This window comes from Pseudomonas sp. JL23, from assembly GCF_056933585.1.
The window spans coordinates 6,786,280-6,899,117 of sequence record NZ_CM167795.1 but is presented as its reverse complement, the minus strand read 5'-3'; the positions used below and the strand labels follow the sequence as shown (position 1 = coordinate 6,899,117).

The 112,838-nt window shown below is 56.7% G+C and carries 103 protein-coding genes and 9 pseudogenes (2 of these 112 only partly in view); 59 read left to right on the top strand and 53 right to left on the bottom strand.

Annotation, left to right across the window (positions count from 1 at the left end; translation table 11 throughout):
• From rnpA to mnmE, 4 genes are all read left to right on the top strand, one after another.
• On the top strand, window positions 1–399 hold the 3' portion of the coding sequence (gene rnpA, locus AC1Z24_RS31590; RefSeq protein ID WP_259101029.1) for a ribonuclease P protein component. It extends 3 nt beyond the left edge of the window; 399 of the gene's 402 nt are visible here — the last part of the coding sequence; the start codon falls outside the window, past its left edge; it ends in the stop codon at window positions 397–399.
• Complete coding sequence (gene yidD, locus AC1Z24_RS31585) at window positions 392–640, top strand: membrane protein insertion efficiency factor YidD (protein WP_259101028.1); 249 nt, start codon at window positions 392–394, stop codon at window positions 638–640. The genes rnpA and yidD overlap by 8 nt, the downstream gene beginning before the upstream one ends.
• Before the next feature lie 2 nt (window positions 641–642).
• Complete coding sequence (gene yidC, locus AC1Z24_RS31580) at window positions 643–2,325, top strand: membrane protein insertase YidC (protein WP_259101027.1); 1,683 nt, start codon at window positions 643–645, stop codon at window positions 2,323–2,325.
• A gap of 78 nt (window positions 2,326–2,403) precedes the next feature.
• Complete coding sequence (mnmE, locus tag AC1Z24_RS31575; protein WP_483744083.1) at window positions 2,404–3,774, top strand: tRNA uridine-5-carboxymethylaminomethyl(34) synthesis GTPase MnmE; 1,371 nt, start codon at window positions 2,404–2,406, stop codon at window positions 3,772–3,774.
• Window positions 3,775–3,824: 50 nt separating this feature from the next.
• Here mnmE and AC1Z24_RS31570 read toward each other — a convergent pair whose 3' ends face one another.
• The 3 genes from AC1Z24_RS31570 to AC1Z24_RS31560 all read right to left on the bottom strand — a co-directional run bounded on the left by AC1Z24_RS31570 (window position 3,825) and on the right by AC1Z24_RS31560 (window position 7,833).
• Window positions 3,825–6,272, bottom strand: a complete 2,448-nt coding sequence (locus AC1Z24_RS31570) for a TonB-dependent siderophore receptor (RefSeq protein ID WP_483744082.1) — start codon at window positions 6,270–6,272, stop codon at window positions 3,825–3,827.
• A gap of 107 nt (window positions 6,273–6,379) precedes the next feature.
• Entirely contained in the window at window positions 6,380–7,327 is a 948-nt protein-coding gene (locus tag AC1Z24_RS31565) for a FecR domain-containing protein (RefSeq protein ID WP_483744081.1), read from the bottom strand.
• The gene (locus AC1Z24_RS31560; RefSeq protein ID WP_483744080.1) at window positions 7,327–7,833 is read right to left on the bottom strand and encodes a sigma-70 family RNA polymerase sigma factor; all 507 of its coding nucleotides are present in this window, start codon (window positions 7,831–7,833) and stop codon (window positions 7,327–7,329) included. Before AC1Z24_RS31560 ends, AC1Z24_RS31565 begins: the two co-directional genes overlap by 1 nt.
• 557 nt (window positions 7,834–8,390) lie before the next feature.
• On the opposite strand from AC1Z24_RS31560, the gene mnmG reads away from it, so the two are divergent.
• The 17 genes from mnmG (at window position 8,391) to AC1Z24_RS31475 (ending at window position 25,279) form a co-directional block, all read left to right on the top strand.
• Window positions 8,391–10,283, top strand: coding sequence for a tRNA uridine-5-carboxymethylaminomethyl(34) synthesis enzyme MnmG (gene mnmG / locus AC1Z24_RS31555; protein WP_259101021.1), 1,893 nt, complete (start codon window positions 8,391–8,393; stop codon window positions 10,281–10,283).
• 5 nt (window positions 10,284–10,288) lie between these two features.
• The gene (gene rsmG / locus AC1Z24_RS31550; protein WP_259101673.1) at window positions 10,289–10,924 is read left to right on the top strand and encodes a 16S rRNA (guanine(527)-N(7))-methyltransferase RsmG; all 636 of its coding nucleotides are present in this window, start codon (window positions 10,289–10,291) and stop codon (window positions 10,922–10,924) included.
• An 18-nt stretch (window positions 10,925–10,942) separates the two neighbouring features.
• Window positions 10,943–11,743: a ParA family protein gene (locus AC1Z24_RS31545; protein ID WP_259101020.1), complete on the top strand. Its 801-nt coding sequence runs from the start codon at window positions 10,943–10,945 to the stop codon at window positions 11,741–11,743.
• Between the two features lie 9 nt (window positions 11,744–11,752).
• Window positions 11,753–12,625 (top strand): ParB/RepB/Spo0J family partition protein, encoded by an 873-nt coding sequence (locus AC1Z24_RS31540; protein ID WP_259101019.1) that lies wholly within the window; start codon window positions 11,753–11,755, stop codon window positions 12,623–12,625.
• 146 nt (window positions 12,626–12,771) lie between these two features.
• Complete coding sequence (locus AC1Z24_RS31535; protein WP_259101018.1) at window positions 12,772–13,179, top strand: F0F1 ATP synthase subunit I; 408 nt, start codon at window positions 12,772–12,774, stop codon at window positions 13,177–13,179.
• A gap of 16 nt (window positions 13,180–13,195) precedes the next feature.
• Window positions 13,196–14,065, top strand: a complete 870-nt coding sequence (atpB, locus tag AC1Z24_RS31530) for a F0F1 ATP synthase subunit A (RefSeq protein WP_483744079.1) — start codon at window positions 13,196–13,198, stop codon at window positions 14,063–14,065.
• Between the two features lie 138 nt (window positions 14,066–14,203).
• Window positions 14,204–14,461, top strand: coding sequence for a F0F1 ATP synthase subunit C (gene atpE, locus AC1Z24_RS31525; RefSeq protein WP_002555987.1), 258 nt, complete (start codon window positions 14,204–14,206; stop codon window positions 14,459–14,461).
• Window positions 14,462–14,518: 57 nt separating this feature from the next.
• The gene (locus tag AC1Z24_RS31520; protein WP_259101015.1) at window positions 14,519–14,989 is read left to right on the top strand and encodes a F0F1 ATP synthase subunit B; all 471 of its coding nucleotides are present in this window, start codon (window positions 14,519–14,521) and stop codon (window positions 14,987–14,989) included.
• 12 nt (window positions 14,990–15,001) lie between these two features.
• Window positions 15,002–15,538, top strand: a complete 537-nt coding sequence (locus AC1Z24_RS31515) for a F0F1 ATP synthase subunit delta (protein ID WP_259101013.1) — start codon at window positions 15,002–15,004, stop codon at window positions 15,536–15,538.
• A 21-nt stretch (window positions 15,539–15,559) separates the two neighbouring features.
• Window positions 15,560–17,104, top strand: a complete 1,545-nt coding sequence (gene atpA, locus AC1Z24_RS31510) for a F0F1 ATP synthase subunit alpha (protein ID WP_259101011.1) — start codon at window positions 15,560–15,562, stop codon at window positions 17,102–17,104.
• A gap of 50 nt (window positions 17,105–17,154) precedes the next feature.
• Window positions 17,155–18,015 (top strand): F0F1 ATP synthase subunit gamma, encoded by an 861-nt coding sequence (gene atpG / locus AC1Z24_RS31505; RefSeq protein ID WP_259101010.1) that lies wholly within the window; start codon window positions 17,155–17,157, stop codon window positions 18,013–18,015.
• Window positions 18,016–18,042: 27 nt separating this feature from the next.
• Entirely contained in the window at window positions 18,043–19,422 is a 1,380-nt protein-coding gene (gene atpD / locus AC1Z24_RS31500) for a F0F1 ATP synthase subunit beta (protein ID WP_259101008.1), read from the top strand.
• Between the two features lie 44 nt (window positions 19,423–19,466).
• Window positions 19,467–19,892 carry a F0F1 ATP synthase subunit epsilon gene (locus tag AC1Z24_RS31495; RefSeq protein WP_259101006.1) on the top strand — a complete coding sequence of 142 codons (426 nt, stop codon included), beginning with the start codon at window positions 19,467–19,469 and terminating at the stop codon, window positions 19,890–19,892.
• A gap of 105 nt (window positions 19,893–19,997) precedes the next feature.
• Complete coding sequence (gene glmU, locus AC1Z24_RS31490; protein ID WP_483744078.1) at window positions 19,998–21,368, top strand: bifunctional UDP-N-acetylglucosamine diphosphorylase/glucosamine-1-phosphate N-acetyltransferase GlmU; 1,371 nt, start codon at window positions 19,998–20,000, stop codon at window positions 21,366–21,368.
• A 238-nt stretch (window positions 21,369–21,606) separates the two neighbouring features.
• The gene (locus AC1Z24_RS31485; RefSeq protein WP_483744077.1) at window positions 21,607–22,374 is read left to right on the top strand and encodes a DeoR/GlpR family DNA-binding transcription regulator; all 768 of its coding nucleotides are present in this window, start codon (window positions 21,607–21,609) and stop codon (window positions 22,372–22,374) included.
• Window positions 22,375–22,383: 9 nt separating this feature from the next.
• Entirely contained in the window at window positions 22,384–24,219 is a 1,836-nt protein-coding gene (gene glmS / locus AC1Z24_RS31480) for a glutamine--fructose-6-phosphate transaminase (isomerizing) (protein WP_483744076.1), read from the top strand.
• A gap of 124 nt (window positions 24,220–24,343) precedes the next feature.
• Entirely contained in the window at window positions 24,344–25,279 is a 936-nt protein-coding gene (locus AC1Z24_RS31475; RefSeq protein WP_483744075.1) for a TniQ family protein, read from the top strand.
• A 480-nt stretch (window positions 25,280–25,759) separates the two neighbouring features.
• Here the strand turns inward: AC1Z24_RS31475 and AC1Z24_RS31470 are convergent, their stop codons facing one another.
• From AC1Z24_RS31470 to AC1Z24_RS31450, 5 genes are all read right to left on the bottom strand, one after another.
• Window positions 25,760–26,251: an AraC family transcriptional regulator gene (locus tag AC1Z24_RS31470; protein WP_483744074.1), complete on the bottom strand. Its 492-nt coding sequence runs from the start codon at window positions 26,249–26,251 to the stop codon at window positions 25,760–25,762.
• Window positions 26,252–26,267: 16 nt separating this feature from the next.
• A complete protein-coding gene (locus tag AC1Z24_RS31465) occupies window positions 26,268–26,552 on the bottom strand; it encodes a cupin domain-containing protein (RefSeq protein ID WP_483744073.1) in 285 nt (94 codons plus the stop codon).
• 274 nt (window positions 26,553–26,826) lie between these two features.
• The gene (locus AC1Z24_RS31460; RefSeq protein WP_483744072.1) at window positions 26,827–27,198 is read right to left on the bottom strand and encodes a nuclear transport factor 2 family protein; all 372 of its coding nucleotides are present in this window, start codon (window positions 27,196–27,198) and stop codon (window positions 26,827–26,829) included.
• A 95-nt stretch (window positions 27,199–27,293) separates the two neighbouring features.
• Window positions 27,294–27,707, bottom strand: coding sequence for a nuclear transport factor 2 family protein (locus AC1Z24_RS31455; protein WP_483744071.1), 414 nt, complete (start codon window positions 27,705–27,707; stop codon window positions 27,294–27,296).
• 131 nt (window positions 27,708–27,838) lie between these two features.
• Entirely contained in the window at window positions 27,839–28,753 is a 915-nt protein-coding gene (locus AC1Z24_RS31450) for a LysR family transcriptional regulator (protein ID WP_483744070.1), read from the bottom strand.
• Window positions 28,754–28,876: 123 nt separating this feature from the next.
• On the opposite strand from AC1Z24_RS31450, the gene AC1Z24_RS31445 reads away from it, so the two are divergent.
• Both AC1Z24_RS31445 and AC1Z24_RS31440 read left to right on the top strand, forming a co-directional pair.
• Window positions 28,877–29,644, top strand: a complete 768-nt coding sequence (locus tag AC1Z24_RS31445; RefSeq protein WP_483744069.1) for an SDR family NAD(P)-dependent oxidoreductase — start codon at window positions 28,877–28,879, stop codon at window positions 29,642–29,644.
• A gap of 56 nt (window positions 29,645–29,700) precedes the next feature.
• Complete coding sequence (locus AC1Z24_RS31440) at window positions 29,701–30,264, top strand: VOC family protein (protein WP_483744068.1); 564 nt, start codon at window positions 29,701–29,703, stop codon at window positions 30,262–30,264.
• A 19-nt stretch (window positions 30,265–30,283) separates the two neighbouring features.
• Here AC1Z24_RS31440 and AC1Z24_RS31435 read toward each other — a convergent pair.
• Window positions 30,284–30,409 (bottom strand): annotated as a pseudogene (locus tag AC1Z24_RS31435) (integrase); the annotation flags it as partial.
• A gap of 73 nt (window positions 30,410–30,482) precedes the next feature.
• Here AC1Z24_RS31435 and AC1Z24_RS31430 point away from each other — a divergent pair.
• Window positions 30,483–32,035, top strand: a protein-coding gene (locus AC1Z24_RS31430; RefSeq protein ID WP_483742864.1) for an IS3 family transposase whose coding sequence is annotated in 2 segments (ribosomal slippage) — window positions 30,483–30,945 and window positions 30,945–32,035 — 1,554 coding nt in all. Because the reading frame shifts where the segments join, the coding sequence is not laid out codon by codon here.
• Between the two features lie 37 nt (window positions 32,036–32,072).
• Here the strand turns inward: AC1Z24_RS31430 and AC1Z24_RS31425 are convergent.
• Window positions 32,073–32,288: pseudogene (locus tag AC1Z24_RS31425) on the bottom strand (integrase); the annotation flags it as partial.
• Window positions 32,289–32,683: 395 nt separating this feature from the next.
• On the opposite strand from AC1Z24_RS31425, the gene AC1Z24_RS31420 reads away from it, so the two are divergent.
• Window positions 32,684–32,857: a hypothetical protein gene (locus AC1Z24_RS31420; RefSeq protein WP_483744067.1), complete on the top strand. Its 174-nt coding sequence runs from the start codon at window positions 32,684–32,686 to the stop codon at window positions 32,855–32,857.
• Window positions 32,858–33,063: 206 nt separating this feature from the next.
• Here AC1Z24_RS31420 and AC1Z24_RS31415 read toward each other — a convergent pair whose 3' ends face one another.
• The 3 genes from AC1Z24_RS31415 to AC1Z24_RS31405 form a co-directional block, all read right to left on the bottom strand.
• Entirely contained in the window at window positions 33,064–34,152 is a 1,089-nt protein-coding gene (locus AC1Z24_RS31415; protein WP_483744066.1) for an alkene reductase, read from the bottom strand.
• A 347-nt stretch (window positions 34,153–34,499) separates the two neighbouring features.
• The gene (locus tag AC1Z24_RS31410) at window positions 34,500–35,036 is read right to left on the bottom strand and encodes a carboxymuconolactone decarboxylase family protein (protein ID WP_483744065.1); all 537 of its coding nucleotides are present in this window, start codon (window positions 35,034–35,036) and stop codon (window positions 34,500–34,502) included.
• Window positions 35,037–35,086: 50 nt separating this feature from the next.
• Window positions 35,087–35,836, bottom strand: a complete 750-nt coding sequence (locus AC1Z24_RS31405) for an SDR family NAD(P)-dependent oxidoreductase (RefSeq protein WP_483744064.1) — start codon at window positions 35,834–35,836, stop codon at window positions 35,087–35,089.
• Between the two features lie 111 nt (window positions 35,837–35,947).
• Here AC1Z24_RS31405 and AC1Z24_RS31400 point away from each other — a divergent pair, with 111 nt between their 5' ends.
• Window positions 35,948–36,862 (top strand): LysR family transcriptional regulator, encoded by a 915-nt coding sequence (locus AC1Z24_RS31400; protein WP_483744063.1) that lies wholly within the window; start codon window positions 35,948–35,950, stop codon window positions 36,860–36,862.
• Window positions 36,863–36,920: 58 nt separating this feature from the next.
• Window positions 36,921–37,114, top strand: a pseudogene (locus tag AC1Z24_RS31395) (IS3 family transposase); the annotation flags it as partial.
• Between the two features lie 368 nt (window positions 37,115–37,482).
• On the opposite strand, the pseudogene AC1Z24_RS31390 reads toward AC1Z24_RS31395, so the two are convergent.
• Together AC1Z24_RS31390 and AC1Z24_RS31385 are read right to left on the bottom strand one after the other, a co-directional pair.
• Window positions 37,483–38,160, bottom strand: a pseudogene (locus tag AC1Z24_RS31390) (IS5 family transposase); the annotation flags it as partial.
• 115 nt (window positions 38,161–38,275) lie between these two features.
• Window positions 38,276–38,683, bottom strand: a complete 408-nt coding sequence (locus tag AC1Z24_RS31385; RefSeq protein WP_483744062.1) for a tautomerase family protein — start codon at window positions 38,681–38,683, stop codon at window positions 38,276–38,278.
• A gap of 95 nt (window positions 38,684–38,778) precedes the next feature.
• On the opposite strand from AC1Z24_RS31385, the gene AC1Z24_RS31380 reads away from it, so the two are divergent.
• The gene (locus tag AC1Z24_RS31380; protein WP_483744061.1) at window positions 38,779–39,642 is read left to right on the top strand and encodes a LysR family transcriptional regulator; all 864 of its coding nucleotides are present in this window, start codon (window positions 38,779–38,781) and stop codon (window positions 39,640–39,642) included.
• 401 nt (window positions 39,643–40,043) lie between these two features.
• On the opposite strand, the pseudogene AC1Z24_RS31375 reads toward AC1Z24_RS31380, so the two are convergent.
• Window positions 40,044–40,320 (bottom strand): annotated as a pseudogene (locus AC1Z24_RS31375) (transposase); the annotation flags it as partial.
• A 230-nt stretch (window positions 40,321–40,550) separates the two neighbouring features.
• On the opposite strand from AC1Z24_RS31375, the pseudogene AC1Z24_RS31370 reads away from it, so the two are divergent.
• From AC1Z24_RS31370 to AC1Z24_RS31355, 4 genes and pseudogenes are all read left to right on the top strand, one after another.
• Window positions 40,551–41,261 (top strand): annotated as a pseudogene (locus tag AC1Z24_RS31370) (PAS domain-containing protein); the annotation flags it as partial.
• A 165-nt stretch (window positions 41,262–41,426) separates the two neighbouring features.
• Complete coding sequence (locus AC1Z24_RS31365) at window positions 41,427–41,864, top strand: methyl-accepting chemotaxis protein (protein ID WP_483746759.1); 438 nt, start codon at window positions 41,427–41,429, stop codon at window positions 41,862–41,864.
• Between the two features lie 676 nt (window positions 41,865–42,540).
• A pseudogene (locus AC1Z24_RS31360) lies at window positions 42,541–43,263 on the top strand (MCP four helix bundle domain-containing protein); the annotation flags it as partial.
• A 24-nt stretch (window positions 43,264–43,287) separates the two neighbouring features.
• Complete coding sequence (locus AC1Z24_RS31355) at window positions 43,288–44,169, top strand: methyl-accepting chemotaxis protein (protein WP_483746758.1); 882 nt, start codon at window positions 43,288–43,290, stop codon at window positions 44,167–44,169.
• An 83-nt stretch (window positions 44,170–44,252) separates the two neighbouring features.
• Here the strand turns inward: AC1Z24_RS31355 and AC1Z24_RS31350 are convergent.
• The 3 genes and pseudogenes from AC1Z24_RS31350 to AC1Z24_RS31340 all read right to left on the bottom strand — a co-directional run.
• A pseudogene (locus tag AC1Z24_RS31350) lies at window positions 44,253–44,431 on the bottom strand (arsenical resistance protein ArsH); the annotation flags it as partial.
• A 266-nt stretch (window positions 44,432–44,697) separates the two neighbouring features.
• The gene (locus AC1Z24_RS31345; protein WP_483744060.1) at window positions 44,698–44,937 is read right to left on the bottom strand and encodes a hypothetical protein; all 240 of its coding nucleotides are present in this window, start codon (window positions 44,935–44,937) and stop codon (window positions 44,698–44,700) included.
• 215 nt (window positions 44,938–45,152) lie between these two features.
• Window positions 45,153–45,287: a hypothetical protein gene (locus AC1Z24_RS31340; RefSeq protein WP_483744059.1), complete on the bottom strand. Its 135-nt coding sequence runs from the start codon at window positions 45,285–45,287 to the stop codon at window positions 45,153–45,155.
• A 99-nt stretch (window positions 45,288–45,386) separates the two neighbouring features.
• On the opposite strand from AC1Z24_RS31340, the gene AC1Z24_RS31335 reads away from it, so the two are divergent.
• Window positions 45,387–45,572 (top strand): hypothetical protein, encoded by a 186-nt coding sequence (locus AC1Z24_RS31335; RefSeq protein ID WP_483744058.1) that lies wholly within the window; start codon window positions 45,387–45,389, stop codon window positions 45,570–45,572.
• 62 nt (window positions 45,573–45,634) lie between these two features.
• Here AC1Z24_RS31335 and AC1Z24_RS31330 read toward each other — a convergent pair.
• Window positions 45,635–45,841: pseudogene (locus tag AC1Z24_RS31330) on the bottom strand (LysR family transcriptional regulator); the annotation flags it as partial.
• A 239-nt stretch (window positions 45,842–46,080) separates the two neighbouring features.
• Here AC1Z24_RS31330 and ltrA point away from each other — a divergent pair.
• Window positions 46,081–47,250 (top strand): group II intron reverse transcriptase/maturase, encoded by a 1,170-nt coding sequence (gene ltrA, locus AC1Z24_RS31325; protein ID WP_483746757.1) that lies wholly within the window; start codon window positions 46,081–46,083, stop codon window positions 47,248–47,250.
• Window positions 47,251–47,310: 60 nt separating this feature from the next.
• On the opposite strand, the gene AC1Z24_RS31320 is transcribed toward ltrA, so the two are convergent.
• Complete coding sequence (locus AC1Z24_RS31320) at window positions 47,311–49,929, bottom strand: AAA family ATPase (RefSeq protein ID WP_483744057.1); 2,619 nt, start codon at window positions 49,927–49,929, stop codon at window positions 47,311–47,313.
• Window positions 49,930–50,295: 366 nt separating this feature from the next.
• Here AC1Z24_RS31320 and AC1Z24_RS31315 point away from each other — a divergent pair, with 366 nt between their 5' ends.
• The gene (locus tag AC1Z24_RS31315; RefSeq protein ID WP_483744056.1) at window positions 50,296–50,934 is read left to right on the top strand and encodes a DNA adenine methylase; all 639 of its coding nucleotides are present in this window, start codon (window positions 50,296–50,298) and stop codon (window positions 50,932–50,934) included.
• Window positions 50,934–51,767 (top strand): 8-oxoguanine DNA glycosylase, encoded by an 834-nt coding sequence (locus tag AC1Z24_RS31310; RefSeq protein ID WP_483744055.1) that lies wholly within the window; start codon window positions 50,934–50,936, stop codon window positions 51,765–51,767. Before AC1Z24_RS31315 ends, AC1Z24_RS31310 begins: the two co-directional genes overlap by 1 nt.
• Here AC1Z24_RS31310 and AC1Z24_RS31305 read toward each other — a convergent pair.
• The 5 genes from AC1Z24_RS31305 to AC1Z24_RS31285 form a co-directional block, all read right to left on the bottom strand.
• On the bottom strand, window positions 51,708–52,211 hold the full coding sequence (locus tag AC1Z24_RS31305; RefSeq protein WP_483746756.1) for a nitroreductase family protein: 504 nt from the start codon (window positions 52,209–52,211) through the stop codon (window positions 51,708–51,710). The two genes, AC1Z24_RS31310 and AC1Z24_RS31305, sit on opposite strands and share 60 nt — an antisense overlap.
• Before the next feature lie 148 nt (window positions 52,212–52,359).
• Window positions 52,360–52,965 carry a 7-cyano-7-deazaguanine synthase gene (locus AC1Z24_RS31300; RefSeq protein WP_483744054.1) on the bottom strand — a complete coding sequence of 202 codons (606 nt, stop codon included), beginning with the start codon at window positions 52,963–52,965 and terminating at the stop codon, window positions 52,360–52,362.
• Window positions 52,962–54,173, bottom strand: coding sequence for a nucleoside 2-deoxyribosyltransferase (locus tag AC1Z24_RS31295; protein ID WP_483744053.1), 1,212 nt, complete (start codon window positions 54,171–54,173; stop codon window positions 52,962–52,964). The genes AC1Z24_RS31300 and AC1Z24_RS31295 overlap by 4 nt, the downstream gene beginning before the upstream one ends.
• 17 nt (window positions 54,174–54,190) lie before the next feature.
• Window positions 54,191–54,517, bottom strand: a complete 327-nt coding sequence (locus AC1Z24_RS31290; RefSeq protein WP_483744052.1) for a hypothetical protein — start codon at window positions 54,515–54,517, stop codon at window positions 54,191–54,193.
• 271 nt (window positions 54,518–54,788) lie between these two features.
• Window positions 54,789–56,411 carry a TnsD family Tn7-like transposition protein gene (locus AC1Z24_RS31285; RefSeq protein WP_483744051.1) on the bottom strand — a complete coding sequence of 541 codons (1,623 nt, stop codon included), beginning with the start codon at window positions 56,409–56,411 and terminating at the stop codon, window positions 54,789–54,791.
• A 585-nt stretch (window positions 56,412–56,996) separates the two neighbouring features.
• On the opposite strand from AC1Z24_RS31285, the gene AC1Z24_RS31280 reads away from it, so the two are divergent.
• From AC1Z24_RS31280 to AC1Z24_RS31270, 3 genes are read left to right on the top strand one after another with little or no spacing between them, the layout of a single operon-like run.
• Complete coding sequence (locus AC1Z24_RS31280; protein WP_483744050.1) at window positions 56,997–57,959, top strand: PDDEXK family nuclease; 963 nt, start codon at window positions 56,997–56,999, stop codon at window positions 57,957–57,959.
• Window positions 57,956–59,959 carry a transposase gene (locus AC1Z24_RS31275; RefSeq protein ID WP_483744049.1) on the top strand — a complete coding sequence of 668 codons (2,004 nt, stop codon included), beginning with the start codon at window positions 57,956–57,958 and terminating at the stop codon, window positions 59,957–59,959. Before AC1Z24_RS31280 ends, AC1Z24_RS31275 begins: the two co-directional genes overlap by 4 nt.
• Window positions 59,960–59,961: 2 nt before the next feature.
• Window positions 59,962–61,272 carry an AAA family ATPase gene (locus AC1Z24_RS31270; RefSeq protein ID WP_483744048.1) on the top strand — a complete coding sequence of 437 codons (1,311 nt, stop codon included), beginning with the start codon at window positions 59,962–59,964 and terminating at the stop codon, window positions 61,270–61,272.
• Between the two features lie 455 nt (window positions 61,273–61,727).
• Here the strand turns inward: AC1Z24_RS31270 and AC1Z24_RS31265 are convergent, their stop codons facing one another.
• Window positions 61,728–62,633, bottom strand: a complete 906-nt coding sequence (locus AC1Z24_RS31265) for a LysR family transcriptional regulator (RefSeq protein WP_483744047.1) — start codon at window positions 62,631–62,633, stop codon at window positions 61,728–61,730.
• Between the two features lie 89 nt (window positions 62,634–62,722).
• On the opposite strand from AC1Z24_RS31265, the gene AC1Z24_RS31260 reads away from it, so the two are divergent.
• The 3 genes from AC1Z24_RS31260 (at window position 62,723) to choX (ending at window position 65,694) form a co-directional block, all read left to right on the top strand.
• The gene (locus tag AC1Z24_RS31260; protein WP_483744046.1) at window positions 62,723–63,838 is read left to right on the top strand and encodes a TauD/TfdA family dioxygenase; all 1,116 of its coding nucleotides are present in this window, start codon (window positions 62,723–62,725) and stop codon (window positions 63,836–63,838) included.
• 21 nt (window positions 63,839–63,859) lie between these two features.
• Window positions 63,860–64,471, top strand: a complete 612-nt coding sequence (locus AC1Z24_RS31255; protein WP_015885381.1) for an HD domain-containing protein — start codon at window positions 63,860–63,862, stop codon at window positions 64,469–64,471.
• 287 nt (window positions 64,472–64,758) lie between these two features.
• Entirely contained in the window at window positions 64,759–65,694 is a 936-nt protein-coding gene (gene choX, locus AC1Z24_RS31250; RefSeq protein WP_483744045.1) for a choline ABC transporter substrate-binding protein, read from the top strand.
• A gap of 462 nt (window positions 65,695–66,156) precedes the next feature.
• Here the strand turns inward: choX and AC1Z24_RS31245 are convergent, their stop codons facing one another.
• The 6 genes from AC1Z24_RS31245 to AC1Z24_RS31220 all read right to left on the bottom strand — a co-directional run bounded on the left by AC1Z24_RS31245 (window position 66,157) and on the right by AC1Z24_RS31220 (window position 72,743).
• Window positions 66,157–66,396, bottom strand: a complete 240-nt coding sequence (locus AC1Z24_RS31245) for a hypothetical protein (RefSeq protein WP_483744044.1) — start codon at window positions 66,394–66,396, stop codon at window positions 66,157–66,159.
• A gap of 84 nt (window positions 66,397–66,480) precedes the next feature.
• Entirely contained in the window at window positions 66,481–67,290 is an 810-nt protein-coding gene (locus AC1Z24_RS31240; protein ID WP_483744043.1) for a substrate-binding periplasmic protein, read from the bottom strand.
• Between the two features lie 87 nt (window positions 67,291–67,377).
• Window positions 67,378–68,664: a hypothetical protein gene (locus AC1Z24_RS31235; protein WP_483744042.1), complete on the bottom strand. Its 1,287-nt coding sequence runs from the start codon at window positions 68,662–68,664 to the stop codon at window positions 67,378–67,380.
• Between the two features lie 5 nt (window positions 68,665–68,669).
• On the bottom strand, window positions 68,670–69,983 hold the full coding sequence (locus AC1Z24_RS31230) for an O-antigen ligase family protein (RefSeq protein WP_483744041.1): 1,314 nt from the start codon (window positions 69,981–69,983) through the stop codon (window positions 68,670–68,672).
• Window positions 69,984–70,288: 305 nt separating this feature from the next.
• Window positions 70,289–71,923: an OpgD/OpgG family glucan biosynthesis protein gene (locus tag AC1Z24_RS31225; protein WP_483744040.1), complete on the bottom strand. Its 1,635-nt coding sequence runs from the start codon at window positions 71,921–71,923 to the stop codon at window positions 70,289–70,291.
• Between the two features lie 199 nt (window positions 71,924–72,122).
• Complete coding sequence (locus AC1Z24_RS31220; RefSeq protein WP_483744039.1) at window positions 72,123–72,743, bottom strand: LysE family translocator; 621 nt, start codon at window positions 72,741–72,743, stop codon at window positions 72,123–72,125.
• 144 nt (window positions 72,744–72,887) lie between these two features.
• Between AC1Z24_RS31220 and AC1Z24_RS31215 the strand changes: the two genes are divergently transcribed.
• The gene (locus AC1Z24_RS31215) at window positions 72,888–73,370 is read left to right on the top strand and encodes an Lrp/AsnC family transcriptional regulator (protein ID WP_483744038.1); all 483 of its coding nucleotides are present in this window, start codon (window positions 72,888–72,890) and stop codon (window positions 73,368–73,370) included.
• Window positions 73,371–73,509: 139 nt separating this feature from the next.
• Here AC1Z24_RS31215 and lpdA read toward each other — a convergent pair whose 3' ends face one another.
• The 8 genes from lpdA to AC1Z24_RS31175 all read right to left on the bottom strand — a co-directional run bounded on the left by lpdA (window position 73,510) and on the right by AC1Z24_RS31175 (window position 81,415).
• Window positions 73,510–74,910, bottom strand: a complete 1,401-nt coding sequence (gene lpdA / locus AC1Z24_RS31210; protein WP_483744037.1) for a dihydrolipoyl dehydrogenase — start codon at window positions 74,908–74,910, stop codon at window positions 73,510–73,512.
• A 200-nt stretch (window positions 74,911–75,110) separates the two neighbouring features.
• On the bottom strand, window positions 75,111–76,043 hold the full coding sequence (locus AC1Z24_RS31205) for a phosphatidate cytidylyltransferase (protein ID WP_483744036.1): 933 nt from the start codon (window positions 76,041–76,043) through the stop codon (window positions 75,111–75,113).
• Window positions 76,043–76,663, bottom strand: coding sequence for a lysophospholipid acyltransferase family protein (locus tag AC1Z24_RS31200; RefSeq protein ID WP_483744035.1), 621 nt, complete (start codon window positions 76,661–76,663; stop codon window positions 76,043–76,045). The genes AC1Z24_RS31205 and AC1Z24_RS31200 overlap by 1 nt, the downstream gene beginning before the upstream one ends.
• 9 nt (window positions 76,664–76,672) lie before the next feature.
• Complete coding sequence (locus tag AC1Z24_RS31195) at window positions 76,673–77,128, bottom strand: hypothetical protein (protein WP_483744034.1); 456 nt, start codon at window positions 77,126–77,128, stop codon at window positions 76,673–76,675.
• Entirely contained in the window at window positions 77,118–78,509 is a 1,392-nt protein-coding gene (locus AC1Z24_RS31190; RefSeq protein WP_483744033.1) for a phosphatase PAP2/dual specificity phosphatase family protein, read from the bottom strand. The genes AC1Z24_RS31195 and AC1Z24_RS31190 overlap by 11 nt, the downstream gene beginning before the upstream one ends.
• Complete coding sequence (locus AC1Z24_RS31185) at window positions 78,467–80,224, bottom strand: bifunctional alpha/beta hydrolase/class I SAM-dependent methyltransferase (RefSeq protein ID WP_483744032.1); 1,758 nt, start codon at window positions 80,222–80,224, stop codon at window positions 78,467–78,469. The genes AC1Z24_RS31190 and AC1Z24_RS31185 overlap by 43 nt, the downstream gene beginning before the upstream one ends.
• Before the next feature lie 38 nt (window positions 80,225–80,262).
• The gene (locus tag AC1Z24_RS31180; protein WP_259100981.1) at window positions 80,263–80,892 is read right to left on the bottom strand and encodes a CDP-alcohol phosphatidyltransferase family protein; all 630 of its coding nucleotides are present in this window, start codon (window positions 80,890–80,892) and stop codon (window positions 80,263–80,265) included.
• A 202-nt stretch (window positions 80,893–81,094) separates the two neighbouring features.
• Window positions 81,095–81,415, bottom strand: coding sequence for a hypothetical protein (locus tag AC1Z24_RS31175; protein ID WP_483744031.1), 321 nt, complete (start codon window positions 81,413–81,415; stop codon window positions 81,095–81,097).
• 467 nt (window positions 81,416–81,882) lie between these two features.
• Between AC1Z24_RS31175 and hflK (AC1Z24_RS31170) the strand changes: the two genes are divergently transcribed.
• From hflK (AC1Z24_RS31170) to cfaB, 5 genes are all read left to right on the top strand, one after another.
• Window positions 81,883–83,835, top strand: coding sequence for a protease modulator HflK (gene hflK, locus AC1Z24_RS31170; protein WP_483744030.1), 1,953 nt, complete (start codon window positions 81,883–81,885; stop codon window positions 83,833–83,835).
• Window positions 83,836–83,846: 11 nt separating this feature from the next.
• Window positions 83,847–84,890 (top strand): protease modulator HflC, encoded by a 1,044-nt coding sequence (gene hflC, locus AC1Z24_RS31165; protein ID WP_483744029.1) that lies wholly within the window; start codon window positions 83,847–83,849, stop codon window positions 84,888–84,890.
• On the top strand, window positions 84,887–85,960 hold the full coding sequence (gene hflK / locus AC1Z24_RS31160) for a protease modulator HflK (protein ID WP_483744028.1): 1,074 nt from the start codon (window positions 84,887–84,889) through the stop codon (window positions 85,958–85,960). The genes hflC and hflK (AC1Z24_RS31160) overlap by 4 nt, the downstream gene beginning before the upstream one ends.
• 59 nt (window positions 85,961–86,019) lie before the next feature.
• Entirely contained in the window at window positions 86,020–87,906 is a 1,887-nt protein-coding gene (locus AC1Z24_RS31155; protein WP_483746755.1) for a cation-translocating P-type ATPase, read from the top strand.
• Window positions 87,907–88,181: 275 nt separating this feature from the next.
• A complete protein-coding gene (gene cfaB, locus AC1Z24_RS31150) occupies window positions 88,182–89,366 on the top strand; it encodes a C17 cyclopropane fatty acid synthase CfaB (protein WP_483744027.1) in 1,185 nt (394 codons plus the stop codon).
• Between the two features lie 55 nt (window positions 89,367–89,421).
• Here cfaB and cls read toward each other — a convergent pair whose 3' ends face one another.
• Entirely contained in the window at window positions 89,422–90,861 is a 1,440-nt protein-coding gene (gene cls, locus AC1Z24_RS31145; RefSeq protein WP_259100970.1) for a cardiolipin synthase, read from the bottom strand.
• Window positions 90,862–91,031: 170 nt separating this feature from the next.
• Between cls and AC1Z24_RS31140 the strand changes: the two genes are divergently transcribed.
• Window positions 91,032–91,553, top strand: coding sequence for a DUF3617 domain-containing protein (locus tag AC1Z24_RS31140; protein WP_259100969.1), 522 nt, complete (start codon window positions 91,032–91,034; stop codon window positions 91,551–91,553).
• 1 nt (window position 91,554) lies between these two features.
• Here the strand turns inward: AC1Z24_RS31140 and AC1Z24_RS31135 are convergent, their stop codons facing one another.
• Together AC1Z24_RS31135 and folE2 are read right to left on the bottom strand one after the other, a co-directional pair.
• Entirely contained in the window at window positions 91,555–92,430 is an 876-nt protein-coding gene (locus tag AC1Z24_RS31135) for a metal ABC transporter solute-binding protein, Zn/Mn family (protein ID WP_483744026.1), read from the bottom strand.
• 93 nt (window positions 92,431–92,523) lie between these two features.
• A complete protein-coding gene (gene folE2, locus AC1Z24_RS31130; protein ID WP_483744025.1) occupies window positions 92,524–93,420 on the bottom strand; it encodes a GTP cyclohydrolase FolE2 in 897 nt (298 codons plus the stop codon).
• A gap of 105 nt (window positions 93,421–93,525) precedes the next feature.
• On the opposite strand from folE2, the gene AC1Z24_RS31125 reads away from it, so the two are divergent.
• On the top strand, window positions 93,526–94,770 hold the full coding sequence (locus AC1Z24_RS31125) for an N-acetylmuramoyl-L-alanine amidase (protein WP_483744024.1): 1,245 nt from the start codon (window positions 93,526–93,528) through the stop codon (window positions 94,768–94,770).
• 3 nt (window positions 94,771–94,773) lie between these two features.
• Here AC1Z24_RS31125 and AC1Z24_RS31120 read toward each other — a convergent pair whose 3' ends face one another.
• Window positions 94,774–95,169, bottom strand: coding sequence for a glutamine synthetase (locus AC1Z24_RS31120; RefSeq protein ID WP_483744023.1), 396 nt, complete (start codon window positions 95,167–95,169; stop codon window positions 94,774–94,776).
• A 125-nt stretch (window positions 95,170–95,294) separates the two neighbouring features.
• On the opposite strand from AC1Z24_RS31120, the gene zigA reads away from it, so the two are divergent.
• Both zigA and AC1Z24_RS31110 read left to right on the top strand, forming a co-directional pair.
• Window positions 95,295–96,500, top strand: coding sequence for a zinc metallochaperone GTPase ZigA (zigA, locus tag AC1Z24_RS31115; protein ID WP_483744022.1), 1,206 nt, complete (start codon window positions 95,295–95,297; stop codon window positions 96,498–96,500).
• Complete coding sequence (locus tag AC1Z24_RS31110; RefSeq protein WP_483744021.1) at window positions 96,500–97,150, top strand: DUF1826 domain-containing protein; 651 nt, start codon at window positions 96,500–96,502, stop codon at window positions 97,148–97,150. The genes zigA and AC1Z24_RS31110 overlap by 1 nt, the downstream gene beginning before the upstream one ends.
• Here the strand turns inward: AC1Z24_RS31110 and AC1Z24_RS31105 are convergent.
• The gene (locus AC1Z24_RS31105; protein ID WP_483746754.1) at window positions 97,121–97,501 is read right to left on the bottom strand and encodes an NADH:ubiquinone oxidoreductase; all 381 of its coding nucleotides are present in this window, start codon (window positions 97,499–97,501) and stop codon (window positions 97,121–97,123) included. The two genes, AC1Z24_RS31110 and AC1Z24_RS31105, sit on opposite strands and share 30 nt — an antisense overlap.
• 53 nt (window positions 97,502–97,554) lie before the next feature.
• On the opposite strand from AC1Z24_RS31105, the gene AC1Z24_RS31100 reads away from it, so the two are divergent.
• Entirely contained in the window at window positions 97,555–98,526 is a 972-nt protein-coding gene (locus tag AC1Z24_RS31100; protein ID WP_483744020.1) for a CobW family GTP-binding protein, read from the top strand.
• Window positions 98,527–98,530: 4 nt separating this feature from the next.
• Here the strand turns inward: AC1Z24_RS31100 and AC1Z24_RS31095 are convergent, their stop codons facing one another.
• Window positions 98,531–98,926: a DUF3301 domain-containing protein gene (locus tag AC1Z24_RS31095; protein ID WP_483744019.1), complete on the bottom strand. Its 396-nt coding sequence runs from the start codon at window positions 98,924–98,926 to the stop codon at window positions 98,531–98,533.
• A gap of 113 nt (window positions 98,927–99,039) precedes the next feature.
• Between AC1Z24_RS31095 and pdxY the strand changes: the two genes are divergently transcribed.
• Window positions 99,040–99,906, top strand: a complete 867-nt coding sequence (gene pdxY / locus AC1Z24_RS31090) for a pyridoxal kinase PdxY (protein ID WP_483744018.1) — start codon at window positions 99,040–99,042, stop codon at window positions 99,904–99,906.
• 91 nt (window positions 99,907–99,997) lie between these two features.
• On the opposite strand, the gene AC1Z24_RS31085 is transcribed toward pdxY, so the two are convergent.
• Window positions 99,998–100,483, bottom strand: a complete 486-nt coding sequence (locus tag AC1Z24_RS31085) for an acyl-CoA thioesterase (protein ID WP_259100947.1) — start codon at window positions 100,481–100,483, stop codon at window positions 99,998–100,000.
• A 303-nt stretch (window positions 100,484–100,786) separates the two neighbouring features.
• Between AC1Z24_RS31085 and AC1Z24_RS31080 the strand changes: the two genes are divergently transcribed.
• Window positions 100,787–102,550, top strand: a complete 1,764-nt coding sequence (locus AC1Z24_RS31080; RefSeq protein WP_483744017.1) for a cation:proton antiporter — start codon at window positions 100,787–100,789, stop codon at window positions 102,548–102,550.
• A 30-nt stretch (window positions 102,551–102,580) separates the two neighbouring features.
• Here AC1Z24_RS31080 and AC1Z24_RS31075 read toward each other — a convergent pair whose 3' ends face one another.
• The 3 genes from AC1Z24_RS31075 to uvrD all read right to left on the bottom strand — a co-directional run bounded on the left by AC1Z24_RS31075 (window position 102,581) and on the right by uvrD (window position 106,504).
• Window positions 102,581–102,988 carry an SMI1/KNR4 family protein gene (locus AC1Z24_RS31075; protein ID WP_259100943.1) on the bottom strand — a complete coding sequence of 136 codons (408 nt, stop codon included), beginning with the start codon at window positions 102,986–102,988 and terminating at the stop codon, window positions 102,581–102,583.
• A gap of 131 nt (window positions 102,989–103,119) precedes the next feature.
• Window positions 103,120–103,965, bottom strand: coding sequence for a Tim44 domain-containing protein (locus AC1Z24_RS31070; RefSeq protein WP_483744016.1), 846 nt, complete (start codon window positions 103,963–103,965; stop codon window positions 103,120–103,122).
• Between the two features lie 355 nt (window positions 103,966–104,320).
• Window positions 104,321–106,504: a DNA helicase II gene (gene uvrD / locus AC1Z24_RS31065; protein WP_259100939.1), complete on the bottom strand. Its 2,184-nt coding sequence runs from the start codon at window positions 106,502–106,504 to the stop codon at window positions 104,321–104,323.
• Window positions 106,505–106,699: 195 nt separating this feature from the next.
• On the opposite strand from uvrD, the gene AC1Z24_RS31060 reads away from it, so the two are divergent.
• Together AC1Z24_RS31060 and hexR are read left to right on the top strand one after the other, a co-directional pair.
• Complete coding sequence (locus AC1Z24_RS31060) at window positions 106,700–109,204, top strand: putative bifunctional diguanylate cyclase/phosphodiesterase (protein ID WP_483744015.1); 2,505 nt, start codon at window positions 106,700–106,702, stop codon at window positions 109,202–109,204.
• Between the two features lie 160 nt (window positions 109,205–109,364).
• Window positions 109,365–110,231, top strand: coding sequence for a transcriptional regulator HexR (hexR, locus tag AC1Z24_RS31055; protein WP_259100935.1), 867 nt, complete (start codon window positions 109,365–109,367; stop codon window positions 110,229–110,231).
• Window positions 110,232–110,347: 116 nt separating this feature from the next.
• Here hexR and AC1Z24_RS31050 read toward each other — a convergent pair whose 3' ends face one another.
• Window positions 110,348–110,653, bottom strand: coding sequence for a hypothetical protein (locus tag AC1Z24_RS31050; RefSeq protein ID WP_483744014.1), 306 nt, complete (start codon window positions 110,651–110,653; stop codon window positions 110,348–110,350).
• 231 nt (window positions 110,654–110,884) lie between these two features.
• On the opposite strand from AC1Z24_RS31050, the gene AC1Z24_RS31045 reads away from it, so the two are divergent.
• Window positions 110,885–111,112, top strand: a complete 228-nt coding sequence (locus AC1Z24_RS31045; protein WP_483744013.1) for a PA3496 family putative envelope integrity protein — start codon at window positions 110,885–110,887, stop codon at window positions 111,110–111,112.
• On the opposite strand, the gene AC1Z24_RS31040 is transcribed toward AC1Z24_RS31045, so the two are convergent.
• Window positions 111,066–112,016, bottom strand: a complete 951-nt coding sequence (locus AC1Z24_RS31040) for a LysR family transcriptional regulator (RefSeq protein ID WP_483744012.1) — start codon at window positions 112,014–112,016, stop codon at window positions 111,066–111,068. The two genes, AC1Z24_RS31045 and AC1Z24_RS31040, sit on opposite strands and share 47 nt — an antisense overlap.
• A 172-nt stretch (window positions 112,017–112,188) precedes the next feature.
• Between AC1Z24_RS31040 and AC1Z24_RS31035 the strand changes: the two genes are divergently transcribed.
• On the top strand, window positions 112,189–112,838 hold the 5' portion of the coding sequence (locus tag AC1Z24_RS31035) for an acetyl-CoA carboxylase biotin carboxylase subunit (RefSeq protein ID WP_259100930.1). 766 nt of this gene lie beyond the right edge of the window; 650 of the gene's 1,416 nt are visible here — the first part of the coding sequence; the start codon lies at window positions 112,189–112,191; its stop codon lies beyond the right edge, outside the window.

Below are 112,838 nucleotides of genomic sequence, written 5' to 3'. Positions count from 1 at the left end.
AGTCAGGACTTCAGTCGGGAAAAGCGTTTGCTGACCCCCCGGCATTTCAAGGCAGTCTTTGACTCCCCTACCGGCAAGGTACCGGGGAAAAATCTCCTGCTCCTTGCGCGCAACAACGACCTTGATCACCCCCGTCTGGGACTGGTGATTGGTAAAAAGAGCGTCAAGCTCTCCGTTCAGCGCAACCGCCTGAAACGCCTGATGCGCGATTCATTTCGCCTGCACCAAGAGATGTTGGTCGGGTGGGATATCGTAATCGTGGCGCGCAAAGGTTTGGGTGACATAGAAAACCCAGAATTGATTCAGCATTTCGGCAAGCTCTGGAAACGGCTGGCCCGCAGCCAACCGGTGCCTGAAGTGAAAACCGAACATGCAGGGGTGGACAGTCCCAATGCGTAAACTGGCACTCGTCCCGATCCAGTTTTACCGTTATGCCATTAGCCCGCTGATGGCCAGTCACTGTCGTTTCTACCCCAGTTGCTCCTGCTATGCGTATGAAGCCATCGATAATCATGGCCTTCTGCGCGGCGGCTGGCTGACCCTTCGTCGCTTGGGTCGCTGTCATCCGTGGAATGCCGGTGGTTATGACCCGGTTCCACCTGCTGTTCCCACCTCCCGTTCTTCTTCGATGGCCGAGTAATCATGGATATTAAACGCACGATCCTGATCGTCGCCCTGGCAATCGTGACCTACGTCGGGGTTCTGAAATGGAACCAAGACTACGGCCAGGCTGCCCTGCCGACTCAGAATGCTGCTGCCAGCACTACCGCACCGGGCCTTCCGGATACGGCTGCTGCCAAGAATGCTTCTGTAAGTGCCGATGTGCCCACCGCAGGGGGTGATGCCACCGCCGCGATGGAAGCGCCAGTTGCTGCCAGCAAAGACCTGATCCAGGTCCGCACCGATGTACTGAGCCTGGACATAGATCCAGTCGGCGGTGACGTCGTGCAGCTGCGTCTGCCTCTGTATCCACGTCGTCAGGACCATCCTGATGTGCCTTTCCAGCTGTTCGATAACGGCGGCGAGCGTACTTTCCTGGCACAAAGCGGCCTGACTGGCGCCAACGGTCCGGATGCTCGCGCAGCCGGTCGTCCGGTTTACTCGACCGCACAGAAGACTTATCAACTGGCTGATGGCCAGAATGAACTGGTCGTCGACCTGAAGTTCAGCGATAACGGCGTCAATTACATCAAGCGCTTTACCTTCAAGCGCGGCTTGTATGACCTGGTTGTCAGCTACGTCATCGACAACCAGAGCGCGACGCCTTGGAGCGGCAACCTGTTTGCCCAGCTCAAGCGCGATGCCAGTTCCGACCCATCGTCGAGCACGGCCACCGGTACTGCTACCTACTTGGGTGCTGCCCTGTGGACAGCTTCCGAGCCCTACAAGAAAGTGTCGATGAAAGATATCGACAAGGGTTCGCTGAAAGAAACCGTGCAAGGTGGCTGGGTTGCCTGGCTGCAGCACTATTTCGTGACCGCATGGATCCCGAACAAGGCTGACAGCAATGCTGTTCAGACTCGTAAAGACAGCCAGGGTAACTACATCATCGGTTTCACTGGCCCTGCCGTAGCGGTTGCGCCGGGAGCCAAGACTGAAGTCAGTGCCACTCTGTATGCCGGTCCGAAGAGTCAGGCAGTGCTCAAAGAGTTGTCCCCAGGCCTGGAGCTGACGGTCGACTACGGCATTCTCTGGTTCATCGCCCAACCTATTTTCTGGCTGCTGCAACATATCCACAGCATTGTCGGTAACTGGGGCTGGTCGATCATCTTCCTGACCATGCTGATCAAGGGTCTGTTCTTCCCGCTGTCGGCTGCCAGCTACAAGTCGATGGCTCGCATGCGCGCCGTTGCACCGAAATTGGCCGCGCTGAAGGAACAACACGGCGACGACCGGCAGAAAATGTCGCAGTCGATGATGGAGCTGTACAAGAAAGAGAAGATCAACCCGCTGGGTGGATGCTTGCCGATTCTGGTACAGATGCCGGTATTCCTGTCGCTGTACTGGGTACTCCTGGAAAGCGTCGAGATGCGCCAGGCTCCATGGCTGCTGTGGATAACCGACCTGTCGATCAAGGACCCGTTCTTCATCCTGCCGATCATCATGGGCGCGACCATGTTCATCCAGCAGCGCCTGAACCCAACGCCTCCGGATCCGATGCAGGCCAAGGTGATGAAGCTGATGCCAATCATCTTCACCTTCTTCTTCCTGTGGTTCCCGGCTGGTCTAGTGCTGTACTGGGTTGTGAACAACACCCTGTCGATCACCCAGCAGTGGTACATCACTCGTCGGATCGAAGCGGCTACAAAGAAAGCTGCTGTCTGATCTAACCTGTGAATAAGTTCTACAAGACGCCCCCTAGTGGGGCGTTTTGCTATCTGTCAGTAAGTCAGGAGTCTGGCCATGAACCTTCCTCGTGAAACCATCGCCGCCATCGCCACTGCCCAAGGCCGCGGTGGCGTTGGCATTGTGCGCATATCCGGCCCGATGGCGAGCAAGGCTGCGTTAGCGATTACCGGTCACGAAAGCAGGCCGCGCCATGCCCATTACGGCCCGTTTCGTGATGCCGACAACGAGGTCATCGATGAGGGCATCGCCCTGTATTTCCCTGGCCCGAACTCCTTCACCGGTGAGGATGTGCTTGAACTGCAGGGCCATGGTGGCCCCGTAGTACTGGATATGCTGTTGCAACGCTGCCTGCAATTGGGCGCTCGACTGGCCCGTCCGGGAGAATTCAGCGAGCGTGCGTTCCTTAACGACAAGCTGGACCTGGCCCAGGCCGAAGCGATTGCCGACCTGATCGAAGCCAGTTCAGCACAGGCCGCGCGTAATGCCCTACGTTCGTTGCAGGGGGCATTTTCCCGACGTGTGGATAGCCTGGTAGAGAAACTGATCGCCCTGCGTATCTATGTCGAGGCGGCGATTGACTTCCCCGAAGAAGAAATCGACTTCCTCGCCGATGGCCATGTACTGACCATGCTCGATGCCGTACGCGAAGAGTTATCCACAGTGTTGCGCGAAGCGGGGCAGGGCGCGTTGTTACGTGACGGTATGACGGTGGTAATCGCCGGCCGCCCCAATGCCGGTAAATCCAGCCTGCTCAACGCTCTGGCAGGTCGCGAAGCCGCCATCGTTACTGAGATCGCAGGCACCACTCGGGATGTTCTGCGCGAACATATCCACATCGATGGCATGCCTCTACATATCGTCGATACTGCAGGGCTGCGGGATACCGACGACCAGGTAGAAATGATCGGTGTTGAACGCGCGCTCAAGGCTATCAACGAAGCCGACCGGATCCTGCTGGTGGTTGACGCCACGGCCCCGGAAGCCTCCGATCCGTTCGCCCTTTGGCCTGAATTCCTCGAAGAGCGCCCTGACCCTGCGAAAGTCACGCTGATTCGCAACAAGGCTGACCTCAGTGGCGACCTGGTTGAACTGCACACCAGTGCCGATGGCCATGTCACCCTCAATCTCAGCGCCAAGGCAGGTGGGGACGGTCTGGAATTGCTGCGAAACCATTTGAAAGACTGCATGGGTTATCAACAGACCTCCGAAAGCAGCTTCAGCGCCCGCCGCAGGCATCTGGAAGCGTTGCGCTATGCCAGCGAATCCCTGGAGCATGGGCGCAATCAACTGACCTTGGCAGGAGCGGGGGAGTTGCTGGCCGAAGATTTGCGCCTGGCCCAGCAATCGTTGGGAGAGATCACCGGCGCATTCAGCTCGGATGATCTGTTGGGACGGATTTTTTCCAGCTTCTGTATCGGCAAATAGATATCCACAGGCTTACGCGCAGATTTTTTCGGGTCAGCCTGTGGATAGTCTTACCAGTTGTAGGAAACCGAACCCAGCAAAGTCCGGCTATCGCCCCAGTAGCAGCGACCGGCATCGTTACAGCCCGAAACGTATTCCTTGTCGAACAGGTTCTTGGCGTTCAGGTCGACCGACCAGTTCTTGTCGATCTGATAACCAATGGCTGCGTCTACCAGGGTCACATCACCCGAATTGAGCTTGCCGTACAAGCTGCTCGGGGTGTACGAGAAGGTGCTGTCGAAATAGCGCACGCCACCACCAACGTGGAAGCCGCTGAGCGGGCCTTCCAGGAAGCTGTATTTGGCCCATACCGACGCCTGGTTACGCGGTACACCGGTAATCTGATGGCCCTCTATCAACGAACCTGCCGCGTCTTTGGTCACTCGCGCATCTGTATAGGTGTAAGCGGCTGTCAGGTTCAGGTTGCGGGTGATATCGCTGTTCACTTCCAGCTCTACACCCTTCGCCCGGCTCTCGCCCACTTGCCGGTAGGTAGCGCTGGTGGAGTCGAAATAGGTGTCGTCCTTTTTGCGAAGGTCATAGAGCGAGGCGGTGAAGGAGGTATTCCAGCCAATCGGGTCGTACTTGAGGCCCACTTCATATTGCGTACTGGTGATCGGATCCAGGGGTGAGCCGCCGTTGGAGATCTGCTGCACCGGGACGAACGCTGTCGAATAGCTGACATACGGCGTCAGGCCATTATCGAACTGGTACATCAAGCCGGTCTGCCAAGTGAACTTGGTATCTCGGCTGTTGATATTGCTGGCTGTGGATAACTTGTTGCGAAAATCGCTCTCCACCCAGTCCTGGCGGCCACCGAGCAGCAAGATCCATTTGTCGTATTTGCTTTGCAACTGGGCATAAGCCCCTTCCATCTGCTGGCCCAGCAGCGTGTTCTGGACGTGGATGGAGGTAACCGGATCACTTTTATACACAGGGTTGTAAATATTGATCTGCCCGGCTGACCCGGCATCCCAATCCTGGCTGAATGAAGTGAAGTCGTGGCTGGCGCCGAACAGCACGGTGTTATCCACAGCGCCTAGCGCAAACTTGCCTTCCAGTTGGTTATCCAGCGAGTAAACCATGGATTTGTTGTAGCGGTCGTAGGCAGTCACGTTCAACTGCGTGCCGAAGCCCGCGTTATTCAGATTGCCCGGCCAGGTCTCGTGGCGAGTGATATGAGACTGCATGTAGCGCGAGTTCTGACGGAACTGCCAGTCGTCATTGAAGCTGTGGATAAATTCATAACCCACGCTCCAGGTCTCGCGCTCGAAGGTGTTCCAGTCCGGCACACCGAGCATGGTGTCCTTGTCCAGCTTGCCGTTGGGGTTATGCAGCAAGGTACCGGCCGCAGGCAGGCCGAGCTCCATGTTGGTGTGGTCCTTCTGGTAGTTGGCCAACAGGGTCAGGCTGTTGTAATCATCGAAGTTCAGGGTCAGGGACGGCGCGATATACATGCGATCGTCAGGCACGTGATCGACCTGAGTATCGGATTTGCGCCCGAGCATGACCAGGCGACCCTGGATATTGCCGCTGTCATTCAGCGGCCCGGAAACATCGACTCCCAGCTGTCGGCGATTGTTGGAACCGTAACTGAGCTGGATCTCGCCCTGGGGCGTGCTGGTCGGACGCTTGCTGACCAGATTGACCAGGCCGCCTGGTGCGTTCTCGCCGTAGAGGATCGAGGACGGGCCGCGGAAGATCTCGATCCGTTCCAGGCCATAAGGCTCAGTAGTGGTGTCATAGCGATTACCCTGCACGCGCAGGCCATCACGCATCAGGCCATAGCCGTAATCGGTGGCGTTAAACCCACGAATGAAGAACAGGTCACCTGCCAGGCTATCGCCGGCCGCAAAGGGCGGGGCGAAGATACCGGGCACATAGCCCAGGGCGTCGGTAAGGCTCTGGGACTTCTGATCCTTGATGCGCTGTTCCGTGACCACCGACACCGAGCGCGGGGTTTCAGACAGTGATGTGCTGGTCTTGGTCCCGGCCCGGCTTTTTTCTGCCTTGTAGCCACGGTTGTCGCCACTGTCCCCTGCGTCGGCAGCGAGCTGACGGCTGTTGATAAGTGTCGGATCCAGTACCACCGAACCATTTTGCGGCACCGCCTGCAAGGTGTAAGAACCCGGAGCCTGGGTCGCGACCTGCAACCCGGAGCCGCGCAGTAACAGGATGAAACCCTGTTCAACCGAATAGTTACCCACAAGTCCCGGACTGCTGCGGTTGGCGGTCTGGCCGGGAGAGAACGACAGAATCACGTTGGAAGCCGAAGCGAATTGGCTCAACACGCTGTCAAGCGGACCGGCGGCGATGGAATAGTTATGCACAGCCGTATCTGCAGCGGCATAGGGGGAAACCAGCGCGGCGCTGATAGCACTGCTCAGTAATAGGCTGCAGGCGAGGTAATGTCGGGAAACGTGCTGGCGAGCAGGTGTCGGGATCTGTGGAAAGCGCATTGTTATGTCGGCCCTGAAGGTAACGAATACACGCGTGAGTCGCGATTACCTCAAGGGCCGAACCACGTCGAAAAAAGATCGCACCTGTGAATAAAAAATTTTTCGGATCAGCTGGCGTACTTGATGGACACCCAATAACGGCTGAAATAACTCACCCGGATAGGCAACGAGGTCTGCAGGTTGGCGAGCACTGCATCGATGGCGTCCAGGCGAAATGCACCGGATATAGGCAAGCCCGCAGCGCGCTCATCGCACTGCATGGCGCCTGTACGGTAGCGGGACAACTCGTCGATAACATCCCCGAGGCGTGCATCCAGTACTATCAATTGGCCGTCGACCCACGCAGTCTCCGTAGCCCGGCACAAGCGACTCGGCCCGAGACTGTAGCTATCGAAATCCGCGCTCTCTCCCGCCTTGAGCAGGCCGCCTTCACCTCTGTCGGCATTGGGCAGAATGCGAACCTGGTCCTCGAGAACGCCGACATGAGTGCTATGGGATAACTGGCGTACCAAGAAACTTGTCCCCAAGGCCTGCACACGGCCTTGATGGCTTTCGACGAAGAACGGCCGGGTATCGCCGCGTTTGCCGGTGCGAATAAACACCTCCCCGGCACGTAGACGAATCAGCCGCTCGCGCTCATCGAAAAGCACATCCACTGCGGTATCGGTATTGAGCTCCAGCCGAGTGCCATCGGCCAGATCCAGACGCCTGCGTTCGCCAACCCGGGTTCTGTAGTCCGCCCAGACATTGCCCAAGGACGTCTTCTCCTGCAGCCCCCAGCCAATACCGCCGACGCCAGCCAGAATCAGCAGCATGCGCAGTACCTGACGGCGTTGTTGGGTGTCGGATAACGCGCGCCGGGTCAGATCCCGGGGCAGGGCGCTGAGATTGCGTTGCAGCTGTTCCATATGTTGCCAGGCGGCCTGATGCGCCGGATCACTGTCCAGCCAGCGTTGCCAGGCCTGCTGTTGCGCAGGTGTCGGTGGCTCGCTCTGGAACTGTACGTACCAGTTGGCGGCGGCAGTGAAGGTTTTACGATCAGGAGCAACAGTCATCACAAGCCGGCCATGATCAGGGAGCATTCGGTAAAGGCGCGAACCATGTGTTTCTTCACGGTGGTCAGGGACAGGCTCAGCTCATCCGCGATCTGTTGATAACTCAGACCTTCCACCTGGGACAACATGAAGATCTTCTGCGCCCGTGCGCCCAGGCTCGCCAATGTTTTATCCACAGCGACCAGGGTTTCGATCACCACAGCCTTATCTTCCTCGCTGATTTCCGTGACCTCAGGACGCGCCGCCAGGGCTTCCAGGTACGCCGCTTCGATGGCTCGCCGACGGTAGCGATCGATTACCAGGCCACGGGCAATGGTCGTCAGGTAATCACGGGGCTCACGAATCTGCATGGCGTTGCGCGAGACCAGAATGCGCACAAAGGTGTCATGGGCCACATCAGCCGCATCGCAGGCGTTGTGCAGCTTGCCCTTGAGCCAGCCATTCAACCACGAATGGTGCTGTTCATAGATGCGCTGGACGGCAGAGGTGTGGGTGAGAGAAGACATAGACGTGAAAATACACAAATGATAATGGCTATTATTAGCTTTTGTTTCTGTATCTAACAATAGCCATTCACCTTGTAGCTTCCCGCCTCAGCGCCCTCCATCCCCTCCCGCCTACGTAGCAGAAGACGCCAGCACCTACTTTTTTCGACGTACGGCAGCGTATTTCTGTGGATTAAGCCCTGTGCATAACCATGCCTCAGCTCAGTTGATAACCAGGCCTCTTGCCTGAGGATAACCACCCCTGTGGACAAACAGCCATTTAATCCACAGGCTTAAACCGGTTATCCAGAACGCTGAATGGCACCTGATCACAGACTTTTGAATCTCTGTACACTTTGTAAACTATGGCTTGTAGAGATCTATCCACAGAAAGGTGGCTCAGTATAAATAAGCTTTAAAATAAGGTTTTATAAAACTTCTCTCTCTTTTATTTTCTATATTCGCGAGTTTTCCACAGCTGGTTAATTTTTGTCCAAGAGGTTTCATTCAGGAAGGGGAAGTCCCTATACTTGTCACCTTTCCCAATATTCCTATCTAGAACAGGCACGAGGTGCGTGGTGGATTTCCCTTCCCGTTTTGAAGTGATCGTCATCGGTGGCGGTCATGCCGGTACCGAGGCAGCACTGGCGTCTGCACGCATGGGTGCAAAAACCCTGCTGTTGACGCACAACGTGGAAACCCTCGGGCAAATGAGCTGCAACCCTGCCATTGGCGGGATTGGTAAAAGCCATCTGGTCAAAGAGATCGATGCCCTCGGCGGCGCAATGGCCACGGCCACTGACCTGGGCGGCATTCAGTTCCGTGTATTGAACAGCCGCAAAGGCCCGGCCGTGCGAGCTACCCGGGCACAGGCAGATCGCGTGCTGTACAAGGCGGCGATTCGCGAAATCATTGAAAACCAGCCGAACCTGTGGATATTCCAACAGGCCTGCGATGACCTGATCGTCGAGCAGGATCAGGTACGCGGCGTTGTTACGCAGATGGGTCTGCGAATCATGGCCGACTCTGTGGTGCTGACCACCGGGACCTTCCTCGGCGGACTTATCCACATCGGCATGCAGAACTACTCGGGTGGCCGAGCCGGTGATCCACCGTCAATCGCCCTGGCGCATCGTCTGCGTGAATTGCCGCTGCGCGTCGGTCGCCTGAAAACCGGCACGCCGCCGCGTATCGATGGCCGTTCGGTGGATTTCTCGGTGATGACCGAGCAACCAGGTGATACGCCTATTCCGGTGATGTCGTTCCTCGGTTCCAAAGAACAGCATCCGCGGCAGGTCAGTTGCTGGATTACCCACACCAATGCCCGTACCCACGAAATCATCGCGGCCAATCTGGACCGTTCACCGATGTATTCCGGGGTGATCGAAGGCATCGGCCCGCGTTACTGCCCGTCCATCGAAGACAAGATTCATCGCTTTGCCGACAAGCAGAGCCATCAGGTATTCATCGAGCCCGAAGGCCTGACCACCCATGAGCTGTATCCGAACGGCATCTCGACTTCGTTGCCCTTTGACGTGCAATTGCAGGTCGTGCGCTCGATTGTGGGGATGGAAAACGCCCATATCGTTCGCCCTGGCTATGCCATCGAATACGATTATTTCGATCCGCGGGATCTGAAATACAGCCTGGAAACCAAGGTCATTGCCGGGTTGTTCTTCGCCGGACAGATCAACGGCACTACCGGTTACGAAGAAGCGGGCGCCCAGGGTTTATTGGCCGGAGCGAACGCTGCACTGCGCGCCCAAGGCAAGGACAGCTGGTGCCCACGTCGCGATGAGGCCTACATCGGTGTGTTGGTCGATGACCTGATTACGTTGGGTACGCAAGAACCCTATCGAATGTTCACCTCCCGGGCCGAATACCGCCTGATCCTGCGTGAAGATAACGCCGATCTGCGCTTGACCGAAAAAGGTCGCGAGCTGGGTTTGATCGACGATGCGCGCTGGGCGGCGTTCTGTACCAAACGCGAAAGCATCGAGCGTGAAGAGCAGCGGCTGAAAAGCACCTGGGTTCGTCCCGGTACCGAACAGGGCGAGGCGATTGCCAGCCATTACGGCACGCCGCTGACCCACGAATACAATCTGCTCAACCTGTTGAGCCGACCTGAAATCGACTACGCCAGCCTGATTTCCCTGACTGGCGAAGGCGCAAGTGATCCACAGGTCGCCGAACAGGTCGAAATCAAGACCAAATACGCCGGTTACATTGATCGTCAACAAGACGAAATCGCCCGGCTGCGCGCCAGCGAAGACACACGCCTGCCGGAAGACATCGACTACACGACGATTTCCGGCCTGTCGAAAGAGATTCAGGGCAAGCTGGGGATAACTCGTCCCGAGACCCTTGGCCAGGCGTCGCGTATTCCGGGTGTCACCCCGGCGGCGATTTCCCTGTTGATGATCCATCTGAAAAAACGCGGCGCGGGCCGTCAATTGGAGCAAAGCGCTTGAGTTCTATGGTCACCCCGCAACACGCTGAAGAGTTATCCCGTGGCGCCGAGCAACTGGGCGTCAGCCTGACTGAGGCCCAGCACACCCAACTGTTGGGTTATCTGGCGCTGCTGATCAAGTGGAACAAGGCCTACAACCTGACCGCAGTGCGCAATCCGGACGAGATGGTTTCGCGTCATCTGCTCGACAGCCTCAGCGTCGTGCCCTTCATCGAAGGCGAGCGCTGGCTGGATGTCGGCAGTGGTGGCGGTATGCCTGGTATTCCATTGGCAATCCTGTTCCCGGACATGAAAGTCACGGTACTGGACAGTAATGGCAAGAAAACCCGCTTCCTGACCCAGGTCAAACTCGAACTGAAGCTGGCGAATCTGGAAGTTATCCACAGCCGGGCAGAAGCCTGGCAGCCGGCACTACCGTTCACCGGAATTGTTTCCCGTGCCTTCAGCAGTCTGGAAGACTTCACGGGCTGGACGCGCCACATGGGCGATACCGAAACCCGCTGGCTGGCGATGAAAGGGCTGCATCCCGCTGATGAGCTGGTAGCATTGCCCGCAGACTTTCACCTGGATAGCGAGCAGGCCTTGACCGTACCCGGTTGCCAAGGCCAACGCCATCTGCTGATACTGCGCCGCACGGCATGATTGGGAACACAAGCAAGAATGGCTAAGGTATTCGCGATAGCGAACCAAAAGGGTGGCGTGGGTAAAACCACCACCTGCATCAACCTCGCAGCATCACTGGTCGCGACCAAGCGCCGTGTGCTGCTGATCGACCTTGATCCACAAGGCAACGCCACCATGGGCAGTGGTGTGGATAAACACGGCCTGGAACATTCGGTCTATGACCTCTTGATCGGTGAATGCGACCTGGCCCAGGCCATGCAGTTCTCCGAGCACGGTGGTTACCAACTGCTGCCGGCCAACCGCGACCTGACCGCCGCCGAAGTGGTGCTGCTGGAAATGCAGATGAAGGAAAGTCGCCTGCGCAATGCCCTGGCGGCAATCCGCGAGAATTACGACTACATCCTGATCGACTGCCCGCCGTCCCTGTCGATGCTGACGCTCAATGCACTGGTGGCCGCCGATGGCGTGATTATCCCCATGCAGTGCGAGTACTTCGCCCTCGAAGGTCTCAGCGACCTTGTGGATAACATCAAACGCATCGCCGAATTGCTTAACCCGGAGCTGAAAATCGAAGGGTTGCTGCGCACCATGTACGACCCGCGCCTGAGTCTGATCAACGATGTTTCGGCGCAGCTCAAGGAGCACTTTGGCGAGCAGCTATACGACACCGTGATCCCGCGCAACATTCGCCTGGCCGAGGCGCCGAGTTTCGGCATGCCCGCCCTGGCCTATGACAAGACGTCACGCGGTGCCCTGGCCTACCTCGCGCTGGCCGGTGAAATGGTCCGTCGTCAGCGCCGTGCAACACCTTCGCGAACCGCCGCCCAGCCAACTTAAGGAAATCCCATGGCCGTCAAGAAAAGAGGTCTCGGACGTGGGCTGGACGCACTTCTGAGCAGTCCAACCGTCAGTTCGCTGGAAGAACAGGCCAGCCAGGTCGATCAGCGTGAGCTGCAGCATGTTCCCCTGGACCTGATCCAGCGCGGCAAATACCAGCCGCGTCGGGACATGGACCCGCAGGCGCTGGAAGAACTGGCCGCATCGATCAAGGCCCAGGGCGTAATGCAACCGATCGTGATCCGTCCGGTCGGCAACAACCGTTTTGAAATCATCGCCGGTGAACGCCGCTGGCGCGCCAGTCAGCAGGCCGGTCTGGACACCATCCCGGCGATGGTCCGCGACGTTTCCGATGAAACCGCCATTGCCATGGCCCTGATCGAGAACATTCAGCGCGAAGACCTGAACCCTGTGGAAGAAGCGGTGGCCCTGCAACGGCTGCAGCAGGAATTCCAGCTGACCCAGCAACAGGTCGCCGACGCTGTGGGTAAGTCCCGGGTCAGCGTGGCCAACCTGCTGCGCCTGATTGCCCTGCCTGAAGTGATCAAGACCATGCTGTCCCATGGCGACCTGGAAATGGGTCATGCCAGGGCATTGCTCGGTTTACCCGAAGAACAGCAGGTGGAAGGGGCGCGACACGTTGTCGCACGTGGCCTTACCGTACGTCAGACCGAGGCCTTGGTTCGCCAGTGGTTGAGTGGCAAACCGGCCCCCGCGCAACCGGTCAAAACCGATCCGGATATCAGCCGACTTGAGCAGCGTCTGGCCGAACGGCTGGGCTCTGCGGTGCAGATCCGCCATGGTCAGAAGGGAAAAGGCCAGTTGGTGATCCGTTATAACTCCCTGGATGAGCTGCAAGGAGTGCTCGCTCACATTCGCTGAAACAATTGCAGTGTAGCGTGTAGTCGGAAATCACTACCCGACAGTTGAATAGGGGCTGAACCGCCCCTATACTCTGCGCGCATTTTGTCGGCACAAATTATGCCAAGTAGTTGATTTTGGCGGCCGACCTCCGAGGAACAGTTGTGATGGAATCACGCATGCAAAACCGCCTGCCTTTCCATCGCCTAGCGGTTTTTCCAGTACTGCTGGCTCAAGTTATTACCCTGCTGCTGGCGGCATTGACGCTTTGGCAGTGGCAGGGTGTCGTAGTTGGGTATTCAGGTCTTTGCGGAGGCCTGATAGCTTGGCTGCCCAATCTGTACTTTGCTCACAAGGCTTTCCGGTTTTCCGGGGCTAGAGCAGCGCAAGCCATCGTCCGGTCCTTTTATGCCGGCGAGGCAGGCAAATTGATATTAACGGCAGTGCTTTTTGCGCTGACCTTTGCAGGTGTGAAGCCATTGGCGCCGCTGGCTGTATTCGGCGTGTTCATGTTGATCCAGGCGGTCAGCTGGTTCGCTCCCCTGCTAATGAAAATAAGATTTTTGAGACCTTAGGGCGTTTGAGGCAACCATGGCAGAGCAAACAGCTTCGGGCTATATCCAGCACCACTTGCAGAACTTGACCTTTGGTCATTTGCCTGACGGCTCTTGGGGCTTCGCCCACGATGCAGCCGCAGCGAAGGAAATGGGTTTCTGGGCTTTCCACGTCGATACCCTCGGCTGGTCGGTCGCACTGGGCCTGATTTTCATCCTGATTTTCCGCATGGCGGCAAAAAAGGCGACCTCCGGCCAGCCTGGCGCTCTGCAGAACTTCGTTGAAGTGCTGGTCGAGTTCGTCGACGGCAGCGTAAAAGACAGCTTCCATGGTCGTAGCCCGGTGATTGCACCGCTGGCACTGACCATTTTTGCCTGGGTGTTCCTGATGAACGCCGTCGACTTGATCCCCGTGGACTGGATTCCAGCCCTGGCGGTCAAGATTTCGGGCAACGAGCACACCTTCTTCCGTGCTGTTTCCACGACTGACCCGAACGCTACCCTGGGCATGGCCCTGTCGGTGTTCGCGCTGATCATTTTCTACAGCATCAAAGTCAAGGGCATCGGCGGCTTCATCGGTGAACTGACCCTGCACCCGTTCGGCAGCAAGAACATTTTTGTTCAGGCGCTGTTGATTCCGGTGAACTTCCTGCTTGAATTCGTGACCCTGATCGCCAAGCCGATTTCCCTGGCTCTGCGACTGTTCGGCAACATGTACGCTGGTGAACTGGTCTTCATCCTGATCGCTGTGATGTTCGGCAGCGGTCTGCTCTGGCTCAGTGGCCTGGGTGTGGTTCTGCAATGGGCGTGGGCGGTATTCCACATCCTGATCATCACCCTGCAAGCGTTCATCTTCATGATGCTGACCATCGTCTACCTGTCGATGGCTCACGAAGATAACCATTAAGACTCGTCCGCGCGTCTGATGTCCCACTCATCCAGGCAGATGAGTGGGGGGCCCGCGAGGGCGTTGTACAAACGATTTTGCTTTACCGCTTTAATCTAAAAAAACCTAACCAATACGACGTAAAAGTCGGGAGGAAAGATGGAAACTGTAGTTGGTCTAACTGCTATCGCTGTTGCACTGCTGATCGGCCTGGGCGCACTGGGTACTGCAATCGGTTTCGGCCTGCTGGGCGGTAAATTCCTGGAAGGCGCAGCGCGTCAACCAGAAATGGTTCCAATGCTGCAAGTCAAAATGTTCATCGTCGCTGGCCTGCTCGACGCCGTGACCATGATCGGTGTTGGTATCGCTCTGTTCTTCACCTTTGCGAACCCCTTCGTTGGTCAACTCGCTGGCTAATCGCTCGAATTTTCGAGTTGATTGGTGTGATGGACAACGAACGAGCGAGGTGTTGGCGTGAACATTAATGCAACCCTGATTGGCCAGTCCGTTGCGTTCTTCATTTTTGTGCTGTTCTGCATGAAGTTCGTATGGCCTCCGGTCATTACGGCTTTGCACGAACGTCAGAAGAAGATCGCGGATGGACTGGACGCTGCTACACGAGCAGCTCGCGACCTGGAGTTGGCCCAAGAGAAAGCGGGTCACCAACTGCGCGATGCTAAAGCTCAAGCAGCTGAAATCATTGAGCAAGCCAAGAAACGCGGTACTCAGATTGTCGACGAAGCCCGTGAACAGGCTCGCGTTGAAGCTGACCGTGTCAAGGCTCAGGCTCAGGCCGAGATCGAGCAGGAACTGAACGGCGTCAAAGACGCGCTGCGCGCCCAACTGGGTAGCCTGGCAGTCAACGGCGCAGAGAAGATCCTGGGTGCCACAATCGATCAAAACGCGCACGCGGAGCTGGTTAATAAACTGGCTGCAGAAATTTAAGCGAGGGCGATCATGGCAGAACTGACCACGTTGGCCCGACCTTACGCTAAGGCAGCCTTCGAGCATGCACAGGCGCACCAGCAACTGGCCAATTGGTCAGCCATGCTCGGCCTGGCTGCTGCGGTGTCGCAAGACGACACCATGCAGCGCTTGCTCAAGGCCCCGCGACTGACGAGCGCAGACAAGGCCACCACTTTTATTGAGGTGTGTGGCGACAAGTTCGATGCCAAGGCACAGAATTTCATCCATGTCGTTGCTGAAAACGACCGTCTCCCGCTTCTGCCGGAGATCGCCGAATTGTTCGACCTGTACAAGGCCGAGCAGGAAAAATCGGTCGATGTGGATGTCATCAGTGCTTTTGCATTGGACCAAGAACAGCAAGACAAACTCGCCAAGGTTCTCAGTGCACGGCTCGGCCGGGAAGTGCGCCTGCACGCTGCGGAGGATGCCACCCTTATCGGGGGTGTTGTCATTCGCGCCGGCGACCTGGTTATCGATGGCTCAGTTCGCGGCAAACTCGCGAAACTGGCCGAAGCATTGAAATCTTGAGTTTGAAGGGGCAGCAGAGCAATGCAGCAACTCAATCCTTCCGAAATAAGTGAAATCATCAAGGGTCGCATCGAGAAACTCGATGTAGCCTCCCAAGCCCGTAACGAAGGCACTGTCGTCAGCGTTTCTGACGGTATCGTACGGATTCACGGTCTCGCCGACGTCATGTACGGCGAAATGATCGAGTTTCCTGACGGCGTCTACGGTATGGCCCTCAACCTGGAGCAAGACTCCGTAGGTGCCGTTGTTTTGGGCGCTTACCAGTCTTTGGCTGAAGGCATGAGTGCCAAGTGCACCGGCCGCGTTCTGGAAGTTCCTGTTGGTAAGGAACTGCTGGGTCGCGTAGTCGACGCACTGGGTAACCCAGTTGACGGCAAAGGTCCGCTGAACAACACCGAGACCGATGCGGTCGAGAAAGTTGCTCCAGGCGTGATCTGGCGTAAGTCGGTAGACCAGCCTGTACAGACTGGCTACAAGGCTGTCGATGCCATGATCCCTGTCGGCCGTGGCCAGCGCGAGCTGATCATCGGCGACCGTCAGATCGGTAAAACCGCTCTGGCGATCGACGCGATCATCAACCAGAAAGACAGCGGCATCTTCTGCGTCTACGTAGCAATCGGTCAGAAACAATCGACCATCGCCAACGTTGTGCGCAAACTCGAAGAAAACGGTGCACTGGCTAACACCATCATCGTTGCTGCCAGTGCCTCCGAATCGGCTGCACTGCAATTCCTGGCGCCGTACTCCGGTTGCACCATGGGCGAATACTTCCGCGACCGCGGTGAAGACGCACTGATCGTTTATGACGATCTGTCCAAGCAAGCAGTGGCTTACCGCCAGATTTCCCTGCTGCTGCGCCGTCCACCAGGCCGTGAAGCTTACCCAGGCGACGTGTTCTATCTCCACTCCCGTCTGCTGGAGCGCGCATCCCGCGTTTCGGAAGAATACGTAGAGAAGTTCACCAACGGTGCAGTGACTGGTAAAACCGGTTCCCTGACCGCGCTGCCGATCATCGAGACCCAGGCTGGCGACGTTTCCGCGTTCGTTCCGACCAACGTGATTTCCATCACCGACGGTCAGATCTTCCTGGAATCGGCCATGTTCAACTCGGGCATCCGCCCGGCAGTGAACGCCGGTGTTTCGGTATCGCGCGTAGGTGGTGCCGCTCAGACCAAGATCATCAAGAAGCTGTCCGGTGGTATCCGTACCGCTCTGGCTCAGTACCGTGAACTGGCGGCATTCGCCCAGTTCGCTTCTGACCTGGACGAAGCGACCCGTAAGCAACTTGAACACGGCCAGCGCGTTACCGAGCTGATGAAGCAGAAGCAATACGCGCCAATGTCGATCGCTGACATGTCGCTGTCGCTGTATGCCGCCGAGCGTGGGTTCCTGACTGACGTCGAAATCACCAAGATTGGCAGCTTTGAACAAGCGCTGATTGCTTACTTCAACCGCGATCACGCTGATTTGATAGCGAAGATCAACGTGAAGGGTGACTTCAATGACGAAATCGACTCCGGCCTGAAATCCGGTATCGAGAAGTTCAAGGCCACCCAAACCTGGTAAGCCGCAGTGGGGGCCGTCAGGTCCCCGCTTGCTAACCTGATAGGTGTTACATGGCAGGCGCAAAAGAGATTCGCAGCAAGATTGCGAGCATCAAAAGCACGCAAAAGATCACCAGCGCCATGGAAAAAGTGGCGGTCAGCAAAATGCGCAAGGCTCAAATGCGCATGGCTGCTAGCCGTCCTTACGCGGAGCGCATCCGCCAGGTGATTGGTCATCTGGCCAACGCCAACCCGGAATACCGCCACCCGTTCATGATCGATCGCCCTGTAAAGCGCGTCGGTTATGTCGTTGTGAGCAGTGACCGTGGTTTGTGTGGTGGCTTGAACACCAACCTGTTCAAGGCTCTGGTCAAGGACATGGCGGTAAACCGTGAAAACGGCGTAGAGATCGATCTGTGCGTGGTCGGCAGCAAAGGTGCGGCCTTTTTCCGCAACTTCGGCGGTAACGTCGTCGCTGCGATCAGCCACCTGGGCGAAGAGCCGTCGATCAATGACTTGATCGGCAGCGTCAAGGTGATGCTGGATGCATACCTGGATGGCCGAATTGATCGCCTGTCCGTGGTATCGAACAAGTTCATCAACACCATGACCCAGCAACCAACAGTGGAACAATTGATTCCGCTGGTGGCTACCCCGGATCAGAAGCTCAAGCATCACTGGGACTACGTTTACGAACCCGACGCTAAAGAGCTGCTGGATGGGCTGATGGTGCGCTACGTGGAATCGCAGGTGTACCAGGCGGTGGTCGAGAACAACGCAGCTGAACAAGCAGCGCGGATGATCGCGATGAAGAACGCTACGGACAACGCCGGTGATCTGATCAGTGATTTGCAGCTGATCTACAACAAGGCGCGTCAAGCAGCGATCACCCAAGAGATCTCGGAAATCGTCGGCGGCGCTGCCGCGGTTTAACGGTTCAAATATTCAGAGGATCCAGCTATGAGTAGCGGACGTATCGTTCAAATCATCGGCGCCGTTATCGACGTGGAATTTCCACGCGACAGCGTACCGAGCATCTACAACGCGCTGAAAGTAGTGAGCGCGGCTGAAACCACCCTGGAAGTTCAGCAACAGCTGGGCGACGGCGTGGTTCGTACCATTGCGATGGGCTCCACCGAGGGCTTGAAGCGCGGTCTGGAAGTTTCTGACTCCGGCGCTGCCATTTCCGTACCTGTCGGTAAAGCGACACTGGGCCGGATCATGGACGTTCTGGGCAACCCGATCGACGAAGCTGGTCCGATCGACACCGAAGAGCGCTGGGGCATTCACCGTGCCGCACCTTCCTTCGCAGAACAGGCAGGCGGCAACGACCTGCTGGAAACCGGTATCAAGGTAATTGACCTGGTTTGCCCGTTCGCCAAGGGCGGTAAAGTCGGTCTGTTCGGTGGTGCCGGTGTCGGCAAGACCGTAAACATGATGGAACTGATCCGTAACATCGCCATCGAGCACAGCGGTTATTCCGTGTTCGCCGGTGTGGGTGAGCGTACTCGTGAGGGTAACGACTTCTACCACGAGATGAAGGACTCCAACGTTCTGGACAAAGTGGCGCTGGTTTACGGTCAGATGAACGAGCCGCCGGGTAACCGTCTGCGCGTAGCACTGACCGGCCTGACCATGGCCGAGAAGTTCCGTGACGAAGGTAACGACGTTCTGCTGTTCGTCGACAACATCTACCGTTACACCCTGGCCGGTACAGAAGTATCTGCACTGCTGGGCCGTATGCCGTCTGCCGTAGGTTACCAACCGACCCTGGCTGAAGAGATGGGCGTTCTGCAAGAACGTATCACTTCGACCAAGAACGGTTCGATCACCTCGATCCAGGCTGTCTATGTTCCTGCGGACGACTTGACCGACCCATCGCCGGCGACCACCTTCGCCCACTTGGACGCCACCGTCGTTCTGTCCCGTGACATCGCTTCCCTGGGTATCTACCCAGCGGTTGACCCACTGGACTCGACTTCGCGCCAGCTGGACCCGAACGTCATCGGTCAGGAACACTACGACACCGCTCGCGGCGTTCAGTACGTGTTGCAGCGTTACAAAGAGCTGAAGGACATCATTGCGATCCTGGGTATGGACGAGCTGTCGGAAACCGACAAGCAGTTGGTATCCCGCGCTCGTAAGATCCAGCGCTTCCTGTCGCAGCCGTTCTTCGTGGCTGAAGTCTTCACCGGTGCATCGGGTAAATACGTTTCCCTGAAAGACACCATTGCTGGCTTCAAAGGTATCCTCAACGGTGACTACGACCACCTGCCAGAACAAGCGTTCTACATGGTCGGCGGCATCGAAGAAGCGATCGAGAAAGCCAAGAAACTGTAATCCCGGCGCCCGGTAACGGGCGCTAATCAGGTCGAGGCAAGCAAATGGCTATGACAGTCCATTGCGATATCGTCAGCGCGGAAGGAGAGATCTTCTCCGGTCTGGTCGAGATGGTGATCGCGCACGGCAACCTGGGTGATCTCGGTATCGCTCCAGGCCACGCGCCGCTGATCACTGATCTGAAACCGGGTCCGATCCGCTTGATCAAGCAGGGCGGAGAAGCCGAGGTGTTCTACATCTCCGGTGGTTTCCTTGAGGTTCAACCGAACATGGTCAAAGTGCTTGCCGACACTGTGCAACGCGCTGCTGACCTGGATGAAGCTTCAGCTCTGGCCGCCGTCAAGGCAGCCGAGAATGCCCTGAACGAAAAAGGCGCGGATTTCGATTACGGATCTGCAACTGCTCGTTTGGCCGAGGCCGCAGCCCAGCTGCGTACCGTCCAGCAAATTCGCAAGAAGTTCGGCGGTTAAGGCCGAGGTTCTCTGCGTGATTGAGTAAAAGGGTAGCCTCGGCTACCCTTTTCTTTTTTCAGATCAGCCCGACGCTCGTCGCGGCGCGCTCAGTTGGTAACTCTCATGTCTCTCGATATCGTTATTCTCGCCGCTGGCCAAGGCACCCGCATGCGCTCGGCCTTGCCCAAGGTGCTGCATCCAGTGGCCGGCGATTCCATGCTTGGCCATGTTATCCACAGCGCCCGGCAACTTTCCCCACAAGGCATTCATGTGGTGATCGGCCACGGCGCGGAACTGGTTCGTGAGCGCCTGGCTGCGGATGACCTGAATTTCGTGCTGCAGGACAAACAACTGGGTACTGGCCACGCTGTTGCTCAAGCCTTGCCGGTGCTGACCGCCGAAAACGTGCTGATCCTTTATGGCGATGTGCCGCTGATTGAAGTCGAAACCCTGCAGCGTCTACTCAAGCAGGTGAATGCCGAGCAACTGGGCCTGCTCACGGTCAACCTCGATGACCCAACTGGCTACGGCCGTATTGTCCGTGACGAGCAGAACCGCGTATGCGCCATCGTTGAACACAAGGACGCCACTGAGGCGCAGAAAGCCATTACCGAAGGCAATACCGGCATCCTCGCCGTGCCCGGCAAGCGCCTGGCGGACTGGCTGGGGCGTCTGTCGAACAACAACGCGCAGGGCGAGTACTACCTGACTGATGTGATCGCCATGGCTGTCGGTGATGGCCTGGTGGTCGCCACCGAACAACCCCACGACGCCATGGAGGTGCAGGGCGCCAACGACCGCAAGCAGTTGGCCGAACTGGAGCGGCACTACCAGCTGCGCGCTGCACGTCGTCTGATGGCCCAAGGCGTGACTCTGCGCGATCCGGCTCGCTTCGATGTGCGCGGAGAGGTCACGGTCGGTCGCGATGTACTCATCGATATCAACGTGATTCTCGAAGGCCGCGTAGTGATCGAGGACGACGTGGTCATCGGCCCGAACTGCGTGATCAAGAACAGCACCTTGCGCAAAGGCGTGGTGATCAAGGCCAACAGTCATCTTGAAGGCGCAATCATGGGCGAGGGCAGTGATGCCGGTCCGTTCGCGCGCCTGCGTCCGGGCAGCGTGCTGGAAGCCCGCGCCCATGTGGGTAACTTTGTCGAACTGAAGAATGCTCATCTCGGCGAAGGCGCCAAGGCCGGGCATCTGACCTATCTGGGCGATGCGCGCATCGGCGCCCGGACCAACATCGGCGCCGGCACCATCACCTGCAATTACGACGGTGCCAACAAGCACATGACGGTGATGGGTGAAGATGTCTTCATTGGTTCCAACAACTCCCTGGTGGCGCCTGTGGATATCTCCGATGGTGCTTCCACCGCCGCCGGTTCAACCATCAATCAGGATATTCCTGCGCGACAACTGGGGGTGGCCCGTGCCCGTCAGCGTAATATCGACGGCTGGCAGCGCCCGGTAAAAATCAAAAAGCCCGAGTAAAATTATCCACAGGGTTGTGTCTGAACAGGCCTGGAGCTGTTCAGACGCTACACTGACGACCCTGTGGATAACCCTCTACGTATACCTTTCTGTCTATAGCCTGAAGGGTTACGTCTTATTTCCCCCGCATCGACGCACATTTCACCTGACGTGATTTATTGTTTCGGCCACTTGACGACAGGCTTTCGATGAGTTTTGATTGCCTTCGTTATCTTTCGAAACGAAACTTATGGCTGTCATGTCGAAACGGAATACTCCCCAACGTCGCCACAATATCCTCAGCCTGCTCAATGAGCGGGGCGAGGTCAGTGTCGATGAGTTGGCCAAGCGCTTTGATACGTCTGAAGTAACGGTGCGCAAGGACCTCGCTGCACTCGAAAGCAACGGCTTGCTGCTGCGTCGCTACGGCGGCGCGGTGACTCTGCCGCAGGAGTTGATCAGTGACCACGGCCAGCCGATCTCGCCGTACAAACTGGCGATCGCCAAGGCCGGCGTAGCGCGTATCCGTGAACATGCGCGGATCATCATCGACAGTGGCAGTACCACCGCCGCGATGATTCCTCAGTTGGGGCAGCAACCGGGCCTGGTGGTAATGACCAACTCGCTGCATGTGGCCAGCGCCCTGAGCGAACTGGAGCATGAACCGGTGCTGCTGATGACCGGGGGTACCTGGGACCCACATTCCGAGTCCTTCCAGGGCCAGGTCGCCGAGCAGGTGCTGCGTTCCTACGACTTCGATCAGTTGTTCATTGGTGCCGATGGCATCGATCTGAATCGTGGCACCACCACATTCAACGAGCTGCTGGGCTTGAGTCGAGTCATGGCCGAAGTGTCCCGTGAAGTGATCGTGATGGTCGAGTCCGACAAGGTCGGGCGCAGGATTCCCAATCTGGAGCTGCCCTGGGGCAGCGTCCATACCCTTATTACCGATGATCGCCTGGCCCCGGAGGCCCGCGAACAGATTGAAGCCCGCGGCATAACGCTGATTTGCGCCGCTGTTAGCTAGGAGAAGACTATGTGTGGAATCGTTGGCGCAGTCGCTGAACGCAATATCACTGCCATTTTGCTGGAAGGCCTCAAGCGCCTTGAATACCGCGGCTACGACAGCGCCGGTGTTGCCGTATTCAGCAATAACGGCACCCTGGAGCGCCGTCGCCGTTCGGGCAAGGTCAGCGAGCTGGAACAGGCCCTGGCCGGTGAGCCGCTGATGGGTCGCCTGGGTATCGCCCACACCCGTTGGGCCACCCACGGCGCACCTTGCGAGCGCAACGCTCACCCGCATTTCTCCGGCGATGAGCTGGCAGTTGTGCACAACGGCATCATCGAGAACCACGAAGCCCTGCGCAGCCGACTGACTGGCCTGGGTTATGTGTTTGTTTCCGATACCGATACCGAAGTCATCGTCCACCTGCTGCACCACAAGCTCAAGGACACCCCGGACCTGACCATCGCCCTCAAGGCGGCGGTCAAGGAACTGCACGGTGCCTATGGTTTGGCGGTGATCAATGCCAAACAGCCGGATCGTCTGGTCGCCGCCCGTAGTGGCAGCCCGCTGGTGATCGGCCTGGGCCTGGGCGAGAACTTCCTCGCTTCCGACCAACTGGCCCTGCGTCAGGTCACTGACCGCTTCATGTACCTGGAAGAGGGTGACATTGCCGAGATTCGCCGCGAAAGCGTGCAGATCTGGTCGGCCGACGGCCTGCCGGTCGAGCGTGAAGCCGTGCAATACCGCGAAGGTGCCGAAGCTGCCGACAAAGGCGAGTTCCGTCACTTCATGCTCAAGGAAATCCACGAGCAACCAAAAGTCGTGCAGCGCACCCTGGAAGGTCGTCTGGGTCAGAACCAGGTACTGGTCCAGGCGTTCGGCCCGCAAGCAGCCGAGTTGTTCGCCAAGGTGCGCAACGTGCAGATCGTCGCCTGTGGCACCAGCAGTCACGCCGGTATGGTTGCCCGTTACTGGTTGGAGTCTTTGGCCGGCATTCCTTGTCAGGTCGAAGTCGCCAGTGAGTTCCGCTACCGCAAGGTCGTGGTCCAGCCGGGTACGCTGTTCGTGTCGATCTCCCAATCCGGCGAGACCGCCGATACCCTGGCCGCCCTGCGCAACGCCAAGGAACTGGGTTTCCTCGCGACATTGGCCATCTGCAACGTCAGCATCAGCTCACTGGTGCGTGAATCCGACCTGACCCTGCTGACCCAGGCCGGCCCGGAAATCGGCGTGGCATCGACCAAGGCCTTTACCACACAACTGGTGGCATTGCTGCTGCTGACCCTGTCCCTGGGTCAGGTCCAGGGCACACTGGGCGAAGGTGTCGAAGCCGAACTGGTCGAAGAACTGCGCCGCCTGCCGACTCGTCTGGGCGAAAGCCTGGCTATGGACGGCACTGTGGAGAAAGTCGCCGAGCTGTTCGCCGAGAAGCACCACACCCTGTTTCTCGGGCGTGGCGCGCTGTTCCCGGTAGCGATGGAGGGGGCCCTGAAGCTCAAGGAAATCTCCTACATTCACGCAGAAGCCTATCCGGCAGGTGAACTGAAGCACGGCCCGCTGGCCCTGGTCGACAGCGACATGCCAGTAGTCACCGTGGCGCCGAACAACGAACTGCTGGAAAAGCTCAAGTCCAACCTGCAGGAAGTCCGCGCCCGTGGCGGTGAACTGGTGGTGTTTGCCGATGAAGAAGCCGGCATGATCAATGGCGAAGGCATCCATGTCATCTCCATGCCGCACATCATCGACACCCTGGCCCCGATCCTCTACACCGTGCCGCTGCAACTGCTGTCGTACTACGTGGCCGTGCTCAAAGGCACCGATGTAGACCAGCCGCGCAACTTGGCCAAGTCAGTGACTGTGGAATAAGTTATCCACAGCGCTTGTCATCATGGGACAAGAGAATAAAAACTGTCCGACGAGAATAAAAACTGTCGCGATTGGGGGCGCATTATAGCCCCCCTCATTTTTTGGGCACCACGAAGACTCACTGATGCTTGCTGAAATTTTCCCCGACGAGACGCTGGATTCGTTTCTGTCCAGGTCCATCTTCCTGTCCCAGGTCGTTGGTAGCTCCCAGTTCCATCGCTCGCTGAATTTTCCCTTCAGCCCTGAATGGTCTCTAGGTAAAGCGAGGCTCCTCTCCAGTCACATGGAAGGACCGAGTAGCTACGTTTTCAACCGACTGGTTTACCGCCATACGGGGTATTTCGCATCTGTATTCATCAGGTCGGCTACAACCTTTGATGAGGAAGTCGAGCTTTTCCGAAAACGAAACCTGTCTGTGTTTCGTTCGTTTGTGGACAGCGGATCTGTGAAGGTCTGCCCACAGTGCATTCTCGACGATTTTTCTGCTGATTCGGTTCCGTATTGGCGAAGAAGCCACCAATTCTTCGACGTCAAGGTATGCGCGTTTCACAAGGTTCTCCTCACTTCCAGCTGTCCCGGTTGCAACAAGGGGTTCGCAGTGCACTGTCACTATTTCGGTGGCCTTTGGAGCAGCTGTGAATGCGGCTGGGAGAGCCAGTTTTTTCAACCAGTTATCGCAGAGACCAGCATAGATGTGGGTTACGCAAACCTGGTAAATGATATATACGAATTCGGCTTTCTACTATACGACGAGGATGTTGTTGACATACTAAAATCCGAAATTGAAGAAAGGGGATTTGATCTAAAAGCACCCTCGTGCGCGCTTGAAATATTTGATTATTATCGTCTGGATATTAAAGTTGAAGATGAAAGCATGTTCAAAACATTGTTTTGCAATTTAGTTTCTACGCCCTTAAGGGATAAGGGATGGAAACTTGATGGTGTTACTGGGGCCAAAGTTATTTTTCTGATGTTTCGAAAGTTTTCTGTCTTTTTAGAAAAAATTGCAATTAAAGGCGTCTTAAAAGTCCCATTGACTTCATTCTGGAACCGTATCTGACAAGGCGAAGGGCTGCCAGATGAACAGTTGATGACAGGGTTGTAGCGGGGGCGACGACTGGTTGCGAGGACCATAAGCATGAAGCAACGTAGCCGTGAGCAGCTCAGTACCACCGGCTGTCGAGGGTGATTATCAATAGGAAAACCCTTCGGCTGCTTGGATCAGCATCTCTTCAACCCTCAGCGCATCTTGAGCAGTCGATAGCAGCGCGCATGGGCTCCTACTGACAACTATCGGCCGATTCTGTTGAGAAAGTCGGCTTTGTTTTCCAAGGCAGAAAAGTACGTGCCTGAGATTGAATCTGTGTTTTTGCGCAGAAGATTCAGGACTTGGATTTCACGTAGCTACGTGCAAAAGAGTTTTTTCACCCATCAATATTCGAGTGTTTTGGGCAAACCGACTTTTTCAACAGAATCGACCAGAAGCGGACATACCATGATCACTCTACAACCTCGGCGCTCTGTATCAGCCACCGGAGCACTAACGCAGAGAGGAAAAATACTGCGTAGGCGGTTTACCCAAGGCTTTCTTGAACATCGTGATGAAGGCATTAACAGAGTCATATCCCACAATGCCCGCCACACGCTGCACGGAGACACCCTCCGCCAAATGGCTCAGTGCGATCATCAAATGCAACTGTTGGCGCCAGCGTCCGAAGCTCAGCCCGGTCGTGCTTTCTACAAGCCTGGCCAGCGTTCGTTCACTGATTGCAAGCCGGGCGGCCCACTCGCGCAAGGTGGTTCGGTCGCCTGGATCTGAGAAGAGCGTATCCGCGATTTGTTTGATCTTGGGGTGATCTGATATCGGCAAATGCAGCTCTTTCAGCGGAGCATCGGAAAGCTGCTCAAGCAGCACTGCAACCAGCCGCGCTGTCTTGCCCTCGGAATGGTAAGCAGGTTCCTGTTCAGCGAGATGCAGGATCATCTCCCGAACAAGGAGCGTTATGGCAACCGTGCAGCATTCTTCAGGCATGGCTGCCGCACCGGGCTCAACGAACAGAAAGCAGGTCCGGGCGTTTTCGGTCACTCGGCAACTGCGGCGTGCCGCCCGGGATCCATACGGCGTGCTGGGGAGGGACAAGCCAGAGTGCATTTTGCACCTCACAGCTCACTGCGCCATGCAAAGACAGGATCAGCTGGCCTTTGCGATGATCATGCGGGCGGGCACCCGAATCATTGAGGTCAGGCGCAACCTTGAGGGCAATCGCTGCCTGGGCGAAAAGGTCTGAATCAAAATCTTCCGGCGAGGAAACGACATTTTTTGAGCTTGGCATAATTTAGGTATCAGGTGTCTTGATATCTATATTAGACAGTTCTGAAGTTCTCTACAGTTGTCTGGGCGTATGGTTCGCCTGACGTCTGGCAAGGGTACACTCTAACCGGACAACTCATCCTGCCCACTGAAGCTCACGTTGCGTCAACAAAGCAGGTTGACATAAGCGTCACCTTGCTTATGATTGTACTTAACGCATGAGAGCTTGCTCTCGTGCCTACCTTCCGAGACCCGCCTAGCGAAAGCTGCGGGTTTTCGTGTTTCTGGGGAAGGAATCACTGCACATCAAGAAACACATGCAAGCTGCCCAATTTGCCTTCTCGCATAGTGAAGATGTCTTCGCCGCGAACCTTGTTCGGCTGGTCTTTAGGACCGAAGCCCCATCTCACTCGTACCAGCCCATGGTTGACCGCAACGGGCTCCGGCGAGAACGCGAAGCCTTGATGCTCTTGCTGCACGCGGTCGATCAGCTGGTTGATGGCGGAGTAACCGGTGGCCAGTGCTTTGTAATCCGCGACCTCGACGTCCGGTGTATACACCCGGGTGAACTTTTTCATGCGCTGCGCGCTGTTTCGGTCGTTCCATATCTCGAAATGGCGGTCGACGAGCTGTTGCGCGGTTGCCCTGACCTCAGCGTCGGTGGTCATGAGCTGTGTCTCCTGTGCAAACGAGGATGAGGTAGCCAGTGCAGCGACGAGCCATATAGAAGCAGCAAGAATCTTTTTCATGGTTTCAGCTCCGCTCACTGGGCATCAACGGAGTCGGCTGGGGCGAAGGCCTTGGCAGCTGCCACCGTGTCGAGCGATTCGCGCAGCAACTGAATCTTGCCTTCATGTGCCACCAGGCGGCCGGCATACATCTGCCGGTAGATGCGACCTGTGGCCGGTACCAGGGCTTCAACGCTGTACTCGGCGAAGACCTGATCGGGAGTGTCGATGAGGAACCTTACGTTGCCAAACTTGAAGTCCGGCACCTTGCTCAGCAACGAACTGATGAAGGCTTCGATGGCCACCCTCCCTTGGGCACGCGGGAGGATGCCAAGGGATTCGAGGTAGGGCAATTCAAGGACGCCGTCTTCGGCGAACAGCGCCGCAGCGGCGCTGGGTGACTGGATGGATTCAAGGTACATCTGCAAAAGCTGGACGGCGTTTTTCATAACTGCTTTCTCCCGAAAACGAGGATGGATTGGCACCCGATTTGTGCCTGTCAAACAACGCTAAGGGATCGCGCCGATTACTAAAACAGCAATTATTGGAATTTATCGTTTCATTTTTGAAATATATATAACTACGGCCATCGCCAGCTTGGCTCTGCCAAGTGCTGGGCGAAAAAGTCCGACAGCGCCTTGATCTTCACCGGGCGGGTTCGCGCCGAAGGTGTCACGAAGTACAAGCCGCCGCGCATCATCTGCCACTCCGGCAGCAACGCTACCAGGCGCCCATCCGTCAGGTATTCGCTGGCGATGAACTCCGGCAGCTCGGCGATGGCCTGTCCGTCGAGCAGCGCTGGCAATAGCGCATCGGAGTTGGTCACTCGCAGCGGCCCGTTTGGTACCACATCCTCTTCCGCACCGTTGGAATGGGTGAATCGCCACACTTGGCTGCGGGCGCGGTACGCGTAGCTGAGGCAGCGTCGGCCGGCCAAGTCACGGGGATGGGCGGGGTGGCCGTGTTCTTCAAGGTAGCCCGGGGAGGCCACCAGGTATTGCGCGACTGAACAGATGCGCCGCGCCACTAGGGAAGAGTCGGGCAACACGGCAATGCGCAGCGCAGCGTCAAAACCTTCGGCGATGAGGTCGACTGAAGCGTCTGACAAGTGCAGATCCACCGACAGCTCAGGGTACTGACGGAGCAGTTGCGGCATCAATGGCGCTACCCAGCGCAGGCCGAACGACATCGGCACGGCCAGACGTACTTGTCCGCGCGGCTGCACGGACATTTCCTGAGCCTCGCTTTCTACCTCTTCGGCTTGCCTATAGATATCCCCGGCCTTGGCCGCAATGCTTGTGCCGAACTCGGTCAGCGCCAATTGCCGCGAGGTGCGATTGAACAGTCGGCCGCCCAAACGCTCTTCAAGCCGCGCCACCGCGCGGGATACTGTGGGTACTGAAACCCCCGTGACACGCGCCGCCGCCGCGAACGACCCCTCTTCCGCCACTTTGGCGAACATCGCCAAGCCTTCGAAATCCGGAAGCTTACTCATCCTGTAATCATCCTTTCATTTTTGCAACGATAGATTACCGACAATTCTATTTTGAAGTTTCATTGCCGTCGATATGCTTCTCCCACACCGCAACTCAACCCCTTGCCACACTGGAGAAACATCATGACTACCACCCAATCGACTCGTAAGCTCGAAGGCAAAATCGCTCTCGTCACCGGCGGCACCACTGGCATCGGCCTGGCCACTGCCAAGCGTTTCGCCGCTGAAGGCGCACACGTGTACATCACTGGCCGTCGCCAGGCCGAACTCGACGCCGCCGTCGCCACTGTAGGCAACGCTACCGGCGTGCAAGTCGACTCCACCAGCCTGGAGCAACTGGACCAGCTATACAGCCAGATCGGCGCTGCCCACGGTCACATCGATGTGCTGTTCGTCAACGCCGGTGGAGGCTCGATGGTGCCACTGGGTGAGATCAGCGAACAGCACTTCGACGAGACCTTCGACCGTAACGTCAAGAGTGTGCTGTTCACCGTTCAGAAGGCCCTGCCGCTGCTGGCGGCCAAGGCTTCGGTGATCCTCACCGGATCCACGGCGGGCAGCTCGGGCACTGCTGCGTTCAGCGTCTACGCCGCCTCCAAGGCCGCCGTGCGCGCTTTTGCTCGCAACTGGATTCTCGACCTGAAAGACCGCCAGGTGCGGGTCAACACCATCAGTCCCGGCGCCACCCGTACTCCTGGCCTGGTCGATTTGGCCGGCCCCGATGCAGCCCAGCAGCAGGGCCTACTGGACTACCTGGCCTCGTTGATCCCGATGGGCCGTGTCGGTGAGGCGGATGAGATCGCTAGCGCCGCTTTGTTCCTGGCCTCGGACGACGCCAGCTTCGTCAACGGCATCGAACTGTTTGTTGACGGCGGCCAGGCTCAGATCTGACCTTGATCGCGGACGGCTGCAGGGTCGTCCGCAACACTTTATACGGAGAATTTCTAATGACCATTTTCAAGCTGGCCCTGTTGGCCCTAAGCATCGCCGTAGGCGGCAGCGCCTACGCCGCTACCCCATCAAAAAGCGAGTCGAGCATGAGCACCAAACCACCCGCTTTGCAGGTTTCAGTAGTCGATCATGTCGGCATGAACGTTCCGGACATCGATGAGGCGACTCGTTTCTTCGCCGACTTGATGGGCGCTAGAGTCATCTCGGACATAAGCCCTGGCGCGATCCCGGACCAGTGGAAAACGCAATTTCGCTGGCATCATTCCAGCGATCTGCAACGCTTCGTAATGCTGCAGATGGCCGGAGGGGCAAAGCTGGAGCTGTTCCAATACCGGGGCACAGAGATCAACCACGAGCATCCCCACGGTGACGATGCAGGCGCCAGTCACGTGGCGTTGCGCACCAACGATATTGACGTAAGCCTTGCACTGCTCAAAAGCCAAAATGTAACCATCCTGAACGAGCCGATCACCAATTCTGATGGTGTGCGCTGGTTCTATTTCCAGACACCTTGGGGCGCGCAGGTGGAGTTGGTTTCGTTGGGTGCAGCAGAGAGTTAAGTGATTCGACTTACGCTCAAGCGCGTAGCCGGGCCCGATGTATCCAGGCCCCGAGAGCAGATCGTGTTTGCTCAGTGATCTCAAACTGCACAGGCCGCTGCGTTTTCTGCTGCATCACCATGACTCGTGATGATAAGTGCTCGCCATCCCCCGGTGTCAGGATAGTTGTCGCCTCTGCGAATTCTTAAACGCATTCCGGGGGCGGCAAGAGTATGGTCATGTCTTTCTACTCACCCGAACGAAAAGCATCACTGCTGAGAATGATGCTCCCGCCCCTGAGTCTCTCTGTAAAAGAGGTCTCACGGCGTGAGGGGTGCAGCGATGTTTCTCTCTATCAATGGCGCAAACAAGCTGCGGCGCAAGGAACTCAATTGTCCGAAACCAAGCAACCGTCGGAGAATTGGTCAGCCGAATCCAAACTGACGGTGATCATCGAAACATCGCCCCTGTCTGAGCTGGAGCTGGGCGAGTACTGCCGTCGCAAGGGAATTTTTCCCGAGCAAATTGCGGCCTGGCGTAACGCGTTTATCACCAACAGCTCTAATCAGCCGACCGCTAAAAGAGCAGAGGTCGGACAAGCGCGCGAGGATAAAAATCGTATCCGTGTTCTGGAGCGTGAGTTGCGACGTAAAGACGCGGCGCTGGCTGAAACAGCAGCCTTGTTGGTACTGCGAAAAAAGCTCAATGCCTACTGGGGGAACGACGACGAGGACAGCTGACCTTGTTGCCAGAACGGTATTTACTCGTGAGTTGGCTCAATGAAGCCATTACCGCGGGCGCCCGAAGGGCGCCTGCTTGTCAGGAAGTCGGCATTTCCCTGAGAACTTTGCAGCGCTGGAGCTTGCCGCTGGAAGTCCTTGCCGATGGGCGCACCACGACGCTCAGGCCAACACCCCGTAATGCACTCAGCGAGCTGGAGCGCCAAGGTATCGTGACGCTGTGCAGCAGCAAGGCTTATGCGCATCTGCCACCGAGCCAGATCGTGCCGCAGCTGGCTGATGAGGGACGCTATCTGGCCTCGGAAGCTACTTTTTACCGGGTGTTGCACACAGCAGGTCAGCAACAGCATCGCTCGCGCGCCAAACGTCCACAGCACCGTGCAACCCCCACGACGTATGCAGCAACATCGGCCAATCAGGTGTGGTCATGGGACATCACCTACTTACCCTCGCCGGTTCGCGGGCAGTTTTACTACCTCTACCTGATTGAGGATATTTACAGCCGCAAAGCCGTGGGCTGGGAGGTCTACGAAGCAGAAAGCGGGGAAAAGGCAGCAGCGTTACTGCAACGAAGCGTGACCCAGGAGCAGTGCTGGCGCCAACCGTTGGTGCTGCACTCGGATAATGGAGCGCCCATGAAGTCGGTGACGCTTCTGTCCAAAATGCACGATTTGGGAATAACACCTTCGCGGGGACGGCCACGCGTCAGCAACGACAACCCCTATTCGGAGTCGCTGTTCAGGACGTTGAAATATTGTCCGCAATGGCCCGTGAATGGGTTTGGAGGCCTGGACGAGGCGCGTACCTGGGTCAGAGACTTCATGACTTGGTACAACACAGTGCATCGCCATAGCCGAATCCGCTTCGTCACACCGACCCAGCGGCATGACGGCAAGGACAAGGAAATACTTGCCCGCCGTCATGATGTTTACCGACTCGCCCGAGAGAAAAAGCCTGAACGATGGTCCGCTGAAACACGCAATTGGAGTCCGATCGGAACGGTCTATCTAAATCCTGAAAGGGAGCTCAGCGTGATCGTGAAAGTGGCATAGCAACACCGCCGACGCGACAACTACCTTGAAAAACGCCGCCATGAGCAACATCGCGCACGCGGAGCCTGGTTAAGTCGCAGGCTCGAAGCTTGCTGTCGATGGCCAGATCGAAGAGAGCCAGATCTCGGGTTCTTTCCGCAATTTGAAGCCTTACTCGGATGGCCCAGATATCTCTCAGCCGGAGTGGGGTTTTCTGCCCGACCAGTTTTCCTTTGTTCCAGGGCTGACGTCTGCAGGTAGCAATGATGTTCATGACAAGTCCTCCACGTGTGGAAGGACAAGGATGGCTAATCGGAGCAACGGTCGCTAACCGGCCAGAAGCAGCCTTTCGCCGATGATCGCATTCGAGCCTTCGGACGTTCATGGATAACTGGTTCTGGTTACAAGCCTCGCAGCTATCTGAACCCTTCCGCTCTGGCCACTAACGACGGTCACTGCCTAGAGATCCCTACAGAGGGCCTTCAATGGCTCGTGGCCACAACCGCGATTTCGGGCTCATCTTGATCACGCTAGCTTTCGTCGCCACAAATTCGCGTATTTGCCATGGACACCACGTGATCCATTTCTGTGAAAAATGTGCATTGTCTATGGATATCGAATACCTAATTTAAGCCCTCACAAATATTCATCCAAATCGATGTCCATGGGTTGACATCTTTCCTTTACATCGACGAAGCCTTCGCTGAACTCACCGGCATGCCTGGCGATCTCGAACAGCTCGGTCGCCAGATCCGTGCAACCGTGTTGCGCGGTACGGGCATTCCGGTTGGCGTGGGTACGTACGAACGCCAACGTCTTTCAGCCGATCAATCTCATGGCTGACGACGGAGTCTCTAGACAGCTCTTCCGCATCCAGTACCTTGATCAAGCTTCGGGCGAACTCACGGAAGTCACTGGATGTCCCCTGACGCTCCCATCCAGTCCCGTTGAGTATCGTGAGAGGCTGGGCCTCGCGGCATAACCATTCCAAGTTTTTTGCCGCACCCTCCAACATGCCTATATTTACCTAGTCGATTCCGCACAATTCATTAAACGTCTTCGACCCAATTTGGATAGTCGACATAGCCGAGCTCAGTTCCACCATAAAAGCTCTTTGGATCGGGTGCATTCAGCGGTCCACCGTACCGCAGGCGCTTTGGTAGATCTGGATTTGCAAGAAACAGTCGGCCGTACGCTACGGCGTCGGCACGATTATTGGAGACGGCGAGATCACCCCGTGCGGCATCGTATCCACCATTAACAATGTAAACACCGTTCCATGCAGAGCGCAGATGTTTGAACAGGTCAGTCAAACGCTCGTTCGCAGGCGCGTCTCCGGGCGAAGCTTCCACAACATGAAGGTAGCCCAGACGAAAATCATTGAGGACATCGACGACGTGGGAAAATGTTTGCTCTGGGTTCTCATCGCCCATGTCGTTGAAGGTGCCGAAAGGGGAAATGCGCACTCCAACGCGAGTCGATTCCCAGACGCCGAGCACAGCTTCGACGACTTCACGGAGAAATCGAACCCTATTGGAAACAATGCCGCCATAGTCGTCCGTGCGAATGTTCGACTTTGTTTGAAGAAATTGATCTACCAGGTACCCGTTGGCGGCATGAATCTCGACCCCATCAAAGCCTGCCGCTTTGGCATTGGCTGATGCCTTGCGAAAGTCCTCAACAGTCTGGCGAATATCTGCGAGTGTCATTGCTTTCGGCTCGGAAACATCCACAAAACCCGTCGCGATGACGGTCTGACTCTTGGCCGTGATCGGCGACGGGGCTAATGGCGATGCATTTCCTGGAAGCAGGCTGGTATGGGAGATTCGGCCTACATGCCAGAGCTGAAGAAAAATTCGCCCGCCTGATTGGTGTACTTCATCGACAACCGACTTCCAGCCGGCAATCTGCTCCTCCGAATGAATGCCCGGGGTGTTGATATAGCCCTTTCCCATAAGCGAGATTTGCGTTGCCTCTGAAACAATCAGCCCGGCCGATGCACGCTGGCTGTAGTACATGGACGCCCACGGGCCCGGCACCCCACTTGGCATGGCGCGATTTCGGGTCAAGGGCGCCATAAAGACCCGGTTTGTCAGTTGAAGATCGCCCAAAGTTATTGGGTCGTAGAGGGATTTCATTCAGGGTGCCTCGAAAAGCAAAATGTTGAATTGGCGAAAAAGGCACAGCAAGTACTAATGGGTCGTGTGAAAAATTGCTGCTGCCGTTCCCGCGCCAGGGGTTAGTTTCATGCCGTTGAGTCGGGCTAGACTGCGTTGTTGATCGCAACAACCAAGGTGTCCTATCTGCTTGGCCCTCTTGGTCCACAAGGTCACGGCCGTGGACTCGTTCGACACGTCTCTAGGAATCGGTGACGTTGCAGCCTGTAGAGGCGAACGCCGTGCCTATTGCGCGATCAATTCGCCAATGTGCGTAGACGGCATGGAAAGCACCAATACTGGCATGACACTTTCCTTGCTTTGTCAAATCAATCCAGCTTTGGGGCGGCAGGAAAGTCCACTGGAATTTTCGTGGTCGAGTGCAGGTAGTTGCTCACTGTTTTGTCGCCAATAAGGACGATGGCATCCACCAGGTTTTCCTTCGTCCAGCCTGCGGCGAAGAATGCTTCGACCAAAGCTTGATCAACGTGACCACGGCTTTGCACGATGCCTTTGGTCAACCGGGCTAGTGCGTCGAGCTTAGCGTCGAAGCTGACTTGGCCATGCCGAATTTCGATGATTTGCTCATCGGTGAAACCGTTCATTTTCCCGAGCATGGTGTGGGCGGCCAAACAATACTCGCATTCGTTGACTTGGCTGACGACGAGATAGAGGACCTCGCGAGGCTTGCTGGATAAGCTGCTTTTTGCACTTTGAAATGCCAGGTAAGTGGCGAGTGCCGTCTCCGAGTGGGCAAACGTGGCGAAGAGATTAGGGACCATGCCAAAGCTTTTTTTGAGGTTGTCAAAGATAGCTTGGTTGGTTGCGCTGACTTCTTCGCGGGTGGGAACGGTGATGGTAGTCATGGTGATCTCCTGGTGTTGGTTGCAAAGCGACTGTGAAATTTGAATTGCGCTTACTGCGCTGTGTAGCCGCCATCGACTGCGATGGACTGGCCGGTCATGAAGGGAACCTTGGTGGAAGCGATGAAAACAATCGTATCGGCGATCTCGTTCACCGTCGCCGCGCGTTTGGCTGGAATGCTCCCTAGGAGTCCTGCCTTGGCGGTTTCGTTTCGTCCGACAAAACGGTCGAGCATGTCGGTTGCCACGGGGCCCGGTGCTACTGCGTTGACGCGCACGCCGAAAGCCGCGCCTTCCAACGCCGAGCTCTTGGTTAACCCTTCGACGGCAAACTTGCTGGCGGCATAGACGGAGGCACCGGCCACGCCGACCTGGCCCGCTATTGAGGACAGATTGACGATGGAGCCGTGTCCTTGGGCCAGCATTACGCGCATTTCGTGCTTAATTGACAGTAGAGTGCCCAGCACATTCGTCGAGAACGTGGCGTGGAAGTTGTCCGCGCTTTGTTCGGTGATCGGGCCCAGCGTCCCTTCCGTGCCTGCGTTGTTAACGGCAATATCAATCTTGCCGTACAGGCTAACCGTCTTTTCAACGAGGCCTCGAACCTCTAACTCGTTTGCAACGTCTGCTTTGACAAATTCGGCCTTGCCTCCGAGCGAGCGAAGTTCCGTGGCCAGAGCTGCGCCAGCCTCCTCGCGCCGTCCGCTGACAACCACGTTGGCGCCGAGCTTTGCGAAGGCGAAGGCGGTTGCTCGGCCGATTCCGGTCAGAGCGCCGGTGATAAGGACAGTGGTTTGGTTCATGTCTACTCTCGGCTGGGTGATCGATGTCTCTACTTTGTCTGATTCCATTTGGTTGGTATAGACTGGTTTCTGTACTATCAATTAGTAGTAAATAGAATATATAGGGCGGGCATGGACAAGCTTTCTGCAATGCGCACTTTTGTGAGAGTGGTCGAATCTGGCAGCTTTTCCGCTGTGGCGAAGGAGTTGCAGGCGACCCAAAGCGCTGTCAGCAAGCAGGTGGCCGCTCTGGAGAAGGAGTTGGGGGCAAAACTGCTTGTAAGAACGACGCGGTCTCTTGCCCTGACCGAAGAGGGTGAGCGCTATTTCGAACAGGCCCGAAGGTTGGTCGCCGAAATTGCGGAGGCTGAGTCGGGCTTGATCAACGGAGAAGTGCAACTACGCGGCTGGATTCGGGTGGCTGCCTCGGTGGGCTTTGGACGCTTGAAGTTGATGCCGTTGGTGAAGTCGTTTATGGCGGCCCACCCCGATGTCAAAATCGACCTGCGACTGCACGATGGATTTGTCGACTTGGTTGAGCAGGCGATTGATGTTTCGGTTCGGATCGGCGACCTGCCCGATAGCGGACTGATCGCACGGCGCATTGGCACCTCGCATCGCATGTTGCTTGCCCACCGAGACTATCTGCGAACCCTTCCCAAAGACGTTCGCGCTCCCGTCAACCCGGAAGACCTACACGCGCACGAATGCATTGTTTACATAGGGCCGTCCAGCAGCAATTTATGGACATTCACGGCAGGAGCGGGCGCGTTGGAGACGAGAGGAACCAACAGGAGTATTCGTGTTGAGGGGCATATTCAGACCAACAGCAGCGAAGTACAACGTTCAGCCGTAGTAACAGGAATGGGTATAGGCTATGCGCCCACTTGGCTATTCGACGTTGAATTGACAAGTGGGGAAGTTGTGCGACTCATGCCTGACTGGGAGTCGCCCCAATCTCCAATTCATCTTGTGAGCCCACCCGGACGCAAGCATTCCGCCAAGGTCAGGGCGTTTGTAGAGCACCTATCTGCGGCACTGACTTGAGTTGAAGTAACTGGCCCTTAACTATTGGTCTGAATAGTTTTTCTCTGCTGAAGAGACGGCTTATGAGAGCTTCTTCGGCCGGCTGAAATCGGAAATGTTCTATCCTTGCAACTGGCAGTCAACGAGCATCGAGCAGTTCATTCAGGCCCTAGATTCGTACATTTGCTGATACAGAGAGAAACGAACCAAGATTTTGACGTAGTAGCTCTCAGGCCCATTGAGTGTCGTGAGAGCCTGGCCCTCGCGGCATAACTAGTCCAAGTTTTTTGCCGCATCCCCAGTGCGTCAATTCGGCATAGGCCTCAACATCTACGAACCTCTCAGCCACGGACTTAGCAATTTTGCGCTTCCGTTCGCCGACTCCATAGGGGGTCCTTGCGACTCTCAGTTGTTCGAGTTACTTAGCCCGTTTTAACGCAGCCTTGGCCAGAAGGAGCCATTCAGCGTCTACACGATGGTCGGGAACCAATGAACACCCACCTTGGGAAGCTCCGATCAACTTGCCGTAACTGTGCGGCAAGTTAAAAATCCCGCTGATTTTGGCGCTATTGACCACGAAATATCCCGTACGCACCGCCTTGGCGAGCTTGTCAGCTCATTTCTCCGTGTTACGCGCGTAATTAGCCCATACCCATCAGCTTTTTTCGAGCCATCCACAAATTGGACAAGGCAAACAGCGTGGTCAATTGAGCGGTGTTTTTCATCAGGCCGCGAAAGCGCACTTTCACATAACCGAACTGACGTTTGATCACCCGAAATGGGTGTTCGACCTTGGCCCGTGTCTGGGCTTTGAGGTACTCGATTTTGCGCTTGGCTTTGTACAGCACGCTGCGCTTGCTCAGCTTGGAATAGGTGCTGCGTCGCGCGGCGATTTGCCAAACCACTTCACGGTTTTTATGCTCTTCGCGCTTCTCAACACCGGTGTAACCAGCATCGGCGTAGACCGCGTTTTCCTCGCCGTGCAGCAGTTCGGCAACCTGAGTGACATCGGCTACATTCGCCGCGGTGCCGTGAACGTGGTGAACCAGCCCCGACTCAACGTCGGCACCAATATGGGCCTTCATTCCGAAGAAATATTGATTGCCTTTCTTCGTCTGATGCATCTCTGGATCGCGTTTACCGTCCTCGTTTTTAGTCGAACTGGGCGCGTGGATAATCGTCGCATCGACGATGGTGCCCTGGCGCAGCGAGAGGCCTTTCTCCTGCAAATAACCGTTGATGACCGCCAGGATCGCCGGCGCCAACTTATGTTTCTCCAGCAGGTGCCGGAAGTTCATGATCGTGGTGTCTTCAGGGATCGGCGCGCTCAGGGTCATCGGCGCCTGTTTTGTTTATGCATCTGCAGGTTCAAAGGGGCGCGGCAGGAACGGCAGTTACCTGCCGCCCCGCACACCGCTGAGATCTGCCGGCTTGTTAAGCATCTGTGCCGCGCTGCTGGGTTATGTTCATGGCGAATACGCCGTTTCCAACACTCCAGTCCGAATAATCATTTTCATGCGTGAAAATGAAAACATCCTTGGGAGACACTGCTGCACTCTTCTCAAGATTCCGGGTGATCGCAGCATAAAGTGAGCGCTTCATTGCGTCGCTTCTACCTCTGCGCAGGGTGATCTCTACGACGATAAGTTGGTCTGAGCGAGCGATACCGTTGAAAGTACGGTCAAAAAAGAACTCGCCATCTCGATACTCGCTCACCAGGTTGAACAGTTCATCGCTGGGCATTCCTATACTTTCAACCAAGGCATCATGGATGCCTTGCACGATATTCTGCTTGCGAGCCGGTTCAATTCCGTGGGGTAAATTAGTTCTAACAAATGGCATGGTTCGATCTCAATGATTTGTACCAACCATTTTTATCACGCCCCATGGGCCGATTATATTGACATATTGGCTGATTTATTGTGAGCTGGGCTCACATGAGAAATCGCAAAAATATACCTATCGCGGCGCTACGCGCCTTTGAAGCTGCTGCGCGTCACGGCCAGCTTACCGCCGCTGCCGAAGAACTCGCCGTCACACACGGCGCAGTCAGTCGCCAAGTCAGCCATCTTGAGGCATTAATCGGTACTCAGCTTTTTGAGGGGGCTCGAAACCGCCCGACGCTTACAGCGGAAGGCCGTGTGTTCGGCCTTGCTCTAACTGCTGCCTTCGATCAGATGGAGGATGCGCTTCGCATCATCGCGAATGAGGAGGATTACATTCTGGATGTCGCGTGCCTGAGTACGTTCGCCATACGATGGCTTATTCCCCGCCTTCACGACTTTACAAACAAATATCCGCGCTATGACGTACGCCTGGCGACCGATTATCGTCCCCCACGCACTCATGTCGATGCTCAGATTTCCGTTCTGTCACCAGATGATCCCATGCCGGATAACGGCTCGTTATTGTTTCGGGAGCAACTGGGGATAGTCGTTGCACCATCAGTTATGGAGTCGGGGGCTATCAATTTGCCTCGGCTAGAGACTCGAACTCGCCCTCAGGCCTGGCACGAATGGTCACTTCTTTCACAGCAGGTTGACCAGGGGGCGGCTCCAACAACCAGAACGTTTGACCACTACCACCTCACCATTGAGGCGGCGTTGTGCGGTCTTGGTGCTGCAGTAGTACCTTGGCATCTCGTTGCGGGAGATGTGGCATCCGGTCGTTTAACCGCACCTTACGGTTTTATGCATAGCCACTATCGATATATTGTGAAGATAGGGCAGCCAGGTCGTCGAAAGACAGAGCATTTTGTCAAATGGCTGAAAGAAGCAATCGCGGAGTTTCCAACTAGTTAACAGCATCGGCATCTCGGATTTATGATGACGCGGCTCAATGAAAAACTGGCAACTCCGCTGGCGATTGATCGCGATAAAACGGTAGCCAGTGCGGATAACGTTGGCGTCGCAGAACTCTGCGATCACCAAATCGAGCCGTCAGGCCTCTTTGACTATTGCTCTGAGTACCAGCGTCAGCACCGTGGTGAGACACAGCATGCCAGCCATGGCAATCAGCCCGGCATTGAACGAGTGGGTCGCCTCTTTCAGCAAGCCTACTGCATACGGCCCAACGAGACCGCCCAGGCTCCCCACCGCATTGATGAACGCGATACCCCCCGCTGCCGCTTGTTTGCTCAGGAAGGTTGCCGGGATGCTGTAGAAGCACGTACGCACAGAGCTGAGGCCGATGAGCGCGACGGTCAAGTGCGCAAACTGGCGCATGGGCGTGATTTCATACAGCGCTTCTTCCATGGCAGGATCGCTCAGCGAGAACCAGTTTTGCAGCAAGTGAATGCGCAGCATGGTTTCCAGCGGATACGGTTTGCGGCCACCGCCGGCCTTCGGATAATACGGTTCGATCAACGCCAGTAAACCGCTCCAGGGCACGACCTGATCCATCTCGGCGAGGAACCGTTCGCGGCGTGTTTGCTTGCGCTTGCCCGCGTATTCGAAATCGGAAAAGCTCATCTGGCTCATGAAGCACTCGGGTCAGGTGGTGAGGCTGTATTTCAGCATACTTGGAGACTTGTTCGGAGTTTCCCTTGGGCACTGTCTCGACCAAGGGCTATTCAATTACTCAATTTCAGGTTGTCGCAGCATCTTCGCTGACTATCCAGTGAGCGTTTAAATGCGTTTAGCCCGCCGGACGGTCTCAATATGCAGCATGACACGCCGATAGACTTCGTATAGTCCAAAAGGCGGTTCCCATGTTCAACACCAAAATCAAGAACCAGCTTCACTCCCAGGCAGCCGAGCTGTTGGAACTGCGCCAGCTGCAGGATGGCCTAAACCGTGAAATGCTTGCGTTAAGTATCGATTCGACGTTTAAGATAACGGCATGCAACGAAAAATTTGCGAAGGCTTTGGGCTACACCCCGGATCAGATTGTGGGGCGTGCCATGGCCGAAATAGTTCCGCAGTACGTATCCAAGCTACCGTGCTTCCATAACTTTCGAGCCGCAGTCGCCGCAGGAAAGTCCATCAGTGACGATTATAGGTACCTGCATGCTAACGGTTCTTTAGTGTGGCTTCATGCACATTGGCAGCCCATAACGGATGCGACCGGCCGGTTGAGTAATGTCACCTGCTATGCGACGAATATTACCTCCCGAGTTGAAAAATCATCGGAAAATACCTCCTTCATTGACGCATTACTTCGTTCGACAGCGGTTATTGAGTTCGATCTCTCCGGACACGTACTCATGGCAAATGAGCAGTTTTTACAAGCGATGGGCTACAATCTAGGACAACTTAAGGGGCGTCACCACCGTATCTTCTGCAAGCCAGAGGAGACTTCGTCTCAGAAATACAAGGATTTTTGGTGCACCTTGAACAAGGGTGAGTTTGTTGCTGACCGATTTGAACGTATTGATAGTCGCGGTCGGACCGTATGGCTGGAAGCGACATATAATCCGGTTTATGACTCCGAAGGGATACTTTGCAAGGTGGTTAAGTTTGCGACAGTTGTCACCGACCAGGTTGTCCGTGAGCACGAAGTTAGCGGGGCAGCCAAAACTGCGTTTGAAATTTCCCAGCAGACTGATGTTAGTGCGCAGCGCGGCGCAGTCGTAGTCAACGACACTATGCATACCATGCGTAAAATCGCCGTTGATATACAGGCTGCATCTGGGGGGGTCGAAGCGCTAGGGAAACAGTCGCTACTGATCAGCTCAATCATTCAGACGATCAGTAGTATTGCTCAACAAACCAATTTGTTGGCATTGAATGCTGCGATTGAAGCTGCTCGCGCAGGTGAGCAGGGTCGAGGCTTTGCAGTGGTGGCTGATGAAGTTCGACAGCTGGCTGGGCGCACCAGCACTGCCACCGAAGAAATAGCATCGGTTGTCTTACAGAACCAAAAGCTGGTGGATGAGACAGTCGCTGAGATGGCAAACAGCAAGACACAAGCGGAGCAAGGCCTGGAACTTGCGACGCAGGCAGGCCAAGTAATTATTGAAATTCAGGATGGCGCAAAGAGAGTAGTCGATGCGGTGGGCAGTTTTGCGACTCAAGTGGCTTAGCAAGCTCAGTCACTTTGCCGCAGAGTTCCTGCCCCCTCTAATCACCGCTTCGAGAAAAGGACGAGTGGTTTTTGTAGCGACTCGGGCATTAGTCCTGAGACGCTATATAGCTGATTCATATTTAATGACGGTTTTTGGCCAATTGCCCCCTCCCTGACCGGCGGCTCTCGATCGACTGCTGACCGTCTCGGTAATGGTTATTCTAATCCTCTCAAAATGGAGGCAATGACATGAATGCATCAACCATCTCTGCTTAGCATCCCTAGAATAAAGACAAACTGGTCGGTTTAATATAACAGCTGCGTCTGCGCGACCTTTGTAGCATCAGCATCAGCATCAGGCTTGAGCTTGCCAGAAGCGTAAGAGAACTAGCGCTTTTCAATTTAGCAATCGATCACAAGCTTCGTACCTGTGATCTGATGAAATTACATGTTCGTGATGTAGCCCACGGGAATCAGGTTGCAGCGACGGCAATGCTAATGTAGCAAAAAACACACGGTCCCTACAATTCGAGGTCACCAAGCAGACGGGTCAAGGGCGTTTTCAGGTCACGCATAGAACAAAGAGTTAGCCTCACTGGCGAAGTGGACTCGTAGCAGCATGCGTCGTACCCGACGGACGGGCTGCCGCACCTCAATTTTCTGCCGATATATTGGGATCAGGGAGAGGTCTCAATATGATTTTGCGCAAACTCAATCTCGCACCACGTTCCACACTTAGCTTTGGTTTTTTTTGCTTGATGATCATTGGGTTGGGACTGGTAGCTCTCAACCAGGCATTAAGCTTGAACGCCGCTGAGAAGTTTGTAGAAAACAACGTGGTGCCCAGCATTTCACTGCTCGCCAAGATGGACCGAGAATTCATAAGCATCAGAAATAACAATTCGAGAATCCGTAACCCAATTGAGCCTGCCGAGCGTAGAGCTCAGGCGTTGGCAGAGCTGCAAAAATCAAGAGGAAGTTTTAAAGACATTATCCAGCGGCTTCAACCCCTCATAGTGACGCCTAAGGGCATAGAGCTTTTCGGGGCCTTGGTGAAAGCCTATAGCGCCTATGAGAGCGTTCAGGACCAATATTTGACCCTTACAGGTGCCGGGAAGCTCGAGGATGCAGTCAAGCTATCCAGCGAGGTAATGAAATTTGTGGCGGATGACGTAAGCGCAGTTATTCAGAATCTGGTAGAGCTCAGCAACGATAAAGCAAGTAATGCCGGCAAAGAGGCCACGCGTATTTACGAACAAACCAAATTGACCGTCGGCAGTTTCATCTTAGTCAGTACGTTGGCTGCATTCGTCCTGGCATTTATGTACACCCGAAGCATCACCGTCCCAGTGAATCGATCATTAGCAATCGCTGAGCGGATTGCAAAAAATGACCTTACCGAAGTGATCGATGTACAAGGTACAGATGAGGTAGCGCGGCTGATGCATGCTTTGAAAGCGATGCAGGCTAGCTTGCGATCTACCCTCTTATCGATATCGGGCTCATCCAACCAACTGGCATCCACATCCGAGCAAATGCATGTCGTAACCGAAAATGCGAATACAGCCATGCAGCGACAGAGCCACGAGGTGGAGATGGCCGCTACGGCTGTCACCGAGATGAGCGCTGCAGTTGAAGAGGTCGCCCGAAATGCCTCTGCGGCATCTGAGGCCGCTACACGGTCCAATTCGGCAGCTATAGCCGGCCGTGCAAGGGTGGATGAAACCGTCGAAGCGATTAGCCTGATGGTCTCAAACGTCGGAAACGCTTCAAATGAGGTTCAAGGGCTCGCCGTGATGGCTGCCGACATCAGCAAGGTCCTGGACGTCATCAGGGCCATCGCCGAACAGACTAACTTGCTGGCACTCAACGCTGCGATCGAAGCCGCTCGGGCAGGAGAAGCTGGTCGCGGGTTCGCTGTGGTCGCCGATGAGGTCCGGGCTCTGGCGCACAGGACACAAACCTCGACCGGCGAGATTGAACAAATGGTCACCGCCATTCAAAAAGGCGCTGGAACTGCTGTTTCTGCAATAAGTGGTACCAACACACAAGCGCAAAAAACACTCGACACAGCTCGAGGTGCTGGGTCGGCATTGCTGGAAATTACCGAGTCCATTGACGACATCACGGGGCGAAATGTACTTATTGCGACAGCGTCCGAGGAGCAAGCTCAGGTAGCCCGAGAAGTGGATAGAAGCTTGATTAGCATCCGGGAATTGTCGAGCCAGACATCTGACGGATCTAACCAAACGACTGTAGCCACATCGGAACTTTCGAAGCTGGCGGTGGAGTTGAATCGTATGGTTAATCAATTTCGCCTATAGTTAAGTGCGATACGAAAAAGGCTTAAAAACCTAACATCTGCCGCCTGGTTCAAGACAAGTGCCCGTATCGTTAAATATGGGCATTTCATCAGTTCCTCCATCACGTCCACCACACGGTCGTAGTAGGCAGATGGCTTCTGAGCCCTGCATCTTCGAACTCAAGGAAGGCCTTGGGTACGGACGATTGATTTGCGAGGGTGATCACCCGCATCCAGCGTCAGAGGATCCGCAGTTGATTTACCGTGTTAAACGACTGTGTGTAGGCGCCGACGCTCTTTTGACTCAATGACTGACTTTGACTGCCCCACATGCAGTCTCTGAAATCCCGCGCAAGGTCATCTTCTGCTGAGCGTCAGGGTGGGGTAATAAACTCCGGCGGCCTGGTTCAAAATCGCGTCAGCGGCAACAGGCAAGAGGGTCAATGGTGGCTCGAGAAAGGAATATAGTTTCTCGGAATTAAACAGTTGCGAGCAACGTCAATATCGGCCCTGCGAACGTATCGCCAATATCATTTCTGATCTTAACGAATTAATTGAAGCAAGACCTTACTATCACGCCATTGCTAATTTCCGCCGTATAGGCCCTAAGGGCATCTTCGGCACTTTCAAATCCTTCAATAACCTTCAAAAGGGTTGTGGCCTCTTCAGATAGACCATTTTCAGCAATCTCAACGGCGAGGGTCACTATCGAGAAATGCGCCAATTTGAGAGTGTTCGCCACGTTGTTGAGATCTTTCTGCATGTCTAAAGAGGGGGTATTTGAGGACATCATTTTATCTCGACTGACAGAGCCGCATTGATTTGCGTACAGATCTGACAGCTGAAATTTGTAGTCGTTACCCTTGACGGGCTAAGCCACAAAATAACTGTGGTATTTCTATAATATTTGGAGCCGCTTAGACCGGGTAGCTTGAAAACTCGGCCAGTATCCGGAGTAATTGGTCTGCTGGAGTCTGTACAAAAGAGCGATGAGCGAAGCCATAGCTACCTTGAAGAGCTGTCTCGCGAGTCCTTTAAGAGCTCTCCGCGCCTTGCCAGCTCCCGGATTCTATCGGCAGTACGGCAGGCGATGGCTTGAATCGTCAACGAAGGATTTATTCCCCCGACGGTTGGAAACACTGAGCCGTCGCAGACCCAAAGATTTGGAATATTGCAAAGCCGGGGCAGAGCATCGAAGTAAAAGTAGAGGGTCAGCTAGTTTTCAATAACTCATACCAGATGCTTGATGCCTCCATACAAGGATTCGGGCTGGTATACCTGCCCAAGGCGCTCGTCGAGGCAGAAGTAAAGGCAGGGCGCCTGTGCTGGGTCCTCGAAGAGTGGCACCCAACTTTTATCGGGCGTCATGCTTCCTATGCGACGCGACGTCAGTCTTCACTTGCGGTGAGGTTGGTTATTGCGTAAGCGTCTGCCGAACACATCTTGCACCAGCCCGTTTTGGTGCGGAGTCAGCATACGAGCGAAGGTTAGTTCGATGTGAACCAGCTGGGGTGTAGCACAGGAAAATGCTCCTTCAGCCAATCCACAAATGGGTCTATCTGAGGAGCCAGATGCGTTCTGCTTGGATAAAGCACGGAAACCAAGTGCGGCTGTGGACGACGAGCCCTGAGCACCTCAACCAGCTCTCCAATTATGAGGAAGGTCTCAACGGTAATTTCCGGAGCTTGAACAATTGATTCGATCCATGCGGCAAAACATCGACACGAATTTTTTCAAAATTTGGGTGGTCCCTTCGTTATTCAACTTCCCCTTGTTTCCACAGTTAAGCTCAACCTTGGTGATGGTCTATTTCGTTGCATTACCGGTTCCATTAGGGCCCAAGCGCTACTCTGTATGACCACCCAGGTTATGCTCGAGACAGGCCTACAAGCGTCACACAAGATATCGGGCAACGCCGTCGCGGCGGGTCTACATTCCCAAAGCCGACGGCAGGCAGCGTCCGCTGGGCATTGCCTCTCTTGAGGATAAGATCGTACAGCAGGCGGTCGTTACCGTTTTGAATGCGATCTATGAAGAGGACTTTCTAGGATTCTCGTATGGGTTTCGGCCGGGACGTAGCCAGCACGATGCGCTGGATGCGTTGACGGTTGCGCTCAAGGGCCAGAAGGTGAACTGGATATTGGATGCGGATATCACGTCGTTCTTTGATGAGATCGACCATGAATGGATGCTGATGTTTCTGGGACACCGGATTGCAGACCGGCGCCTGCTCGGGCTTATCTGCAAATGGCTTCAAGCGGGTGTTATGGAGGATGGCCGTAGGGTGGCTGCGACCAAGGGGACGCCCCAAGGCGCAGTGATATCGCCGTTACTGGCGAATATCTATCTTCACTACGTGCTGGATCTATGGGCAAGGCAGTGGCGCCAGCGGCATGCCCGTGGTGATGTGATCGTTGTGCGCTACGCGGATGACAGTGTGGTGGGGTTCAGGACGAAAGTGCAGGCTCAGCAGTTTCTGGTGCAGTTGCAGGAGCGCTTGGCCAAGTTTGGATTGTCCCTCAATGCCTCGAAAACACGACTGATCGAGTTTGGTCGTTTTGCTGCGAGAAATCGTAGGAAGCGAGGCTTAGGTAAACCGGAGACATTTGACTTCCTGGGTTTCACGCACTGTTGTAGTACCAACAGAAGCGGCGGGTTTCAAATACTGCGCCTGACGGTCAAGAAGCGAATGCGTGCGACGCTGCTGGCTATTCGGGATGAGTTGAAGCGCCGACGTCATGAACCCATCCGGGCTCAAGGGCAATGGCTTAACCGAGTGGTCAGTGGGTATTTCAATTATCACGCGGTGCCGGGAAACCTGATACGTCTTGGCGTTTTCGTTTGGCGGTGTGCCGTCTATGGCGGCAGGCTCTCAAGCGACGCAGCCAGCGTAACCGGCTTCAGTGGTCACGATACGGACGTCTTGCCGACCTCTACATACCTAGACCCAGAAATGCACACCCATACCCGGAGGATCGCTTCGCGTCACGTACCCAAGGCAGGAGCCGTATGCGGTAGTTCCGCACGTACGGATCTGTGCGGGGGGCGGCAGGTAACTGCCGTCCCTACCGCGACCGTTATTGCGGCCCTCAGGAATCCATGAAGCTAGCATCTAGCTCTACCCCGATGGTTGAGGTAGAGCTGCGTGACTGAGGCGTGCCAATCAGCGACCGTTTAGCGCCTCTAATGCGTCGTCCAACGCTGTCACTGATTCAACGATCGTACGTACGGTGGCACGATCGAATTCATGGTCGCGCTGCGAGTCGTGCACGCCGCTATTTAAGTAACCCCACTCGATGCTTCCTGAGCCGACGCCTAGCAGCTGGTCCAGAGCAGTGACGACGTTCAAGGCTCCGGGATATTGCGCTGCGATGCGGCTAACAGCCGACCGAAGCTTGCTGCATTTATTGTTCAGCTCCCACGGCAAACGCGGTCCTCCGAGCTTGAGCTCAATGCGACCGTCAGCCCGTCGACCCAGCCAACTCCAGATGCGATCTGTCAGACTCTCCAGTGCTGGCCGTGTCTGACGGAGCGCCTCCCGCTTTTCGTCCTCAGCAAATGCCTGCTGGGCAAGCAACACATAATTCTTCACTGGCGGATCGCTATCGACGCGAAGTTCATGCTCGCCATGGTGCGGAAGAAACTTATAGCGCTTGATGGCCGAAACGCGGCGCGCACCCAGCTCTTGTTGGATTCGGTGCAGAAATTCTTCCGCGTGGGACGTCAGAATGACCTGTTTGCCGTCCAACAGCCCGTCCTCGAAGAATGTGCGCCAGATACCATCGCGGTGCTCATCGTCGATAGCGTTTACGACGTCGTCAAAGACGACCACCGGGCAGTTTTGTTCGATATTTTTAGCCAGCAAGATTGCCAGACCTAAGCACTTGATGTGCCCCTCGCTGAAGACGATCAGCGCGTCATAGGGGGTTCCAGGTTCGGAGGCGAACTCCACTTCGATCCTGCCATTCTCCGCTACAGGCAACCTAAGTGCATGTAGCAAGTCGCCAGGAGAATCTCCACGATTGAATGCGTTGTACAGATTGCGAGTTTGTTCGCCCATACCTTGAAGCAGGACGCCCGGCAGCGCAGTCAGGTAGTTTTGAATCTCTGGCAAGAATCTGTCGTAAGCTGCTTTGATCCGTTGGTGCTCCGCGATTAGCGGTAGCTCCTGTACTACAGCTTGGATGAGTGCGTGGTTAGTTTCATCAAACTGAGCGACGGTCTGATGGGCTGCCGCCAGTTCCAAGTCGGCAGTTGTCCGCAACGTCCGTAACCTCTCGATCTCCAACCGATAATGATCCAGTCTAGCTCGTTCCTCTGCCAGTCCCGCGCGCTGGGCATTGACCTCGAGTGCTTCTATGTCGGAACGTTCGATTAGTTCGGCGATTTTGAGTAGGTCAATCCATGCGAGCTGTTTGCCGTCGACCCATGTACCCAGCCAGTTGCCGCTGAAAACTGGGGGCAGCGGCGGCATGTCAGATGCCTGTAGCTCTTGGGGACACACAGTAGTGGCAATGGCAATTACACGACGCATCTCTTCCCATAGCGCTCGTACCGACTCATTTAGCTCCGTCCGGAGGCTACCTTCGCGCTGTTGGAGGATGGCCAACTTAGCAAGCTGCTCCAAACCGGCGCGCGCCTTGGCAAAAGGATCTTGCGCCACTGCTGTCAGCCCTGTCCCACATGCAGGGCATGAAGTAGCGCCTTCAGCTAGTGCCAACACCGCCTCGTAAAGTTTGGCGTAGGAAACGTCGCCAGCACGGGCCATAAGCTCGCTTGAAGATGCCTGCCATAGTTCTTGAACCCGGTAAGAGTCTGCTAACAACTCTCTTAACCGATTTTGAGTTACGCCATGGATTGCTGGCGGGACTGCCTCCAATTGTGTACGCACATAAGGCAGCCGTCCTTGCAGCTGCTGGGTACCTAGGAGCCAGTCCACACAAGTAGCATAGGTCGCGCCTGGTGACATACGCTGCGCAAGCGAGCATTCCAGTTCCTGGATTCCGGTGATTTTCTGAGGATAGATAGCGATGGCTTGTTCGGAGCTAGCAAGCTGAAGTCGACGAGTCGTTAATTCAGATGCGCGAACTCCTACGAGCATTAGGTCTTGATCGAGCGAGGGGTTGAAACCACGCACGAACTCGGCGAACTGGTCGACCCCAAACAAGGTTGCAATAAGCTGGCGCTGATCTCCTGGTGTCCGCGCCGCAATACGGGCGAAATCGTCGAGACGATTTTTTTCGATAAAACAAAAACGATACTCGGCCTCATCGGGCTGCACGACCTCGTCGCCGCCTCTGGATGAAAGTACCGGGGAGACATGGCGGCGCAAGCGAGCATTGTTGCAATACACTCGCTGGTCAACGCGCTTTACTTGCGCTTCGCTGATCGATCCCAGCATTGCCACTTCCAACGCCTCGAAGAAACTACTTTTGCCGGTGCCATTGGCTCCAAAAACCAAAGTGATGTCATGGCTTAGGTCGAAGGTTTCCTGACGCATGAACCCACGGAAGGGTCCGACTTCGAGCTGATGAAGGCGCCCGAGTTCGGGCCCAGCTTCTGCCGCGAGCGGATTAGCGTCGTACGCGACAGGCATCTGTGCGAGATGCGCGACAGCTAAGGGTGCTAGACGGGTAGAACGGCCTCGGCGTGCGGAGCCGACCTCGGCAAGTGGTTGCAGATAGCGGAGCACCAGAAGCGCTAGTCTGCGCACGTCGTCGGGCACATCTCGTTGCTGTAAATGTGTAAGGAATCGATGGTATTCCGAGTGAACGCTTGCCATGCGGCTATCCCTCTACGCAGTAAGGCCGCCTAGGCGGTTTCTGTGGCTGTGCTCATTTATTCCACATACCTGCGGTTAACACCTGAATCCATCCGGCGTCATGACTCGTGAAGCTTCTTTAGCAGAAAAGTCAGTTGTCAGGGTCGCCTCTGTTCGCTCACGAAAGCGTCTCTGCTCCCCGAAATCGACAGGAGCAGCATATGGTTTAGCCTGTGATCTGGATACGGAGAAATGACTCGCTGAGCACTGCGCTTACGATTGCGGCTCAAAGACCCCGTTCGGCGGACATCGATTGACATCATCGTCATTTCTGACGATGCTTCGCTCATGAGATATCCAGGCGGAAAAGGCAAGTGCTACCAGCGCTTGATCAATCTGATGCCACCGCATCAAACCTACATTGAGTCGCATCTTGGCGGCGGCGCGGTCATGCGCAATAAAAAAGCCGCTCAGCGAAGCATCGGCTTGGACCTTGACGCCAAGGTGATAAGTCGATGGCGTGCCGAGTTACCTGGCATTTGCGAGTTAGAAGAAACCGATGCAATCGAGTTTCTGAGAGCATTCGATTTCAGCGGCGATGAGTTGGTGTATGTCGACCCGCCTTATATGCCCGAAACCCGCCGCCGGGCAAAGATTTACCGGTGCGACTACACCTATACCGATCACATTCGTCTGTTACGTCTGCTTAAAGCGCTTCCCTGCAACGTCATGCTTTCCGGGTATGACTGCGATCTCTATAAGACAGAGCTCGAGGGGTGGAAGACCGTAAGGTTCCAGGCCAAAACACATATTGGCATGCGCGAAGAAGTGGTTTGGATGAACTTCGAGCCTCCGGATCGCCTGCATGACTCTAGATATTTGGGTGAAACATTCCGCGATCGCCAAACCATCCAGCGTCGACAGGCACGGCTACGAAATCGTATCGAGAGCATGGATGCTGCCGAACGAGACGACTTATTGCAGTGGATGCAAGAAAATTACGGTCATGCCGAGGAGGCAGCCTGATGCAACAAGGCGCTATTTTCATCGACCACGTCGTATTCAATCTGGAGTTGCCAACTCCGGATGCGGAGGTAATTCCGGGCGTGCGTTGGGGAGCAATTGAAGCGTTCCCTACACCTGCATATTGGGCTTATCAGGTCTACGCACGTCGGCTTCAAGGCGATCGCATCAATTACAAACTGGGAGCAAGCTTAAAGGAGGAAGTAGGCGCCTGCCTTTTAGGTGGTCACGGAATTCCTGCGAGTGTTGGCCTGGCCGCTTTTCAATATGTGAAGCAACTAGGTGCCTTCAGTGATCAGCCTCCCTCGGAAGAAATGCTCCTGGAGTGGCTAAAAGAGCCGATTCCGGTAGAGGGACGTTTAGTCCGCTACCGCTTCGCTAAGCAAAAAGCGCGTTATCTAGCTGCTGCGTTGCAAAAATTGGCCTCAGAGCAGCCGCCAGTGGGTTCTGGACGGGCACTACGGGATTGGCTGCTGGATATCCCTGGTATCGGCTACAAAACAGCGTCTTGGGTCGCTCGGAACTGGCTGGATGCAGATGACGTTGCCATTCTCGACATCCATATTCTACGTGCGGGCCTGCTGGGTAAGTTCTTTGGGGAAAGCCTTACCGTTGAGCGAAACTACCTGGAATTGGAAGAGCAGTTCATTCAGTTCAGCAAAGGGCTGGGCGTGCGAGCCTCCGAACTCGACGCGCTGATATGGTTGGAAATGATGTCTTCCTCAGCAACGGTACACAGCATCATGGGTATGGGGCATGCATCGCCTGAACGACGGTCACAAGGGAAGGCCAAGAAGCGCCATACCCACTCCGGCCAGCTTGCCCTGATCAGCTAAGCTGCTCGCCCACGGTTCGCCCGTAATACCCAACGGGCAAAAACGTAACCCTAAGCCCTGCGCTGTCAGTGCCATTACCGCTAACAACGCCCCGGCATCTCGCCAGATAAGACTGCATCCGTTTTGATACTTGACGAGTGTTTTGCCTGGCTCCGCCACTAGTAGTAGTCGGGTTGCCTCCGGGGCATCGACTACTTGTCGACTGTGCTCTCGCAGCCCTTCAAGTCTCTGCGAAACGCCCGCTAGCTCAACGAGAAAGTGTCCACGAGGTTCATATAGCCACCAGCGTGAATCACCAGGGCTATTAATAACCAAGTGAATGGGGTGAATTGCGCCCGCAGAGGGAGACGCACGGTACTCAAGGTCAAATCCCAGATCGGATGCCCAGCTCTCATGCGTTCGGCAGGCATGCCAGAGGAAGTCCGCCAAGTGTTCATCCTGCATAGGCGAAAACCGACGAGTTGTTCGACGTTCTTGCAGCACCTGGGACAGAGATGGCATCGTCAAATGAAGACCGGCGGGAAGCCGCCGGACTTCCCCCGTCTCCCACCGGTGTGGGTGATGCTTTTCATTCGAGAGCTTGGGGAGCGGATTACCCAGGTCGATCCAGGTCATAGCCGACCTCTTTAAAGACTTCAAAGTACTTATTACAGCCACGGCAATCACCACAGGGAACGTCCGCCTTGTGGCAACTGTGCGCCCAAGCAAGGAGACCGGCGGGAATGCCTGAAACTCGTACCAGCTCTGCGGTTGATAGTTCGATTGCAGGTGCCTCCACCACCATACCGCCTTCCTGCAGGGCCATCAGGTTACTCATTGCACTCATAAACTCAGGGGACCCATCTCGGTGGAATCCATCCGATTTCACTGTACCTAGCCATAAGTGCGTTACTCCATACGATATTGCCTTCATCGCGGCGAGAGTGACAAGCATCTGATTACGGTAGGGCCACCAGTCGGAGGCAGGTGCTAATTCATCGGCACTACGACCTGCCATATCGCCTGAGCCCAAGTGACGGCAATCGATATCCAGCACCTGATGGGGAATTCCTAGTCGCTCGCAAATGGCTTGGGATGCAGCGATCTCTGCCTTCGCTGCGAGTTGGCCATAATTGAGTGTGAACGCGTGGTCTGGACGTTTCCACCATGCAAGTGAGAGGGAGTCCATGCCGCCGGACAGTAGCAGTGCTATTTTCATAGCTTGATGGCTTCCCACACCGTTTGATAAATCGCAGATACGTAGTCATCGGAGAGTATGCAGCCAGATCCCTCCATCATTTTTTTGTCTTGGACTGATTCGTTTTCCGTGTACAAGACAACCGGCTTGTTCAGTGCTCTTGCGTAACCAATTTCGTAAATCGTGCCGGAATCCAGGCCATCCCCAATGGCAAGGAGGAGGTCAGATTCATGAATGGCGTCTAGATCCTTCTGGACAACAGCTTCGGCGGGGCCGACTCCCACGTCATGGTAGGGTGAGAAGACTTTTAACCCCATGGAACGCAGATCATTGAGCGCCTCACGGATCATCCAAAGTTGAGCCAATGTGAAGAACGGGCCAGCCAAGTATACCTTCGGCCTAAATCCATCGAGGTATCGTTGTGAGGCTTGGAGTGGCTCCGGAGCATAGGCTTGTAGCTGCTTAGGAGTTGGGTAGCCCTGAGTCTCGCAATAAAATGCCGTGGCCTTGGATGCGATGGCAGCCGCCTCATGGGCCGTCGATCCCCCTGACATCCAAGCCAAGGCAAAATGAGCTGCGAAGGTATCGCCAGATCCAATCTTCCAAACACGCATCGTATGGTAAGCAGGAACCGTCGTGATTACGCCGCTTTCGTACACAAGGGCTCCGAGCGGGCCCATTTTGATGACGACGACCTCCGCGTTTTCACTCGCTGATAATGCCTTGGCCATATCTTCTGGGGTGAGATCACTGATGCTGCAAAGTAGCTGTGCCTCATAGCGGTTCAGAACAAGCGCTAAGTGTTTGGCTTTCGATCCGTTAGCACTGAAGCGTTCCGGCTGTTGAGCGTTTTGCGGGTCATAAACCGCATACTGGGCATCAACAATCGCGGTGCCTTCAATCATGCCAAAACGGAGCACCTTCTCAGCGCTGACCGAAATCGATAGCATTGATGCGCCGTAGTTGTAGTCAATGGCAGGGGTCGAGAGCCCATGGGTGTATTCGAAGGTAATGCTCCGAGCTAGGCTCGAAGGTACGAGCTTGAATCCTTCCAGTGCAGCCCGACTGTTCATGATGAACAACGACTGACTGTCCAGAAAACTATGTAGTTCGACCTCGGCTCCGAACCTGGCGATGGCGGTGGCCGCTCGCCCGGCAGAGCCGTAGGACTCGTCCCAATGTGGACGCATACAAAGCTCACGGTAGACGCCTCCTGCGATGGTGATCATGCAGCACTCCTTGCTTATTACAGAATTGGGTAGATGTAGATGCGAACTTGGCCGTTGTTGATTCCGGTCACTTGAGCTTCGTACATCGTGCCTTCAGCCATACAGATCCGAAGACGCTGGAGCCTAGGGTCGGCAACTCCTCCGGCGATATCACCTCGCCAAAGTGCATGAACAACGGACTGGCCATTCTGTTCACCAGAAACGATTTGTAGGATGAAGCCTTCTCTCAGTTGGTCGACAACTTCTTCCTTTGGAGAGGCGAGCTGTGCAGTGAACTTCAGCTGTTCACATGTAGCGGGGGTTTCGGTCACAGGACCATGCGGGGGGCTAGAAGACCCAGACATATGCATTTCCTTTGCTTGGCGAGGGGTAACAGTGATATCACACCGCCATGTCCTCGTGCCACCTATCAAATCATCGGCAGAACTCTTGGAGGTTCGTGCCTGCTGCATCCTTGATGGGTTTTAGGGCGATGGATGCAGTTCAAGAAGTAGCATTGAATGGCAGAGCTGCGCTCCGCCGGTGGTGAACGGCCGATGGCCAGAGGGAATCGCCGTGCAGTCCTACAGCGCTATCAGAAACCGTCAGCAGTGCGCGTCTACACCGAAGCTCCTATCAGTGACCTGCAGTGATGCTTTTAACCAACCCTCTCGTGACCGTGTACCTGCTGCCCTGCTGGAGTGCTGAGTGTAGGCTAGGCACTAACGCGTATAGCTGGCGGGGCAATAGGCTTAGGCCTTGATCTGTTCCGAAAACCGTTTTGAGCGTCGTGCGGACCTGTTGTTCAAGATTGAGGTCTCGCGCTACCCAATCGGTATTGCTGTGGTTGCCACGCACAGGCTTTGGCAGCGATATTGTTTGTGAAAACAGCCAGTCCTTGTCGTTTCGGTAAAGCCATGCATAGTGCTTTGACGCATGTGTTCTCAACGTCTTAATGGATAAGCCTGGACGGTGCAGCGTGATCGCGAGCCAGGCTTGGCGACGCGAAGCCAGTTCTGTTCTTATACGTGCGTTTTCCCACTCTTTCTGAACTTGGGGTTCTGCTCTCAGAAGCTTATTTACCGTGGAGATCGAAAGACTAAATTGTTTGCAGATTTCCGCTTTTGCATAACCTTCAGCAAGTGTGTTTAACAGCTTGCTGCGCACTTCGGGTTTGAGCCGCTTAGGACGCGAATGACCTTTTGGCTGGTCGAGAAACTTAGATCCTTCCGCCACTTTGGTATGAGTGCTAAGCCCTTTGGATGCAGAAAGAGTTGGTGATTGAAGCTGGGCTTGGTCCACCCTATGACGGTATTCATCAAGAAAATCTTTAAAGTTGTCAAAAAACCAGATAATCAACAGCAGGTGCTTCAATGGATGAATATGCCCGCGTGGATTACGAAGAAGTTGTTTAAGTAGGGACTTGGCGGCTTCGTACGAGTTGGGAAAATACTGGAAGGACCTCAATGAGGTGAGTGGGTGGAGGAACTTCAGAAACGGCTCTAACAGATCTTCGATTTTGCCGCTGTCCGCAACGTTCCGAGCGTGAGCGATGTAAATGTCCCGGATGATTACGCGATCCAATGTGAAGTCCAGGCCGACAGCCGCGAGCTGAATTGATGCACCCGCTAGCTTCGCAAGGGTAGTACGCGCATATGGTTCAGGAGCCAATGGCTCGCGATCGAGCAGATCAGCATCACCAGGCAAAACCCAAGAGAAACGTCCCGACCATTTTCGCTTCTGCGCACACTCTTGGAGCGATGCCAAATGTTGCGGACATAGCAGGACGCCAGGCAGTTGATGTGCTAGATGCCAATAGGCGACGCCATGCTGAGCCCGGTCCAGCAACATGCAGTCCGCACAGGCTCTCAGAGGGTGCTCCGCTCCGCATCGGCTAGCCAAAAGACCAAGCTCACTTTTGAGTGTCAAGGCACTCGGTTCCTGCGCCGCGAGAAGCATCCTTTGAATGAGGTCGACCTTTTGGAACGGCCCAAAAAAAGGAAGAATTGTGTGGTGTCTGACGATCGACTCAACGTCCCCCAGATTGTCGCCCACGTTTTTCTTGAACGCCTTAAGGTTCGACGGGAAATCATGCTGGGAACCGTTGCGACGCGAGTTGAAAAGCTCCAAGCAAGTGGTTGACGGAAACAGGTTTCCGCGAAACAGATGATAGCGACTGCATAAACTGAATAGAGTCTCGTTAGGAAGCCATTTCAGTGGGAATTTTGTAGCAGGGAGCTCAGATTCGAGAAGGGCCATGGGCAGAGAATCGCTGAGGTGGAATCTTTGATTATATGGCCTCAGGGAAAATACACAGGAAGCGTCAGGAGTAAAAGGCTTCGTAGTTATCGCCTTCTGTTATAGACCATACAACCCGAACGCTACGGTCAAATCTGCGATTTTTACGATTACGAGACAATTGCCGACTATAGTCGGCAAGCATCAGAAGCAAGTTACGTTAAACTAAGATATTTCGTGTTCGACAGTGGTCCCATGAGTACGCGAAGACGAATGCCTTCGTCTAGGCACATGACATGCGGCCATTAAACATTGAGACTCATTTTTGATGCATAAGGAGGTCTATGCAGACCAATTGAACCGAGGGACAAAATAGACAAAGGCCAAGGGTTGCAGCCCGAGGCCTTTGAAGAATGGTCAGTTTATAGCCAACGATTCCATTCTCTATTTCAGCGCATGGGGCGTCAAGCCCCGTGGCGGTCCCGTTTATCCAGAAAAAAAGAGAATCGCATTTCGCGCGGCCTTCGTTCGCCTTTCTGTTAGCGCAGCTTTGAGGACGTTTACCTGGGCCGCATGCGACGAGATAACGACGGGTGGAGAAGGACGATGAATCAGGAAGCAAGGTTAAGACAAATCCTTAACAGACAGGCTCATTTCGCTTGGGAGGGGAAATATGAGCCTGCAATAAAGGCGAGCACACATGAGGGCCCAAAAATCTCTCGAATTTCACAAATCAATAGTCTGAAGTTAGGTCGCAGTCTTCACCTCTTATCGCAGGCGGAGCGTTTCTATGCGCAATTCGCGCTCTATCATCCTGATTTGATTGATCTGCATGAGCAGAAAATGCTGTCGCCAGCACCGACGGATCACCCGCTCAGCGGGCACCCGCTAGCGGTCACTAGAAATCTGTTGCCGGTAAAGGGGACCGTGGATGTCGCGGATCGAATTGGGCTCCGACACCACGCGGTCACAGTCCGAAACAAATCAGGTGATTTCATAAGGGCTCCATATCCTTATGTCGGAGATCTCTTGTTGTACATGCTTGATGCGGCGGGAGAGCCGTATTGTGTGAATTGGACAGTGAAGAACGCGATGAAAGATTTTTCGGAGCGGCGAGCCTTCAATCTAAAAACTTTGGCGCAGCAGAAGAAAGATCGTGAGCATGGTGATCTGCGTACTTTGCTTGAAGAGCTATACTATTTGGATGCAGGGATAAGAACGGTAAAGGTCTCGCTTGATGAAATAAATAGATATCTAGTTTCCAATATCAATGAGCTGTTCAGCTACCATGTTCGTAAGATATATCTAGAAAACACCGTGCGTGAAGATTTCATTGGTGACATTCACAATGCGATTGTCAGTGGCGAACCCATATATAAAATGGTGAATGATTATGGGCGTAAGTCTGATACGCGAGATCAATTCATCACAGCGTTCTATCAGGCGATCTGGTCTAGGTCATTACCAGTAAACCTGTACAGCCCAATTTTCATTGATCATCCCTTGACATTTCTAGAGCAGGATCCACTTGTGAAGCACGAAGATTTGTTTTGCAGAGGTGTGAAATGATTATCGGAGATAAGCTCTACGTACCAGATGGTTTCAGAAATCTAAAAAACAGCACGGCCTACCATTTCCTTAGTAGCAATGCAGCTATGAATAGGGTGAGGTTGGTCTGGTTCACGGAGTCTCAATATGAAGTGAGCGCTGTTGTAGAGACGCTTTCCAGAGATGAGTTTGAGAATGGCCTAGAGGACGGATCAATCAAACCTGATGTGAGCATGGATAATTTCCCTTTCTGGTTAGAAACTATCAAAGGTATCGATCACGACTTTCTAGAAAGCAACAGATCAAACCCACTTGAATCCTACAGCGCAAAGATCACGAGACGCTTCAATATGATCTCTGAACTACTTGAGCAAGAAAGTCTTATACTTTCTGCCGATGACCCCGACCGTATTATCAATGCCTATGTAAAAACCTTAACACCAAAGCAGAGTGCTAAGCGGGTAAGGGCGTGGTTCTATATCTACATAATTTTTGGTAGGAATCGGTGGGCCTTGCTACCGAGGTTTCATAAAATAGGTCGCTGGGACCGCGAGAGCGTTGCAAAGTCACAAAAATTAGGTCGTCATTCGAAGTATGGACGCGGCAGCGGATATTCTGTTGACGCAGAAATGAAAATATTGATGGTTGATGGATTTATTTCACATAAGAAAGAGAAGGTTTGGTGGAAAATTTATAACAAGGTCCTAGTAAGTAGTTTTGCATGTAAAGTGGCTAGAAATATTGATTGCAGGGCGGAGTTTTATCAGCCGGAAGGTAAACCTTATCCGACGTTCAATCAATTTATATACTGGGTAAAGAAGTTGACCGCTCCAGAGAAACTTGCTGTCGAATTGAAGGGGCGTAACCATGCCCGTAGCCAGTCCGGTTCCACAGGTAGTTTTGCCGAGATGTTGACGAACTTAAATCAGAAGGTGGAGTTTGACGGGTTCTATTTTGTTGAAAAGCTATCAGGGATAAACGAAGGAAGTTCAGTGGATGGCTTCTGTGTAGTACGCGCAACGTGTGTTCTGTCGGGCGCTATCGCGGGTGTGGGCTTTGCGAAGGGACGGGAGAGTGAGGAAGCTTATAGAATGGCTTTGTTTTCAATGGCCATTGATAAAACTAAGTATGGTGAGCTGTTTGGCATCGATATAGAAGAGCACGAATGGCCCTGTCGGGGACTGCCTGCGAACGTAATTTTTGACCGAGGACCTGCTGCTGGTTTTGACGTAGGTAAAGAGGTGAGATGGCTAGGGGCATTGGAGTTGACGCCTACAAACTCCGGCCAGTCTAAAGCGACCGTGGAGTCTTCCCACCCGAGAAAACCGAGACGTAGTGAGATGCCATCCTATTTCCATAGCTCTCACGATTTTGTCCGGATGTCAAAACGTCAAATTTATCAGGTCCTTGTGGATAATCAAACTTCCGATGCGAGTAGTCGTATGACAGACGACATGTTGAGGGCGCGATTTACCGCAACTCCCAACAATATATGGCTTTACCTGGACTCCCGAGCCAGGAACAGTGGATATTCTATTCCGTTTGAGGAGGCTGTCAGACGATTCCTAACTGAGTACCCGGTGAGCATTGAACGTGATGGAGTGTATTTTTTTAAGCGGAAGTTTAGTTCACCAGAGTTCGCCGCTACAGGGGCATACGATAAGGCCGCGCGAGGGGGGCAGATAAAAATAAAGGCATATGCTATGACAATGTGTGTCAGACATATATGGGCGGAGTACAAGGGACAGCTTTACGAGCTTTTTTACCACGCTAATGTCAGTGTGCCCGAAGGGACCGCCGATATCTCTCTCTATGACCTTATCGAACTTGCTGAGCTAAGTAAGGAAGCCCGCGCTCTTGGCCAAGATGAACAGTTAGCCATCCAGCAATACTATCGTCAAAGATTCTTGGATAATACTTCTAGTGAGTGGGACGCTGGAGCTCAAAAATCAGGAAAACCCAAGAAGGATGGAGCAAGCCAGCGTGATAATGCTGATTACAAAAGACTCACTGGGAGATAATCATGGTAGATATACTATCTTCTAGATTTGACGGGCATCTTGACCGAGCTGAGATTGAACGAAAGGTCACCGTGCGCCCAGCCGCTTTGGACATAGGCAATCAAGAAGTATATGAAACGGCTGAAATGCTTAAATTTAGGTTGTCTCAAATCTATCTGCCCAATAAGTTTTCACTTGATTTCATTAGTGAAATGATAGGGTTAGCGTTGCTTTATAGTCGCGATGCATATTCAAATGAACATGATTATCTAAAGGGTATCTATGAGTGCTCTGATGTTGAAGTGAATCCAATTTGCTTGACTGGTTTGGCGGGCGTTGGGAAAAGCATGACTATTCAGGCTCTGTCTAAAGCTCTGCCACAGCCTGCATCCTTAGATATTGATCACTTCACTCAAGAGATAGAGGTGGTGTCTCATTGGTATGCGAGTGCTAGGGGTAAAGCTGGATGTAGGCAAATATTCTTGAGCCTGCTAAAGGACAGTGTTTCACGTTCTCAAGTTAGTACAGCTACTCTTCTTAGCTTAAGCAGGCGGCGAGCATGGAGGGACGGAGTTGCATTGCTGATTCTCGAAGAGCTACAGCATGTGAACTCAAATAAGGGGACGGTGCTGGCTAATGACATCCTGATGAATATGTCAGCTATTGGTCCGCCTTTTATTTATGTGTCTAACTATAGCCTCGTCCATAAATTGATGGAGCGCAATAATGAGGACAAACAAAGGCTGCTTTCTGATCCTAGAATTATGTTCCCCGATGAATACGGGAGCCAGGATTGGACACGCTACGTGGCAGAATGCGTTCGCGTAGCAAATGGATTACTACCACAAGACATAGATGAGTTGGCTCATGAAATTTACAGGTCGACATTCGGTATAAAGCGGTTGGCTGTCTTCTTGATTAAGATTGCCTATCTATATGCTAGGGCAGAGGGACGGGGCTGCATACGTATGGACGATCTGCTGTCCGCCTACCATTCACCCGTATACTTCAGTAATAAAAAGGATGTAGAGAAGCTTTTGTCCCAAGCCGCCCAGAATAGACGAATCAGTGCTGATCTATGGTGCCCGTTCGGCGCTCCTAGATCTGTCAGAGCCACCGCGTCCCAATATGCAAGGTCAGTTAGGGACAGGCAAGCTGAAAATAGAGCGTTTGTATCCTCTCTAGGTCCTGGCGAACGGAAAATCATGGAAAGGATTCAGGAGGTCGGTTTAGCTGAATCGACTCCGGCGAATCAGCCCGTCAAAGGTCGGCGCGCTAGCAGAGTGACGAAGCAAAGCCTCGTAGATGCATTTAACGACCTGGCGGCTGAATAGACCCCCCTTAGGCCTCTGTCCCTATGCTGGCTGCAACGTTACCTCCGCTGGTCAATCGCAACAGTTTTTAACCTTGGAATTAGCGGGGGTTAAGGATAATTTCAGGGTAGCAACAGTTTTCGGGTGTGCTTCAGGTCTCGTGGATGACCAGCGTTTGCTGGTTGCGCGTCAACAGTTTTTATTCTCTGATCCCACATCATGGTTGCTGACAACATAGTTTGTCACAATAGCCAACCCCCTAATTTCAGGGGGTTTTCTTTGTCCACAATTTGCTGTTTGTCCGGATCTGTGTAGTGGTTTAATGAAACCGGACACCCATTTAGGCGAGAATGCTCGCCAGATAGAGGAGTCTGGTCCCTGGCGGGATCGGCATCGAGTTAATCTAATACCTCGCCAGCACGATTTTCAGCAGCGGAAACGGATTTGGCGGACATTCAACGGCGCAGGCTTCAAGGTCAGCTTGCCGCAATCAGCCACTGAAGGATATCCCTCACCAGAAATGTCTCGTGATAGTTCGATCTCACAATGTAACCGCGGTGAGGCCGGTCTACTGAAGGCCCCAGAGCGATCAATTTGCCCGCCTTGATCTGCTCTTCGATCAGCCCAGCCCAGCCCAAGGCGATACCTTGACCCTCCTGCGCAGCGGTCAGCAGCAACGGATAGTTATTGAAGCAAAAAACTGGCGCTTCCTCTGGCGGAGTGATCTTCGCGTGCAGGCACCAGTGATGCCAATCCAGCCACCGGGAGTCATCGCTGTCCTTATGAAGCAGCGGTAGATCCTCGATACTGCTTATTTTCGTACCTTCCATTAGCCCCAGTTTTTCAGCCAGATCTGGACTGCACACTGGGAATACCGTCTCGGGGATCAGTAGCTTTTCAAATCGGAAGTCACCGTCGAGGGATCCAAACTGAATGGCGATATCGGCATCTTGAAGCATCGGATCATCGTCAAGGTTTACTGGGCGAATCTTGAATTGGATCTGGGGGAACTGGCCCTGAAGCGCAGGCAATTTCGGCATAAGCCAGAAATAGCAGAATCCAAAATTCGCAGCGATCGAGATGGTAGGTTTCTGCTTGTTGAAATGGCGACGCATGCGCTTGACCGCTGCCTTAATTTCACTCACCGGGGATGCCAGGCCTGAATAAATCTGCTGACCCTCATAGGTGGGTCGCAACAGCTTACCGTTACGTTCGAAGAGTACACACCCAAGCGACTCCTCCAAGGTGCGAATCCGCTGAGAAATCGCCGGTTGAGTAGTGCCCAATTCAACAGCTGCGGCCGTCATCGAACCCAAGCGGATTGTGGCCTCAAAGGCGACCAAAGATTTAAGTGGCGGGAGGTCCTGTTCGCTCGGCTCCATAACGTTTATGCATACCTCTAATAAGGGGATTGCGGGTGTTTATCCCCTGAGCACGTAAGGATACTGAGACCACCTATTTGGAGGTTCTCATGGTACAGGTCACTTTTGAAATCAAGCAACAACCGGCATCCGTGATCGCACAGTTGCCAGGGGAAACCATTGTGCTAGCGCCTCTGTGGTTGCGGGAGCGCTGCCAGGACGCTGTCAGTCTTGATGTCACTACTCAGCAAAGACTGTTTAACCCGCACAACCTTCCTGACGGCATCACTCTGGTTGAAGCAGAGGCCAAAGGCGCAGATCAGGCATGGCTGTCATTCAGTGATGGTTATGCGGGGCTGTATGACCTCACGGAGTTTCGTGCCGACTTCGATCCGTTGGATGGCCTGCCAACGCCCATCAGTTGGAAGAGCAACATTGACACCCAGCTCATCTACATCGACTTCAACCGACTGACCGACTTCGATTATCGACTGGAGGCGTTCAGCAAGTTTTTGACCTACGGGGTTGTCGTTATCCAGTACGTGCCCACCGAAGCAGAGTCAGTTCTGGATGTAGGCAAAATCTTCGGCCAGGTGCGCGAAACTAATTTCGGCAAGTACTTCGAGGTCTACTCCCGGCCTAACTCCAATGACCTGGCCTATCGCTCGATTCACCTCGATCCTCATACCGATAACCCCTATCGCGACCCGATGCCTGGCATCCAGCTCTTGCACTGCCTGATCAACGAAACATCGGGAGGCCTCTCTACACTCGTAGACAGTCTCGCGGTCGCGGAGCAGCTCAAGCTGGAAGATCCTGAAGGCTTCGAGCTGCTGGCCAAGGTGCCGGTACGTTACCGCCACGTCGACAACGACGTGGAGTTGATTGAACGCCGGCCGATCATCATGACTGACGCGCTAGGCCGAATGACAGGTGTCAGCTATAGCCCACGCCTCGACTATCTACCGTTGCTGAATGAACACGACATGGCCGTATTCCACCGTGCACGTCGTCGCATGGGCGAGCTCTTTGTGGATCCGGCATTTGAGCGACGTTTCAAGCTGGAGAAGGGCGAGCTGCAAATGTTCAATAACACACGTGTCCTCCATGGCCGGACGAGCTTTGATACCAATGAAGGTCGCCGTCATCTGCAAGGGTGCTACATGGATATGGATGGCCCCAAAGGCATCTACAAAGCCATGAAAAGAAGCTTGAAAGCTCAATAAGATTCGAAAGCCTGAGGACTGATGATGGAAACCGTAGCTTTTACCCAGATGAAAGACGGCACCAAAGCCGAATATGAAATGCTGACCCAGCTGGAAACTGATTTCGCAAAGGAGCTTCCTGACCGGCTCCTCAAATGCCTGCGGGATCTGGAACACTCTCTAAGCGGTTACAAGGTGAGCAGGCTCGCTCATTCGCTTCAGACCGCATGTAGAGCTGAGGACGCTGGTGCAGATGAGGAGATGGTGGTTGCAGCGCTGATCCACGACCTGGGCGACGAGCTCGCCCCCTACAACCACTCCCAGTATGCAGCATCCATCCTTCGCCCTTATGTTCGTCCAGAGGTGACCTGGGTCATCAATTATCACGGCCTTTTCCAGAACTACTACTACGTTCACTTCTTCGGCGGTGATCGGAATGAGCGGGATTTATACAAAGACCACCCGTACTACGAAAGCTGTGTGCGCTTCTGTGAGGAATGGGACCAATCGTCCTTTGATCCCGATTACCCGACTCGCCCTTTGGAGCACTTCGAGCCTATGCTCCGGAGGATTTTCACTCGGCCAGCATTCGATCAAAAGTACGTTGGTGACCAGACTATGGGCCGCAGCGCGCTCGACCAACCTGTGGCCTAGGCACTTTTCTTGCGGTTAAAATTTGCGTAATAGCGCCAGCGTGCTGCCGCTTTAATCCAACTGCTCTCGTGAAGTGTTTAAGCGAAAGGTATCCAGGTGGATTCCTCCCTACTGATCCATAAGAAAACCGCATGCTCCTCATAATAGAAACGCGGTTATACCGTACTGGCGATTGGCCGATAATCGAAGCGGGAAAGGCGCAATTCATAAGCGTCAGCCACGTGCAAATTTGAGTCTGCCATCCAGATACGTCAAACAGAGTTAGTGCAACTCTAGAGGGGAGTCGGATGAACAAGTTTTACAAAACCGTGATCGCAGTAACCTTGGCATCTCAAAGCGTGTTGGTTATGGCTCAAGAACCCAGCAGTTGCCAAGTCATCAAGACGGCGAACGTGGGATGGCTCGATGGTATATCGACAAACGCATTGACTCAGGTGGTTGCCGAAGGCCTGGGCTATAAATTTGAGGACAATATGCTTTCACTGCCAATCGTTCTGAAGTCTCTTAGCGATGGCAAGCTGGATACGTTCATTAACTACTGGTCACCATCTCAAGATCCTCTGGTCACCCCGCTTAAGGATTCTTTGTCCGTTCTCCCGGCCCCTAACCTCACCGGCGCAAAATACACACTCGCAGTTCCAAAATTTCTGGCCGATGAGGGCTTGAAGGACTTCAAAGACATCGAGAAATTTAAAGATCAGCTCGGAGGCCGCATTTACGGCATCCAGCCTGGTAGCGGCGGAAACACGTTGGTGCAGAAGATCATCAAGGACAACTCGTATGGTTTGAAGGATTTCAAACTGGTCGAGTCTGGTGAAGCAGGCATGATCCAAGAGGTAGGTCGCTCGATTCAACGCAAGAAGCCCATTGTGTTCCTGGCGTGGGCGCCTCACCCAATGAACGTGAACATGGACATCGTGTATCTAATGGGTGGTGATGATTCCTTCGGTCCCGATTTCGGCGCAGCAACGGTCAAGACCATCACATCCAAAGGCTATGTCGAGCGCTGCGGTAACGTTGGCAAGTTGTACAGCAATCTGAAATTCACGGTCGATATGGAGAGCAGCATCATGAACTCCCTCGACAAAAAAGAGCCCGCATTGAGTGCAGCGAAAAAATGGCTGGCCGCTCATCCTGAGACTCTGGATAGCTGGTTGGCAGGTGTGACCACCGTCGACGGTAAAGACGCGAAAGCAGCAGTATTAGCAAACATCTCCAAGTAAAGAAAAGCCGCTTCAGTGAAGCGGCTTTTTTTATCGAAAATCCGCAGTTGGAGGCTCGCTGAGGGAGCCATATGTAGCCAGCTGCCAGGCGTTTAGACGGTGTTAATACCATTAAGGACGGCAGTGGCATAGAAACTGTAAAAAATTATATCAATACTATTAAAGCTTCAGATAATAACTAGATTCGAGGTGCCCACATCCTCATCACGACATGGGGCGACAGCCCTGAGAGAAGGAATGGAGTCGCTGGCCAAGGCCTACCCTCGGTGACAAAGTATATTGTTTCAACTGAGCGGTTTATTCGGATTGGCATCTGGGTGGTGACAAACTAGATTTGGTTTCGAGAGGTCCGGGCTCGGGGTTTCGGCCAAGATTTTCGGGTGTTGGCGTGACAAACTATATTGTTGGTAACCACATCACGGCCGCTTGCTCCCAAAAGGTAAGCGGCCTGTGTATATCTCGCTATTCCCCTCGTTCCCGCACGATCCGCCCCATCGCTACTTCATGCAAAACCTTTTGCAGCTTTTCCTCGTCATTCAACAACACCGTGGACATCCTCAATACCGATTGGGCTTCTGATTCGTGGCCGGCCAGGCTGAGGGTTTCGGCGATCTGCAACAGGTCGACTCCGGTCCACTTCAGGTCGGCCGCAATGCCCAGCAGGTCGCGGCGCAGCTCTTGGTTCGGTTTGTTAAGGCTCATGAAGGCTCCGGTGATAGTCGCTGCTGCGTGCGCAGGAATTGCCGAATATAGCAAAGGGCGTTGATTTATCCACAGGTGGATGGCTTAGCGCTTGGGTGTTACCGAACAGCCAGCCCCATTATCACAAGCCATATCCCGCTCCTGATCGATGGGCAGGTAGCTTTTGCGGATGCGTTCGACTTCTCCACTGGCGACCATACCCTTGATTGCCGCGTTTATTCTGGGCAGCAAGTCGGCGTGTTCGGGCTGTACTTTTATCCCCAGGGGCGCATCACTGAGCAGCGCGCCACGGGCGAAGGCGGTAGGGTCGAAGTGTTGCTTGACGATGAGGTAGTCGAACAGATCATCGACCATGGCCACGGCGTCGACTCGACCGCTTTGCAGCAGGTTGAGCAGGGCGGTGTCCTGGGAAACCTCCAGTTTGCTCATGCGGTTGTCGGCGAACGCCGGATCGAGGGTGCGATAGGTGTAGCCGCGGACCATGCCCACGGTCATGCCTTGTAGGTGTTCGAGGGGTTTGTCGCGCAGTGGGTTGCCGGCGAGAAAGTAGAGATGCTCGCGCACGTTCATGTAGGGAATGGAGAACTGGAAGCGGCGCAGGTCTTCGGCGCTGTTCCATTGCGGGGAGTCGGCATAGTTGAGGTCGATCTGGTCGCGGCTCAACATGGCCTGCAGGCGGTTGACCGGATAGGAGACGAAGCGCACGTCTACATCCGAGAGCTGCAATATCCGGCGGGCAATGTCGATGGATAAGCCATGCAATTCGCCTTTTTCGTCGGCATAACTGAAGGGTCGCCACTCACTGCCGCCCGCCACAAAAGGCGCAGCCTGCAATGGCGCTATCGCCGATAGCCAGGCCAGCGCACATCCGCACAGGTATTGACGAAGGTTCATGATCCACTCCCTTGGGTAGTGGCAAAACACTAGCAGTTGCAAATGGCAGCAGTGTGATAAATATCCCTGGCGCCGAAAAGTCAGGTGTCAGCCGTCGGATCCCAGGCTGATGATTTTCACAAAGCCGTTCAGGCTCAAGGGGACGGTACATTTGCCAGCGTTGCAGCTCCAGTCCGGGCCGGTTTGCTGGCCCTTGTCTGGCGCTGCGGTATCGACGTAACGCACGGCACCACTCTGCGGTGTCGGGCTGATCAATGATTTGGTGCGGGTATAGCCCGTGGTCCAGGCTGCGAGGACCCGCTCGGGACCTTTGTCGAAATACAGCATATAGACCTCTGCGTCCTGACGGCTGGCCTGGGCGTCATAGCGAAAGTCCCGCACCACAGGCGCTACCGCCTGCATCACGCCATAGGCGGGCTTGGGCTTGAGCGTGCCGTACTCAAGCAGGCCGAAATGATGTTCCTGATTGGACTTATCCACACCGTCATCGATCAGGTCGTACCACCACATACCCTTGATCGCCGGCAGGGTGCGCGCGAGAAAGTAGGCTCGGCCCAGATAGGCGGCCTGAGTAACCGGTGTATTGCCGCAGTTGCCCTGATGGCTCGGCCAGCTCATTTCGGTCAGATAGAGAGGGACTTCGCGGCCGACCTTGTTGGTCAGTTTCTGCGAGTAGCTGCGCATCCACTTGATCCAGCCTTCGGGTGTGGCGTTCTCGCCGTTTGCGCAATGCACGTAAGGGTGCAGCGACAGGCCGTCGACCCAGTTCAGTACACCGTCATCGATCAGGCGCTCGGCAAAGCCGCCACGCATCCCGTGGGAGGTAATGGAGCCGGCCAGAATCGTCGACTGCGGGCTGTTATGCCTTACGATGGGGGCAGTGTCGCGCACCAAAGCGGCGTAGTCGGCGCTCAGGGCAGGATCCTTGGGGTCGTTGCCCAGGTCCCACTCGTTCCAGATCTCATAGAAGCCAACGCCCGCGCCCAGTTGCCGTGTCGCGTAGTCGACATATTGCAGATAGCCGGGTTTGACCTGGGGTTCGCTGGGTTTGATGTTGTTGTGGAACCAGGTGCTGAAACACAGGATTGCCAGCGGCGTCATGTTCAGGTCCACGCCGCCGCTGAGCCATGTTCGCCAACCGGGAACGACTCGCCACTGGCCGAGGGCCGTCTCAGCGCTGGACCAGTACGGCGCGTCCCGGGCCGAGTTGATACCGGCTGCCGCAGCCAGGCGCAGACGCGGCAGCGGTGGCGCTTCGTCATTCATGAAGTGGGTGACGACGCCGACGATGAACGGCTCATGGGCCTGTGCCGGTTGCTCTATAAACCAACTGGCACAAGCCCAGGCAAAGATGTGCAGCGCTTTGTGCTTCATTTGTTTCATGCTCCCTGCAAGCCCGGCAGGGCGGTCAGCTCAGGCAGATCCTGAGGGCGTTGCGCGGAAGGGCTGGCGACATCGCGAGAAGCCATCGCCAGGCTGATACCGACCCCGATAAACAGGCTGGCGATGCTGGACTCGAAGACATCGGTGGTCCAACTGATCAGGCAAACGCAAAAGATGATGCTCAACAGTGCGCGGCCGGTTTCGGTCTGATCGTCGCTCAAGGCAAACATCAGCTGGATTTGCGCTAGATAAAGCAGCAGACCCGCGATACCAAAGGTGCACCACAGGTAGATCGCCGCGTTGTCGGACACTTGCAGATCATGTGCATCCGGCACCGGGAACGGTGCCAGGGAGCTGCCGACCAGACCGAACCCAGCCCCCGAGACAACCCAGCCCTGGTTTTCCATGGCCCGCACGACATTGGGCCAGGTGTTGATCATGCGGTCGTACAGCGAAGACAGCGGGCCGTCGCTGTAGATCAGATTGCTGTCGAAGTCATTCATTACGCCAATCAGCGGCAGGACTATCCCCATCAGCACTGCAAGCGTCAACAGGACCCGGCGTGTCCAGTAAAAGTGCAGCACGGGCAACAGCGCCAGCGTAGCGACGAAGGCGACGGCTGGCGCCTTGCTGGTGGTCAGCAGGATGCCGTAGAAGCTGGCGGCACACAGCAGTAGCCAGAGCAGGCGCGAGCGAATGATCAGCGTCAGGTACAGGGTGTAGATGGCGATGAGCAGCGACAGTGAACCGGAGACCCTGGCAAAACCGGCGATGCGGTCCTGGGAGTCGGCGCTCCAGGCGGTATTGGCGCTGAGCTCTACTTCGCCGAGGCTGTACGCGTATCCCTTCCACGGCACGACGGTAAATTTGTCCAGACCGATGCCGATCCACGACGCTAGCAGGCACAGACCAATGACCCAGCCGAGCAGTCGTCGATGCAGCATCAGATATTCGCCGCAGACCAGGCCGAACAGCAGAGGGCCGACGATAAACAGACTGAAGCCGAGATTGTTCACGCTGGCGCCATGCAGCATCGCCAGAGATGCCGAGAGCAGCAACAGGGGCAGGCACAGCCACAGGATACGGTTGGCTCTCAGGGCGCTGAGTTCAAGGAGAAACAGCGCCACGCAAGCGACTTTGGGCAGGTAGAGCACAGCGGAAATACCAGCCAGATCGAAGAAAAAACGCAGTGCTCCGGAAAAGGTCTCGACCAGAATCAGGCTGATGGCGATCCAGGCGATCAGGGTCGATTTGCGCACAGACAGGCTCGACGGTGCCTGCCCGGCGCCGTTTGCGGCGTTCAGCAACATAGAGGGTGCCCTCGATAGAGCGTTCAGGAAGAAATCGGCAACGCTACCGCCCATCGACGGCGCAGGGCAGTCAATCAGCAGTCAGGGGAGTGGGATGAGACAGGGGCAATAACAGCCTGATAAGGCGAGGCTGTCAAATAATCCGCCAAAATATCAGTGATATTTTGGCCTTATAAAATAAGTGGATATTTAGTCTGTTGATTTTTATATAAATTAAAAAATGACGCTATGTTCATCCTTGGGACCGGCGTCAGCCGGGAATGCGTTTTCCCGGCTAAAGCCGGTCCCACATTTATGGCGCGGTGTCAGTTATAGGTATACCGACGCTTGTCCGGCGCTGGCGGGAAGTATTGGTACAGCCAGGTTTCGCTCAACGTGCGGTCCTGAGTGCGGATGAACATGCGCATTTCCACCGGATCTACCGCATCGCTGGTCGGATACCAGTCGAAGGTAACGCGGAAGCCCTTGATATTCGGCAGTGCCAAGACGTTGAAGTCTTTGACTTCGCCGCCCGAGACGGTCACTACCGGATCGATGGACGTACCTTCAGGCAAACGATCCAGACCGCCGCCGCTGAAGTCCACGGCAAAGCGCCGGGCCCATACATCAGGATAATGCTCACCTGGCGCCCAGCCTTCGATAAAGCCGCCCATGCCCGAACGTGTCGCGTTGACCTGGGCCAGCGGTGTACTCACGGGCGGCAGCGGGCTCCAGTACAGTTTGTAGCCATAGTTGAGGCTGTCGCCGGCCTTTATCGCCTTCTTGGGGTTCCAGAACACCACGATGTTATCCAGCGTTTCGCCGGTGGTCGGAAGCTCCATCAGATCCACCGAGCCTTCGCCCCACGGGGTCGTCGGCTCGACCCACAGGCTCGGGCGACGGTGATACCAGTCGACGGTGTCCTGATAGGTCTCGAACTTATGATCGGTCTGCACCAGGCCAAAACCTTTCGGGTCCTTGTCGGTGAAGGTATTGAACTGTAGACGTAACGGGTTGTTCAGCGGGCGGCAGATCCACTCGCCATTGCCGCGCCACATGGCCAGGCGGTCCGAGTCGTGGATTTCCGGGTGGATGGTGTCGCACATACGCCGTTCATGGGTGCCGCAGCTGAACATGCTGGTCATGGTAGCGATGCCCATCTGCTCGATATCGGCGCGGGCATTGATATGGGCGTCGATATCCATCACCACCTGGTTGGCCTGGCAATCGATGTCAAAACGATAGGCGCCGGTCGCGCTCGGCGAGTCGAGCAGGGCGTAGACCACGAAGCGGGTCGCGTCTTTGGTCGGCGTTTCGAACCAGAATTTGGTGAAGTCGGGAAACTCCTCCTTGCCCTTGGAGGAATAGGTGTCGATGGCCAGGCCGCGGGCTGACAGGCCGTATTGCTTGTTGCTATCGATGGCGCGGAAATAACTGGCGCCAAGGAACGACAGAATGTCGTTGATGGCGATTTCCGGCGCCTGGAACAGCTTGAAACCGGCAAAGCCCAGATCGCCCGCGCCCTTGAGCTGGGTCTTGTCGATGCCGCTGTTGTCATAGTTGAACAGGTCGGTACGGAAGTGCACCTCACGGGCCTGGCGGCTCGCCGGATCGACGCTGTACATACGCACCGGCGTCTTGAAACCGGCGCCGACGTGGAAGAAATGCACATCCAACTGACCCTGCACGTCATGCCACAGCGAATGCCCGGCGTCGTACTTGATGGCGTTGAACTGCTGCGGCGTCATATTCGCCAAGACGGGAGGCAAGGCCTGTTTGGTACTGACGTAGGCGTTACTGGCCAGTTGCTTGGCCTGGGCTTGCAGGCCCTCGAAGTCAAAGTGCTCGATTTCACCGTCGGCGGCGGCCGCCAGGGCACGGGCGGCAAATAGCCCGCTGGCAGGCAAACTGCTGTAGGCCGCCAATGCCATGGATGCTTTGAGGAGATTCCTGCGATTCATAAACGTGAAGCCTCTGAATAATGCTTGTGCTTCCTGCACACAGAACGCGCCAACGACTCCTTGCCGAACGCAAGTTACCCACAACAGATAACAAACTCTGCATACGGTTCGAAAAAAAGGCAAAAAACTCGCAAACGGAGGTTTTTTATGAGGTCTCAGAGACTTGCAAGGCATATGCCGCACACGCCGGTTTACCGGCTTATGCCTGCTGAATAAATGCCAGACGTACAGCGAAACCGATCAACAAGCCGCCAAACAGCCATTGCTGGATCCGCCGTGCCGAAGGGCTGCGTTCAAGCCAGCGGCCCAGGCTATCGCCGAGCAGGGCATAGGCGCAGTCAAACAGCAGCGCGAGCAGCACCAGAATCACGCCCAAAGTGGCGAATTGCACGCTAACGGCAGCGCCGTTCGGATCGATGAATTGCGGTAGCAGCACCGAACAGAACAACAGCGCCTTGGGGTTGAGCAGATTGGTCAGCACGCCGCGACCGATCGCCCCGAGCCATGAAGGTGGCACGCTGCCTTGTGGCGCACCACTGAGGGAGCCAAGGGCGCCAGGCTTGAGCATTTTCACGCCGAGCCAGAGCAGATAGGCCGCCCCGGCGAAACGCACCAGGTCAAAGGTCCAGGGTGCCGCCTTGAACAGGGTGGCCAGGCCCAGTGCCGCCAGGGTGACATGAGCCGCTCGGGCCAGTGCCAGGCCCAGTGCAGTGGCCAGTGCCAGCGCTCGACCCTGGCGGGCGCCGGTCTGCAACAGAAGGATCATGTCCGGCCCCGGCATCAAGATGATCATAATCAGGGCTGTCAGGTAGAGCGCCATATTTTCCATCGTCGAAGGTCTCGGTAAGGGAGCGATGAAGTAAAATTCTACGGCCCAAGGGCGGGGCAGGTGCTTGCGTCTTTAACCCTATATAGATCTAGAATTGGCACAATCTGCCAATCCAATAAGTCATAAGGCGCTGATATGCCAACACCGAAACTGGATGCCTACGACCGCAAAATCCTTGCTGCCCTGCAACGGGATGGACGCCTGACCAATGTGCAACTGGCCGATGAGATCGGTCTGTCTGCCTCACCCTGCCTGCGCCGGGTGCGTAATCTGGAAGACGCCGGGGTGATTCGCGGCTATCAGGCCACGCTGGACAGTGAAGCGGTGGGATTGGGTTTGACGGTCTTCGTCGGGGTCAAGGTCGAGCGCCATCACGAAGGTGAGGCCGAACGCTTTCGCCTGGCCGTACTGGCGTTACCGGAGGTGATTTCCGCTTATCTGGTGTCGGGGGAGGTCGATTTCCTGCTCCACGTCGTGGTGCCGGATTTGCGCGGTTATGAGCGCTTTCTCAATGGCAGCCTGTTGAAGGTGCCGGGGGTACGGGATATCCGCAGCAACTTCGCGATCCAGGCGATAAAGGCGCCTGGACCGCTGCCGTTGGGGCATTTGCCGGGCTAACAGCAATTAGAGCGCTGTGGATAACTTTTTGTGGGAGCGGATTCATCCGCGAATGGGCCAGTACACTCGCTGAATCTTCATCGACTGAAATACCGTCTTCGCGGATAAATCCGCTCCCACCACATCGAGTTTGGACACCTTACGCCTGAGTGGTATGCCCATTCGCGCCCATGGCCGCCTGACGCAGGGCCTCGGAGCGGGTCGGGTGAGGATGGCAGATCAGCGCGATATCCTCGGAGGATGCGGCAAACTCCATGGCCACGCACGCTTCACCGATCAATTCGCCCGCACTCGGCCCGACCAGGTGCACGCCCAGCACCTCATCGGTACGCTCATCGGCCAGAACCTTGGCGAAGCCTTCGGTCTCGTGGTTGATCTTGGCCCGGCTGTTGGCGCTGAACGGGAACTTGCCGACCTTGTACGCTCGCCCTTCGGCCTTGAGCTGCTCTTCGGTCTTGCCGACGCTGGCCAGTTCCGGACGGGTGTAGATCACGCCGGGGATCAGGTTGTAATTCAGCTCGCCCGCCTTGCCGACAATGCGCTCCAGGCAGACATGGGCTTCGTCCTCGGCCTTGTGCGCCAACATGGGGCCGGACGTGACATCACCGATCACCCAGACATTCGGCGCCTCGGTGCGATGGCCCTTGTTCTCCAGCATGCCGCGCTTGTCGACCTGCAGGCCCACGGTCTCCAGGCCCAGGCCCTTGGTATAGGGACGACGGCCGATGGACACCAGTACGTAATCGGCTTCGATCAGTTCCGCTTCGCCGCCGGCAGCCGGTTCTACGCGCAGGGTCACGCTGCTTTCCGAGCGGACCGCTGAGGTCACCTTCGAGCTGAGCTTGAAGCTCATGCCCTGACGGGTAAGGGAGCGCTGCAGGGTCTTGCCTGCCTCCAGATCGCTGCCATGGGCCACATGGTCGAGAAATTCGACCACCGTGACCTTGGCGCCGAGACGCCGCCACACCGAGCCCAGTTCAAGGCCGATGACCCCAGCACCGATCACCACCAGATGCTTGGGCACTTCCGGCAGGGACAGGGCGCCGGTGGAGTCGATGATGCGCTCATGGTCGAGCTCGACCCCAGGCAGCGGGGTCGGCTCGGAACCGGTGGCAATGATGATGTCCTTGGCCAGCAGTTCGGTCTCGACACCCGCAGCATCGGTGACGATGACCTTGCCCGGCCCGGCGATACGACCCCAGCCCTTGATCCAGTCGGCCTTGTACTTGCGGAACAGAAACTCGATGCCCTTGGTCAGGGACGCCACGCTTTCGCCTTTCTGTTTCATCATCTGCGCCAGGTTCAGGGTCGGCTTGACCTCGATACCCAGATTGGCGAATTCCTCGCCCACTGCGGCTTCGTAGAGTTCGGAGGCGTGCAGCAGGGCTTTGGACGGCATGCAGCCGACATTCAGACAGGTGCCGCCCAAGGTCTCGCGACCTTCGACACAGGCCACCGACAGGCCCAACTGGCCAGCGCGAATGGCAGCGTTATAGCCGCCGGGGCCACCGCCAATGATGACAACGTCATAACTGCTCATGGTCTTACTCCTGGGGAAGTTCGTCGCAAGAAATTAAATTATGATCGTAATATAGGTCGCAGAGCGATCAGCTTCAAGGTTTAGAAGCAGCTATGAGCTACGAGCCTCTAGCTGCGAGCTACGAGCTACAAGCAAAAGCACCACGGTCTGCTTTTGCTTTTGCTCGTAGCTAGAGGCTCGAAGCTCACAGCTGCGCCAACTCAAGTCCACCAATAGCGCACAAGGTGAAAGAAGATCGGCGCCGCGAAGCACACCGAATCCAGGCGATCGAGCATGCCGCCGTGGCCTTCGATCATATGCCCCCAATCCTTGACCCCGCGGTCGCGCTTGATCGCCGACATAACGATGCCGCCGGCAAAACCGAGCAGGTTTATCAACAGGGCGATCAGGGTCGATTGCCAGATATTGAACGGGGTTATCCACCACAGCGCACCGCCGATCATTGAAGCCAGGGCGATGCCGCCGACAAAGCCTTCAACAGTCTTGGAGGGCGACAGGTTCGGCGCGATCTTGCGTTTGCCGAACAGCTTGCCGCACACGTATTGCAACACGTCGGAGAGCTGCACGACGATGACCAGATAGGCGATCAACAGCAGGTTGCGCCCTTCGTAGCCGGGGATTTCCAGGGTCAGCAGCGCCGGCACATAGGACACGCAGAACACTGCGATCATCAGCCCCCACTGTACCTTCGAGGCTCGCTCCAGAAAGTGCGTGCTGTCACCGCCCAGTGACGCGAGGATCGGCAGCAGCAGGAACACGTAGACCGGAATGAAGATCGAGAACAGCCCATACCAGTTGGTGGCAATGAGGATGTATTGCAGCGGCAGCGCCAGGTAGAACGCTGCTACAAGGGCCGGATAATCGCTGCGCCGGGTTGGCGTCAGGGTCAGGAACTCGCGCAGGGCGTAGAACGATACGGCGTAGAACAGCAGGATCACTGCGCTGTAGCCAAGCCAGAAGGCGATGCCGATCACCACCACCATGACCCACCAGGCGTTGATCCGGGCATTGAGGTTATCGATCACCGAGTTCGGCTCACTGCCCGCGCGGCGCTTGAGAATGAAGCCAATCAACGAGGCCAGCAGCAAAATGGCGCCGATGCCCATGAACAACATCTGTGTCTGCCTATCCATCAATGCTGCTCCGGTGCCAGGGCCAGCAGCGCGTCACGGCTGCGGGTGAGGAATTGCTCTTTGCTTTCGTCTTCTTCAAGGCGCAGCGGCGCGCCGAAGCTGGTTGTGCATAACAATGGCAGCGGCAGGACCCGGCCTTTAGGCATGACGCGGTTGAGGTTGGCTATCCACACCGGCACCAGTTCGGCTTGTGGATAACTCTTCGCCAAGTGATACAGGCCGCTCTTGAACGGCAGCAGGCCGTCTTCCAGATTGCGAGTGCCTTCAGGGAAAATAATCAGCGAATCCCCCCATTGCAGGGCGTCGAGCATTGGTTGCAGCGGATTGCTCTCCGGTGTCTTGCGCTCGCGGTCGATCAGCACGCCGTTGAATACGCCACTGATGATGTAGCGCCGCAGCTGCGTTTTCTGCCAGTAATCGCCTGCGGCGACGGGACGGGTCAGCTTACGCAGCTGTGGCGGCAATGAAGCCCAGAGCAGGACGAAATCACCGTGGCTGCTGTGGTTGGCGAAATAAATGCGTTGATTGGGCTCGGGTGTACAGCCCAGCCACAGGCTGCGTGCGCCGGTCACACTGCGCGCTCCGGCGGTGATGATCGTGGCGACCAAGGGTTCGAACATGGCGTTTCCTTAATGGACGAAAGGCAACCAAGGGAAAATCAGAATCGCCCCGAGCATCAATACCAGCTCCAGGGCGAGGAACAAGACTTGCTGGCGCAACAGTTTCAGGGCGCCCTGGCTGCGAGCAGCCCAGGACCGGGCCTGTTTATCCACAGGCAGCAAACCCAGTGTGGTCAATGCATGATCCAGATCGGCGGTTCGGTCATTCAATTGATTGGCATCGTCAGCGAGGTTCTGAAACAGGTCGGCATCGAAAGCGACGCGAAACGCGTAGTACTTTTCGATCAAGCCAATCAGAACGATCGCCGCCACTAATATCAGCAACAGAGGGCTGACAGTGTTTATCCACAGCTGACTGAGGCCCAGTGCCAAGCCCAGCAGCATTACGCCTGTGGACAGATTATCCAAAGCCCGCCCGCGCCGCAGCAGGCTGGCAACGACATGCAACTGCATTTCAAGAGACATGCTGTTGCTCCGCCCGCGCTGTGGATAAATACGCGAGCATCGCCGTCAACGCCTGATACTGTGCCTCGTGCAGGACTACCTGCGGCCGGGCGTTACGTACCATGTCGATGGCGTTATCCACAGTGCGCGCTCTATGGGTGTACAAAAGCCATGCGGCAAGCGCAGTGGCGCTGCGTGAATAACCCAGCGCACAGCACACCAGCAAGGGGCCTTTGACGCGCAGACGCTCGATGGCCTGGGCGGCCAGCAGGCATTGAGCGGCATCCGGAGGGGTCAGATCGAGCACGGGAATGCATTGGTAACCGCGTTTGCCGGGTGGCACGATGGACAGCTCGGCGCACATATCCACAACAGCGGCGAATGGGCGCAATTGCTCACGCTCGGGAAGTCGGCCGAGCCAGATGTTATCCACAATCTGTTGGGCGTCGGGCTGGTTTCTTGTCCACAGGCGGGAGTTTATCCATGCCGCAGCCAGATAAGGCGCCAGCAGCCATCTGGCGGCCGGGCTCAACCGCCCGTTACTGCGCTTTTGAAAGCCCTCGGCGCCAAACAGCCCATAGTTCAGGCAGATCAACAGGCAAGACACTGCGGGCCAGGCCAGCCATATCCATGTGCCGCGCAGGGTAAATACCGGCGCCGCCAACAGCGCGGCGCCCACGGCATAAGCCAAGGCCAGACGCAGGCGACGTGGTTGCCCTGTCAGGCGGGCGTTACGCAGCGGGCTGCTGCCGTTGTCCGGCCAAATCCAGACACACAACCAACCGGCCAGCGCCCCTGTGGGTAAGTCGACGAAGTGATGCTGATAAGTGGTCAGCACGGAAATGCCGATCAACCCGAACCAGCCATGCAGCAGCCAGCGCCACGCCGGGTGAGCCCCGCGCAGGTAGCGTTCGTAACAGACCCAGAGGATCACCAGCAGGGCGATATGCAGTGATGGCGCCTGATTGAACGGCTTGTCGAACCCGGCCAGCACCGCAAACATCCAGCCGAACACGCCGTCCAGCGGCGGCCGTGCAAAGGTGAACGTCAGGGGCCAGAGCAGGAAGCAACTGACAGCGATCACTTGGGCGCTGAGCAGGCGCAACGCGTGGGTATCGAGTTGACGGCGTGTCAGGCACGCCAGCAGCGAAAAACCGTAGAGCAGGTCAATGGACCAATAGGGCACGATGGTCCACGCCCAGAACGGCATGTACTGTTCCCAGTCGAAGACCAGCGTGCCGACGTCCGTGCGCCGTGCAGTCAGCCAGGTGGCGAAGCCGTAGCTGGCAAAGAACAACGGTGCCAGTAGCACCAGCCACAGCACGGCACGTTTCCATAGCCCCGGCTCGCGTAGCGGTATCACTTGATGCGCTGCGCCAGGGATACGGTGAAAATCCCCCATTCGTCCACCCGCTGAGTGATCTTGCGGAAACCGGCCGCCTCGACCAATTGATCCATTTCCGCCTGGGTGCGCCGACGCATCACCCAGGCCTGGCCGGCGCGGTGGCTGGTCAGGGCGCGGGCGATCAGTTCCAGCTGCGGATGCCAGGGCTGTCCGGTGTAGACCAGATAGCCACCCGGTTCCACCGCTGCAGCAAGCCCGGCCAAGGAGTCACCGACCATCTGGTTGCTGGCAAACAGCTCGTATAGGCCTGAGACCACTGCCAGGGTCGGCTTGGGCTCCAGCGCGGCGAGGTCGGCACGGTCGAAGGCATCGCCTTTGACGAAGCGTGCGATCGGGTCCAGATCCTTCTGTTCGATCAAGGCGTTGCCGTCACGCACGTTGATATCGCTGTAGTCGCGCAACAGGATCGATTCGGGCAGCGGGTCGACACCCTGCAGGGATTCGAGAATGTACCGACCGTGACCGGCGGCGATATCGACGATATGCACAGGCTTGCCCTGATTGCGCAGATGCGCCATGGCCAGGCGCAGCAGTTCTTCGAGATTCACCTTGCGCTGGCGAATACCGCGCCAGCCGATGGACTTCAAGTAATTGCCATCGATCATGCGTCCCAGGGCGCCAGTGCCGGTGGGCTTGTTGCGGTAGACGTAGTCCAGGGTGCTGCCGGAATCGAAACCGGTATCGAAGCCCAATTTCACCCCTGTGGATAACTTGCTGCCCAGGCGCATGCTGGCCCGGGTCATGCGCCAGTACAGATCGCGCAACGAGTTGTGCGGCAGCGGCGCGGCGAGTTCTTCGGCCTCGGCACAGGTGGCGCCCAGGCGATCGGCGTCCAGCAGCGATGGGCGCGGTACTGGTTGTTCGAGGTTTTGCAGAATAAAGCGCCGGGCCCGGCTGACTGCCAGGTGCCGGTCACGTTCGCCCAGGGTGTCGTGGAAGAAGCCAGGCAGGACGTGTTTCTCCTTGCGCAGGCTGCCCAGGCGCTCGAAAAAGCGATCCTGAGGGCCGCGATGCACGACGAAATCGGCGCCGGAGATCAGCAATTGCGTAGGCACCTGAATCGCATTGGCATCGGCTACAACGCGGTCGGCCGCTTCGTACAGGCCGAGCAGCACGTTGACAGAAATGGCCTTGGTGATCAGCGGATCGTTGTCATAAGAGGCAACACGCTCCGGGTCATGGCTGAGGAAGCGCGCCTTGACGTAGCTGTTGACGAAGAAATTGCCTTTAAAGCGTCGCATCAGAGCCAGGCCGGTACGGGCGAAGGGCACATACAGCTTGACCTGGAAGGCGGGCGAGGCCAGTACCAGCGAACGGATCTTCGGTGCGTAATCATGTACCCAGGTGGCGACGATCACAGCGCCGACGCTCTGGGCGACCACGCTGATGTCCTGCTCGGCGATGGCAAAGGTGGCGCCCAGGTGATCAACAAAGGTCTGCACGTCACGGGCGCTGGTGGCGAAGCTCGGGCTGTCGCCACGGGCTCCCGGCGACTGGCCGTGACCACGGGCGTCCCAGGCGAAGAAATCGAAACCCGGCAAGTCCAGTTCATCGACGAGGTGGGCTATGCGCCCAGAATGTTCGTGGCCACGGTGGAATAGCAGTACCGCCTGACGCGGCGCGTCGATGTCAGGAGCGGTGGCAGGCCAGTGGCGATAAAACAGCTCAACCCCATCATGGGTACTGAAGCGCAGCTCATGCATTTCACGCATTTCGATTTCCTTATGCCGATCGGTATGTTGCGGGCTGCTTATTCCCCAGGCGCATCGGCCTGGCTGGAGACTTCCTCCAGGCCACGACGGATACGGTTGATCAGGGTATAGACCAGCAGGGCGGCGATCACAGCGAGAACACTATTTATCCACAGGGCCGAAAGCCAGCCAATGGCCACGCCTGCGCCGAGTACGCCGAAGCAGAATGCACGGTCACTCTTGCCCATTGGGCCGTCATAACGCCGGGAAGCACCGACCATGGGGCCGAGGACGCCTGCGTACTCACTGAAAATCGCCAGCAAAGTGACCAGCACAACCAGCACAAGGTTCACTTCCGGCAGCAGTGCGAAGGGCAAAAACAGTGCGCTGTCGGCAATGACATCGGTCAATTCGTTGAGATAAGCGCCCAGTCGCGATTTTTGGCCGAACTCCCTGGCCAGCATGCCGTCGATGGCGTTGAGTGCCATGCGCACGATCATCCAGAGCGGAATCAGAGCGAAGACCCAGGCATGGGCGGCGAAAACGGCAGCCAGACCACCCACCACCAGAGAAATCGCGCACGCGCCAAGGGTCACTTGATTGGCGGTAATTCCACGGTCGAACAAACGTTGAACTAGAGGGCGCAGCAAGTTCTGGAAACGGGGCTTGAGCTGGTAGATCGAAATCAACGGGCAATCGTCCTTGTCGAGAAGTGAATCCAGAGCCCTGTGGATAACAATACGATGCGCTGATGAGCAGGCGCGCCAGGCTCGTCGTCTAGTGAAACACAACGCAACCTTTGGCACGCCACATTGTTTGTGCGGCAGGTCTCATGACCGGCATATTCCTGCGCGATTCCATGATCGGGCGGGGCTGGCCCGAGGCGGCAGTTTAGAGGGGGATGGGTGTTGCAGGTTGGGCCGGATCGCCAAGCAGTGTGGCGGATGGCATATCGGCAGGGGTGCGATAATTGATATGGGCACCGCGTACGGTGACCCATTGCTGGTCGGCTTCAATATGAAGTGTTCTACCGCTTTTAAAGGTCAGCCGATGTATATGTTTCTGCTGCTCGTGGATGATTTCGTGCCGGACCAGATCGAGCAAGTTATCCAGACCCAGAGTCGAGTTGGGAATATTGATGGTCAGGCAGTTTTGCGCTTGATCACACAGGCTTGTATGCCGCACAGGCGGATGAAGTTTGAACTTGTGCATGTGGACTCCTTACATGTGGAGCAGCCCCTTGCAGGCCCTCCGGCGTTCCGATTCGCCTGTTTCAGCGTCGACCATTAGCGTGGAAACGTCTGCAAATATAGTCACCGGACATGTCTACAGCAAGCTGTGCAGGTGTTGGATTATGTTGCCAAGTTAAGCCTCTAAAGCGTTTTAATTCGTTCGAAAAGTGGCTATTTCCTTTCTGCTCGTAGGACTTATATATAAACGCTGTAAGTTGAAAGCTTTGGTTATTGAATGGTCGAGGAAAGTGGAATAGGGAAAGATAATTTATTTTGTCCAGGCAAGTGCGAGGCGGTCACAACCTTTCCGCTGGCTGAACGGTTTGTGAAATTCGGCAGAGCGACAGAAATTTCACGTTTTTTGTTATATCGTAACGCTTTCTCGGCTGGCAACCGGGCAAGCAATTTCGCGACGGGAGCTGGCCTCCAACAGGTTCTGGGGTATCGATGCAGGTTGATCTGGATGTTGAGCACGCAGGGCTGGATAGCCTGCCACGGTTTCAAGGGGCTGCATTTCAGGCTCGGCGCTTACTGCAACTGACTTATCTGACGGCCGGGCTGGGCATTTTCGGACTGGTCCTGTCGCTGTTCGTTGATCTCTTTTCTCCCAATTCTCTATGGACAGCGGTGCTGACTACCCAGGCAGCCGCTTTCCTGCTGTTGGCGGCGGCGTTGCAGTCGGCGCAGGGCATTGCCTTGTGGCGTGGTCGGGCGCTGGGCTCCATTGTCAGCGTCGTGGCTGTCGAAGCGGATCCCGGCGTCGTCGAAGATCACGGCTGGTACGAACGCCTGCTTTCACGCATCAGTGGCGGTGCCGGATCGATGCTGACCCAGGTGGGGGCATCGACACTCTGGCTGGCGGGCTGGTCTGTGCTGGCGCTGATCAGTCTGGATATGACCTGGAATCTGGCGCTGGCAGGCAGCGCGCTGTCCCAACTGGGCAATCTGGCGGCGGGCGTCATGCTGCTGCTGGCTTTCGGCCTGTTGGTGCTGGAGCGCCAGTTCGCTCACGAGCAGCAGACGCAATGGCCGGAGGCCGGGCAGATGGCGCAATTGACCCGCGTTGCCATCGCGGTCCTGCTGATCGGTGCCATGTGCCTGTTCCTGTCCAGTCCCGACCGCGTATGGCCAGCCCGTCTGGCCGTGTTGATGGGGCTGCTGCCGGGGTTGGTAGCCATTGAGCTGCTGCTGCGTGCGCTGTTGTCGCTGTTCAGCCCGCGTAATGAGCGCCTCGAGCCTCGTCTGACCGCCAGCAGTTTTGTCGCCGGTCTGCTGCGCTGGCCGCCACAACCCCTGCTGGCACTGCAGAGCGAATTGCATAACCGCTTTGGTATTGATCTGCGGCAAATCTGGGCCTTTACCTACATGCGGCGGGCCTTTTTGCCCGTGCTGTTGGTGATTGTCGCGCTCGGTTGGATCTTGAGCGGCGTGCAGGAAATTCCAATGCAGGGGCGTGGCATCTACGAGCGCTTCGGCAAGCCGGTCGAGGTGGTCGGTCCCGGCCTGCATGCCGGATTGCCTTGGCCGTTCGGGCGGATTATCGCCGTGGAGAATGGTGTGGTGCATGAACTGGCCACCAGTGTTTCCGATGCCACGGCTGTCGAGCTGGTGCAAGAGCCGGCCGAAGGCCCGTCGCCGCAAAGCGCCAACCGTCTGTGGGATGCCAGCCACATCAACGAGAAATCCCAGGTCATCGCCAGCAGTACCGGCGACAAGCAGGGCTTCCAGATCGTCAATATGGATGTGCGCTTTGTCTATCGCATCGGCCTGAACGATCAGGCGGCGCTGGCGGCTACCTATAACAGCGCCGATGTGCCGACGCTGATTCGCAGTACCGCCAGCCGCGTGCTGGTCCATGACTTCGCGACGCGGACTCTGGACGAACTGTTGGGCGAGCAGCGTGCGTCGCTGTCCCAGGACATTGGTGAGGCGGTGCAGGCTGACCTGAAGAAACTGGACAGCGGCGTGGAAATTCTCGCCACGGTGGTCGAATCGATCCACCCACCCGCTGGCGCCGCTAATGCTTACCACGGCGTGCAGGCTGCGCAGATCAGTGCCCAGGCGCTGATTTCCCGCGAGCATGGTGCGGCCAGCGACAAGGCCAACCTGGCCCAGCTCAATGCCAGCGTCGCCCACGATCAGGCTGCCGCTTCGGCACGGGAAGTCATGTCCGCCGCCCAGGCCGCAGACCTGCGCTTCAGCGCCGAGCGCCAGGGCTACGCCAAGGCCGGGCAGGCCTTTCTGCTGGAGCAATACCTGGCCCAACTGACCCAGGGTCTGGCCCACGCCAAGCTGCTGGTCCTCGATCATCGTCTGGGCGGCGGCAGCGCGCCGACCATCGACCTGCGAACTTTCACCTTACCGGCAGACCCGTTGACGCCGCGTAAAGCCGATCAGTAAGGAGTCACCCCTTGAGTCTGTTCCATAACCACGATCATCACGATCACGCCGGTCACGACCACAGCGGGCATGGCCATTCCCATGGTCATCACCATCACGGTGACAGCTCTACACCAGCGCCTTTCCCTTGGCGTCGTTCGGCCCTGGCTGCGCTGCTGATCGCTTTTGCGGTGGCGGCGGCGAGCCTGGTTCAGGTGCGCTCCGGTGAAGCCACGGTCATCACCCGCTTTGGCAATCCTTCCCGGGTACTGCTCGATCCGGGCCTGAGCTGGCGCTGGCCGGCGCCGTTCGAGGCGACAATCCCGGTAGACCTGCGCCTGCGCACGACTTCAAGCGGGCTGCAGGATGTCGGCACGCGCGATGGCCTGCGCATCATCGTTCAGGCTTACGTGGCCTGGCAGGTTCAGGGCGACCCGGACAACGTGCAACGCTTCATGCGTGCGGTGCAGAACCAGCCGGACGAAGCCGCGCGGCAGATCCGTACCTTCGTCGGTTCCGCGCTGGAGACCACTGCCGCCAGTTTCGACCTGTCGAGCCTGGTCAATACCGACGCCAGCCAGGTGCGTATCGGCGATTTCGAAAACCAGCTGCGCCAGCAGATCGATCAGCAATTGCTGACTACCTACGGCGTGCGCGTCCTGCAGGTGGGAGTCGAGCGTCTGACATTGCCATCGGTCACCCTCAACGCCACGGTTGACCGCATGCGTGCTGAGCGCGAGACCATCGCCACCGAGCGCACTGCCGTGGGCAAGCGTGAGGCGGCGCAGATCCGCTCTGCTGCCGAGCGTGATGCGCGGATCGTCGAAGCCGACGCCACGGTCAAGGCTGCCGATATCGAAGCGCAGTCCCGGGTCGAGGCGGCACAGATCTACGGTAGGGCCTATAACGGCTCGCCGGCGCTGTACAACATGCTGCGTTCCCTGGACACCCTGGGTACGGTGGTCACGCCGGGCACCAAGCTGATCCTGCGCACCGACGCTGCGCCGTTCCGCGTATTGGTCGACGGTCCGCCGGACAGCAAATCCCTGGACGGCAAGGCTGGAACCCAGCCATGAGTGAACATCTCGAGCCCGAAGCGGGCCATGAGCGCCCAGGCGGTAACAGTGCCTGGCTGCAAGCCAGCCGCCTGGCCTTCCTCGGCCTGTATGCGGTGACCTTGCTGGCGGCTCTGGCCTGGGCGGCGTCCAATGTGCGCCAGATCGATCCGCAGAATCGCGCGGTGGTGTTGCGTCTCGGTGCGCTGGAACGTATTCAGAACGCCGGTCTGCTCACCGCCTGGCCGCAGCCCTTTGAACAAGTGGTGCTGCTGCCCTCGGCAGATCGGGTGATCGAGCGGCATGTGGAAACTCTGCTGCGCTCCCCGGCGGCGGTGCAGGCCGACCGTACTGCCAGTTTCGCCACGCCCATGAGCGATGCCTTGGCCGGTTCAGGTTTTCTGCTGACCGGTGATGCCGGTGTCGTACAGTTGGATGTGACGGTGTACTACAAGGTGACCGACCCGTACGCCTATGTCCTGCAAACCGATCATGTGCTGCCGGCCCTGGATCGACTGGTTAATCGCAGCGCCGTGGCCCTGACCGCAGCCCGTGACCTGGACACCATTCTGGTAGCGCGACCGGAGATGGTCAGTGCCGACAGCAAGGCCGCCGAGCGCCGTGAGCGTCTGCGTGGCGACTTGGTGCAGGGTATCAATCAGCGTCTGGCCGATCTGACTGCTTCGGGCGTTGGCATTGGTATCGAGGTCGCCCGGGTCGATGTGCAATCGAGCCTGCCTGCCGCTGCGGTCAGTGCCTTCAACGCGGTTCTCACTGCGACCCAACAAGCCGAGCAGGCCGTTGCCAACGCCCGTACCGACGCCGAGCGTCTCACCCAGAGCGCCACGCAACAGGCCGATCGCACCTTGCAAGTGGCTCATGCCCAGGCGTCCGAGCGACTGGCCAAGGCGCAGACCGATACTGCGACGGTTGCCAGTCTCGCCGAGTCGATCCGCGACAAGAGCGATCCGGGCCTGTTGCTGCGTCTATACCGCGAGCGTGTGCCGAAGATCCTCGGCCAGGCCGGTTCGGTCACCACCGTCGATCCCCATGACGATTCCCGCCTGATCATCCAGGGAGCTGAACAATGAGTGGCGAAGCCGTTCACAACCATGACGCCGAGCATGTCGAAGCGCCACCTGCCGTCAGCATGCTGAGCCGCGCCGAACAGCGCAGCGCTGCCCGTCAGCTGACCCTGGCGATGTTGGCCTTGGGGCTGCTGGCGCTGGGGCTGGTCTGGCGATTTTTTGCCCCGCAGCAGACAGGCGTCAGCCAGTTGCTGCTCGGTGCAGCGTCTCTACTGGTAGCGATTCCGGTGGTCAGCGCCGGTTGGCACAGCCTGCGTTACCCGAGCCTGCACGGCATCACTGACCAGTTGATCGCCCTGGCGATGCTGGGCGCCTGGGCCACGGGCGACCTGATGACCGCGGCCTTGCTGCCGATCATCATGATCTTCGGCCATGTGCTGGAAGAGCGCAGCGTGATCGGTTCCCAGGAAGCCATTCAAGCACTGGGGCGCCTGACCCGCAGCCATGCGCGGCTGATCGGCGCCGACGGCAGTGTTCGCGAAGTGGATAACTCGACACTGGTCGCAGGTGACGTGGTCGAAGTACGCGCCGGAGACCGCGTCCCGGCCGACGGCCGCGTGCTGTCGGGCCAGGCCAGCCTTGATACGGCACCGATCACCGGTGAGTCGGTGCCCCTGGAAGCGCGGGTGGGCATGGAGGTGTTTGGCGGCGCCATCAACCTTGATGGCCTGCTGCGTATCGAAGTCACTCGCATCGGCAACGAGTCCACGCTGGGCAAGGTCATCGCCCTGATGCAGAGCGCTGAGCGCTCCAAGCCACCGATCACTCGCCTGCTGGAGCGTTACGCGGGCAGTTACATGGTGCTGGTGCTGTTGATCGCCGCCGTGACCTGGTTTATCACCAACAACGCTCAGGCGATGCTGGCAGTACTGGTCGCGGCCTGCCCCTGTGCCTTGGTGCTCTCTGCCCCGGCCACGGCAATTGCCGGGATCGCCGTGGCGGCGCGTCACGGGATTCTGATTCGCAGCTCGGCGTTCCTCGAAGAGCTGGCCGACCTGACCTCCCTGGTGGTGGATAAGACCGGCACCCTGACCTACGGCAGCCTGCGCCTGCAATCGGTGCTCGCAGCCACCGAGGAACAGGACGACCTGCTACCCCTGGCGGCCAGCCTGGGCTCGGCTAGCAGTCACCCGGTCAGCCGTGCGTTGGCTGGGATGCTGGAAAAGGATCAGTTGCTGCCCCTGAGCGATATTCGCGAGCGCCAGGGCCTGGGCGTCATTGCCAATACTGAAGGCGGCGAGGCGGCTTTGGGTCGTCCCGAGCTGTTTGAACAGTTGGGTATTGCCACTACACCGGTGCCCGGTCACGACGGGCCGATTGCCGGGTTGTCGGTCAATGGTGTGTTCCTGGCCTGGTTCCTCTTGGCCGACAGTCTGAAACCCGAGGCGCGTGCAGCCCTGGCCGAGTTGCGCGAGCTGGGCATTGGCCGTCAGTTGCTGCTGACCGGCGACCGGCAAAGTGTGGCTGACACACTCGGTCGTGAAGTGGGGATTCGCGACATCCAGGCCCAGGCCCTGCCAGAGGACAAACTGAACCGCGTTACAGCTGAAATCCGCAGTGGTTTCAGGCCTATGGTTGTGGGTGACGGGATCAACGACTCGCTGGCTTTGAAGGCGGGTGTAGTGGGTGTTGCAATGGGTGCCGGTGGTGCCGATATTGCACTGGCATCCGCAGATATCGTGCTGATTGGCAGCGATCTTCGTCGATTGGGTACCTGCGTGCGCTTGAGCCGCCATTGCCGCCAGACTCTGCAGGTCAACGTCATCATTGGCCTGGGCTGGACCCTGGCAATTGTCGCCTTTGCTGCCTTCGGTCTGCTGGGTGCCGCCGGGGCGATGGTGGCGGCTATTCTTCATAATCTGAGTACGCTTTTGGTCCTCGGGAATGCGGGTCGTCTGTTGCGCTTTCAGGAGCCTCTACTAAAGTTGCAGACGCCTCCACAGGCCTGAGAATCCGCTGGCCCGGCGCAAACAGCCGGGCTAGAGCGGTAGGCTAAGTATAAAAATTTGCTTGAGCTTTGAATAATTCTGTTACAAATTAATAGCCAGCTACGGATGGGTTTTCCATTTCAGGCTGTCTATTGGCAAGAATCAGTGGGCACAAGGCCGTTCCCTGGGGTCGATTCATAGCGGGTCGCTATTAAGCCGATAGCCTGAGAGTTCCAGTGCTGGAGCTCCATTTGGATTACCTTTTTTAGGTCTTCTGGATCAGGGGGTTTACCGAAATGCTTGCGCAACTTCCCACGGCCTTACAAAGTCTTCACCTTCCATTGCGACTGAAACTCTGGGACGGCCACGAGCTGGATTTGGGTCCAACCCCCAGCGTCACCATCGTCGTCAAAGATCCCCAACTGGTCTCCGAATTCACTCATCCAAGTCTCGACCTGCTCGGCAGTGCGTTTGTCGAGGGGCGCCTTGAGCTCGAAGGCTCGATCAGTGAAGTCGTGCGGGTCTGCGACGAGCTGAGCCAGGCGTTGGTGGATGATGATGACGAGAATCTCCCTACACGCTCGCAACATGACAAAGCGACCGATGCTGAGTCCATTTCCTACCACTACGATTTGTCCAATGAGTTTTATCAACTCTGGCTCGACAAGGAGATGGTCTACTCCTGCGCCTACTTCAAGACCGGTGAAGAAACGCTGGAACAGGCGCAGCAGGACAAGTTTCATCACCTCTGCCGCAAGCTGCGCCTCAAGCCCGGCGAGTATCTGTTGGACGTCGGCTGCGGCTGGAGCGGGCTGGCGCGCTTTGCAGCCCGTGAGTACGGGGTGAAGGTGTTCGGTATTACCCTGAGCCGCGAACAGCTGGCCTTGGGCCGTGCCCGGGTCAAGGCTGAAGGCTTGCAGGACAAGGTCGATCTGCAACTGTTCGACTACCGTGACCTGCCTCAGGATGGTCGTTTCGACAAAGTGGTCAGCGTCGGCATGTTCGAGCACGTCGGTCATGCCAACCTGCCGCTCTACACCAGGCTGCTGTTTGGTGCGGTGAAGGAGGGTGGCCTGGTGATGAACCATGGCATTACCGCCAAGCACGTCGATGGTCGTCCGGTGGGGCGTGGTGCGGGGGATTTTATCGACCGCTATGTGTTCCCCAATGGCGAGTTGCCTCATGTCGCGCGAATCAGTGCCGACATCAGCGAAGCCGGTCTGGAAGTCGTCGACGTCGAAAGCCTGCGCCTGCACTACGCCAAGACCCTGGAGCACTGGAGCACGCGGCTGGAGAACAAGCTGGATCAGGCGGCCGAGATGGTGCCCCCGCACATCCTGCGAATCTGGCGTCTGTATCTGGCCGGTTGTTCTTACGCGTTCAGCAAAGGCTGGATCAACCTGCACCAGATCCTGGCGGTAAAACCTTTCGCTGATGGCAGCCATGATCTGCCTTGGACGCGGGAAGACATCTATCGCTGAGCTTCTGGGCGGTTATCGTTTCAGTGGTGGGTTGCCGCTGAAACGGTAACGGCGTTCAGAGAATGGGCGAGATGATCCGGGCAATGCGCATGCCCAGTTGTTTCAGGCGATGGATCTCGTAGCGCTCTTCGGTGGATATTTCCCGGGAGAGGGCGAAGTCTTCATTGAGCATGTGCTCAACCTCTCTGGCGAAGGCCTTGTCGACCGTCAGCAGCATCAATTCGAAATTCAGACGGAATGAGCGGTTGTCCAGGTTGGCGCTCCCGATTGCGCTGATTTCGTCATCCACCAGCACCACTTTCTGATGCAGAAAACCCGGCTCATAGCGGAACACACGCACCCCGGCACGCACGGCTTCGAAGGCGAACAGGCTGGAGGCGGCATAGACCACATAGTGATCCGGCCGCGAGGGCAGCAGCAGACGTACATCTACGCCACGTAATACCGCCAGGCGCAGGGCGGCGGATACTGCTTCGTCGGGGATGAAATAGGGACTGGTAATCCACACCCGTTCGGTGGCGGCATGAATGGCTTCGACAAAGAACAGCGAACAGGTCTCCTGCTCGTCGGCCGGGCCGCTGGCCAGGAGCTGGCAGAGTACGCCGTCTTCCGGAAAGGATTCCGGCAGGGTCAACGGCGGCAGCTCGCGGGTGGCCCAGAACCAGTCCTCGGCAAATGACTCCTGCAGGCAGGCCACCACCGGGCCTCTCACTTCGACATGGGTATCGCGCCACGGCGCCAGCGGCGGGTGCAGGCCCAGGTATTCATCACCGACGTTATGCCCGCCGAGAAAGCCGCGCACACCATCGACCACCACTATCTTGCGGTGGTTACGGAAGTTGATCTGGAAACGATTGAGCCAACCGCTGCGGGTCGCGAAGGCCTTGATCTGTACACCACTCGCCCGCAGGCGCTCGCTGTACTCGGCGGGCAGGGCGTGGCTGCCGATGCGGTCGTAGAGCACATAGATAGCGACGCCTTCGGCGGCTTTTTCCAACAGCAGGTTTTGCAGGCGACGGCCCAGTTCATCGTCATGGATAATGAAGAACTGCACGAAGATGCTATGCCGGGCATGGGTGATGGCGTCGAAGATCGCGGTGAAAGTGGCGTTGCCGTTGATCAGCAGTTTCACTTCGTTATTGGTCAAGGCCGGCATGCGCCCCAGCTTGGGCATGGCGCGCAGCGATGCGTAGCCCTCAGTGCGACGTGCCGCCACTGCTTCGTTGACCCAGGGCCGCCAGTTTTGATGGCTGATGGCTGCACGCATCTCTTCGTTGGCCTGACGCCTGGCTTTGATATAGGCATCGAACGAGCTACGGCCAAAGACCAGGTACGGTATCAGCGTGAAGTAAGGGATGAAGAACAGCGGCATGGCCCAGGCGATGGCGCCTTGTGCTGTACGAACGGTCAATAGTGCATGTATGGCTGCAATAATGCCCAGTAGATGAATAAAGCCAATGATGTAGCCGAAAAAATAAGGACTGTGATAATCCATGTGCCCACTGCTCAAGATCGTTGCTGCCTAACAGACCACAGCTGCCGGGGATTGTCGCTATTTTATTATCCATGCAACGCGGCGACGCATCTGTCGTCTAAGCCCCATCATCGCGCGTCCGGCAGGCCGCGATTTACTCAAGTAACCGCTTTGACAAGGAAGCTTTAGAAATGAACAAGCGCATAGTGGCGTGGATGTTTTGTCTGGCCGCACCCCTGGCCCAGGCGCAGATGCTGCAACCAGGCCTGTGGGAGTTGACCACGAGCAATATGCAGGTAGATGGTCAGGCGCTGCCGGACATGCAAGTGATGCTGGCCCAACTGCAGGCCATGGCGCCGGAGCAGCGAGCGATGATGGAGCAGATGCTGCAGAAGCAGGGCGTGACACTGGGCGGCAAGGGTGTGCGGGTGTGCCTGACGGCAGAGCAGGTCAAGACGGATGACATTCCGCTGACCGATCCGCAGTCAGGCTGCACTCAGAAGATCACCAGTCGCGCCGGCAATACCTGGCAGTTCCAGTTCAGTTGCCCCAAGGCCCAGGGTACGGGCCAGGCGCAGTTCCAGAGTGATCGCGAGTTCACCACGCATGTGACCGGCACCTTCAATGCCACGGGCAAGCCGCAGAATGGCAGCATGGACACACGCTCGCTTTGGCTGGGCCAGCAATGCGGGGCGGTGAAACCCCGCACTTGAATCAAGGTTTGAGCAGGGCGTTGTAGAGGGTGTCCATGTTCGCCTGATACGCGCCCAGGTAGGTAGCCGATGGACCGCTGGCGGCCAGTGAACGGGTGCGCAGCTGGCCGCCGAAGCGCACGCCGGTCTGCTCGACGATCTTTTGCCGGGTGGTTGGGTCCGTGAGGTTGTCGACGAAGACCGCATCGGTCTTGTTCTGTTTGATCTGGCTGATCAGAGAAGCGACTTCATCGGCGTTCAGCTCGCGATCGAGCGGCAGCCCTTTGGCAACCTCGATATCGACCGTATAGGGATGACCAAGGTATTTCGCGCCATCGCTGGTCACCAGAATGTGGCGGCCATTCTGCGGCAGGGTAGCGAAGCGGGTTTTGCTCTGGGCCATGACCAAGTGCACCTGGCGCGCATAGTTCTTGGCATTGCTCGCGTAGGCCTTGGCATTATCCGGGTCGGCGGTGATCAGCGCGGTGGCGATATTGTTCGCGTACAACTGGGCATTGGCGATGCTGTTCCACGCGTAGGCATCAGGCGCGGTCTTGCCTTCCGGGTCGAATGGGCGCGGCGTCGCGCCTTTACTGGCGACCACTACACGGGAAGTCGCACCGGCACCTGCGACCAGGTGATCCAGCCACGGCTCCAGGCCCAGACCATTCTCAACGATCAAACGAGCCTTGCCCACGCGCTTGGCGTCTTCGGCGACGGGCTGGTAAGTCGCCGGATCGCGATCGGCCCCGGCCAGGTTCACCACTTGCACATGATCGCCGCCGATCTGTTGGGTCAGATCAGCCAGCACAGTAAAACTGGTCACAACATTCAATTTTTCGGCGGCCGACAATGACAGCGGCAACAGCGCGCTAAGCAGTACGAGCAAAACTCGCATCGTGAAACCTCATGGCATATGAATAAGGAAGCGGTCGCCAAGTTTAGAGGGAACCGCGCTCACATACATGATTTCTCTGCGCTTGTTCAGCTCTCAGGCAGCTCGCCAGTTCCAGCTGCTCTGGGCTACCGCGTCATGGGCATGCAGGCTTTCGGCATGCACGACCGTCAGGCTGAAACCGCCTATCGCCGGATTGCGCTTAAGCATGCGATGCAGGCGACGGGCGGCATCCTCGCAAAACATCAGATTCTGCCCATTGGCCAAGGCGAAAGCCTGCTCATCCGCACGCTTCACTGCGGTTTGCACGGCTGTTCCCAGTGCGGCTTCGGTCTGATCAATGAGATTTTTAAAGAGAAATTCATTTGTAAATTCATTGAGTTGCAGGCAGATTTTAGCGTTACTTCTCTGACTATGCGGCGTGGCGACTATGCCTTGTGTCGAGCCCAGCCACTCCAGTACGGCGTCGTAGTCGAGATGCTTGCTGGCGAAGTCGTCAGTGAACTGTTGCTGGATGAGCTGCCGTGCCAGTGCTGCCGAGCAAGGGCAGGTCGAGGAGTAGGCCACGTCAAAATTTAGTTCCACGTGGAACACTCCATTTTCCAGCTGCGCAAAGATACTGATTGGATAGGATTTCCATCCCGCGAGGGGGCTGACCAATGCCGGACGTTTCAGCAGGATTTCAGTGTGAAGACGTAGATAGGCGCTGTCGGACAGGCCTCGGTGGCTGTCCAGGAAGCGTTGCAATACTTGACGGAGTTGCTCTGGCGTCAGATTGCCGTTCTCCAGGTCCTCCAGTGCCAAGTACAGGCGCGACATATGAATCCCGCGAGCTTCACCGTTATCCAGGCTGACGCCGACGTCAGCCTTGGCGCAGACCGGCTGGCCTTCGAGCTGTATCGGCAGGGCGATGCCACACATGCCGACCCAGTTCAGTGAAAGAGATTGTTTAGCGGTTTGCGCGGCAATATCAGGCAGGGTCACGGCATTCATGAAAGGGTCCATCGTCGGTATGAAACATCATGTTATATTATTGCATTTGTAGCGACGATTTCTTTTTTGAGCTGGGATGCTCGCTCTTATTCAGTGGGACATGTCATGCATAGACGTCAAATGCTGCTCAACATGCTGCTTGCCGGCGCAGCGCTGTCGTTGCCCTTGGGCGCTTACGCAACGCAAATCCGCAATGCGCGTATCTGGCGCAGCGACGACAAGTTGCGCCTGGTACTCGACCTCAGCGGACCGGTGCAATACAAGACCTTCACCCTGACCTCGCCTGATCGCTTGATCATCGATATCAGCGGTGCGCGCCTGACCGGTGATTTCAATCAGCTGGCCTTGGCCAATACCCCGATCAAGTCCATTCGCTCCGGGCATTACGGCACCGGCGAAGACACGCGGATCGTCCTCGACCTGACGGCGCCGGTGAAGCTCAACAGCTTCCTGCTTGGGCCGGAGGGCTCTCAGGGCCATCGCCTGGTGCTGGACATGGGCGACTCGGCGCATATCCATGCGCCGGCAGCGGTAATCGCAGCGGCGCCAGTCAGTGCCCCGCCGAGCCTGCCGACCCCGGAGAAGGGCCAACGCAAGCGCGACATTATGGTCGTGGTGGATGCCGGTCATGGGGGCAAGGATCCGGGTGCTATCGGTTCTCGCGGCGAGCGGGAAAAAGACGTGGTGCTGTCCATCGCACAGCTGTTGGCCAAGCGCCTCAAGCGTGAGAAGGGCTATGACGTGCGTCTGGTACGAAACGATGACTTCTTCGTGCCGCTGCGCAAGCGCGTGGACCTGGCCCACAAGTACAACGCCGATATGTTCATTTCGGTTCACGCCGATGCTGCACCGCGTCTGACGGCTTCCGGCGCCTCGGTGTTCGCCTTGTCCGAGGGCGGCGCTACGTCGGCCACCGCGCGTTTCATGGCGCAGCGCGAGAACGGTGCTGACCTGCTGGGCGCCAACAGCCTGCTCAATCTCAAGGACAAGGACCCGATGCTGGCCGGGGTGATTCTCGATATGTCGATGAACGCCACCATCGCGGCCAGCCTGCAACTGGGCAATACCATTCTCGGCAGCCTGGCCGATGTGACCTCGCTGCATCAGAAGCGTGTCGAGCAGGCCGGTTTTGCCGTGCTCAAATCGCCAGATGTGCCGTCGATTCTGGTCGAGACCGGTTTTATCTCCAACGCCAAGGACAGTCAGCGGCTGGTTACAGCGCGTCACCAACAGGCAGTCGCCGACGGCCTGTTCGATGGCTTGCAACAGTACTTCCGACGCAACCCGCCGGTAGGGTCCTACGTGGCCTGGCAGGAAGAGCAGAAGCTCATCAATCAGGCGCTGGTGTAAACCCTAGCCTTGATGGCAGCCGGTCACCCGGCTGCAAATGATCTTTGTGCGCGTGCCGCTTGAGCTGGACACCCGGCTGATGGTCGTCCAGCCCACCCTCTGAATGGTGCCGATCCAGGCCTCGCCGTCGGTGGCCAGGCCGCTGAAAAAGGTCAGTTGGCCATAGCGGCTGCTGGTCTGCACCCAGTGTCGATTCGTCCCCGCTTCATACCCTCGTAACCAGGTGGTCTTGCCCGCCGTGGCGACGCTGTAGGTGTTGCCGTCCGGGTCATAGCACGCCAACAGATTCGCGCTTTGTGCACACAGCGCCCGCCCGTTGCCCGTCTGCGGCGGCGCAGCCATGGCCGTTGTGCTGGCAAGCAGACTCAGCACCAGCAGGGTTTTCACAAGGGAAGTCATGTGCAGTCCTTCGATGAACGGGGTTGGCTAATTTGTGTTGTTATAATATAACATTAGCATTGATCTGAACGGGCCGACCGAGCGTAAACAAAGCCGGCACCCTGAAACCGCTGATGAGAACCGACATGTCTAATCCTCTCCCCGTTACCGTCTTGTCCGGCTTTCTTGGCGCGGGCAAAAGCACTCTGCTCAATTACGTCCTGCGCAACCGTGAAAACCTGCGCGTTGCGGTCATTGTCAACGATATGAGCGAAATCAACATCGATGGCGGCGAAGTTCAGCGCGATGTCAGCCTGAACCGCGCCGAAGAAAAACTCATCGAGATGAGCAACGGCTGCATCTGCTGCACCTTGCGCGAGGATCTGCTCGAAGAAGTCAGCCGCCTGGCCCGTGATGGCCGTTTCGATTATCTACTGATCGAATCTACCGGCATCTCCGAGCCGCTGCCAGTTGCCGAGACCTTTACCTTCCGTGACGAGGAGGGCGTCAGCCTGGCCGATATCGCGCGCCTGGACACCATGGTGACGGTGGTTGACGGTCTGAATTTCCTCGCCGACTACCAGGCCGCCGAGAGCCTGGCGACCCGTGGTGAAACCATGGGCGAAGACGACGAGCGCTCCATCACCGACTTGCTGATCGACCAGATCGAGTTCGCCGATGTGATCCTGATCAGCAAGATCGACCTCATCAGCCAGAGCGATCGTGAAGAGCTGATGGCCATTCTCAAGCGGCTCAATGCTCAAGCCAATGTCGTGCCCATGGTCATGGGCCAGATTCCTTTGGAAACCATCCTCAATACCGGCCGTTTCGATTTCGAACGCGCCGCCCAGGCGCCGGGTTGGCTCAAGGAAATGCGTGGCGAGCATGTCCCGGAGACCGAGGAATATGGCATCGCCTCCACCGCTTACCGGGCACGTCGGCCCTTTCACCCGGAGCGTTTCTTTGCCTTTATCAACCGGCCCTGGACTAACGGCAAATTGCTGCGCTCCAAGGGTTTCTTCTGGCTGGCGAGCAAGTACAAAGAGGCTGGCAGCTGGTCCCAGGCCGGCGGCTTGATGCGCCATGGTTTTGCCGGGCGTTGGTGGCGTTTTGTGCCGCGCGAGCACTGGCCGCAGGATCAGCAGGACACTCAGGCGATCATGGAAAACTGGAACGTCGAAGCCGGTGACTGCCGCCAAGAGTTGGTGTTTATCGGTCAGAACATCGATTTCCCGCTGCTGACCCAAGAGTTGAACGACTGCCTGCTGACCGACGCCGAGATGGCCGAGGGCGTGATTAGCTGGCAGAAGCTGCCGGATCCGTTCGGCGACTGGCATGAAGAGGCCGCCTGATGCTCGCTCCTGATTTGAGATGGCACCCTGAGGTGCGGCAGATTCGCGGCGACAACCCCGGCGTGCTCAGCCAGATACTGGAAGACGGCGTGAACCTGTCGATCTGGCAACGGCAATTGCCCGCCCATATCGAAGACTTCGGTGCCTTGCTGCTGGCCCAGGGGCAGCCTCTGGCGGAGTCCATGACCCTGGAAATGGGCGAAGGTGACGGCGAGCCCAATTTACAGGGCTTGGCGGCGGGTTACGCCGACTTGCAGGGCTATGCCGGGTTTATCGCCGATGTGTCCTGGCTGGTCAGCGCATACGCCTGCCTGCTGGGCGCTTCGTGCGTGGGCTTGCGCCTGCGCATTCTGGACAAGGCCATGTGCCCGCGCTTCCACGTCGATCATGTGCCGGTGCGCTTGATCAGCACCTATGCCGGTATCGGCAGCCAGTGGCTCAAGGAAGGGGTTATCGACCGCAAGGCACTGGGTAGCGCCGAGGCCGAGCCGCAAGACCCGCAATTGATTCAGCAAATCAACTGCGGCGATGTCGCCCTGCTCAAGGGCGAACGCTGGATTGGCAATGAGGGGCACGGTCTGGTGCATCGTTCGCCGCAGCCGCAGCGGGATGAGCGGCGCCTATTGCTGACTCTGGATTGGCTCGCCTAACGACCATTTGCCCTGGCTCTGCTGCTCACAGAAGGGCTTGAGAAAGCGCGTGTCGGTGGCCACGCCGTAATAGTGAATATCCTGGCGATAGGGCATATTGGCGACCAGTGCGTTGTTGCACACGCCAAATGCCCCGGTAGGACATTGCTCGGCGAAGGTCACATCGACCTTCTGCCCCGCCAGCTGCGGTTTGCAAAAACCGTCGTGGAACAATTGCGGCGGGATCGTGCGGTTGCTCTGGCAGACCTTGACGTCCACCCGTTCGCCCTGACTGTGCACGATGCAAGCTTCGGCCCAAGCCTGGCTTGCGCTCAAGGCCAGGATCATCACTGTCAGGCGCAGGCTGCGCATCGTCATCTTCCCGTCTGTTCCGGTCGTCTCAAGCATTCTCAGAAGCCGCCATCATGTTGCAAAACATTCCTACCCATCTCATTGCCGGCCCGTTGGGCGCGGGCAAAACCAGTCTGATCAAGCATCTGCTGACGCAGAAACCGGCCGCTGAACGCTGGGCGATCCTGATCAACGAGTTCGGTCAGATCGGCCTGGATGCCGCCCTGCTGACCACGGCTGCCGATGGTATCGCACTTGGCGAAGTGGCTGGGGGCTGCCTGTGCTGCGTGAATGGCGCGCCGTTCCAGATCGGCCTCGGGCGACTGCTGCGCAAGGCCCGGCCTGACCGCTTGTTTATCGAGCCTTCCGGCCTCGGTCATCCCGCACAGTTGATGGCACAGCTGCGGCAGGCACCATGGCTCGGTGTGCTGGCGCTACAGCCCAGTGTGATGGTGCTCGATGCTACGGCCATGGCAGCAGGACAGGCGTTGCCATCGAGCCAGCAGGAAGCGTTGGCGGATGCCGGGCTGCTGATATTGAACAAGTCTGCCGGGCTCGATGAGGCGGCACGTCAGCGACTGGCGGCCGCTTTGCCGGATCGGGCGTTGTACTGGACCGAGCAGGGCGTGTTGCCGCTGAGTGAGTTGCCGGGTGTGGATAACCAGGGCCAGGCCGGTGTGGACAATTTGCCTGTGGATAAGCCTGCCGCCAGTCTGGCGCAGATGCCGGCAATCTGGACCGATCCGCGTCAGCCTATTTGCCTGAGTCAAAGCCAGGAGGAAGGTTGGAGCATCGGCTGGCGCTGGCATCCATCGCAATGCTTTGATCGGCAAGCCTTGCAGGACTGGCTGCAAAGCCTGGATTGGCGGCGGGCCAAGCTGGTTATCCACAGCGATGCTGGCTGGGTATCCGGCAATGCTCTGGATGGCGCGGCGTTTAGCTGGCAGCCTAGCGAATGGCGGAGGGACTCACGCCTTGAGTTGATCTTTGCCCGCGAGCAGGACGCCGCCGTCCTGCAGGCGCAGTTGGCGGCCTGCCGGGTTTAGGCGATCACTGCTTCCACTTGTTGTGTTCCTGACGCCATTCGCTGAGTTGAATGATCTCGGCGCTGCGCGGGGGTGGCGTCTTGATTTCGAAGGGGTAGGGCGCCAGTTCGATCTGCGCGGTGTTGGCGCCGAACATGGTGATGGTGCCGGGGTGACGTTGTTCGCCGGTGACGGTGAACTCGAAGTTATACACACGGGCAAAGCGTTTGCGGCCGTTGGCGTCGCGGGTAAAGGCAAAGCGGCGAAAGGCGACGTTTTCGTCGAGTAGCTCCAGATCAAGCCGCGCGCAATGCTGCTTGACCCGACTCAACGCCCGCTCACGCAAGCCGTGGCCATGCCACAACCACGCCGCGCCGCTCAAGAGCAGCATCAGCACGAAAATGTTTCCCAGGGTCAGCATGGCAGGGCGCTCCAACTAAGTAGTTGCAGCTTAACCGTGTCCGATGATTTCCGGCCATACTGCGCGACTTAAATTTCTAATGAATGCATTTGCATCGTGTTCAGGACCCCATCATGAAGCGTACGCCCCATTTGCTCGCCATTCAGTCCCATGTGGTTTTCGGTCATGCCGGCAACAGCGCGGCGGTCTTCCCGATGCAGCGTCTGGGGGTGAATGTCTGGCCGCTCAACACGGTGCAATTCTCAAACCATACGCAATACAAGCAATGGACGGGAGAGGTCCTGGCGTCGCAGCAGATCCCGGCACTGATCGACGGCATCGCCGCTATTGGCGAACTGGGTAACTGCGATGCGGTGTTGTCGGGCTATCTGGGCACTGCCGATCAGGGGCGGGCGATCCTTACAGGGGTGGCGCGGATCAAGGCGGCCAATCCCAAGGCGCTGTATCTGTGCGACCCGGTAATGGGGCATCCGGAAAAAGGCTGCATCGTGGCGCCGGAGGTCAGCCGGTTTCTATTGGAGGAGGCTGCGGTGGTTGCTGACTTCCTGTGCCCCAACCAGTTGGAGCTGGACAGCTTCGCAGGGCGCAAGCCGACGTCCCTGGCTGATTGCCTGGGCATGGCGCGGGCGTTGTTGGAGCGCGGCCCGAAAGCGATTGTGGTCAAGCACCTGGATTATCCGGGCAAAGAGCCAGGTGGTTTCGAGATGTTGTTGGTGACCCCCGAAGGTAGTTGGCACCTGCGCCGGCCTCTGCTGGCCTTTCCTCGTCAGCCGGTGGGTGTCGGCGATCTGACCTCGGGGTTGTTCCTGGCGCGGTTGCTGCTGGGCGACAGCCTGGTCGCAGCGTTCGAGTTCGCCGCCTCGGCGGTGCATGAGGTACTACTGGAAACCCAGGCTTGCGGTAGCTATGAACTGGAGCTGGTCAGGGCTCAGGACCGTATCGCCCATCCGCGGGTGCGGTTTGAGGCGGTGCAGCTCTAGGCTCTCAGTCTCTCTCGTGGGAGCAAGCTTGCTTGCGAAGAGTCCAGAAATGGCAAGCTTGCTCCCACAAAAGCATTTCATTCCAATGTAACTACAACGTCTCGTCCTTGATCTCGCGATAACGCTTTTCCAGTTCCTGGCGAATCTGGCGGCGTTGTTGTGCCTGGATGAAGCGGCGCTTGCCTTCGCCGCTTTCCGGCTCCAATGGCGGGACGCTGGCCGGTTTACGCTGGTCGTCGACGGCCACCATGGTGAAGAAGCAACTGTTGGTATGGCGTACCGAACGCTCGCGAATGTTCTCGGTCACGACCTTGATACCGACTTCCATGGAGGTGTTGCCGGTGTAGTTCACCGACGCCAGGAAGGTCACCAGTTCACCTACGTGAATGGGCTCGCGGAAAATCACCTGGTCTACCGACAGGGTCACTACGTAGCGGCCGGCATAACGGCTGGCGCAGGCGTAGGCGACTTCATCGAGGTACTTGAGCAGGGTGCCGCCGTGGACGTTGCCAGAGAAGTTGGCCATGTCCGGGGTCATCAATACAGTCATCGACAGCTGGGCGTTTCCGGGTTCCATAGCGTACTCACGATCAAGGCGTTCAAAAGTGGCACCTGTTGACGGTGCTCGCGGATTTGCAGACAACAGATATCGGGACGCCAGCTGGCCGGTTGCCGTCACGCCTGACAGACATCTGTTTCCATATATTGCACCGGCTTTTCCCATGAATGTGCAGTGTTAACCTGCGAAAACCCGTGGAACGGGACAATTCCTACATTTAAGTCGGATTTTTCGCAGTTAACAGCCCGAATTTCCTTAACCGGCCCGCTGATTGGTCGGACTCAAGGTGCGGCTGAACACTCAGGACAGGGAGCCGTAACCATGCATGCCATCAGTTTTATCCAGGATTTGGCCGTGATCATGCTGGTGGCCGGGGTTGTGACCATTGTTTTCCATCGGCTCAAGCAGCCGGTGGTACTGGGTTATATAGTCGCCGGCTTTCTTATTGGCCCGCATACGCCTCCCGTGGGCCTGATCCACGACGAGCAGACCATCAAGACCCTGGCCGAGCTGGGGGTGATCTTCCTGATGTTCTGTCTGGGGCTTGAGTTCAGCCTGCGCAAGTTGTTCAAGGTGGGCGCAACAGCCTTTGTCGCCGCCTTCCTGGAAATTGTCCTGATGATCTGGATCGGCTACGAAATTGGCCGCTTCTTCGACTGGAACACCATGGATTCGCTGTTTCTTGGCGCGATCCTGGCGATCTCCTCGACCACCATCATCGTCAAGGCGCTCAATGACCTTAAGATGAAAAACCAGCGCTTTGCCCAGCTGATCTTCGGCGTGCTGATCGTTGAGGACATTCTGGGCATCGGCATCATTGCCCTGCTGTCGAGCATTGCGGTGAGTGGTACGGTCAGCTCCGGCGAAGTGTTTTCCACGGTCGGTAAGCTTTCGTTATTCATGATCGTGGCCCTGGTGGTGGGCATCCTGTTGGTGCCACGCCTGCTGGCCTACGTCGCTCGTTTTGAAAGCAATGAGATGCTTTTGGTGACGGTGCTGGGCCTGTGTTTCGGCTTCTGCCTGCTGGTGGTGAAACTCGAATACAGCATGGTGCTGGGCGCGTTTCTAATCGGCGCAATCATGGCTGAATCCCGCCAACTGGTGAAGATCGAGCGCCTGATCGAGCCTGTTCGCGACATGTTCAGCGCGATCTTCTTTGTCGCCATTGGCCTGATGATTGATCCGGGGATTCTTCTCGACTATGCCTGGCCCATTGCTGTTATCACGGTCGCCGTGGTCCTGGGCAAGATGCTGTCCTGCGGCCTGGGAGCCTTTATCGCAGGCAACGATGGCCGAACCTCACTGCGGGTCGGTATGGGGCTGTCACAGATTGGCGAATTTTCCTTCATCATCGCCGCGCTGGGCATGACCTTGCAGGTCACCAGTGACTTCCTCTACCCAGTGGCCGTAGCGGTCTCGGCCATCACCACCCTGCTCACGCCTTATCTGATCCGTGCTGCCGACCCGCTGTCGCATAAGCTTGCCGGGGCCATGCCGGTGCGAGTCGCCAGGGTGTTCAATCTGTATGGCGAGTGGTTGCGCAGTATTCAGCCCCAGGGCGAGGGTGCATTGCTGGCCTCGATGATTCGCCGGATCCTGCTGCAGGTCGGGGTCAACCTGGCGTTGGTAGTGGCGATTTTCTTCTGTGGCGGGTATTTCGCCGAACGGCTGAGCGTGACGCTTAGCGAGTGGGTCAGCGACAGCGGTCTGCAGAAGGCCGCTATCTGTGGCGCGGCGCTGTTGTTATCGCTGCCGTTCCTGATTGCGGCTTATCGCAAGCTCAAAGCGCTATCGATGTTGCTGGCGGAGATGGGGGTCAAGCCGGAAATGGCGGGGCGCCATACGGTGCGGGTACGCAAGGTGATCGCCGAAGTCATCCCGCTGTTGTCGCTACTGGTGATCTTCTTGCTGCTCGCTGCGTTGTCGGCGAGCATTCTGCCGACCAGCGAATTGCTAGTTGTGGTCGTCGCACTGGCCGCTTTGGTCGCGGCTTTGCTCTGGCGCTGGCTCATCCGTGTGCATACACGCATGCAGGTTGCCTTGCTGGAGACTCTGGACAACCACCAGGAGCCGCCCGAGCATTGATTGCCCCGGCGCACTCCGGTGCGCGGACGATCAGCTTTCCAGCCAGACGTCGCGGGCCCAGTGCCAGACTGATTCCCAGCTTTCCTCGGTGACCAACTCTTCTTCGCCGGACCACAGCACTACGGTGCCATCCTCTTCGACGCAGTAGTAGTCCTCACCGTCCTGGCAGATCGGGATCAGCTCGCGAGGCACGCCGATGTCCCAGGCGTTGGCCGCGACTTCAGGCAGATAGGTGTGTGACTGCGGGTCGGTCACTGTTACCGGTTCAAGACTGCCGTAGACCACATCACTGACGGTCAGCAGGAATTCCTTGAAGACGAAGGGGATGTTGATGAACAGCTGTTCTTCGACTTCGACGAGTTGGTCCTCGTCAGGAAGCTCAAGCGGAACCGGCACCGGCTCGTTGGCTTCACGCAATTGTTCAATGACTTCTTCCACGACCTGGATCCTCTAACGTGTTGGCGCGGGTTATACAGTAGCGTAAAGGCTTTCTCAAAATAACTACCCGAACGGATAAAACAAAACCCCGGACAAGTCCGGGGTTCTGATCATGGGTACAACGCAGTGGTTCAACCGTTCTGGCGGATACCGGCGACCAGCCATGGCTGGTTATCGCCCTGAGCGCGCTCCATGTTCCAGCTTTCGCTGAACACTTCGCCCTGGTCAAAGCGCGAGGTCTTGGAGACGCCGGCGAAGGTCAGGGTCGCGATGGTTTTATCGGCGCGATCATCCAGGCCATCCAGTTGCACGGTGAGGTTGTCGATGTAGGTCGACTGGAAGCCATCACCCAGGTCCGCACGTTCCTTGCGCAGGAATTGCAGCATCTGCGGGGTCACGAACTCGGCGATCTTGTCCATTTCGTTGGCGTCCCAGTGTTGTTGCAGGGACTGGAAGTGGTTGCGGGCGGCATCCAGGAAGCGCTGTTCGTTGAACCAGGCAGGCGCATTGATGACCGGCGCTGCCGAAGCTGCGGAGTTGGCGCCGAACATCGAGTTCTGCGCAGGCTGCGGCGCGGCTTCGCGCTGATACGGCGCACCGGCACCGGCCATTTCAGGCTGTTGCTTGCGGCGACGGGCAGCGATGAAACGGAAGATCACGAAAGCGATGACCGCCATGATCAGGATGTCGAAGAACTGCATGCCCTGGAAGCCGCCGCCCATGAACATCGAAGCGAGCAGACCACCGGCAGCGAGACCGGCCAATGGGCCCAGCCAGCGGGATGCTCCGCCAGCGGCAGGAGTCGGACGACCAGCAGCGGTAGGCGCGGCTGCAGGCGCGGATGGGGCGGTCTGGCGGGCCTGGTGAGTCGGCGCCGAGCCAATGCTCTTACCGCCACCGAAGCGTGCTGCGTTGGCGTCCAGGCTCATGGTGAGCCCGATGCACAGCGCCAGAACGATGCTAAGAAAACGTTGCATGAGGGAATTCCCGTTTGTGGATTGCACGTGCGGCATCTTGCATAGCGGACAGGTCGCTGGCTAGCGAGCAAATGTTTCCGGCTTTTGCATAAAATCGCAGATACCCTTTCTATGGGGCTTGTAAGGCAATAGTTAAAGCGCTGTAGGATTTTTCTTTATTTGCTGACAGGAAGCGGACAGCTTCAGCGCGTCAGTGAACATGATGATCCGTTGGAGCGAGCGATGCGGCGACCCGACTTGCCCGCGAATCAGGCGCTGCGGTGCATCAAGTACACTGCGTTATCGTTCTTCGCGGGCGAGCCCGGCTCCTACAAACGTATTTCAATTACGGTATTGCGTGGATGACTGCACTCCGTCAAATCGCAACCAGCTTGGCATACCCCATCATCAGCCACTTGCTGCCTTCGGAGAAGTTGACTTGCACCCGTGCCTGGGCGCCTGCGCCCTCGAAATTGAGGATCACGCCCTCGCCGAACACTGCATGTTGCACGCTCTGGCCGATGCTGAACTGGGTTTCCGGAATGCCGGTGCCGTTGAACAGGCTGCTGGTGCTGACTTTCTGAGTGCCACCGAACGGGCGGCTGACACTGTTGGACAGGCGCACTTCCTGAATCAGCGCGGGCGGTACTTCCCGTACGAAACGCGACACCTTGTTGTAGGTCTCGCTGCCATACAGGCGTCGGGTTTCTGCGTAGGTCATGACCAGATGTTGCATGGCCCGGGTGATGCCGACATAGGCCAGGCGCCGTTCCTCTTCAAGACGTCCCGGTTCTTCCAGGCTCATCTTGTGCGGGAACAGCCCCTCTTCCATACCCACCAGGAACACGTAGGGGAACTCCAGGCCCTTGGCGCTGTGCAGGGTCATCAACTGGACGCTGTCTTCGTGCTCGTCGGCCTGGGTATCGCCAGCTTCCAGCGAGGCATGACCGAGGAATGCCGCCAGTGGCGTCAGTTCTTCATCTTCGTCGGAGTTTTCGAAGTTGCGTGCGGCGCTGACCAGTTCCTCAAGGTTTTCTACCCGTGCCTGACCCTTTTCACCTTTTTCTTCCTGGTGATAGGTGATCAGCCCGGACTGCTCGATAACGGTCTGGGTCATGAGGTGCAATGGCATCTCCATGACCTTGGCCGCAAGGTTCTCGATCAGCTCGACGAAAGCACCCAGGGCACTGGCGGCGCGTCCGGTCAGGCCTTTATTGGCGATGAGCTGGCGCATGGCTTCCCACATCGACACGTCGGCGTGGCGGGCGTGTTCACGGATGGCTTCGACGGTTTTCTCGCCGATGCCACGGGCCGGAACGTTGATCACCCGTTCCAGTGCCGAATCGTTGCCGCGACCTTCCAGCAGACGCAGGTAAGCCATGGCGTTCTTGATTTCGGCACGTTCGAAAAAGCGCTGGCCGCCATAGATGCGGTACGGAATGCGTTCGCGTAGCAAGGCTTCTTCCAGCACCCGCGACTGGGCGTTGGAGCGGTACAGGATGGCAATATCGCTGCGCATCAGCCCGGTCTTGATCGCGCTTTCGATGGTTTCCACCACGTAGCGCGCTTCGTCGTGTTCGTTGAAGGCGGCGTACAGGCTGATCAGCTCGCCATCACCGACGTCAGTCCACAGCTCTTTGCCCAGACGACCGCTGTTATTGACGATCAGGCCGTTGGCCGCCTTGAGGATGCTGGCGGTGGAGCGATAGTTCTGCTCCAGGCGGATGACTTCGGTATCAGGGAAGTCTGACGAATACTGGTGAATATTCTCGATCTTCGCCCCTCGCCAGCCGTAGATCGACTGGTCGTCATCGCCGACCACCATCAGGCTGTCGCCGCCCTGAGCCAGCAGTCGCAACCAGGCGTACTGCACGGCGTTGGTGTCCTGGAATTCGTCGACCAATACATGACGGAAGCGGCGCTGGTAGTGGGCCAGCAGGCCGGGATTGTCGCGCCACAGGTCGAGGGCACGCAGCAGCAGCTCCGAGAAGTCGATCACCCCGGCGCGCTGGCAGGCATTTTCGTAGGCTTCATAGATGCCGCGCATGGTGGCGAGGAACAGGTCGCCGCCCGCTTGAATGTGTTTCGGGCGCAACCCTTCGTCTTTCTGGCCGTTGATAAACCACTGGGCCTGTCGGGCCGGCCACTTCTGTTCGTCCAGGCCCAGCTCGCGGATTACCCGCTTGACCAGGCGTTGCTGGTCGTCGCTGTCGAGAATCTGGAAGGTCTGTACCAGCCCGGCTTCCTGCCAGTGCGCCCGCAGCAGGCGGTGCGCCAGGCCGTGGAAGGTGCCGACCCACATGCCTGCCGGGCTGATGCCCATCAGTTGCTCGATGCGGTGACGCATCTCGGCGGCAGCCTTGTTGGTGAAGGTCACCGACAGGATCGAGTGGGGCGAGGCCTGTTCGACCTGGATCAACCAGGCGATACGGTGCACCAGCACACGAGTCTTGCCGGAGCCGGCACCGGCCAGGACCAACTGACGACCCACGGAGGCTGCTACAGCCTGGCGTTGGGCATCGTTGAGTGAATTAAGCAGAAGGGAGAGGTCATCGCGCATCGACGCATTCTATGGCGCCCGGCGTGGGTCGGCAAACTTAACGTCATACTATCGAGGCCAGTTATCGTATGAGCACAAGTCCCTATTCAACTACTGGCTAATTGATATTTTTATGATGCATGGCAGTTTGGTCTGCTCCGTCGCTTGTGTATGCTCCGTGCACGTTTGAGGCACCACTATTATAAGAACATCACCATGTCATTGAGCTTCAACGCATCCGATGCGCCTGTCACAAGCCGGCGGGCCATACGACAGCAGTTTGCTACCGAACTGGCGGTTGAGCGTACGCGCCTGTTGTATCAAGGCTCGATGCTGCCGACGCTGCTCATGTTCATCAATGGTTTGGTCTGTGCCTGGCTGCTGTGGAGCCCGCAACGCTATCTGATGGTCGGCGTCTGGGTCGGCTGGCTGTCGGCATTGGTGTGTCTGCGTGTCAGTCAGGTGGCTGCGTTCACAGCGGCTTCCCCTGAACGCCAGGCCCAGCCGATATGGGGGCGGATGTTCCTGCTCGGTGCCATAGGCAGTGGCCTGACCCTGGCCAGTGCGGCCCTGGCGCTGGTGCCGGTGGAAAATTTCGAACAGCAGGCCTGGGTCTTCGGTCTGATCGGCGCGGCAACGCTTTCGGCCAGCGTCGGTTATGCCGCGAGTATTCCTGCGTTCCTGTCCTTTACCTTGCCCTGCCTGCTGCCACCGGTTCTTTACCTGTTCTGGGGCGGCGATGTACCGATGCGCGGCTGGGGCTGGCTGGGGCTGATCCTGATGCTCGCCTTGCTGGTAGTGGCCTGGCAGGTCAATCGGCTGATTCAGCGCGGGCTGGTGCGACGTTTCCAAAACCAGGCGCTGATCGAATCCTTGCAGCAGGCGCAGATCAAGGGGGATCAGCTCAACGCCGAGCTGGCCCGGGAAATCGAGCAGCGCCGCCGCGCCGAGCGCGATCTGATCAAGGCTCATGCCGAACTGGAAGAGCGCGTGGCCCTGCGCACCCGGGAGTTGGAAGAAGCCAACCTGACCCTGAGCAAAAGCCCGCCACGCCTTGCGGCGACGGTGTTCGAGGCGGCCAGTGAAGGCATCGTCATCTTCGACCCTGACTATCGCATTCTGGCGATCAACCAGGCATTCAGTCAGGTCACCGGTTTTACCGAGGAAGAAATGGTCGGGCGCACGGTTACCGATATCGCCAGCAGTCGTGATATCCGCCGCCACTTCGCCGCGATACGCCATTCACTGGACTTGACCGGCAACTGGCAGGGCGAACTGGTCGAGACGCGCAAGAACGGCGAGCTGTACCCGCAGTGGGTTCATCTCAGCGAAGTGCGCGATTCGAGCGGCGAATTGAGCCATATTGTCGGCTTCTTCGCCGATCTGTCCGCGCGACGCGAATCCGAAGAGCGCATGCGCTACCTGACCCATTACGACGAATTGACGGGCCTTGCCAACCGCTCGCTATTCAAGGAACGCCTGCGCGAAGGCAACCAGCGCGTGCGCCAGGGCGGCAGAAGCCTGGCATTGCTGCATATCAACCTGGACCGTTTCAAGCTGCTCAATGACAGCCTGGGCCACGAAGTTGCCGACCAATTGCTGCGCCATGTTGCCCGACGCCTGAGCAGTGCGATGCCCGAGGCCGATACCATTGCCCGGTTGTCCGGCGATGAGTTCGCTGTGCTGTTCGACGCCTATGCCAACCTGTCGAGTCTGGCCCGGGTCACCAGTCGGCTGCTGGCCAAGTTGCGCACGCCTATCTCGATTGCCGGGCATGAGTTGGTTATCAGTGCTTCGGTGGGGATCAGCCTGTTGCCGGACTCGGCCCGGGAAATCTCGGCCCTGGTCAGCCAGTCGAACATGGCGATGCAGCACGCCAAGCATTTGGGCGGCAATAATTTCCAGTTCTACACCGAGAGCCTGCAAGCCAGCACTCTGGAACGTCTGCAACTGGAGATCCAACTGCGCAAGGCGATCGACGAGCAGCAACTGGAGGTTTTCTATCAACCCAAGCTGTGCCTCGCCACCGGGCGTATCGAAGCCGCCGAGGCGTTGGTGCGCTGGCGCCATCCGAGTCTGGGCATGGTGCCACCGGGGGACTTTATCGGTCTGGCCGAAGAGACCGGCCTGATCGGTGCCATTGGCGAGTTCGTCCTGCGCAAGGCCTGTTGGCAGGCGTGTGAGTGGCAACGTCAGGGCATGCGGCCGATCCGCGTGTCGGTCAACCTGTCAGTGCATCAGTTGCGCCAGGGCAAGCTGGTCAGCCTGGTGCGCCAAGTTCTGGATGAAACCGGTTTGAAGGCTGACTGGCTGGAATTGGAGTTGACCGAAAGCCAGCTACTGGACAGCGTCGAGCACATCATCGCCACTTTCCAGCAGTTGCATGAGCTAGGTGTGCAATTGGCCATCGACGACTTTGGTACCGGCTATTCTTCCCTGAGTTACCTCAAGCGCTTCCCGGTGGACTACGTGAAGATCGACCAGGCTTTTATTCGCGGGCTGGGCGAAGGCAGCGAGGATGCGGCGATCACCCGCGCCATTATCGCCATGGCCCACAGTCTTGGTTTGAAGGTAGTGGCGGAGGGAGTCGAGGACAAGGAGCAACTGGCGTTCCTCAAGGAGCATCGGTGCGATGAGGTGCAGGGTTATCTGATCAGTCGTCCGATTGATGCCGAGGCTTTGGTGGCCCTGCTGCGAGCGCACAAAGAAACTGATTACTGATTTGTAGGTGCCCCGTATCGACAGGCAGGCTTTCTCAAAAGCGCCGCACTGACGCAGGGCCAGGCTCGTTTAACTGTGCGGGCCGCAGCTCATGTAGTATAACTACAAGAAAGCTACAACAATCCGGCCCAAGACGGCCCTCTTTCGTCGAGTCAGTCCTTTGAATCTGCTGCAACACATTGCCCAGTCACGCCATCTGTTACGCAAATCGGAGCTCAAGGTTGCCGATCACGTGCTGCTTGACCCTGCGGCCGTCATGCACAGTTCCATGGCTGATCTGGCACACAGCGTAGGTATCAGCGAGCCGACCATTGTGCGTTTCTGCCGCGCAATCGGTTGCACCGGCTTCCAGGACCTCAAGCTCAAGCTGGCCCAGAGCCTGGCCGCCGGTGCCAGCTTCGGTCAGTTCGCGATCCACGAAGATGATTCTGTCGCCGACTACAGCCTGAAAATTTTCGATACAACTCTGCACACTCTGATGGAAGTGCGCGAGAACCTTGATCCTCACGCTTTGCAGATGGCGGTCTCGGCCATGGCCACCGCGCAGCGGGTCGAGTTCTATGGTTTTGGTGCCTCCGGTGCCGTGGCAGCAGATGCCCAGCACAAGTTCTTCCGCCTGCTGCTCAGCGCGGCGGCCTATTCCGATCCGCATATGCAGGCGATGTCGGCTGTGACCCTCAAGCCCACCGACGTTGCGGTCTGTATTTCGCAGTCGGGCCGCTCCAAAGACTTGCTGATCACCGCCAACCTGGTTCGCGAAAGCGGCGCCAACCTGATCACCCTGTGCCCGAGCCAGACACCGCTGGCCGAGCTGTCAACGGTCAACCTGGCCATCGACGTGCACGAAGACACCGAAATCTACACCCCACTGACTTCGCGCATCGCCCACTTGGTAGTGATTGACGTGCTGGCCATGGGCGTTGCCATGGCGCGCGGGCCGAGCCTGGTCAATCACCTAAAGAGCGTCAAGCGCAGCCTTCGCAGCCTGCGTCTGTCGCCGAAGTCGATCAAGGCGCATGAGGACTAATACGCACAGGAAGCGCCTTAGTTCGATTTAAGAGTATGTGAAAAAGCCCGCCAGACAATAAAAACTGTCTGGCGGGTTTTTGCTTTAGTCGGTTCTTACATTATTATGCAGGGTGGTTATTCTACAATGAAGTCAGCCACCTCGGTGTTTTTGTAGAAGATTCTTACGGCAGACGCGCTGTCTCTTGAATAGCTTTTAGAGTAAGTCACGGTTTTCTCGGTTAAAGCCTGTAGTCCAATGCCGTTATCCTGTAGCAGGATTTCCAGCTGCAGGCTGTTATCACGAGGGCCGATACCTGTATGAGGCACCAGGGTTACGGTTGTCGAGCTGGTGGGAACGACCACTTTACCGAAAACGTTAGTTTTCGTGCCTTCCGCAGTTTTTTCGCTAGTGGCATGCCAATCTTTAGTTTGAATATCCATATCAGTTTCATCCTGTTTAGAGACTATATAAATTGCAGGTTGCTCAGACTTGTCCCTGCCTGATTACTATCGCAGGGGCGCCGGGGTTAAAAACGATAGATATCTATCGCATACCATCACGGTGGTAACGAGATTTTTCCGAAGTCTTCACCAACTTGTCATGCTTTCGCCGCCTGATCGTCATTGCACGAGGCCACTCTGTACTCCCGCACACGGATTGGGAGACAGGATATGCCTCGGCACTATGATGACTCGCAACAGAACAGCACTGCCAAGACTCGCCGCCAGCAGGAAGACCAGCGCCGCATGGCCTTTCGGCGAGCGATTGAAAGCTACTCCGAAGAGCGCCGCCTGAATCAGGAACTGGCCGGTTACGGCGCTGACGATATGTCGGCCAACTTCTGGCAGGCAGTCAAGCCTGCGGAAGGCGCCCGTCGAAACGCTCGACAAGCTGGCTGATCTGCGCACGTTCGCTGCGGATAAACGCCAGAAAGGCATGTGCCACCGGCGACAGCCGCTTGGCCTGGCCTTGCACCACGCACCAGCTGCGATACAGCGGTAACTCGGCCACCGGTAGCTCTTTTAGGGTGCCGGTGGCCAGTTCCAGACTCAGGGCGTGGCGCGTCAGCACCGCGATCCCCAGGCCTGCCACCACGCATTCGCGCTGCGCCTCTGCCGAAGATACTTCCATGGTCTGGGCAAAGTGCACGCGTTTGTCCTTGAAGTACTCCTCACACGCTTTGCGCGTGCCCGAGCCAGGCTCGCGGATCACCAGGGAGTAGGGTTCCAGATCCTTCAGGCTCAATTGTTCCATCGCGCTCAACGGGTGATCTGCCCTGGCCACGGCCACGATCGGGTTGTTCAGGAACGGCAGGAACTCCAGGCCCATGTCCTGAGGCACCATGGTCATGACCACCAAATCATCACGATTATCGGAAAGCCTCTTGATGACCTGGGCTCTGTTGACTACCGTCAGATTCAGCATCACCTCCGGATAACGCTGCTTGAAGGCGGCAAACAGGTGCGGCATGAAGTATTTGCAGCTGGATTCGATGGCCAGCTTCAACTGTCCCTGCAGCGAACCCTGCATGTCCGAGAGCTGCATATCGAGGTTTTCCAGGCGCCCGAAAATGTCGCGACTGGCCTTTTGCAAAGCTTCGGCGGCCTCGGTCAGGTACAACTTCTTACCGACGTATTCGAACAAAGGCTGGCCGACCAGCTCTTCCAACTGACGAATCTGCAAGCTGACAGCCGGTTGCGTGAGGGACATTTCCTCGGCAGCACGGCTGTAGGAACGAAGGTCACAGACCTCGTTGAAAATTCGCAGCTGACGTAATGTCATACGCATCAATGACTTACGCATTTTTATAGACCCCTGCCAATAGCTGAAGTGATGACTATAAGGTTTTACTTATGGCTCACCCAACTTTAACTCATTTTTGTTAATCCCTGATCCGGCATAGGGTGGCTTCGCAACAACTTGTCATAGCTTGCCGCTGTGCTGGTTCGTCTGTTCAACGGTCGAGGACATACTCGTGATAACAAAAATCCTGATCGCCAACCGCGGTGAAATTGCTGTCCGGATCGTGCGCGCCTGCGCCGAAATGGGCATCCGCTCGGTAGCGATCTATTCCGACGCTGATCGGCACGCCCTGCATGTGAAGCGGGCGGATGAGGCCCATAGCATTGGTGCCGAACCCCTCGCCGGTTACCTCAATCCACGCAAGCTGGTGAACCTGGCCGTCGAAACCGGCTGCGATGCTCTGCACCCCGGCTACGGTTTCTTGTCGGAAAATGCTGAACTTGCAGACATTTGCGCCGAACGTGGGATCAAGTTCATCGGTCCGTCCGCTGAAGTCATTCGCCGCATGGGCGACAAGACCGAAGCGCGCCGCAGCATGATCAAGGCCGGTGTGCCGGTCACGCCGGGCACTGAGGGCAACGTGGCCGATATCCACGAGGCCCTGCTGGAAGGCGATCGCATTGGTTATCCGGTGATGCTCAAGGCCACTTCCGGTGGCGGCGGGCGCGGTATCCGTCGTTGTAACAGCCGTGAGGAACTGGAGCAGGCGTTCCCCCGTGTCATCTCCGAAGCGACCAAGGCTTTCGGTTCGGCGGAAGTCTTCCTGGAAAAATGCATCGTTAATCCCAAGCACATCGAGGCGCAGATTCTCGGTGACAGTTT

Excerpts from the sequence above, each read along its gene's own strand:
- AC1Z24_RS31290 (WP_483744052.1), bottom strand. The coding sequence starts at position 54,517 with ATGTCTGGGTCTTCTAGCCCCCCGCATGGTCCTGTGACCGAAACCCCC.
- AC1Z24_RS31050 (WP_483744014.1), bottom strand. The coding sequence starts at position 110,653 with ATGGATATTCAAACTAAAGATTGGCATGCCACTAGCGAAAAAACTGCG.
- AC1Z24_RS31335 (WP_483744058.1), top strand. The coding sequence starts at position 45,387 with ATGCTTGATGCCTCCATACAAGGATTCGGGCTGGTATACCTGCCCAAG.
- AC1Z24_RS31400 (WP_483744063.1), top strand. The coding sequence starts at position 35,948 with ATGGACAAGCTTTCTGCAATGCGCACTTTTGTGAGAGTGGTCGAATCT.
- yidC (WP_259101027.1), top strand. The coding sequence starts at position 643 with ATGGATATTAAACGCACGATCCTGATCGTCGCCCTGGCAATCGTGACC.
- AC1Z24_RS31275 (WP_483744049.1), top strand. The coding sequence starts at position 57,956 with ATGATTATCGGAGATAAGCTCTACGTACCAGATGGTTTCAGAAATCTA.
- cfaB (WP_483744027.1), top strand. The coding sequence starts at position 88,182 with ATGCTTGCGCAACTTCCCACGGCCTTACAAAGTCTTCACCTTCCATTG.
- hflK (WP_483744028.1), top strand. The coding sequence starts at position 84,887 with ATGAGTGAACATCTCGAGCCCGAAGCGGGCCATGAGCGCCCAGGCGGT.
- AC1Z24_RS31540 (WP_259101019.1), top strand. The coding sequence starts at position 11,753 with ATGGCCGTCAAGAAAAGAGGTCTCGGACGTGGGCTGGACGCACTTCTG.
- AC1Z24_RS31365 (WP_483746759.1), top strand. The coding sequence starts at position 41,427 with ATGCATACCATGCGTAAAATCGCCGTTGATATACAGGCTGCATCTGGG.
- zigA (WP_483744022.1), top strand. The coding sequence starts at position 95,295 with ATGTCTAATCCTCTCCCCGTTACCGTCTTGTCCGGCTTTCTTGGCGCG.
- AC1Z24_RS31515 (WP_259101013.1), top strand. The coding sequence starts at position 15,002 with ATGGCAGAACTGACCACGTTGGCCCGACCTTACGCTAAGGCAGCCTTC.
- AC1Z24_RS31060 (WP_483744015.1), top strand. The coding sequence starts at position 106,700 with ATGTCATTGAGCTTCAACGCATCCGATGCGCCTGTCACAAGCCGGCGG.
- AC1Z24_RS31485 (WP_483744077.1), top strand. The coding sequence starts at position 21,607 with ATGTCGAAACGGAATACTCCCCAACGTCGCCACAATATCCTCAGCCTG.
- AC1Z24_RS31545 (WP_259101020.1), top strand. The coding sequence starts at position 10,943 with ATGGCTAAGGTATTCGCGATAGCGAACCAAAAGGGTGGCGTGGGTAAA.
- AC1Z24_RS31190 (WP_483744033.1), bottom strand. The coding sequence starts at position 78,509 with ATGGGGGATTTTCACCGTATCCCTGGCGCAGCGCATCAAGTGATACCG.
- lpdA (WP_483744037.1), bottom strand. The coding sequence starts at position 74,910 with ATGAGCAGTTATGACGTTGTCATCATTGGCGGTGGCCCCGGCGGCTAT.
- AC1Z24_RS31470 (WP_483744074.1), bottom strand. The coding sequence starts at position 26,251 with ATGCCTGAAGAATGCTGCACGGTTGCCATAACGCTCCTTGTTCGGGAG.
- AC1Z24_RS31270 (WP_483744048.1), top strand. The coding sequence starts at position 59,962 with ATGGTAGATATACTATCTTCTAGATTTGACGGGCATCTTGACCGAGCT.
- AC1Z24_RS31185 (WP_483744032.1), bottom strand. The coding sequence starts at position 80,224 with ATGCGTGAAATGCATGAGCTGCGCTTCAGTACCCATGATGGGGTTGAG.
- AC1Z24_RS31095 (WP_483744019.1), bottom strand. The coding sequence starts at position 98,926 with ATGCTGACCCTGGGAAACATTTTCGTGCTGATGCTGCTCTTGAGCGGC.
- AC1Z24_RS31345 (WP_483744060.1), bottom strand. The coding sequence starts at position 44,937 with ATGTCCTCAAATACCCCCTCTTTAGACATGCAGAAAGATCTCAACAAC.
- AC1Z24_RS31105 (WP_483746754.1), bottom strand. The coding sequence starts at position 97,501 with ATGCGCAGCCTGCGCCTGACAGTGATGATCCTGGCCTTGAGCGCAAGC.
- AC1Z24_RS31415 (WP_483744066.1), bottom strand. The coding sequence starts at position 34,152 with ATGAAATCCCTCTACGACCCAATAACTTTGGGCGATCTTCAACTGACA.
- AC1Z24_RS31080 (WP_483744017.1), top strand. The coding sequence starts at position 100,787 with ATGCATGCCATCAGTTTTATCCAGGATTTGGCCGTGATCATGCTGGTG.
- AC1Z24_RS31225 (WP_483744040.1), bottom strand. The coding sequence starts at position 71,923 with ATGAATCGCAGGAATCTCCTCAAAGCATCCATGGCATTGGCGGCCTAC.
- atpD (WP_259101008.1), top strand. The coding sequence starts at position 18,043 with ATGAGTAGCGGACGTATCGTTCAAATCATCGGCGCCGTTATCGACGTG.
- AC1Z24_RS31260 (WP_483744046.1), top strand. The coding sequence starts at position 62,723 with ATGGTACAGGTCACTTTTGAAATCAAGCAACAACCGGCATCCGTGATC.
- atpA (WP_259101011.1), top strand. The coding sequence starts at position 15,560 with ATGCAGCAACTCAATCCTTCCGAAATAAGTGAAATCATCAAGGGTCGC.
- atpG (WP_259101010.1), top strand. The coding sequence starts at position 17,155 with ATGGCAGGCGCAAAAGAGATTCGCAGCAAGATTGCGAGCATCAAAAGC.
- hflK (WP_483744030.1), top strand. The coding sequence starts at position 81,883 with ATGCAGGTTGATCTGGATGTTGAGCACGCAGGGCTGGATAGCCTGCCA.
- glmS (WP_483744076.1), top strand. The coding sequence starts at position 22,384 with ATGTGTGGAATCGTTGGCGCAGTCGCTGAACGCAATATCACTGCCATT.
- AC1Z24_RS31265 (WP_483744047.1), bottom strand. The coding sequence starts at position 62,633 with ATGGAGCCGAGCGAACAGGACCTCCCGCCACTTAAATCTTTGGTCGCC.
- AC1Z24_RS31205 (WP_483744036.1), bottom strand. The coding sequence starts at position 76,043 with ATGGATAGGCAGACACAGATGTTGTTCATGGGCATCGGCGCCATTTTG.
- AC1Z24_RS31235 (WP_483744042.1), bottom strand. The coding sequence starts at position 68,664 with ATGAAGCACAAAGCGCTGCACATCTTTGCCTGGGCTTGTGCCAGTTGG.
- AC1Z24_RS31440 (WP_483744068.1), top strand. The coding sequence starts at position 29,701 with ATGACCATTTTCAAGCTGGCCCTGTTGGCCCTAAGCATCGCCGTAGGC.
- AC1Z24_RS31410 (WP_483744065.1), bottom strand. The coding sequence starts at position 35,036 with ATGACTACCATCACCGTTCCCACCCGCGAAGAAGTCAGCGCAACCAAC.
- AC1Z24_RS31245 (WP_483744044.1), bottom strand. The coding sequence starts at position 66,396 with ATGAGCCTTAACAAACCGAACCAAGAGCTGCGCCGCGACCTGCTGGGC.
- AC1Z24_RS31220 (WP_483744039.1), bottom strand. The coding sequence starts at position 72,743 with ATGGCGCTCTACCTGACAGCCCTGATTATGATCATCTTGATGCCGGGG.
- AC1Z24_RS31240 (WP_483744043.1), bottom strand. The coding sequence starts at position 67,290 with ATGAACCTTCGTCAATACCTGTGCGGATGTGCGCTGGCCTGGCTATCG.
- atpE (WP_002555987.1), top strand. The coding sequence starts at position 14,204 with ATGGAAACTGTAGTTGGTCTAACTGCTATCGCTGTTGCACTGCTGATC.
- AC1Z24_RS31085 (WP_259100947.1), bottom strand. The coding sequence starts at position 100,483 with ATGGAACCCGGAAACGCCCAGCTGTCGATGACTGTATTGATGACCCCG.
- AC1Z24_RS31385 (WP_483744062.1), bottom strand. The coding sequence starts at position 38,683 with ATGCCATTTGTTAGAACTAATTTACCCCACGGAATTGAACCGGCTCGC.
- AC1Z24_RS31040 (WP_483744012.1), bottom strand. The coding sequence starts at position 112,016 with ATGCGTAAGTCATTGATGCGTATGACATTACGTCAGCTGCGAATTTTC.
- AC1Z24_RS31320 (WP_483744057.1), bottom strand. The coding sequence starts at position 49,929 with ATGGCAAGCGTTCACTCGGAATACCATCGATTCCTTACACATTTACAG.
- atpB (WP_483744079.1), top strand. The coding sequence starts at position 13,196 with ATGGCAGAGCAAACAGCTTCGGGCTATATCCAGCACCACTTGCAGAAC.
- AC1Z24_RS31475 (WP_483744075.1), top strand. The coding sequence starts at position 24,344 with ATGCTTGCTGAAATTTTCCCCGACGAGACGCTGGATTCGTTTCTGTCC.
- AC1Z24_RS31495 (WP_259101006.1), top strand. The coding sequence starts at position 19,467 with ATGGCTATGACAGTCCATTGCGATATCGTCAGCGCGGAAGGAGAGATC.
- AC1Z24_RS31215 (WP_483744038.1), top strand. The coding sequence starts at position 72,888 with ATGCCAACACCGAAACTGGATGCCTACGACCGCAAAATCCTTGCTGCC.
- AC1Z24_RS31565 (WP_483744081.1), bottom strand. The coding sequence starts at position 7,327 with ATGACTGTTGCTCCTGATCGTAAAACCTTCACTGCCGCCGCCAACTGG.
- AC1Z24_RS31285 (WP_483744051.1), bottom strand. The coding sequence starts at position 56,411 with ATGGCCCTTCTCGAATCTGAGCTCCCTGCTACAAAATTCCCACTGAAA.
- pdxY (WP_483744018.1), top strand. The coding sequence starts at position 99,040 with ATGAAGCGTACGCCCCATTTGCTCGCCATTCAGTCCCATGTGGTTTTC.
- AC1Z24_RS31535 (WP_259101018.1), top strand. The coding sequence starts at position 12,772 with ATGGAATCACGCATGCAAAACCGCCTGCCTTTCCATCGCCTAGCGGTT.
- AC1Z24_RS31125 (WP_483744024.1), top strand. The coding sequence starts at position 93,526 with ATGCATAGACGTCAAATGCTGCTCAACATGCTGCTTGCCGGCGCAGCG.
- folE2 (WP_483744025.1), bottom strand. The coding sequence starts at position 93,420 with ATGAATGCCGTGACCCTGCCTGATATTGCCGCGCAAACCGCTAAACAA.
- mnmE (WP_483744083.1), top strand. The coding sequence starts at position 2,404 with ATGAACCTTCCTCGTGAAACCATCGCCGCCATCGCCACTGCCCAAGGC.
- AC1Z24_RS31100 (WP_483744020.1), top strand. The coding sequence starts at position 97,555 with ATGTTGCAAAACATTCCTACCCATCTCATTGCCGGCCCGTTGGGCGCG.
- AC1Z24_RS31255 (WP_015885381.1), top strand. The coding sequence starts at position 63,860 with ATGATGGAAACCGTAGCTTTTACCCAGATGAAAGACGGCACCAAAGCC.
- AC1Z24_RS31135 (WP_483744026.1), bottom strand. The coding sequence starts at position 92,430 with ATGCGAGTTTTGCTCGTACTGCTTAGCGCGCTGTTGCCGCTGTCATTG.
- AC1Z24_RS31155 (WP_483746755.1), top strand. The coding sequence starts at position 86,020 with ATGCTGAGCCGCGCCGAACAGCGCAGCGCTGCCCGTCAGCTGACCCTG.
- AC1Z24_RS31175 (WP_483744031.1), bottom strand. The coding sequence starts at position 81,415 with ATGCACAAGTTCAAACTTCATCCGCCTGTGCGGCATACAAGCCTGTGT.
- AC1Z24_RS31460 (WP_483744072.1), bottom strand. The coding sequence starts at position 27,198 with ATGACCACCGACGCTGAGGTCAGGGCAACCGCGCAACAGCTCGTCGAC.
- AC1Z24_RS31280 (WP_483744050.1), top strand. The coding sequence starts at position 56,997 with ATGAATCAGGAAGCAAGGTTAAGACAAATCCTTAACAGACAGGCTCAT.
- uvrD (WP_259100939.1), bottom strand. The coding sequence starts at position 106,504 with ATGCGCGATGACCTCTCCCTTCTGCTTAATTCACTCAACGATGCCCAA.
- AC1Z24_RS31120 (WP_483744023.1), bottom strand. The coding sequence starts at position 95,169 with ATGACTTCCCTTGTGAAAACCCTGCTGGTGCTGAGTCTGCTTGCCAGC.
- AC1Z24_RS31300 (WP_483744054.1), bottom strand. The coding sequence starts at position 52,965 with ATGAAAATAGCACTGCTACTGTCCGGCGGCATGGACTCCCTCTCACTT.
- AC1Z24_RS31560 (WP_483744080.1), bottom strand. The coding sequence starts at position 7,833 with ATGTCTTCTCTCACCCACACCTCTGCCGTCCAGCGCATCTATGAACAG.
- AC1Z24_RS31355 (WP_483746758.1), top strand. The coding sequence starts at position 43,288 with ATGCATGCTTTGAAAGCGATGCAGGCTAGCTTGCGATCTACCCTCTTA.
- AC1Z24_RS31405 (WP_483744064.1), bottom strand. The coding sequence starts at position 35,836 with ATGAACCAAACCACTGTCCTTATCACCGGCGCTCTGACCGGAATCGGC.
- rsmG (WP_259101673.1), top strand. The coding sequence starts at position 10,289 with ATGGTCACCCCGCAACACGCTGAAGAGTTATCCCGTGGCGCCGAGCAA.
- AC1Z24_RS31465 (WP_483744073.1), bottom strand. The coding sequence starts at position 26,552 with ATGCCAAGCTCAAAAAATGTCGTTTCCTCGCCGGAAGATTTTGATTCA.
- AC1Z24_RS31295 (WP_483744053.1), bottom strand. The coding sequence starts at position 54,173 with ATGATCACCATCGCAGGAGGCGTCTACCGTGAGCTTTGTATGCGTCCA.
- AC1Z24_RS31305 (WP_483746756.1), bottom strand. The coding sequence starts at position 52,211 with ATGCAGGATGAACACTTGGCGGACTTCCTCTGGCATGCCTGCCGAACG.
- AC1Z24_RS31195 (WP_483744034.1), bottom strand. The coding sequence starts at position 77,128 with ATGTCTCTTGAAATGCAGTTGCATGTCGTTGCCAGCCTGCTGCGGCGC.
- choX (WP_483744045.1), top strand. The coding sequence starts at position 64,759 with ATGAACAAGTTTTACAAAACCGTGATCGCAGTAACCTTGGCATCTCAA.
- AC1Z24_RS31045 (WP_483744013.1), top strand. The coding sequence starts at position 110,885 with ATGCCTCGGCACTATGATGACTCGCAACAGAACAGCACTGCCAAGACT.
- AC1Z24_RS31445 (WP_483744069.1), top strand. The coding sequence starts at position 28,877 with ATGACTACCACCCAATCGACTCGTAAGCTCGAAGGCAAAATCGCTCTC.
- AC1Z24_RS31230 (WP_483744041.1), bottom strand. The coding sequence starts at position 69,983 with ATGTTGCTGAACGCCGCAAACGGCGCCGGGCAGGCACCGTCGAGCCTG.
- AC1Z24_RS31455 (WP_483744071.1), bottom strand. The coding sequence starts at position 27,707 with ATGAAAAACGCCGTCCAGCTTTTGCAGATGTACCTTGAATCCATCCAG.
- AC1Z24_RS31070 (WP_483744016.1), bottom strand. The coding sequence starts at position 103,965 with ATGCAACGTTTTCTTAGCATCGTTCTGGCGCTGTGCATCGGGCTCACC.
- AC1Z24_RS31310 (WP_483744055.1), top strand. The coding sequence starts at position 50,934 with ATGCAACAAGGCGCTATTTTCATCGACCACGTCGTATTCAATCTGGAG.
- AC1Z24_RS31200 (WP_483744035.1), bottom strand. The coding sequence starts at position 76,663 with ATGTTCGAACCCTTGGTCGCCACGATCATCACCGCCGGAGCGCGCAGT.
- AC1Z24_RS31570 (WP_483744082.1), bottom strand. The coding sequence starts at position 6,272 with ATGCGCTTTCCACAGATCCCGACACCTGCTCGCCAGCACGTTTCCCGA.
- AC1Z24_RS31110 (WP_483744021.1), top strand. The coding sequence starts at position 96,500 with ATGCTCGCTCCTGATTTGAGATGGCACCCTGAGGTGCGGCAGATTCGC.
- yidD (WP_259101028.1), top strand. The coding sequence starts at position 392 with ATGCGTAAACTGGCACTCGTCCCGATCCAGTTTTACCGTTATGCCATT.
- AC1Z24_RS31140 (WP_259100969.1), top strand. The coding sequence starts at position 91,032 with ATGAACAAGCGCATAGTGGCGTGGATGTTTTGTCTGGCCGCACCCCTG.
- AC1Z24_RS31450 (WP_483744070.1), bottom strand. The coding sequence starts at position 28,753 with ATGAGTAAGCTTCCGGATTTCGAAGGCTTGGCGATGTTCGCCAAAGTG.
- glmU (WP_483744078.1), top strand. The coding sequence starts at position 19,998 with ATGTCTCTCGATATCGTTATTCTCGCCGCTGGCCAAGGCACCCGCATG.
- cls (WP_259100970.1), bottom strand. The coding sequence starts at position 90,861 with ATGGATTATCACAGTCCTTATTTTTTCGGCTACATCATTGGCTTTATT.
- AC1Z24_RS31380 (WP_483744061.1), top strand. The coding sequence starts at position 38,779 with ATGAGAAATCGCAAAAATATACCTATCGCGGCGCTACGCGCCTTTGAA.